The 114,848-nt window shown below is 73.7% G+C and carries 91 protein-coding genes and 2 pseudogenes (1 of these 93 running past the window's edge); 35 read left to right on the forward strand and 58 right to left on the reverse strand.

From position 1 onward, the window contains the following. Positions 1 to 139 precede the first annotated feature (139 nt). The 8 genes from ACZ4W5_RS13180 to ACZ4W5_RS13215 form a co-directional block, all read right to left on the reverse strand. Complete coding sequence (locus tag ACZ4W5_RS13180; protein ID WP_465654244.1) at positions 140 to 1,351, reverse strand: MFS transporter; 1,212 nt, start codon at positions 1,349 to 1,351, stop codon at positions 140 to 142. Positions 1,352 to 1,466: 115 nt separating this feature from the next. After that, positions 1,467 to 2,240, reverse strand: a complete 774-nt coding sequence (locus ACZ4W5_RS13185; RefSeq protein ID WP_465654246.1) for an alpha/beta fold hydrolase — start codon at positions 2,238 to 2,240, stop codon at positions 1,467 to 1,469. Then, the gene (locus ACZ4W5_RS13190; RefSeq protein WP_465654248.1) at positions 2,230 to 3,171 is read right to left on the reverse strand and encodes a Rieske 2Fe-2S domain-containing protein; all 942 of its coding nucleotides are present in this window, start codon (positions 3,169 to 3,171) and stop codon (positions 2,230 to 2,232) included. Before ACZ4W5_RS13190 ends, ACZ4W5_RS13185 begins: the two co-directional genes overlap by 11 nt. A 25-nt stretch (positions 3,172 to 3,196) precedes the next feature. Further along, positions 3,197 to 4,468 (reverse strand): flavin monoamine oxidase family protein, encoded by a 1,272-nt coding sequence (locus tag ACZ4W5_RS13195; RefSeq protein WP_465654250.1) that lies wholly within the window; start codon positions 4,466 to 4,468, stop codon positions 3,197 to 3,199. Continuing rightward, positions 4,465 to 5,652, reverse strand: coding sequence for a cytochrome P450 (locus ACZ4W5_RS13200; RefSeq protein WP_465654252.1), 1,188 nt, complete (start codon positions 5,650 to 5,652; stop codon positions 4,465 to 4,467). Before ACZ4W5_RS13200 ends, ACZ4W5_RS13195 begins: the two co-directional genes overlap by 4 nt. Before the next feature lie 20 nt (positions 5,653 to 5,672). Further along, entirely contained in the window at positions 5,673 to 6,542 is an 870-nt protein-coding gene (locus ACZ4W5_RS13205; protein WP_360237863.1) for an ABC transporter permease, read from the reverse strand. Beyond that, positions 6,539 to 7,531 carry an ABC transporter ATP-binding protein gene (locus ACZ4W5_RS13210; RefSeq protein ID WP_360237861.1) on the reverse strand — a complete coding sequence of 331 codons (993 nt, stop codon included), beginning with the start codon at positions 7,529 to 7,531 and terminating at the stop codon, positions 6,539 to 6,541. The genes ACZ4W5_RS13205 and ACZ4W5_RS13210 overlap by 4 nt, the downstream gene beginning before the upstream one ends. 93 nt (positions 7,532 to 7,624) lie before the next feature. Further along, complete coding sequence (locus tag ACZ4W5_RS13215) at positions 7,625 to 7,993, reverse strand: hypothetical protein (RefSeq protein WP_223886012.1); 369 nt, start codon at positions 7,991 to 7,993, stop codon at positions 7,625 to 7,627. A gap of 337 nt (positions 7,994 to 8,330) precedes the next feature. On the opposite strand from ACZ4W5_RS13215, the gene ACZ4W5_RS13220 reads away from it, so the two are divergent. From ACZ4W5_RS13220 to ACZ4W5_RS13230, 3 genes are read left to right on the forward strand one after another with little or no spacing between them, the layout of a single operon-like run. Beyond that, entirely contained in the window at positions 8,331 to 9,713 is a 1,383-nt protein-coding gene (locus tag ACZ4W5_RS13220) for a cytochrome P450 (RefSeq protein ID WP_465654255.1), read from the forward strand. Further along, entirely contained in the window at positions 9,710 to 10,555 is an 846-nt protein-coding gene (locus tag ACZ4W5_RS13225) for a class I SAM-dependent methyltransferase (RefSeq protein ID WP_465654257.1), read from the forward strand. Before ACZ4W5_RS13220 ends, ACZ4W5_RS13225 begins: the two co-directional genes overlap by 4 nt. Before the next feature lie 41 nt (positions 10,556 to 10,596). Next, the gene (locus ACZ4W5_RS13230) at positions 10,597 to 10,782 is read left to right on the forward strand and encodes a hypothetical protein (protein WP_360237855.1); all 186 of its coding nucleotides are present in this window, start codon (positions 10,597 to 10,599) and stop codon (positions 10,780 to 10,782) included. A gap of 133 nt (positions 10,783 to 10,915) precedes the next feature. On the opposite strand, the gene ACZ4W5_RS13235 is transcribed toward ACZ4W5_RS13230, so the two are convergent. The 7 genes and pseudogenes from ACZ4W5_RS13235 to ACZ4W5_RS13265 all read right to left on the reverse strand — a co-directional run bounded on the left by ACZ4W5_RS13235 (position 10,916) and on the right by ACZ4W5_RS13265 (position 22,527). Next, the gene (locus ACZ4W5_RS13235) at positions 10,916 to 13,192 is read right to left on the reverse strand and encodes a pyridoxal-phosphate dependent enzyme (protein WP_465654259.1); all 2,277 of its coding nucleotides are present in this window, start codon (positions 13,190 to 13,192) and stop codon (positions 10,916 to 10,918) included. Further along, positions 13,182 to 14,174 (reverse strand): GHMP family kinase ATP-binding protein, encoded by a 993-nt coding sequence (locus ACZ4W5_RS13240; protein WP_360235562.1) that lies wholly within the window; start codon positions 14,172 to 14,174, stop codon positions 13,182 to 13,184. The genes ACZ4W5_RS13235 and ACZ4W5_RS13240 overlap by 11 nt, the downstream gene beginning before the upstream one ends. Continuing rightward, complete coding sequence (locus tag ACZ4W5_RS13245) at positions 14,171 to 15,694, reverse strand: lyase family protein (protein WP_465654261.1); 1,524 nt, start codon at positions 15,692 to 15,694, stop codon at positions 14,171 to 14,173. The genes ACZ4W5_RS13240 and ACZ4W5_RS13245 overlap by 4 nt, the downstream gene beginning before the upstream one ends. Then, positions 15,691 to 17,247: a condensation domain-containing protein gene (locus tag ACZ4W5_RS13250; protein ID WP_465654263.1), complete on the reverse strand. Its 1,557-nt coding sequence runs from the start codon at positions 17,245 to 17,247 to the stop codon at positions 15,691 to 15,693. Before ACZ4W5_RS13250 ends, ACZ4W5_RS13245 begins: the two co-directional genes overlap by 4 nt. An 80-nt stretch (positions 17,248 to 17,327) precedes the next feature. Next, positions 17,328 to 18,086: a thioesterase II family protein gene (locus ACZ4W5_RS13255; protein ID WP_465654265.1), complete on the reverse strand. Its 759-nt coding sequence runs from the start codon at positions 18,084 to 18,086 to the stop codon at positions 17,328 to 17,330. Positions 18,087 to 18,609: 523 nt separating this feature from the next. Beyond that, positions 18,610 to 20,714: pseudogene (locus ACZ4W5_RS13260) on the reverse strand (HelD family protein). Positions 20,715 to 20,820: 106 nt separating this feature from the next. After that, a complete protein-coding gene (locus ACZ4W5_RS13265; protein WP_465654267.1) occupies positions 20,821 to 22,527 on the reverse strand; it encodes an ADP-ribosyltransferase domain-containing protein in 1,707 nt (568 codons plus the stop codon). Positions 22,528 to 22,743: 216 nt separating this feature from the next. Between ACZ4W5_RS13265 and ACZ4W5_RS13270 the strand changes: the two genes are divergently transcribed. Further along, a complete protein-coding gene (locus ACZ4W5_RS13270; protein ID WP_465654269.1) occupies positions 22,744 to 23,457 on the forward strand; it encodes a macro domain-containing protein in 714 nt (237 codons plus the stop codon). Positions 23,458 to 23,534: 77 nt separating this feature from the next. Here ACZ4W5_RS13270 and ACZ4W5_RS13275 read toward each other — a convergent pair whose 3' ends face one another. Beyond that, positions 23,535 to 24,251 carry a TetR/AcrR family transcriptional regulator gene (locus ACZ4W5_RS13275; protein WP_465654271.1) on the reverse strand — a complete coding sequence of 239 codons (717 nt, stop codon included), beginning with the start codon at positions 24,249 to 24,251 and terminating at the stop codon, positions 23,535 to 23,537. A 103-nt stretch (positions 24,252 to 24,354) separates the two neighbouring features. Here ACZ4W5_RS13275 and ACZ4W5_RS13280 point away from each other — a divergent pair, with 103 nt between their 5' ends. Continuing rightward, a complete protein-coding gene (locus ACZ4W5_RS13280; RefSeq protein ID WP_465654273.1) occupies positions 24,355 to 25,368 on the forward strand; it encodes a zinc-binding dehydrogenase in 1,014 nt (337 codons plus the stop codon). Positions 25,369 to 25,460: 92 nt separating this feature from the next. Here the strand turns inward: ACZ4W5_RS13280 and ACZ4W5_RS13285 are convergent, their stop codons facing one another. Next, positions 25,461 to 26,192, reverse strand: coding sequence for a hypothetical protein (locus ACZ4W5_RS13285; RefSeq protein WP_465654275.1), 732 nt, complete (start codon positions 26,190 to 26,192; stop codon positions 25,461 to 25,463). A 46-nt stretch (positions 26,193 to 26,238) separates the two neighbouring features. Further along, complete coding sequence (locus ACZ4W5_RS13290; protein WP_465654277.1) at positions 26,239 to 27,216, reverse strand: SUKH-4 family immunity protein; 978 nt, start codon at positions 27,214 to 27,216, stop codon at positions 26,239 to 26,241. Between the two features lie 339 nt (positions 27,217 to 27,555). On the opposite strand from ACZ4W5_RS13290, the gene ACZ4W5_RS13295 reads away from it, so the two are divergent. Next, entirely contained in the window at positions 27,556 to 30,357 is a 2,802-nt protein-coding gene (locus tag ACZ4W5_RS13295; RefSeq protein WP_465654279.1) for a penicillin acylase family protein, read from the forward strand. A gap of 53 nt (positions 30,358 to 30,410) precedes the next feature. Here ACZ4W5_RS13295 and ACZ4W5_RS13300 read toward each other — a convergent pair whose 3' ends face one another. Then, positions 30,411 to 30,710 carry a hypothetical protein gene (locus tag ACZ4W5_RS13300; RefSeq protein ID WP_465654281.1) on the reverse strand — a complete coding sequence of 100 codons (300 nt, stop codon included), beginning with the start codon at positions 30,708 to 30,710 and terminating at the stop codon, positions 30,411 to 30,413. Between the two features lie 128 nt (positions 30,711 to 30,838). Here ACZ4W5_RS13300 and ACZ4W5_RS13305 point away from each other — a divergent pair, with 128 nt between their 5' ends. Both ACZ4W5_RS13305 and ACZ4W5_RS13310 read left to right on the forward strand, forming a co-directional pair. Next, a complete protein-coding gene (locus tag ACZ4W5_RS13305) occupies positions 30,839 to 32,056 on the forward strand; it encodes a threonine synthase (protein WP_465654283.1) in 1,218 nt (405 codons plus the stop codon). A 178-nt stretch (positions 32,057 to 32,234) separates the two neighbouring features. Further along, complete coding sequence (locus ACZ4W5_RS13310; protein WP_465654285.1) at positions 32,235 to 33,620, forward strand: hypothetical protein; 1,386 nt, start codon at positions 32,235 to 32,237, stop codon at positions 33,618 to 33,620. Positions 33,621 to 33,696: 76 nt separating this feature from the next. Here ACZ4W5_RS13310 and ACZ4W5_RS13315 read toward each other — a convergent pair whose 3' ends face one another. The 6 genes from ACZ4W5_RS13315 to ACZ4W5_RS13340 form a co-directional block, all read right to left on the reverse strand. Further along, positions 33,697 to 34,752, reverse strand: a complete 1,056-nt coding sequence (locus ACZ4W5_RS13315; protein ID WP_465654390.1) for a zinc-binding dehydrogenase — start codon at positions 34,750 to 34,752, stop codon at positions 33,697 to 33,699. A 56-nt stretch (positions 34,753 to 34,808) separates the two neighbouring features. Further along, a complete protein-coding gene (locus ACZ4W5_RS13320; RefSeq protein ID WP_465654392.1) occupies positions 34,809 to 36,473 on the reverse strand; it encodes a phytoene desaturase family protein in 1,665 nt (554 codons plus the stop codon). A 14-nt stretch (positions 36,474 to 36,487) separates the two neighbouring features. After that, entirely contained in the window at positions 36,488 to 38,179 is a 1,692-nt protein-coding gene (locus ACZ4W5_RS13325) for a phytoene desaturase family protein (protein ID WP_465654287.1), read from the reverse strand. Further along, positions 38,169 to 47,429, reverse strand: a complete 9,261-nt coding sequence (locus ACZ4W5_RS13330; RefSeq protein ID WP_465654289.1) for a non-ribosomal peptide synthetase/type I polyketide synthase — start codon at positions 47,427 to 47,429, stop codon at positions 38,169 to 38,171. Before ACZ4W5_RS13330 ends, ACZ4W5_RS13325 begins: the two co-directional genes overlap by 11 nt. A gap of 202 nt (positions 47,430 to 47,631) precedes the next feature. Further along, positions 47,632 to 48,504 carry a sterol desaturase family protein gene (locus tag ACZ4W5_RS13335; protein ID WP_465654394.1) on the reverse strand — a complete coding sequence of 291 codons (873 nt, stop codon included), beginning with the start codon at positions 48,502 to 48,504 and terminating at the stop codon, positions 47,632 to 47,634. A 264-nt stretch (positions 48,505 to 48,768) separates the two neighbouring features. Then, positions 48,769 to 50,211, reverse strand: a complete 1,443-nt coding sequence (locus tag ACZ4W5_RS13340; RefSeq protein ID WP_465654291.1) for a helix-turn-helix domain-containing protein — start codon at positions 50,209 to 50,211, stop codon at positions 48,769 to 48,771. 331 nt (positions 50,212 to 50,542) lie between these two features. Here ACZ4W5_RS13340 and ACZ4W5_RS13345 point away from each other — a divergent pair, with 331 nt between their 5' ends. Continuing rightward, positions 50,543 to 53,746 (forward strand): M28 family peptidase, encoded by a 3,204-nt coding sequence (locus tag ACZ4W5_RS13345; RefSeq protein ID WP_465654293.1) that lies wholly within the window; start codon positions 50,543 to 50,545, stop codon positions 53,744 to 53,746. Positions 53,747 to 53,841: 95 nt separating this feature from the next. On the opposite strand, the gene ACZ4W5_RS13350 is transcribed toward ACZ4W5_RS13345, so the two are convergent. Both ACZ4W5_RS13350 and ACZ4W5_RS13355 read right to left on the reverse strand, forming a co-directional pair. Further along, positions 53,842 to 54,711: a hypothetical protein gene (locus ACZ4W5_RS13350; RefSeq protein WP_465654295.1), complete on the reverse strand. Its 870-nt coding sequence runs from the start codon at positions 54,709 to 54,711 to the stop codon at positions 53,842 to 53,844. A 5-nt stretch (positions 54,712 to 54,716) separates the two neighbouring features. Further along, entirely contained in the window at positions 54,717 to 55,358 is a 642-nt protein-coding gene (locus tag ACZ4W5_RS13355; RefSeq protein WP_465654297.1) for a hypothetical protein, read from the reverse strand. 192 nt (positions 55,359 to 55,550) lie between these two features. On the opposite strand from ACZ4W5_RS13355, the gene ACZ4W5_RS13360 reads away from it, so the two are divergent. Then, positions 55,551 to 56,792 carry a cytochrome P450 gene (locus ACZ4W5_RS13360; protein ID WP_465654299.1) on the forward strand — a complete coding sequence of 414 codons (1,242 nt, stop codon included), beginning with the start codon at positions 55,551 to 55,553 and terminating at the stop codon, positions 56,790 to 56,792. An 85-nt stretch (positions 56,793 to 56,877) separates the two neighbouring features. Here the strand turns inward: ACZ4W5_RS13360 and ACZ4W5_RS13365 are convergent, their stop codons facing one another. Both ACZ4W5_RS13365 and ACZ4W5_RS13370 read right to left on the reverse strand, forming a co-directional pair. Further along, positions 56,878 to 57,432, reverse strand: a complete 555-nt coding sequence (locus ACZ4W5_RS13365; RefSeq protein ID WP_465654301.1) for a hypothetical protein — start codon at positions 57,430 to 57,432, stop codon at positions 56,878 to 56,880. A 120-nt stretch (positions 57,433 to 57,552) separates the two neighbouring features. Then, positions 57,553 to 57,948 (reverse strand): cupin domain-containing protein, encoded by a 396-nt coding sequence (locus tag ACZ4W5_RS13370; RefSeq protein ID WP_465654303.1) that lies wholly within the window; start codon positions 57,946 to 57,948, stop codon positions 57,553 to 57,555. A gap of 52 nt (positions 57,949 to 58,000) precedes the next feature. Between ACZ4W5_RS13370 and ACZ4W5_RS13375 the strand changes: the two genes are divergently transcribed. Continuing rightward, a complete protein-coding gene (locus ACZ4W5_RS13375) occupies positions 58,001 to 59,020 on the forward strand; it encodes a helix-turn-helix domain-containing protein (protein WP_465654305.1) in 1,020 nt (339 codons plus the stop codon). 145 nt (positions 59,021 to 59,165) lie between these two features. Next, on the forward strand, positions 59,166 to 59,738 hold the full coding sequence (locus ACZ4W5_RS13380) for a peptidase inhibitor family I36 protein (protein ID WP_465654307.1): 573 nt from the start codon (positions 59,166 to 59,168) through the stop codon (positions 59,736 to 59,738). Positions 59,739 to 60,058: 320 nt separating this feature from the next. Here the strand turns inward: ACZ4W5_RS13380 and ACZ4W5_RS13385 are convergent, their stop codons facing one another. Together ACZ4W5_RS13385 and ACZ4W5_RS13390 are read right to left on the reverse strand one after the other, a co-directional pair. Beyond that, positions 60,059 to 60,838 (reverse strand): alpha/beta fold hydrolase, encoded by a 780-nt coding sequence (locus tag ACZ4W5_RS13385; protein ID WP_465654396.1) that lies wholly within the window; start codon positions 60,836 to 60,838, stop codon positions 60,059 to 60,061. 197 nt (positions 60,839 to 61,035) lie between these two features. Further along, positions 61,036 to 61,938 (reverse strand): CPBP family intramembrane glutamic endopeptidase, encoded by a 903-nt coding sequence (locus ACZ4W5_RS13390; protein WP_465654309.1) that lies wholly within the window; start codon positions 61,936 to 61,938, stop codon positions 61,036 to 61,038. 210 nt (positions 61,939 to 62,148) lie between these two features. Between ACZ4W5_RS13390 and ACZ4W5_RS13395 the strand changes: the two genes are divergently transcribed. Both ACZ4W5_RS13395 and ACZ4W5_RS13400 read left to right on the forward strand, forming a co-directional pair. Then, complete coding sequence (locus ACZ4W5_RS13395; protein WP_465654311.1) at positions 62,149 to 63,366, forward strand: sensor histidine kinase; 1,218 nt, start codon at positions 62,149 to 62,151, stop codon at positions 63,364 to 63,366. Further along, entirely contained in the window at positions 63,354 to 64,007 is a 654-nt protein-coding gene (locus ACZ4W5_RS13400) for a LuxR C-terminal-related transcriptional regulator (RefSeq protein ID WP_465654313.1), read from the forward strand. Before ACZ4W5_RS13395 ends, ACZ4W5_RS13400 begins: the two co-directional genes overlap by 13 nt. Positions 64,008 to 64,145: 138 nt before the next feature. Here the strand turns inward: ACZ4W5_RS13400 and ACZ4W5_RS13405 are convergent, their stop codons facing one another. Then, the gene (locus ACZ4W5_RS13405; protein ID WP_465654315.1) at positions 64,146 to 65,552 is read right to left on the reverse strand and encodes an amidase; all 1,407 of its coding nucleotides are present in this window, start codon (positions 65,550 to 65,552) and stop codon (positions 64,146 to 64,148) included. A 115-nt stretch (positions 65,553 to 65,667) separates the two neighbouring features. Between ACZ4W5_RS13405 and ACZ4W5_RS13410 the strand changes: the two genes are divergently transcribed. Beyond that, on the forward strand, positions 65,668 to 66,258 hold the full coding sequence (locus ACZ4W5_RS13410; RefSeq protein WP_465654317.1) for a TetR/AcrR family transcriptional regulator: 591 nt from the start codon (positions 65,668 to 65,670) through the stop codon (positions 66,256 to 66,258). Between the two features lie 631 nt (positions 66,259 to 66,889). Here ACZ4W5_RS13410 and ACZ4W5_RS13415 read toward each other — a convergent pair. Continuing rightward, positions 66,890 to 67,405: an ATP-binding protein gene (locus tag ACZ4W5_RS13415; RefSeq protein WP_465654319.1), complete on the reverse strand. Its 516-nt coding sequence runs from the start codon at positions 67,403 to 67,405 to the stop codon at positions 66,890 to 66,892. A gap of 188 nt (positions 67,406 to 67,593) precedes the next feature. On the opposite strand from ACZ4W5_RS13415, the gene ACZ4W5_RS13420 reads away from it, so the two are divergent. Continuing rightward, positions 67,594 to 68,865 (forward strand): transcriptional regulator, encoded by a 1,272-nt coding sequence (locus ACZ4W5_RS13420; protein WP_465654321.1) that lies wholly within the window; start codon positions 67,594 to 67,596, stop codon positions 68,863 to 68,865. Here the strand turns inward: ACZ4W5_RS13420 and ACZ4W5_RS13425 are convergent. The 5 genes from ACZ4W5_RS13425 to ACZ4W5_RS13445 form a co-directional block, all read right to left on the reverse strand. Further along, on the reverse strand, positions 68,846 to 69,505 hold the full coding sequence (locus ACZ4W5_RS13425; protein ID WP_465654323.1) for an HAD family hydrolase: 660 nt from the start codon (positions 69,503 to 69,505) through the stop codon (positions 68,846 to 68,848). The two genes, ACZ4W5_RS13420 and ACZ4W5_RS13425, sit on opposite strands and share 20 nt — an antisense overlap. Positions 69,506 to 69,578: 73 nt before the next feature. Further along, on the reverse strand, positions 69,579 to 70,274 hold the full coding sequence (locus tag ACZ4W5_RS13430; protein ID WP_465654325.1) for a DUF7158 domain-containing protein: 696 nt from the start codon (positions 70,272 to 70,274) through the stop codon (positions 69,579 to 69,581). Continuing rightward, positions 70,271 to 74,476: a glycoside hydrolase family 38 N-terminal domain-containing protein gene (locus ACZ4W5_RS13435; protein WP_465654327.1), complete on the reverse strand. Its 4,206-nt coding sequence runs from the start codon at positions 74,474 to 74,476 to the stop codon at positions 70,271 to 70,273. The genes ACZ4W5_RS13430 and ACZ4W5_RS13435 overlap by 4 nt, the downstream gene beginning before the upstream one ends. A gap of 43 nt (positions 74,477 to 74,519) precedes the next feature. After that, positions 74,520 to 76,973, reverse strand: coding sequence for an endo-beta-N-acetylglucosaminidase (locus ACZ4W5_RS13440; RefSeq protein ID WP_465654329.1), 2,454 nt, complete (start codon positions 76,971 to 76,973; stop codon positions 74,520 to 74,522). Between the two features lie 202 nt (positions 76,974 to 77,175). Continuing rightward, entirely contained in the window at positions 77,176 to 78,201 is a 1,026-nt protein-coding gene (locus ACZ4W5_RS13445) for a LacI family DNA-binding transcriptional regulator (RefSeq protein ID WP_465654331.1), read from the reverse strand. Between the two features lie 131 nt (positions 78,202 to 78,332). On the opposite strand from ACZ4W5_RS13445, the gene ACZ4W5_RS13450 reads away from it, so the two are divergent. The 7 genes from ACZ4W5_RS13450 (at position 78,333) to manA (ending at position 88,398) form a co-directional block, all read left to right on the forward strand. Further along, positions 78,333 to 79,622 carry an ABC transporter substrate-binding protein gene (locus ACZ4W5_RS13450; protein ID WP_360235448.1) on the forward strand — a complete coding sequence of 430 codons (1,290 nt, stop codon included), beginning with the start codon at positions 78,333 to 78,335 and terminating at the stop codon, positions 79,620 to 79,622. 238 nt (positions 79,623 to 79,860) lie between these two features. Continuing rightward, positions 79,861 to 80,733 carry a carbohydrate ABC transporter permease gene (locus ACZ4W5_RS13455; RefSeq protein ID WP_360235445.1) on the forward strand — a complete coding sequence of 291 codons (873 nt, stop codon included), beginning with the start codon at positions 79,861 to 79,863 and terminating at the stop codon, positions 80,731 to 80,733. A gap of 4 nt (positions 80,734 to 80,737) precedes the next feature. Continuing rightward, positions 80,738 to 81,655 carry a carbohydrate ABC transporter permease gene (locus ACZ4W5_RS13460; RefSeq protein ID WP_465654334.1) on the forward strand — a complete coding sequence of 306 codons (918 nt, stop codon included), beginning with the start codon at positions 80,738 to 80,740 and terminating at the stop codon, positions 81,653 to 81,655. 66 nt (positions 81,656 to 81,721) lie between these two features. Further along, a complete protein-coding gene (locus tag ACZ4W5_RS13465) occupies positions 81,722 to 83,005 on the forward strand; it encodes a glycoside hydrolase 5 family protein (RefSeq protein ID WP_465654399.1) in 1,284 nt (427 codons plus the stop codon). Positions 83,006 to 83,091: 86 nt separating this feature from the next. Next, on the forward strand, positions 83,092 to 86,187 hold the full coding sequence (locus ACZ4W5_RS13470) for an alpha-mannosidase (RefSeq protein ID WP_465654336.1): 3,096 nt from the start codon (positions 83,092 to 83,094) through the stop codon (positions 86,185 to 86,187). A 67-nt stretch (positions 86,188 to 86,254) separates the two neighbouring features. Then, positions 86,255 to 87,181, forward strand: a complete 927-nt coding sequence (locus ACZ4W5_RS13475; protein ID WP_465654338.1) for an ROK family protein — start codon at positions 86,255 to 86,257, stop codon at positions 87,179 to 87,181. 20 nt (positions 87,182 to 87,201) lie between these two features. Further along, entirely contained in the window at positions 87,202 to 88,398 is a 1,197-nt protein-coding gene (gene manA / locus ACZ4W5_RS13480; protein WP_465654340.1) for a mannose-6-phosphate isomerase, class I, read from the forward strand. Positions 88,399 to 88,405: 7 nt separating this feature from the next. On the opposite strand, the gene ACZ4W5_RS13485 is transcribed toward manA, so the two are convergent. The 7 genes from ACZ4W5_RS13485 to ACZ4W5_RS13515 form a co-directional block, all read right to left on the reverse strand. Further along, positions 88,406 to 88,801, reverse strand: coding sequence for a DUF2267 domain-containing protein (locus ACZ4W5_RS13485; protein ID WP_360235427.1), 396 nt, complete (start codon positions 88,799 to 88,801; stop codon positions 88,406 to 88,408). 398 nt (positions 88,802 to 89,199) lie between these two features. Continuing rightward, entirely contained in the window at positions 89,200 to 89,853 is a 654-nt protein-coding gene (locus ACZ4W5_RS13490; RefSeq protein ID WP_465654342.1) for an acyl-CoA thioesterase, read from the reverse strand. Next, positions 89,850 to 90,161, reverse strand: coding sequence for a hypothetical protein (locus ACZ4W5_RS13495; RefSeq protein ID WP_360235421.1), 312 nt, complete (start codon positions 90,159 to 90,161; stop codon positions 89,850 to 89,852). The genes ACZ4W5_RS13490 and ACZ4W5_RS13495 overlap by 4 nt, the downstream gene beginning before the upstream one ends. Before the next feature lie 265 nt (positions 90,162 to 90,426). After that, on the reverse strand, positions 90,427 to 90,786 hold the full coding sequence (locus ACZ4W5_RS13500; protein ID WP_465654345.1) for a hypothetical protein: 360 nt from the start codon (positions 90,784 to 90,786) through the stop codon (positions 90,427 to 90,429). Between the two features lie 69 nt (positions 90,787 to 90,855). After that, complete coding sequence (locus tag ACZ4W5_RS13505; protein ID WP_465654347.1) at positions 90,856 to 92,247, reverse strand: NAD(P)/FAD-dependent oxidoreductase; 1,392 nt, start codon at positions 92,245 to 92,247, stop codon at positions 90,856 to 90,858. 106 nt (positions 92,248 to 92,353) lie between these two features. Further along, on the reverse strand, positions 92,354 to 92,836 hold the full coding sequence (locus ACZ4W5_RS13510; protein WP_465654349.1) for a flavoprotein: 483 nt from the start codon (positions 92,834 to 92,836) through the stop codon (positions 92,354 to 92,356). Between the two features lie 21 nt (positions 92,837 to 92,857). Continuing rightward, positions 92,858 to 93,295, reverse strand: a complete 438-nt coding sequence (locus tag ACZ4W5_RS13515) for an ATP-binding protein (RefSeq protein WP_360235409.1) — start codon at positions 93,293 to 93,295, stop codon at positions 92,858 to 92,860. A gap of 180 nt (positions 93,296 to 93,475) precedes the next feature. On the opposite strand from ACZ4W5_RS13515, the gene ACZ4W5_RS13520 reads away from it, so the two are divergent. Together ACZ4W5_RS13520 and ACZ4W5_RS13525 are read left to right on the forward strand one after the other, a co-directional pair. Continuing rightward, the gene (locus ACZ4W5_RS13520; RefSeq protein ID WP_465654351.1) at positions 93,476 to 94,720 is read left to right on the forward strand and encodes a helix-turn-helix domain-containing protein; all 1,245 of its coding nucleotides are present in this window, start codon (positions 93,476 to 93,478) and stop codon (positions 94,718 to 94,720) included. A 14-nt stretch (positions 94,721 to 94,734) separates the two neighbouring features. After that, positions 94,735 to 95,091: a hypothetical protein gene (locus tag ACZ4W5_RS13525; protein ID WP_465654353.1), complete on the forward strand. Its 357-nt coding sequence runs from the start codon at positions 94,735 to 94,737 to the stop codon at positions 95,089 to 95,091. Between the two features lie 64 nt (positions 95,092 to 95,155). Here ACZ4W5_RS13525 and ACZ4W5_RS13530 read toward each other — a convergent pair whose 3' ends face one another. The 4 genes from ACZ4W5_RS13530 to ACZ4W5_RS13545 all read right to left on the reverse strand — a co-directional run bounded on the left by ACZ4W5_RS13530 (position 95,156) and on the right by ACZ4W5_RS13545 (position 98,645). Then, positions 95,156 to 95,548, reverse strand: coding sequence for a hypothetical protein (locus ACZ4W5_RS13530; RefSeq protein WP_360235401.1), 393 nt, complete (start codon positions 95,546 to 95,548; stop codon positions 95,156 to 95,158). A 114-nt stretch (positions 95,549 to 95,662) separates the two neighbouring features. Next, positions 95,663 to 96,022 (reverse strand): hypothetical protein, encoded by a 360-nt coding sequence (locus tag ACZ4W5_RS13535; protein WP_465654355.1) that lies wholly within the window; start codon positions 96,020 to 96,022, stop codon positions 95,663 to 95,665. A gap of 62 nt (positions 96,023 to 96,084) precedes the next feature. Next, positions 96,085 to 97,584 carry a hypothetical protein gene (locus tag ACZ4W5_RS13540; RefSeq protein WP_465654357.1) on the reverse strand — a complete coding sequence of 500 codons (1,500 nt, stop codon included), beginning with the start codon at positions 97,582 to 97,584 and terminating at the stop codon, positions 96,085 to 96,087. A gap of 89 nt (positions 97,585 to 97,673) precedes the next feature. Next, a complete protein-coding gene (locus tag ACZ4W5_RS13545) occupies positions 97,674 to 98,645 on the reverse strand; it encodes an FAD-dependent oxidoreductase (protein WP_465654359.1) in 972 nt (323 codons plus the stop codon). A gap of 270 nt (positions 98,646 to 98,915) precedes the next feature. Between ACZ4W5_RS13545 and ACZ4W5_RS13550 the strand changes: the two genes are divergently transcribed. After that, a complete protein-coding gene (locus ACZ4W5_RS13550) occupies positions 98,916 to 99,836 on the forward strand; it encodes a LysR family transcriptional regulator (RefSeq protein WP_465654361.1) in 921 nt (306 codons plus the stop codon). A 113-nt stretch (positions 99,837 to 99,949) separates the two neighbouring features. Here the strand turns inward: ACZ4W5_RS13550 and ACZ4W5_RS13555 are convergent, their stop codons facing one another. Then, a complete protein-coding gene (locus ACZ4W5_RS13555) occupies positions 99,950 to 100,435 on the reverse strand; it encodes a cysteine/serine endopeptidase inhibitor (protein ID WP_465654363.1) in 486 nt (161 codons plus the stop codon). Positions 100,436 to 100,722: 287 nt separating this feature from the next. Here ACZ4W5_RS13555 and ACZ4W5_RS13560 point away from each other — a divergent pair, with 287 nt between their 5' ends. From ACZ4W5_RS13560 to ACZ4W5_RS13570, 3 genes are all read left to right on the forward strand, one after another. Then, a complete protein-coding gene (locus ACZ4W5_RS13560; protein WP_360235383.1) occupies positions 100,723 to 100,938 on the forward strand; it encodes a hypothetical protein in 216 nt (71 codons plus the stop codon). 294 nt (positions 100,939 to 101,232) lie between these two features. Further along, positions 101,233 to 101,886 carry a 4'-phosphopantetheinyl transferase family protein gene (locus tag ACZ4W5_RS13565; RefSeq protein ID WP_360235380.1) on the forward strand — a complete coding sequence of 218 codons (654 nt, stop codon included), beginning with the start codon at positions 101,233 to 101,235 and terminating at the stop codon, positions 101,884 to 101,886. Between the two features lie 46 nt (positions 101,887 to 101,932). Next, on the forward strand, positions 101,933 to 102,316 hold the full coding sequence (locus ACZ4W5_RS13570) for a barstar family protein (protein WP_360235377.1): 384 nt from the start codon (positions 101,933 to 101,935) through the stop codon (positions 102,314 to 102,316). A 31-nt stretch (positions 102,317 to 102,347) separates the two neighbouring features. Here ACZ4W5_RS13570 and ACZ4W5_RS13575 read toward each other — a convergent pair whose 3' ends face one another. Continuing rightward, a complete protein-coding gene (locus ACZ4W5_RS13575; protein WP_465654366.1) occupies positions 102,348 to 103,346 on the reverse strand; it encodes a polysaccharide deacetylase family protein in 999 nt (332 codons plus the stop codon). A gap of 210 nt (positions 103,347 to 103,556) precedes the next feature. Between ACZ4W5_RS13575 and ACZ4W5_RS13580 the strand changes: the two genes are divergently transcribed. Together ACZ4W5_RS13580 and ACZ4W5_RS13585 are read left to right on the forward strand one after the other, a co-directional pair. Then, positions 103,557 to 105,188 (forward strand): CehA/McbA family metallohydrolase, encoded by a 1,632-nt coding sequence (locus ACZ4W5_RS13580; RefSeq protein ID WP_465654368.1) that lies wholly within the window; start codon positions 103,557 to 103,559, stop codon positions 105,186 to 105,188. Positions 105,189 to 105,420: 232 nt separating this feature from the next. After that, the gene (locus ACZ4W5_RS13585; protein ID WP_465654370.1) at positions 105,421 to 105,921 is read left to right on the forward strand and encodes a hypothetical protein; all 501 of its coding nucleotides are present in this window, start codon (positions 105,421 to 105,423) and stop codon (positions 105,919 to 105,921) included. 35 nt (positions 105,922 to 105,956) lie between these two features. On the opposite strand, the gene ACZ4W5_RS13590 is transcribed toward ACZ4W5_RS13585, so the two are convergent. Continuing rightward, entirely contained in the window at positions 105,957 to 106,466 is a 510-nt protein-coding gene (locus ACZ4W5_RS13590) for a DinB family protein (RefSeq protein WP_402477746.1), read from the reverse strand. Positions 106,467 to 106,680: 214 nt separating this feature from the next. Here ACZ4W5_RS13590 and ACZ4W5_RS13595 point away from each other — a divergent pair, with 214 nt between their 5' ends. The 3 genes and pseudogenes from ACZ4W5_RS13595 to ACZ4W5_RS13605 form a co-directional block, all read left to right on the forward strand. Further along, positions 106,681 to 107,493, forward strand: a complete 813-nt coding sequence (locus ACZ4W5_RS13595) for a class I SAM-dependent methyltransferase (RefSeq protein ID WP_465654372.1) — start codon at positions 106,681 to 106,683, stop codon at positions 107,491 to 107,493. Positions 107,494 to 107,726: 233 nt separating this feature from the next. After that, complete coding sequence (locus ACZ4W5_RS13600) at positions 107,727 to 109,076, forward strand: MFS transporter (protein ID WP_465654375.1); 1,350 nt, start codon at positions 107,727 to 107,729, stop codon at positions 109,074 to 109,076. 6 nt (positions 109,077 to 109,082) lie between these two features. Continuing rightward, positions 109,083 to 109,196, forward strand: a pseudogene (locus ACZ4W5_RS13605) (SDR family NAD(P)-dependent oxidoreductase); the annotation flags it as partial. Between the two features lie 116 nt (positions 109,197 to 109,312). Here the strand turns inward: ACZ4W5_RS13605 and ACZ4W5_RS13610 are convergent. Then, positions 109,313 to 110,425, reverse strand: coding sequence for a peptidoglycan recognition protein family protein (locus tag ACZ4W5_RS13610; RefSeq protein WP_465654377.1), 1,113 nt, complete (start codon positions 110,423 to 110,425; stop codon positions 109,313 to 109,315). 251 nt (positions 110,426 to 110,676) lie between these two features. Between ACZ4W5_RS13610 and ACZ4W5_RS13615 the strand changes: the two genes are divergently transcribed. Then, positions 110,677 to 111,894 (forward strand): hypothetical protein, encoded by a 1,218-nt coding sequence (locus ACZ4W5_RS13615; RefSeq protein WP_465654379.1) that lies wholly within the window; start codon positions 110,677 to 110,679, stop codon positions 111,892 to 111,894. A gap of 267 nt (positions 111,895 to 112,161) precedes the next feature. On the opposite strand, the gene ACZ4W5_RS13620 is transcribed toward ACZ4W5_RS13615, so the two are convergent. From ACZ4W5_RS13620 to ACZ4W5_RS13640, 5 genes are all read right to left on the reverse strand, one after another. Continuing rightward, positions 112,162 to 112,563 (reverse strand): DMT family transporter, encoded by a 402-nt coding sequence (locus ACZ4W5_RS13620; RefSeq protein ID WP_360235353.1) that lies wholly within the window; start codon positions 112,561 to 112,563, stop codon positions 112,162 to 112,164. 46 nt (positions 112,564 to 112,609) lie between these two features. After that, complete coding sequence (locus tag ACZ4W5_RS13625; protein WP_360235350.1) at positions 112,610 to 112,930, reverse strand: DMT family transporter; 321 nt, start codon at positions 112,928 to 112,930, stop codon at positions 112,610 to 112,612. A gap of 182 nt (positions 112,931 to 113,112) precedes the next feature. Then, positions 113,113 to 113,775, reverse strand: a complete 663-nt coding sequence (locus tag ACZ4W5_RS13630) for a DsbA family oxidoreductase (RefSeq protein ID WP_360235347.1) — start codon at positions 113,773 to 113,775, stop codon at positions 113,113 to 113,115. Continuing rightward, the gene (locus ACZ4W5_RS13635) at positions 113,772 to 114,260 is read right to left on the reverse strand and encodes a nucleoside deaminase (protein WP_360235344.1); all 489 of its coding nucleotides are present in this window, start codon (positions 114,258 to 114,260) and stop codon (positions 113,772 to 113,774) included. The genes ACZ4W5_RS13630 and ACZ4W5_RS13635 overlap by 4 nt, the downstream gene beginning before the upstream one ends. 295 nt (positions 114,261 to 114,555) lie before the next feature. Beyond that, on the reverse strand, positions 114,556 to 114,848 hold the final stretch of the coding sequence (locus ACZ4W5_RS13640; RefSeq protein WP_402477771.1) for an IS701 family transposase. 931 nt of this gene lie beyond the right edge of the window; 293 of the gene's 1,224 nt are visible here — the last part of the coding sequence; the start codon falls outside the window, past its right edge — the gene reads right to left on this strand; its stop codon occupies positions 114,556 to 114,558.

Below are 114,848 nucleotides of genomic sequence, written 5' to 3' on the forward strand. Positions count from 1 at the left end.
CCTCAAAAGTGTGATAAGGGGCCACCACCGGTGTCCTCGGCTCGGGAGACACCACCTCAAGAGAGCCCCCCCCCAGGGAGCACCCCCCCCCCTGGGGGGGGGGGGGGGGGGGGGGCCCCCCCCCCCGCTCCTCGGGCTTTCAGGGGGTGGCCTTTCCGGGGGTGGCGCTGACGGACCGCGAGCCGACCTGCGCCACCGCCGCGGCGAGGAGCGCGACGCACCCGCCGACCACCAGCACCGCGGACGGCGAGGAGGCGTCGACGACCGCGCCACCGGCCAGGGCGCCGAGCGAGATGGTGGCCTGGAAGGAGGAGGTGAACACCACCGTGGCCGCCTCCGGGGCGTGCGGGGCCGCGCGGACGAACCAGGCCTGCACGCAGACCGGGACGGCGCCGTACGCGAGGCCCCAGGTGACGAGCAGCAGCACCGCACCCGGCCGGGACGCCCCGAGGACCGGGAGCAGCAGGACCGAGGCCGCGAGCAGGCCGATCGCGAGGGTGAGGGCGCCGCGGCGCCGACCGGCCCACAGCCCGCCCGCGAAGTTGCCCGCGACGCCGGCGGCCCCGTAGACCAGCAGGAGCACGGAGACGGCGTCCGGCCCGGCGTGCGTCACGTCCTCCAGGAAGGGCGTGACATAGGTGTACGTGCCGAAGTGGGCGGTCACCAGCAGCAGGGTGACGACCAGGCCGGCCCGGACCGGCCCGGTGCGCAGCAGCCCGCGCAGCACGGCGAGGCGGGTGGGGGCCTGCGGCGGCAGCGCGGGCAGGGTCACGGCGAGGGCGGCGGCCACGGCGAGGCTCAGCAGCGCCATCGCCGCGAAGGCGGCCCGCCACCCGGCCAGGTGGCCGAGCAGGACCCCGGCGGGTACGCCGAGGACCGAGCCCAGGGGTACCGCCGAGAAGATGACGGAGTTGGCCCGCGCCTGCCGCTCGGCGCCGACCAGACGCGGGGCGAGCCCGGCGCCGAGCGACCAGAACGCGCCGATGACGACCCCGAGCACGATCCGGGCGGTGAGCACCGCCCAGTAGCCGGGGGCGAGCGCGTTGAGGAGGTCGGCGAGCGCGAGGGCGAGCATCAGGCCGCAGAGCACGGCGCGCCGGTCGGCCCGCCGCACGGCGACCGTCACGGCGGGGGCGGCGACCGCCGCGACGGCGCCCGGCAGGGTCATCATCAGCCCGGCGGTGCCGTCCGAGATCCGGAAGGTGGCGCCGATCGGGGTGAGCAGGCCGATCGGCAGGATCTCGGTGGTGACGATGGCGAAGATCCCCGCCATGAGGGAGCCGACGGCCGGCCAACCCCGTTCTGGCGTACGGGCGGTGGCGGGTGAGGTGGGGCGGAGGGTGGTGGACACCCGTCCAGTGCAGCAGCGGCCCCGGCCCCGGCGCTGGCGTGAATGCGACCTGGACGGCCCGGGGCTCGGGCGAGGTGGCCGGCCCGGGGCTCAGGCGAGGTGGACGGCCCTGGGCTCAGGCGAGGTGGTCCGCGAGCAACTCGGCGCAGGCGTCGGGGCGTTCGAGGAGCGGCAGGTGGCCGGTCTCCGGCAGGGTCGCCAGCCGGCAGTCCGGGACGGTGTCGCGGAGCAGCTCGGCGTTGCGGGTGAAGGCGGGCATGTCCTCCTCGCCCAGGACGACCAGGGTGCGGGCGGTGATCCGGCGCAGGTCGTCCACCGTGTGCCGGTGGGCGGTGAGGGCGTCCATGGCGCGGTTGCCGAGCTCGGCCCAGCTGTGCCGGGCGACCACTTCCCGGAGGGCGGCGCGGAGTTCGGGGTGGCGCCGGGTGCCGGTGAAGATGTCCGGCGGGGACTGCATCCAGAGGTCGGCGAGCTGTTCGCCGGGGCCGACCATGCGGTGGAGCATGGTCAGCTGCTGGTAGCGGACCCGGGCGGAGTCCTCGTTGGGGGTGCCGGCCAGGGTGGGGGCGGCGAGGACCAGCCGGTCGAGCGCTCCGGGCTGCTGGATCGCGAGCTGGAGGGCCGAGACGGAGCCGAAGGAGAGGCCGACCAGTCGGCGGGCGCCGGTCTCCTTCGCCACCTCGGCCAGCTGCCCGGCCAGGGCAGGGAGCGTCAGCCCCGGGGGGAGCGGGGCGGAGCCGCCGTGGCCGGGCAGGTCGACGCCGATGTGGGTGAAGCCGGGGAGGCGGTCCCACAGCGGCTGCCAGGTGGTGGAGTCCATGGTGTAGCCGTGGATCCACAGCACGGCCGGGCCCTCGCCCTGGCGGTGGAGGTTCAGGTCAGTCGTCAAGTCGGGCTCCGAAGTCGGCGCAGAACCGGCGGAAGGCGAGCACCGGCTCGTCGCGGGCGTCGTAGCGCGGGGTCATGGTGTGGTCCAGGTGCTCCCAGACCACCTTGTCCTCGGCGAGCGCCTTCTCGCTGCCACCGAGCAGGGCCGGCAGCGCCGCCCGCTGGTCCTCGCGGACGCCGATGGCGACCCGGGCGACGCAGCCGCCGTCCCCGGTCGGGACGGAGCCGGTGACGATCACCTGCCGGGTCTCGGGCGGGCCGAACTCGGTGACCACCACGTTGGGGCTGAACGCCTGGGCGTGGAAGCGCGGCTTGAAGTCCCAGCGGACCCGGCCGGTGCGCACCGCCTCCCAGCGGATCTCCTCCAGCGTGCGGGCGTCCTGCCAGGGCGAGGTCTGCATCAGGAACTCGCCCTCGATGACGAGCTCGCCGTGCTCACCCGCCCGGGTGGCCATCCCCCGGTTGCCGGGGACGCCGTGGACGGCCTTGAAGTGGTCCGGGTCGAAGGCGTTCTCGACGACGTACTCGGACGGCACCGCGACCGGCAGGGAGACGGCCGCGACCAGCGGGTACTCCTCCTGCCAGCCCTGGACCGACCGCTCGAAGCCGCGGTCGCCGTCCGGGTGCTCGGAGAGTCGGACGAACACGGCGTCGCCCCACTCCAGCACCCGGTGCTCGGCGACGGACCAGTGCTTGGACGGGTCGCCGAGGCCGATCCGCTTGCCGTGGAAGGGGCAGACCACGCAGTCGCCCTCGCGCCGCCCGCCGTAGCCCAGGTGGGCGCCGCGGTGCGGGCAGTTGGCGTCCAGGACGCGGACCCGCCCGCCGTCGCGGACGGCGATCAGGCGGCGCGGTCCGATCGCCAACGGGGTGATGTCGTCGGCCAGTTCGGATCGGAAGGCCAGCAGGTACCAGCCGTGGTGCACGGTCATCGGGCTCACGATCATCGGAGGGCGTTCATCGGCGGGCGTTCATCGGCGGGCGTTCATCGGAGCGCGTTCGTCGGAGCGCCTTGAGGACTTGTTCGGCGGCCCGCTCGCCGCTCGCCAGGGCGCCCTGCACCCAGGGCAGTTGCTCGCCCGCGACCGTCGCCTCGCCGGCGAAGAAGAGGGTGTCGTCGACCGGCTCGGCCCACTGCCCGGCAGCGTCCTCCAGACCGGCCCGGGGTGCGGTGAACGCCCCGCGCGCGTACGGGTCCTGGCCCCAGTCGGCGACCGCGACGTCCAGCACGGTGGCACCGGAGGTCCAGGGCAGGGCGGTGGCCAGCAGCTCGGACAGCGCCGTACGGTCGGCCAGCGCCGTACGGTCGGCGACGGCCGCGCGCAGCGAGGCGGCGGCGCCCGCCTTGGCGACCACCAGCACCTCGGGGCGCCCGGCGGCGCAGCGGGTGAAGCCGGTGCGGCCGTCCACGTCGAAGACGATCACGGTGTCGGGCGCGGGCCGGTCCAGGGTGACCACCGCACAGCAGCCGTCCCCGGCGGGCAGGTCGGCGGCAGCCGCCAGCTTCCACGCGGGCAGGCCGGGCATCGCCACGGCCGGCGGGACGGTGAGCACGACAGCGCGGGCGACCGCGCTCCCGGCGTCCGTCCGTACCGTGACCTGACCGGGCTCGTACGACAACTCCCGGACCACCGAGCCGAGCCGGACGTCCAGCCCCTCGGCCAGCCGCTCGGGCAGCCGGGCCAAGCCGCCGTCGACGGCGAACTCGCCCTCGCCGACGGCGTCCCCGCGGTGTGCGGCGGCGACTCCGGCGGCGCTCAGCTGCTCCGGGTCGGTGGCCCAGTTCTGCCGGAACCACTCGGTGGCGGCCGCGGCCTCGGCGCCGGTGCTGCCGCAGGCGCGCAGCCAGCTGCCGACGGACAGGCCGGTGACACCGGGCGTGCGCAGCAGCGCGGCCTCCAGCTGCCAAGGGGCGCGGCGGCCGGTGCTCAGCGCGCCCATCGACCGCTCGGCGCCGTCCTCGACGATCCGGGCGGTGACCCGGCGCGGGACGGCCGCGGTACGGCCGGGGCCGAGCAGGTCGTGCACCGGGTTGTGCTCCCCGTGCACGACCTGGGCGCCGAGTTCCAGCGGCGGGCCGCCGTCGGCGGGCCGGAAGGTGTGGATCCGCCCGCCGAGCCGCTCCCGGGCCTCGTGCACCACGACCCGCAGGCCCTCCCGGGCCAGCAGTCGGGCGCAGTTGAGCCCGGACGCTCCGGCGCCGACCACGATGACGTCGTAGGTGGTCACAGCCCGCCCCCGAGCTCGATCGGGAGGGCCCGCAGCCGGCGGGGGACGAGGCACTGGTCCCAGTCCGGGGCACCGTCCGGGCTGCGCAGGGCCGGGAAGCGGCGGACCAGCCGGGGCAGCAGCAGGGCCGCGGTCTGCCGGACCAGCGGGGCGGCCAGGCAGAAGTGCGGGCCGCCGCCGAAGCCGAGGTGGGGGTTGGGGCTGCGGTCGAGGCGCAGCGCGTCCGGGTCGGCGAAGACCTCCGGGTCTCGGTTGGCGGCGGTGAGCACCGCGAGGACCCGGGCGCCGGGCGGCAGCACGCCGCCGGCCAGTTCGACCCGGTCGGTGGTGACCCGGGCGGTGAACGGGATCGGGGCCTCCAGCCGGAGCAGTTCGTCCACCGCGAGGCGGGCGAGGTCCTCGTCGGCGGCGGCGAGCCGGGCGACGGCCGGGCGGTCGGGCAGCAGCAGGTGCAGCGCGTTGCCGATGAACTCGGCGAGCGGCTGCCAGCCGCCGATCACGGCGAGGTTGAGGACGCCGAGCATCTCGGCGCGGCTGAGCCGGTCGTCGGCGGCCAGGGCGGCCAGCGGGACGTCCCGGCCCTCGACCCGGGCGGTGTGGCCGTCCAGGTAGTGGGTGAGCGCGGTGGCGGCGCTGCGGCCGAGGGCGGCGCGGGCCGGGGGCACCATCGGGTCGAGGTTGACGGAGGCGGCCCGGGCGAGCGCCTCGAAGCGCTTCAACTCAGCTGCGGGCAGGCCGAACAGCCGCGCGTACACGGCGGTGGCGAGCGGCCGGCCGAGGTCGGCGACGGCGTCCACCCGCCCGCCGTCCGGCAGCCGGTCGAGCAGGGCGTCCACGTCCGCGGCGAGCCCGTCGGCGAGGGAGCGGACGGCCGCCGGCCCCAGGAGCAGCGCCCCCGGGGCCCGGAGCCGCTGGTGGTCCGGCGGGTCGGTGGTGAGCATGGACGGCGGCAGGGCGTCCTCGCGGGCGCGTTCCCGCTGGCCCTGGGCGGCGGAGAAGCGCGGGTCGCGCAGCACCGTCGCGCAGTCGGCGTGCGCGGTGACCAGCCAGAGCCGGGACGCGGGGTCGTGGTGGACCGGGTCGTTGGCCCGGAGCCACCGGTACGCCGGGTGCGGGTTCGCCCGCCCGGCGGGGGCGAACGGGTGGATCAGGTGCTCCGGCAGGCGCACCGGTGCCGTCGTCATGTTCCAGCTCCGAGGAGGTCTCAGCGGACCCGGGGTCCGCGCCAGCGGAAGGAGAAGGCGGTCAGCACCAGGCCGGCCAGCGACCAGGCGACCAGGACCATGGCGATGTGGCCCAGTTCCCAGTTCCCGGCGGGCTCCACGGCGGTGAAGGAGTCCGGCAGGAAGACCGAGCGGAAGCCCTGGGCCATCCACTTGACCGGGAAGAACGCCGCCACCGTCTGCATCCAGGCGGGGAGTTGGCCGAACGGGAAGAACACGCCGGAGATGAACTGCAGCACCATGAAGACCGGGGTGACGATCGCCGCCGCGGACCGGCTGTTGGGGATCAGCGCCGAGTAGGCGGCGCCGGCCATCGCACAGGCGACGGTACCGAGCGCGAGGTCCCAGCCGAGGGTGAACCAGCGTTCCGGGGTGCTGGGCAGCGGCAGCCCGAACAGGGCCAGCGCGATGCCGATCAGCAGCACGGCCTCCAGCGCGGTGGTGACGATGACCCGCACCAGCTTGCCGACGAAGTACGCCGACTTGGGCATCGGGGTCATCGCGAGCCGGCGGACGGTGCCGGTGTCGCGCTCGATCGCGATGTTGATCGCGAGGCCGGAGAAGGAGGTGCTCATCACGCCGGCGGCGATGATGCCGGCCATGAACACCTGCTTGAGGTCGGTGTCGGTGCCGGCCACCTTCCCGGAGAAGATCGAGCCGAAGACGACCAGCAGGATCACCGGGAACATCAGGGTGAAGACCAGCGACTGCTTGTTCCGGAAGAACGCGCGCAGTTCGACCTTCGAGCGGGCCGCGCCGGCCCGCCAGATGCCGGGCAGCCGGCCGGTGTGCCGGGCCGCCCGGGGGGTGCCGGTGACCGGGGCGGTCGTGCTGGGCTGGGTGAGGGTCATCGCGTGCCCGCCTCGGAGATGAGCTGGGTGGTGTCGGCGCCGCGGTCGGTGCCGTCGGCGTGCTCCCTGATCAGGTCCAGGTACACGTCCTCCAGGGTCGGCCGGTGCACCCGCAGTTCGGGCAGCTCGCCCACCCCCGCCTGGTGCGCCCACGGGACCAGCGCCGCGAGCAGCGCGGTCGGGGCGTGGGTGCCGATCCTGAGCACGCCGTCCGCGCCCACCGGGGCCGGGTCGGCCCCGGGTGGCAACGACGGCAGCGTGCGGCCGGCCAGCTCCGGCGGAATCCGGAAGGAGACCGTGGTCGGAGTCTGCGTTCGGCCGCCGAACTCGGCCAGCGGCCCGCACTGGACCACCCGGCCGGCGACGATCACCGCGGCGCGCTCGCACAGCGCCTCGGCCTCGTCGAGGTAGTGCGTGGTGAGCACGGTGGTACGACCGCGCTCGGAGAAGTAGCGGACCAGGTCCCAGGCCTCCCGGCGAGCCACCGGGTCCAACCCGGTGGTGGGTTCGTCGAGGAAGATCAGGTCCGGGTCGCCGACGATGCCCACCGCGACGTCGAGCCGACGGGCCTGTCCCCCGGAGAGGTCGGTGCTCTGCTTCTTCTCGTGCTTGCCCAGTCCGACCATGTCGATGACCTGGCCGACCGGGAGCGGGTTCGGGTAGAACGCCGCGAAGTGCTCGACCACCTCACGGACCGTCAGGTCCGAGTAGGCGCCGGTGGTCTGCGGGACCACCCCGATCCTGGCGCGCCAGTCGCGCCGGTCCTCGGCTGGGTCGCAGCCGAGGACCCGCACGTCACCGCCGGTTCGCTGGCGGACGCCTTCCAGGATTTCGACGGTCGTCGTCTTGCCCGCGCCGTTCGGCCCGAGCAGGGCGAAGACCTCACCCTGGTGGATGTCCAGATCCAGACCCTGGACCGCGTGCCAGTCGCCGTAGCTCTTGCGAAGGCCGCGGACTGAGACGGGGTGTTCCCCGACGGCAGTCGCCACTGTGGATCGCTCCTTGGTGGGGTGATCAGGTCGGCCTGGTCATCAGGTCGACCGGCCGGGCGCCTTGCCCGGCTTGCGGGTTTCCCGGCTGGATCAGGTGCAGCAGCAGCACGGGCAGCAGCAGGAGTTGCCGCCGGCCGCGATGTCCGACAGGTCGCCCTCGCTGAGCTCGGCGGTGTCGATCTGCGGGGTCTCCGGGATGTGGAACTCGTAACGGCCGGTCGCCAGACCGATCTCGTACAGCTCGACCTGCACCTCGAGGTTGCCCTCCTGCTCGCCCTCGGCGGCAGTCTGGACGATGACGATCTCGGCGTCGGCCGGGAGCTCCAGGCCGGCCTCGGCGAGGGCGGCGCGGGCGTCGGTACGCAGGCGGGCCGCGTACTCCTCGCTCGACCAGGCGCTGATCAGGGCGCGGGTGTAGCCGTTGACGAACTCGGCCCGCTTCCTCTGGTCCAAAGCCATGAGAATTTCCTTTTCTCTGGTTTCCGGTTGGCCGTCGGCCGGCCTCGGCACTTTCGTGCTTCCCGGCGCTGCCGACGAATGAAGAATGACACGGCCGCAATTGGCCGCCAAGACCTCACTTCCGGTGCCCGGACTAAGTATTGAGCACGTGCGGCCGGTGCGGTAGATTTCAGGCGTCCCGCGCCCTTGAATACGCATCAGAATACGTATCGACATACGCATCCGAATGCGTACCGGGAAATCGACGGGAAATGCGTACGTACGTGTTCGCCGGGCGCGTACGCATTCCGGAAGTCCCGGGTGAGCACCGAGAGGAAACACGGGGGTGGTCCGCACCGTGCCTACGCACACCGTCCCGCCAGGCCCTGCCGACGACATCGACATGGCGCTGATGAGGGAGTCGCCGCTCGACTTCATCACCGGCCTGGCCCGCAGCTACGGCGACGTCACCCGGCACCGTGCCGACGGCGACACCGTCTACCTGCTCAACCGGCCCGAGTACGCCCGGCACGTCCTCAAGGACAACGGCGCCAACTACACCAAGGAGGGCACCCCGGACGACGCCATGCTGCGCCCGCTGCTCGGCAACGGGCTGCTGACCAGCAACGGCGCCGACTGGGCCCGCCAGCGGCACCTCACCGCGCCCGCGTTCCGCCCCACCGCCGTCCGCACCTTCGACGGCATCGTCACCGACGCCACCGCCGGGATGCTGGAGCGCTGGCGGCCCGCCATCGAGGCCGGCACCCCGCTGGAGGTGGACCAGCACCTCACCGCGCTCACCCTCGGCATCCTCACCCACGCCATCCTGGGCGCCGACCTCGACGGCATCGGCGAGGGCTTCGCCCGTGCGGTGGACGCCGTCAACCGCTGCATCGGCCACTACGTACCGACCCCGGACCCGGACCCGGCCGACACCGCCCGCCGGTACGCCGACTTCGGCCGCGCCCGGGTGTTCCTCAACACCGTCACCCGCACCCTGATCGCCGCCCGCCGCGCGGGCGGGGGCAGCACGGGCGGGGGCACGGGCGGGGGCAACGCGGGCGGGGGCACGGGCGGGGGCGCCGCCGGAGCGGGCGGCGACCTGCTGGACACCCTGATGTCCAGCCACCACCTGGTCTCCGACGAGGACCTCCGCGACCAGGTGCTGACCATCGTGATGGCCGGCCACGAGACCACCGCCAAGTCCCTGACCTGGACCCTCTACCTGCTCGACCGCCACCCCGAGGAGCTGGCCAAGGTCCGCGAGGAGGTCGACCGCGTCCTCGGCGGCCGCCCGCCGACCGCCGCCGACCTGGCCGCCCTCCCGGCCTGCCGGCGGGCGATCCAGGAGGCCATGCGGCTCTACCCGCCGGTATGGCTGATCTCCCGCCGGGCCGTCGGGCCCGACGTCATCGGCGGGTACCACGTCGAGCCCGGCACCCTGGTCTGCGTCAGCCAGTGGGTGCTGCACCGCCACCCCGAGTACTGGGAGCGGCCGGACGCGTACCTCCCGGACCGCTTCGACGGCGCCGACCTGCCCAGCCACCTCTACCTGCCGTTCGGCGGCGGCGACCGGATCTGCGTCGGCCAGCACTTCGCGATGCTGGAGGCCGTCCTGGTGCTCGCCTCCCTGCTCCAGTCCGTCCGGCTGGAGCTGGTCGAGGGCTTCCCGGTCGAACCCGAGGCCCTGGTCACCCTCCGCCCCAAGCACGGCATGACGATGATCGCGAGGCCCCGATGAGCACGCCCGTACGACCGGTCGGCGGTTCCTACGACCCCGCCCGCACCACCGGCGGCGGCCTCGCCGCCGAACTCGACCGGCTGGAGGCGCAGGCCGCGCTCTCCTTCCCCGAGGAGCTGCGCATCCTGCGCGAGCTCGGCCTGTCCTCGGCCCGCACGGTGCTCGAACTCGGCGCCGGGCCGGGCGCGGTGACCCGCCGGCTGCGCGCCGCCCTGCCCGCCGGTACCGAACTGGTCGCCGCCGACATCGACGGCGAACTGCTCGCCCACGCGGCCGGCCCCGGGGTGACCCTGCTGGTCGCCGACGGCGCCGAACTGCCGCTGCCGGACGCGAGCGTGGACTTCGTCCTGCTGCGCTACGTCCTCCAGCACGTGCCCGACCCGGTCGCGGTGCTCGCCGAGGTCCGCCGGGTACTGCGCCCCGGCGGCACCGTCGCCGTCACCGAGGTCGACTCCGCGCTGTGGGGCGCCGCCGAACCCTCGTACCCCGAACTCGCGGGCGTACACGCCAAGATGGCCGCCGCCCAGCGGGCCGACGGCGGCGACCGCTCGATCGCGCGCCGGCTCCCCCGGCTGCTGCGCGCGGCCGGCTTCGAACGGCCGGTGCTGCGCCCGTTCGCCACCACCAACGACGACCACCCGACCGACGCCTTCGCCCCGCAGCTCGGCCCGCGGCGCCTGGAGCCGCTGGTCGCCCGGGGCGTCCTCTCGCTGGCCGAACTCGCCCTCGCGGCGGACCGCTGGAACCGCTTCCGGTCGGACCCCGACGCCTGGGTGATGCTGCTCGGCCTCACCGCCGCCGCGACCGCACCCGCGGGCCGCGGACCGCAGGAAACCGCCTGACCGCACCACACCCCTCCCGGAAACCGGAAAGGAACACCTCCATGCACCCCAAGGTGAAGATCTTCATCACCATCTTCTGCTACATCAGCGCCGTCGCCGGCCTGGTCACCGCCGTGATGGACGCCAGCCACAAGCCCGCCGACACCACCTCCGCGGTGGTCGCCGGCGTGCTCGGGGTGGCCTTCCTGCTGGGCGGCCTGGCGCTGACCCGGAAGCCGCGCTACTGACGATGGCGCCCGGAGGCTTAGCAGCGGGAACGGGTCGGGGGGGGGGGGGGGGGGGGGGCCGCACCCCCCCCCCCCCCCCCCCCCCCCCCCCCCCCCCTCCCCCCCCCCCCCCCCCCTCCCCCGTATGCCGCGGCTACTCGGCCTCGACCACGACCGTCAGCTCGGCCAGCGCGGCGTCCAGCGCCCCGCCCACCTCCTCGGGGCCGTCCCCGACCGCGATCACGTGCCCCAGCCGGTCGTACGCCTCCCGGACCGGCCGCACCGCGCGCCCGGCGGCCGCCGTCACGGTGACCCGCTCCACCCCGGCGACCGCGGCCGCCCGCTCGACGCCCTCGACGGCCGTCAGCCGGCCCTGATCGGCGGCGATCAGGAAGCGGATCCCCGCCGAGCGGGACCGCTCCGGGGTCAGGTTCAGCGGCAGCCCGGCGGCGGCCCGGATCTGCTGGTCCAGCAGGTCGATGCCGGTCGCGGGCCGGATCAGCTCCGGGATCATGCCGCCGGCCAGCCGGGCGTTGATCTCGATCACGGCCGGCCCGTCGGCGGTCAGCCGCAGCTCGACGTGCGCCGGGCCGCGCTCCAGGCCGACCGCCTCCAGGCTCCGCCGGGCGGTGTCGGCCATCGCCGCCGCCGTCTCCTCGGGCAACACGGCCGGGAACAGGTGCCCGGTCTCCACGAAGTACGGCAGCTCGCTGACGGTGCGCTGGGTGATGCCGACGCAGTACGTCTCGCCGTCCGCCCGGAACATCTCGGCGCTGAACTCCGGCCCGGTCAGATACTCCTCCACCAGCACCGTCCCGGCGCTGGCCTGGCCGCGCACGTTGCGGGTGACGGCCAGCAGCTTGCGGGCCTGCTCGGCGACGGTGGCGACGTCCTCGCACCAGAGCACCTCGTGCGAGCCGGACTCGTCCACCGGCTTCACCACGCAGGGCAGGCCCACCGCCGCGACCGCCGCCTCCACCTCGGCCGGGTCGCGCACCTCGGCGAAGCGGGGCTGGCGCACCCCGTGCGCCAGCAGGGTGCGCCGGGTCGCCGACTTGTCCCGGCAGGCGGCCAGCGCCGCGGCCGGGTTGGCCGCCACGCCCAGCCCCTCGGCCAGCGCGGCCGACTGGACCAGGTAGTACTCGCTGGTCGTGGTCACGCCCGCCACCTCGCGGTCGCCGGCCGCGACCTCGGCGGCCTTGCGCAGCGCCTCCGGGTCGTCGGTGTCGCAGACCACCACCCGGGCGCCGGTCTCCGCCAGGCCCTGGTAGCGGGCCGGGTCCACCACGAACAGCACCGGCTCCAGGCCGAGCCGCACGGCCGTGGTCAGCGCGAGCATGCCGGTGCCGGTGGTGTTGGACTCCACGAAGAACAGCAGCGGGCGCTCCCGGCGGGATATCCGCGCGTACGACCAGGTGCGGACCAGCTCGCCGTAGCGGACGGGGGTGGGCTCGGTGGCGATCGCGGGGGCGTCCGTGATGCCGACCGTGGTGCCGTCCGGGGTGCCGGACACCGCGGCGTCGGCGGCGTACACCGTGTCCACGTAGCGGTCGCCGCGGTCCGGCATGATGCCGACCAGCTTGGTGCCGGGCGCGGCGTGCGCTGCCAGGTGGGTCAGCACCCGGTAGACCGAGCCGGAGGTGTTCCCCGCGAAGATCTTCTGCTCCCGGGCCAGCGCCCGGGTCGCGGCGAAGGCCTCGTCGTCGGAGAGCCAGTGCACCTCGTCGATCAGCCGGTAGTCGATGTTGTCCGGGTAGAGGCTGTTGCCGAGGCCGGACTGGCGCCGGGTCGGCACGTCGGGCTGGCCGAACAGCACACTGCCGACGGCGTCCACGCCGACCACCGTCAGCTCGGGGAAACGTTCCAGCAGGGCCCGGGACGTCCCACACAGCGACCCGCCGCTGCCCACCGAGCCCACCACCACGTCCACCGTGCCGAGGTCGTCCACCAGCTCCTCGGCCAGGCCCCGGTAGGCCGCCGGGTTCTGCGGGTTGGAGTACTGCTGCGGCCAGAACGCGCCCGGCAGACCGGTCATCAGCTCGGCCAGCAGGTCCAGCCGGGCCGACTGCCAGCCCTGGTCGCCCATCGCCGACACCACGTGCACCTCGCAGCCCAGGGTGCGCAGCTTGGCCAGGGTGATCGGGTCGATCCGCGGATCGGTGACGATGTGCACCGGGTGCCCCAGGTGGGTGCCCACCAGCGCCAGGCCGAGCGCCATCGTCCCCGAGGAGCTCTCCACGATCGGCGCCCCGGGTCGCAGGGCCCCGGAGCGGCGGGCCTCGGTGACGACCTGCCGGGCCACCCGGTCCTTCATCGCGAAGGCGTTCGCCAGCTCCAGCTTCGCGTACACCTCGACGCCCTCCGGCGCGGGCACCCGCAGCCGGACCAGTGGCGTGTGGCCGATGGCGTCGACGATCGATTCATGCCGCATCAGCAAGCTCCATGTCCTGAAGGGTGAGGGCCCGCACCGTGCTGGTGGTGCCGGGCAGGGTCGAACAGGCCGCCAGGGCGGCGGCGAGCCGGGGCCCGTGGTCGGCGTCGTTCTCGTCCAACAGGACACCCAGCAGGGTGCCGCTGTGCGCGCACACCACCCCTGCGGCGCCGACCCGTTCGGCGATCGCCAGCACCGCGTCGAGGTTGCGCTTGGGCGCCAGCCGCTGGTTCAGCACCGCGCTGCGGCTGGTCACCGCCCCCACCCGGGCGAGGTCCCCGGCCCGCACCGCCGCACCCAGCTCGGCCAGCAGCTCCGCGTACTCGGCGCGCTGCGCCGGGGAGAACACCTTCGGCACCCGGTTGAACGCCACCGTGTCCAGCAGCCCGCCCTCGTCCACCGCGACCACGGTCGCCGCCGGCAGGCCGCCCAGGCGCTCGCGCAGCCGCACCTCGCGGTGCTCGAAGGCCACCACCTCGGGGTGCATCACCCCGTCGGTCGGCTCGATCGGGCGCAGCCAGCGCTCCACCTCGGCGGGCGAGGTGTCCAGGCCCACCGCGGCGCCGACCGCCCGCACGGTGGCCACCAGGTCGGCCGAGGAGCTGGCCATGCCCTTGCCGACCGGCAGGTCGCCGTCCAGCAGCAGCACCCCGCCGGCCGGGCGCCCGCAGGCCGCGAGCATCGCCTCGGCCACCCGCCGGGTCTTGGTCTTGTGCGAGGGGAACACCCGCAGCGGGCCGCCCGGGTCGAGCCGGAAGCGGGCCCGCGCCCAGCGGTCGACCGGCAGCGTCACCAGGAACTCCTGGCCGCCGGGCAGGGCGCCCTGGAGCAGCTCGCCGAAGGTGCCGAAGGCGCGGGCCGAGCCGGTGCGCAGGTCGACGCCCGGGCGGGGGGAGGCGAAGGACGGGCGGCGCGGCGGCGGGACGGCGCCGGCGGACGGGGCCGCCGCCGGGGCCGGGCGCGCGGAGGAGGGCGGGGTCACCGCTGCGCCGGGGCGTCTGCCGAGGCGTCTGCCGAGGCGTCTGCCGGGGCCGCGAGCAGCGCCGCGACCTCGTCCGCGGCCGCCCGTACGACCGCGGCCCGCTGCGCCCAGCACTCGGTCAACCGCTCCTGCTCGGCGCCGAGTTCGGCGAGGGTGGCGCGGACCTGGTCGGGGTGGGTCGAGCCGACCGAGGTCTTGGCGCGCAGGCCCGCCTCGACGCTCAGCGAGGCCGCCAGCAGCTCCTGCGGCCCGGCCAGCCGGTGCCCGGCCTCCTCCGCGACCGCCGCCAGCAGCGCCGCGTCCCCGTCGGCCGGGGCCAGGCCCTTGTCCAGCGCGGCCCTGATGTAGCGCCCGGCGATGATCTGCGCCGTCCGCCAGGGCACGCCCTCGTCCAGGGTCAGCCGGTTGGCCAGGGTGAAGCCGCCGAGGAACTCGCCCTCGCAGGCCGCCCGCATCCGGTCGGTGCGGAACACCAGCCCGGTGACCACGGCGTGCGCCAGCCGCAGGGTCGAGCGCAGCGCCTCGGTCTGCACCCGCAGGTGGGCGCCGGCCTCCTTGGACACCTCGACGGTGTTGGTGTACGGGGTGTTGCGCTGGGCCGCCGCCAGCTCGGCCGCGCTGCCCGCGACCAGCGCGCAGCGGCCGCGGATCCGCTCCAGCACGGGGAAGTTCTTCTTCTGCGGCATCGCGGCGGAGATTCCGGACAGCTCGTCCGGGAGGTCCAGGAAGCCGTGGGCGCTGCCGCCCCAGGCCATCAGGTCGGTGGTGAAGCGGCTCAGCGCGACGGCGAAGTTGGCCGCCTCGGCCGCGATCGCCAGCGCCCAGCCGCGCGAGGCGACGGCGACCAGGGCGTGCGGCTGGGGCCGGGCGAAGCCGAGCAGCCCGGCCATCCGGGAACGGTCCCAGTCGAGTTCCTGCCCGGCCATGCTGCCGGCGCCCAGCGGGCAGGCGTCGATCTCGTCGTACGCGGCCAGCAGTCGGCGCACGGCGGTCAGCGTCTCGCTGGACAGCGCGGCCAGGTAGAAGCCGGGGCTGATCACCTGGGCGGCCTGGGCGTGGGTGTAGCCGGGCATCGGCACCTCGACGGCGCCCGCGGCGAGCGCCCGGACGGCCGCGTCGAAGGCCAGCAGGTCGGCGGCCAGCGCCCGGACCTGCTCACGGGCGGAGAGCAGTTGGGCGCAGACCTGGAGGTCGTTGCGGCTGCGGTCGGCGTGCCAGGCGGCGAACGGCGCGACCGGGCCGGCCGCGACGTGCCGCTCCAGGGCGAAGGAGATGTCCGACATGTTCTCGCTCGGGTTCGCCCGGATGCCGTCCTGGTCGACCGTGTCCAGGCGGGCGGCGATCGCGGCGGTGCCCGCCCCGTCGACCAGCCCCATCCGCCGGTACTCCAGCAGCAGCACCTTCTCGATCGCCACGTAGTGCCGCAGCAGGTGCTCGGCCTCGTAGGCGAACTGGGGTGCCAGCACCTCCTCGTGCCACACCTCGCTCGGGATGCCGACGATCCGACCGGTCACCGTCATTGCGTGCTCCTCAGAAGAACCGATGGGGCGGACCGGCCCTCGCCCGGACCCTCCGGCCCGGCCGGTCCGAGGCTGCCGGTGGGGAAACTCTCGGCCCGGCCGTCCCGCCGGCCGTCCCGCCGGCCGGGGTGCCCGGCCGTGCCGGGTGCCCGGCGGGCGGCGGCGGCCGCGGGCAGCCCGGCCAGCGGGGCGGCCGGTTCGGCGAGGCCGGCGGCGAGCAGCGCCAGGTAGTCGTCGAGCAGTGCGCGCGCGGTGGCGGGGGCGAACAGCTCGGTGTCGTACACCAACCGGGCGGCGCGGTCGGCCACTTCGAGCAGCAGGTCGTCCTCGGCATAGCCGCAGGGGGCGCCGAGCTCGCCCTCGGCGAGGTTGAACGCCAGCTGGTGGACGGGCGCGCCCGGCGCCTGCCCGGCGGACAGCTGCGCCAACTCCGGTACGGGCAGCTCCTGGTGCTGCCAGGCGGCGGAGGCGACGCCCTGGACGCGCTCCACCAGCGCGGCGAAGGACGGGTCACCGGAGGTGTCCAGCCGCAGCACCACCTGGCCGGCCAGGGCCCCGACCAGCGACAGCGTCTCGGGCCGGCGCCGGCCCGAGACGGGCACGCCGATCAGATGGTCGGTCCGGCCGGAGCGGTGGTGCAGCAGGGCCGCGTAGCCGGCCAGCAGCACCGGGGCCGGCGACCCACCGAGCCGGTGGGCGCCCGCCCGCAGCGCGGCCGCCAGGCCGTACGGGAACTCGGCGCGGACCTCGGCGCCCGCGAAGGCCCGGGCGGCCGGGCGGGGCCGGTCCAGCGGGAGGCCGTGGCCGGTCGGCCGTCCGGCCAGCCGGGAGCGCCAGAACTCGGCGGTGTCCGAGGGGAGTTCCCGGCGGAGCTGCTGCTCCCTGTCGAGGTTCCCGTCCCGCTCGCGCTGCCGGTCCCGCTCGTACTGCCGGCCCGCCCGCTCGTGCTGTCGGTCCCGCTCGTACTGCCGGTCCGCGAGGTCGGCGAAGTCCAGCAGCCGGTCCGGCAGCACCGGGGCCCGGCCCTGCTCCTCGGCGGCGCACAGTTCGGCGAGTTCGGCGTTGAGCAGGAACAACGAGGCCGGGTCGCAGACCAGTTGGTGGGCGACCAGGACCACCGCCCAGTCCGCCTCGCCGAGCCGGACCGCGACGGCCCGCCACAGCGGCGCCCGGGCCGGGTCGAAGGGCAACACGGCGGCCTGGTCGGCGATCTCGGCCAGCCGCTCGGCGCGCTTGCCGTCGTCCGGGCCGCTGAGATCGGTGAACTCCACCGGCAGCTCGATCGCCGGGTGCACCACCTGCCGCAGTTCGCCGTCCAGCACCCGCACCGAGGTCCGCAGCGCGGTGTGCCGGGCGGTCAGCGCGGCCAGCGCCGACCGGAGCTGCTCCTCGTCGACCGCGGCGTCCAACCGGAAGGTGTCGGCCACGTGCTGGAGCAGCAGGCCCCCGGAGCGGCGGCCGGTCCGCCAGACCAATTCCTGGCCGTGGGCCGCCCGGGCGATCCGCTCCCCCTCCGCGCCGGGCCCGGCCGACCCGGTGGTTCCATCCGCCATCGCAGTTCCTGACCTCGTCGTTCCAACCGTCGCGGACCGGGGCCTGCCCGTCTCGCGGCCCCCTGCCGGGGCCCGCGGCTTCAGGCCACGGGGCTCCCGATCCCGGCACGGACGGCCCGGCCGATGGCGTCCAGGTTGTCGTCGAGGAAGAAGTGACCGCCCGGCAGGACGTGTTGGGCGAACGGTCCGGTGGTGTGCGCGGCCCAGCCGGCCGCGTCCTCGGGTCGGGCCGAGGCGTCCTCGTTGCCGACGAAGGCGGTGATCGGCACCGGCACCGGCGGCTCGTCACCGCAGTCGTAGGCGTCCAGCCAGCCGAAGTCGGCCCGGCAGACGGGCAGGACGAGTTCCAGCAGCTCCGGCTCGTCCAGCACGAAGGCGGGCAGGCCACCGCCGCGGACCAGCCGCTGGAGCATGGCGTCGTCGGGCAGCGCCGACAGGCCGTCGAAGATGTCGTCGCCCCGCGGCTGGTCGGGCCGCGGGCAGCCCGACACGAAGAGGTGGACGGGCAGTTCGGCCCCGGCCCGGCGCAGCCACCGGACCACCTCGAAGGCGAGCAGGCCGCCCATCGAGTGGCCGAACAGCGCGTACGGGCGGTCGGTGGTGGCCGCGACGGCCTCGGCGATCCGGTCCACGTCGACGGCCGCGGGCTCACCGAGGCGGCGCTCCCGGCCCGGCAGGGCCAGCGCGGCGACCTCGACCTCGGGGCCCAGTGCGGCGGGCCAGCGCGCGTAGATGGACGTGCCGCCCCCCGCATAGGGGAAGCAGACGAGCCTGACCGGCGCCTCCGGACGCAATTCTCGGGAAACGAACCATTTGTCGGGGAGTATCTGGCCGTTCACGGGCGCCATCCAGGAAGTCCGGCTTTTGGCCCGAGGTCGTCCGGAAAGTCCATGGTCTCCGAAGCGGCCTTTCTGGAAAAGATGTCAGAACTCATTCGATCCGTCACTGGATCGCCGCTCTGCGGAGGCCGGTTGTGCCGCCTGGTCGGTTCTGCCATCGAGGATGATGAATAGTGTGCCGATCAACCGCTGATGACTGTACCTCAGCTGAGTGAGCACGCTCAATAGTTGGCGATAACCGGCCAGCACCCGGCAGCGCCCCCTCCCGAATGGGCCGTTTCGACAACCCGCCCACCGCGCCCGGGAATCGGGGGCGCAACTCGCGGGGAACTCGCATTGGCTTATCCGGCGGCGCCCGTGCGGTACGGCCCGGCGGCGGGCGGGCACCGACCGCGCGGGAACCGAGCCGGACCGGGCGATGGCCGCCGCCGTCCGGACGGTCGGTCCACGAACCCGAACACCCGGGCGACGGCGGGGCGAACGGGTGTCAGCGCGCCGGGGCCGGGGGCGGTGGCCGGCCGGGTCAGCTCCCGGCCAGCGGGCCCGGGAGCGGGCGGGTGTGCAGGAGGTCCAGCCGGGACACCGCGCGGGTCAGCACCACGTACAGCCGGTGCAGCCCGCGCGGTTCGGCCTCCGCGATGGCGGCCGGCTCCAGGACGATCACATGGTCGTACTCCAGCCCTTTGGCGAGCGAGGCCGGCAGCAGCGTGACCCGGGCCGCGGGGGCGGCCTCCTCGGCCGGGGCGCTCGGGATCCCGGCCGCCACGAGCGCGGCGCCGGCACCCGCCACCGCCGCGTCCGCGGCGATCACCGCGATCGAACCCTCCCGCTCCAGCGCGGCGCGCACCGCGGCCACCAGCGCCGCGTCGAGGTCGGACACCGGCCGGACGGCCACCTCGCCGTCCCGCCGCAGCGAGACGGCGGGCGGCACGTCCACATCCAGGGCCGGCAGCAGCCGGTTGGCCAGCGCCGTCACCGCGGCGGGGACCCGGTAGCCGGTGGTCAGCGGCACCAGCGCGGCCTGCGGCTTGCCCAGGTGGGCGAGTTGCTCGGCCCAGCCGCGGGCCGACCAGGGCGCGGTGGCCTGGGCGAGGTCGCCGAGGACGGTGAGCGAGCCGAAGGCGCTGCGCCGGGCGATCGCCCGGCACTGCATCGGGGAGAGGTCCTGGGCCTCGTCCACCACCACATGGCCGAAGCTCGCCGGGCGCTCGATCAGCCCGGCCAGCTCGTCGAGCAGCAGCAGGTCGGGCTCGGACCACTTGGCGCTCCTCTCCGAGCGCGGCGGCCTGCGCCAGAGGAGTGCGGCCTGCTCCTCGGCGTCGAACAGGCCCTCGGCCGCCTCGGCCAGCACGGCCGGGTCGCCGAGCAGCGCGGCCAGCACGGCCTCCGGGCGCAGCGCGGGCCAGGCCGTCTCCAGGAACGCCGCGACCGGTCGGCTGCGGCCGACCTTCTGCTGCCAGGTGGCGTTCTTGACGTCGGTGCGGCGTTCGGCCTGCTGCTGGAGCAGGGCCACCACCCGGGCGCGGAGGTTCTCCCGCCCGATCGCGTACGGCGGTGCCTGCCCGCGGACCTCGGCGACCAGCCGGTCGAGCCGCTCGGCGGGGACCCGCCAGCGGTAGGAGCCCTCCGGGACGGCCAGCGGCCCGGCACCGGTGGTCCTGATCCGGCCGTACAGCGCCCGGCGCAGCACCTCCGCCATCCGGGCGTCGTGCTTGAGCGCGGCGGCCCGCGCGTCGTCCACCGCGGTGGCCGGGCGGGTGGCGACCAGGTCCTCCACGGTGCACTGGGAGACGTCGAGCTCGCCCAGCGCGGGGAGGACCTCGGCGATGTAGCGCAGGAAGGTCCGATTGGGGCCGATCACCAGCAGGCCGCTGCGCCGGATCCGCTGCGGGAAGCTGTACAGCAGATAGGCGGCGCGGTGCAGGCCGACGGCGGTCTTGCCGCTGCCGGGCGCGCCCTGGACGCAGACCGACTCGGCCAGTTCGCCGCGCACCAGCGCGTCCTGCTCGGGCTGGATGGTGGCGACGATGTCGCGCATCGGCCCGGTGCGCGGGCGCTCGATCTCGGCGGCGAGGAGGCCACCGGGGCGGCCGGGCCCTGGCCCTGGCCCTGGCCCTGGCCCGGGTCCGGGCCAGGGCCCGGCCGCCGTGTCCAGCCGCTCGTCCTCCAGCCCGGTCAGGTCCTCCGGTCGGCCCGGGCTCGACGGCGCCCAGCCGAAGCGTCGGCGCCCGGCGAGCCCGAGCGGGTCGGTGGCGCTCGCCCGGTAGAACGCCCGGGAGACCGGGGCCCGCCAGTCGATCACCAGCGGTGGCGCCGTCGGGTCCTCGGAGATCCGCTGCCGCCCGACGTAGTAGCGCTGCCCCGGTGGTCCCCGGCACCGGGCCCGTCGCCGAAGTCGAGGCGGCCGAAGAAGGCGGGGCTGTCCGGCAGCTCCCGCATCCGTTTGGCGCGGGTCCGCAGGTAGCGGCCCAGCGCCTCGGCGCTGGCGCCGTCGCCCGAGACGTCCTCCCCGGCGACGACCTGGTGGGCGGCGTCCTCGACCTGCCGGGCCATCGCCGCCCGGCAGGCCTCGACGTGGGCCCGCTCGCGCGCCAGCTCACGGTCGAGGTCCTCGGCTCCTGTCGTCATGGCTTCCTCCGCGCTCGACTCGACTGTCGTCCGAAGGATCCAGCTTAGCTTAACCCAGTAAAGATATTAACTTGGTCGGATGCCTGCTCGTGGACAGGTCGGCGGCTCAGGACACCAACGGCGCCTCCGCGACCTCGGTCAGCGTCACCGTGCACAGCCCGCCGCGCTGGGCCTGCACGTCCGTGACCTCCAACTGGGTACCGGGCAGCAGGATGTACTCCTCCTCGCCCGTGAACGCCGAGAACCGCTGGATGCCCGTGGCGCGCAGCGGCCGCACCTCGAACAGCGTCCGCTTGCCCCGGCTGCCCAGGAAGGACTTCGCCACGCCCAGCTCGGACGTGCAGGAGGACACCCCCCACCACGTCACCGTCCGCCCCAGCGGGTACTGCTTGCGCAGGTCCAGCGCCACCCCGCGCCAGAGCGGCTCCGTCCGCACCGGCAGCTGCGACACCGCCGCGAACAACAGCCGCAGGTACGGCAGGTACGGCACCAGCCGGGCCCGGTCCGGGGAGCGCAGCACCGCGTTGATCTCCCGGTAGAACGCCGACTCGCAGGTGTACAGGTACAGCGCGGCGATCGCGTCCGCGGACAGCCCGTCGGGCACCCCCGCGCCGCCGCGCCCGTCCGGCCTCCCGGCCACCTGCTTGTCCACCTGCCCGGCCGCACGCTCGGCCGCCCACTCGTCCGCCCGCCGCTTGCCGAACTCGTGCGACAGCGTGACGTGCCGGTCCAGGCCGCGCAGCAGCTCGGCCACCGGGGCCACCGCCGCCCGGAAGTCCATCAGCGGCGTGTCGAACACCCCGCTGATGGCCGGGAGTTCGAGCCCCTCGTCCTTCACGCCGGCGAGCCGGTCCAGGTACAGCTGGTGCAGCTCCATGGTGGACGCGATGAACGCGCCCATCCGCTCGGCGACGCCGCCGTCCGCGCCCCCGACCGCCGCCGCGCCGGCGTCCCAGCCCTTGCTCGGCAGCCAGTCGATCCCGTCCGCGCCGAGCGAGCCGAGCGCGGCGTTCACCGCGGCGAAGTGCTCGTTGTCGCAGAAGATGTCGCCCTGGGCCGCCGGGTTGGCGTGGTCGATGTGCCGGACCTCGACCCCCGGGTACTTCTTCTCCAAGCGCTGCACCACGCTCTTCAAGCTGCGTGCGTGCGCACCCCACCAGGCGAAGACCACACCCCGGTCCTCCTCCCCCGCCTCCTGCTTGGCCCGCAGGATCTCCTCCACGATCCGCTCGGCCACCGGCCGCCAGAACCCGGTGTGCTGCTCCGGGCCCATCGCGCCGTCCGCACTGGCGGTCAGCGCCGCGTTCAGCAGCAGCACGCCCTGGGTCAGCATCGCCTGGAACCACTCCGGCGGCTGGACCGTCTCCTCCTTCTTCAACAGCGCGCGGATGTCCGCGATCGGCGTCTTCTTGGGAATGCCGTACTTCCACATCGCCGCGGCCTTGATGATGCAGCGGATGCTGATCACCCGGCCGAACTGGCTGTCCTTCCAGTCGTGGAAGGCGTTGTCGAACATCGCGATGCCGGTGGCGCTCTCCGGGCGCGGGTACGGGTTCTGCCCGAAGACCACCACCTTCCACCGGTGCGGGGCGTGCGGCTTGAGCGCCTGGAAGGTCAGCTCGCGGACCGGCACGACCTCCGGGCTGCGCGCCGGGCCGATGAACGAGGCCGCACCGGACTGCGCCTCGATCACCGGCTTGAGCACCGGAAGCCACGGCTCGCCGCCGCCGCGGAACAGCTCCGCGAGGGCCAACGGGTCGTTCGGGTCGTGCGTTTCGGGCTGGTTGGTGGCAGAGGTGTCGGCAGCGCTCATGGTGGTACTCCGGCTGGTCGGGTCACGGAAGGCATCGGATGACGGTCCGTCAGCTTTCCGGCGGACGACACCTTCCTAACAGCCGGCACTGACAATCCGGCCCGACGGCCCACCTGCCCGAACGACCCCCGGACGGCCCCGGACGGATTGTCAGTGCTGCGCGCTAGCGTCGGGAACGACAGGGAGAACCCCTCCCCGTACGAAAGGAGTTGCAACATGACGACGGACCGCTCGCAGCCCCCGCTCAGGGTGGTGCTGACGGACCTCAACGCCTCGGTGGTCGAGTCCTGGCGGGCCGCCTTCGCCGACACCCCCGGCATCGAGATCCGGCAGGGCTCGATCCTCACCGAGCAGGTCGACGCCTGGGTCAGCCCGACCAACTCCAAGGGCCGGATGGACGGCGGGGCGGACGCGGCGATCAAGCGCCACCTCGGGGCGGGCATCCAGCTCAAGGTGCAGCGGGCGATCCGCGACCAGCACGCGGGCGCCCTGCCGGTGGGCAGCGCGGTCTGCGTGCCCTCCGGTGCGGTCAACCCGAAGTTCCTGATCTCGGCGCCCACGATGCAGACCTCCTCGCAGAACGTGAGCGAGACGCTGAACGTCGCCCTCGCCTGCGCCGCCGCCTTCCAGGCCGTCCACCGGCAGAACCGGCTGGCGCCGGACAGCATCCGCTCGGTGGCCCTGGTCGGCATGGGCGCCCGGACCGGGCGGGTGCCGGCCCGGGTGTGCGCCAACCTGATGTGGACGGGCTACACCCTCTTCAACGACCACCACTTCGAGGACGACGACGAGCTGCGCGCCACCATCCTCGCCCAGCTGGACGACCTGGAGCAGGCGCCCGCCACCACCCGGGTCCGCATCGCGACACCCCCGACCCGCAGCCGCTCCCAGCGGCAGTCCGGTTCCTCAGCAGTCCGGATACGTCAGTAGCCCGGAGTCGCCCCGTTCCGTCGGCAGTCCGGCACCGTCAGCAGTCCGGCGCCGAGCGGCGCGCCCGCGCCCGGTCCTCAGTCCGCGACGAGCGCCAACCGGATCCAGCGCTCCGCCTCCACCGTCGCGGTCGCCACGTCGAAGGCCTCCGGCGCGGCCGCCGCCTGCACCACCAGCCCCTTGAGCAGCCCCACGAAGGCGAACGCGAAGGCCCCGGCATCCACCCCGGCGCCCGCCCCGGCCCGCAGCTCGCCGTCCGCCACGCCCTGGCCGAGCACGTCCGTCTGGCCGAGCACGTCCACCACCCAGGCGCGCGTCCGGGCGTCCAGCTCCGCCACCGCCGGCGTCAGCTCGGAGGTGCCCGCGAGGGCCTCCGCCCCCAGGACCACGAAGGCCCGGCCCAGGTCGGTCGGGTTCCGCACGCCCTCCAGCACACCCCGGGCGAAGCGGCACAGCTCCTCCGCCGCCCCGGCGCCACTGCGCTCGGGCGCGGCCGCCGCCATCGCCTCGGCCAGCGCCTCCTCCTGGAGCCGGGCGAGCAGCGCGGCCTTGGAGCCGAAGTAGTGGGTGGCCAGGCCCCGGCTGAACCCCGCCTCCTCCCCCACCCTGGCCAGGGTGACCCCGGTGCTGCCGTGCTCGGCGATCAGCCGGGCGGCGGCGGCGATCAGCGCCGCCTCGGCGTGGGCGCGCCGTTCGGCCTGGGTGCGCCGGGGCTGGGCGCCCTGCGGAGCGGCCGCGCGGGCCGTCGTCGTACGGGCGGTCGTGCCGGTGGCCGGGTCATCGTGCGTGGGCATGGCACCATGCTAGGGTTGAACTTGCTTGTTGGCTAACAAGCAAGTTTGGGATGGCGAGGCACACTCCCCCGGTCCCGCCACCCCCGGCAGAAGGGAAGTCCCGATGACCGCCACGATGCTCGCCGGCCGACTCGACGTCACCAAGGGCGCGTTCGCCGTCGAGGAGGTGCCCGTCCCGACCCCCGGACCGGGCGAGGTGCTGATCAAGGTCGAGGCCGCGGGCGTCTGCCTCTCCGACGTCCACCTCATCGACGGCACCCTCAAGCCCTTCCTCCTCCAGGGCGACAAGGTCACCCTCGGCCACGAGGTCGCGGGCACCGTGCACACCCTCGGCGCGGGCGTCACCACCGCCGCCGTCGGCGACCGGGTGCTGCTCCAGGCCGGCGAGACCCGCAACGGCCGGGTGCACACCCGCGGCGTGGACTACGACGGCGGCTGGGCCGAGTACGCCCTCGCCACCGCCACCACGCTCGTCCCGATTCCCGACGACCTCCCCTTCGAGCAGGCCTGCTTCATCCCCGACGCGGTCTCCACCCCCTGGGCCGCCATCACCGGCACCGGCGCCGTCCGCCCCGCCGAGCCGGTCGGTGTCTGGGGCGTCGGCGGACTCGGCGCCCACGGCGTCCAACTGCTGCGCGCCATCGGCGCCTTCCCGATCGTCGCCGTCGACCCGCTTCCCGCCGCCCGCGAGCGCGCCCTCGCCTTCGGTGCCGACGCCGCCCTCGACCCCGCCGACCCGCAGTTCGCCGACCGCCTGCGCGAGGCCACCGCAGGCCGCCCTCTCGCCGCCGCCTTCGACTTCGCCGGTGTCGCGCCCGTCCGCGAACAGGCCGTGGCCGCCCTCGGCGAACGCGGCCGCCTGGTCCTGGTCGGCCTCACCGACAAGCCGCTGACCATCACCAAGGGCACCATGGTCAGCTACCTGCGCCAGCAGATCCTGGGCCACTACGGCTCCGACGGCCAGGACGTCGTCGACCTGGTCGACCTGGTCCGCGGTGGCCGCCTCGACTTCGCCCGCTCGGTCAGCGGCACCTTCCCCCTGGCCGACGCCGCCCGCGCCGTCGAGGCCCTGGAGCGCAAGGAAGGCAACCCCATCCGCCTCATCCTCAAGCCCTGACCGGCACCCCACCACCCCCGCACCTGCCCGACTGAGCCGGGCACGGCCCCCGGGTCGGCAGCCGCCCCCACGGCTGCCGACCCACTGGCGTCCTACTCCACCGGCGACACGTGCAACACCGGCTGCACCTGATGCACCTGCACGGCCTCGACCGGCCTCCCCGTCGCCTCCCGGTAGTACCGGACCCGGAACACCCCGGACAGGCCCGCCGTCACCGCCAACCCACCGCCCAGGCACACCACCGCGCCCGCGACCAGCAGCGCACCGAGCACCCGGTCCTTCGAGGTGAGGCCCAGGACCAGGACCACCAGCGACGGCATCAGGGTCAGCACCACCGGCAGGGCCAGCCAGCCCGAACCCCGGGCACTCGCCCACCCCTCACGCCGGTACACCTCCCGGGACCTCCGCAGCGCCTCGCGGATCCCGACACCGTCGAGCACCATCGCCGGCAGCACCAGGTAGCTCGCCATCAACCAGCCGACCCCGACCAGCAGCACCGCCCCCACCAGCATGGTGAGAGCCCCGCCGACCGCCCAGCCCGCGATCACCGGCAACCGCCCCGCCGCCCGCGCACAACTGGAGCCGACCCTTACCGCCCGCCCCCGCAGAGCGTCATCAGCCGCGATCAGCATCGCCGCATTGCCGAAGGTCACCAGGAACAACAGCACCACCAGCCCGGCGACCCCGACCACCAGGCTCCCCCCGAGCAGCACCTCCGCCCGCACCACCGACGCGGCGACCCCACCCACCACCGCCACCGTGAGCCCCGGCAGGAGCAGCAGCCTCTTCCGCCGCCACACCACCGCGGCCAATCGCCGATCCACCGGCCGACCCCCTACTCCAGCTGCTCCGACTACTCCAACGATCCGACTACTCCAACAGACTGCCCATGTGCCCGTCGTCGATCCGGATCGGCCAGAAGTGCTCCTCGCTCGCGAAGGCCTCCGGGTCGATCGCCCGCAGCGCCTCCTCGGCCGCGCCGTCGAACAGCTCGCACGGGTCAAAGACCGACCAGGGGGCTTCCTTCCGTGCCTGGTACGCCTCCTCCCGGGAGGCCCGCAGCCGATGGAAGGTCCAGAGCGTGTACAGCAGCGCGGAGAGGTCCCGGTGCAAGTAGGCGGCCGTCCCGCCGTCACCCCACACATCGGTGAGCTCGACCCGCCCGGTCGCGCCGTCGAGCAGTACGTCGAACTCGTACATCCACCCGCCGAGCACCGGGAACCCCCGCTGGTACGCCCGGTCCGAGGGCTCCTCCTCGTCGTCCTCCTCCGGCTCGTAGCCCTCCAGCGGCCCCTCGGCGTCCACGGAGAGCACGCAGTCCTCGGACACCGGCAGCCCGACCTCGACCAGCAGCCGCCGGGTCGGACCGTGCGTCACGCTCGCGGGCAACTCGTCCTCCCCGAACCGGCGGACGGTCCCCTCCCCCTCCGCCGTCGCCAGGTCCTCCACCAACCCGGGCGTGACGGCATACGCCAACTCCCCCGCCCCGCCCGCCCCGGCACCCCACGCCAGGGCACGGACCGTCAGCGCCGCCTCCCAGTGCGCGGGCCGACCGTCCGTCCGCCGGTACAGCTCCGGATCGGCCTCGCGCAGCCGCTGCCGCCCGGCCGCCACGAGCTCGGCAACGCCCGCCGGCCCGTACTCCCGTCCCCCACCGAGCCTCTCGACCACCCGCGCCAGCGCCACCAGGCACTCCACACTGCTGGCCAGCAAGTCCCGCCGCAGCACCCCGTCGTCGTCCGGCCGCCCGAGGAACACCTCCCCGCTCACCCCGTCCAGCAGCACCGCCGCGGGCCCCTCCCAGCCCTCGTAACGGGCCTCCCCCAGCAGGTGCAGCCCCTCGACCACCCGCAGCGGCTCCTCCCCCGAAGCCCCCACATCCAGGTACGCCCGCCCCCAGCACGCCTCACCAGCAGAAAGCAGCTCCCGCCCCACCACGCACCCCTTGCCCCGCCACCGTCACGACGGAAGATCACCACTACCGCGAGCGACCCTAACCGACCCCACCGACACCCGTTCCCGCCGGAGGCCATCCGCTCCCTCGCCCCGCGGCCCAAGGCTCCCCAACGTCCCTCAACGCCCCCCAACTCCGGTGCATCACCGGCGAAATGGCATGCACGGCACTAGCCAACCGGCCAGTAGCACCCCTACCGTCGACTCCCCGTGGCTTCGACGGAGGAGCTCGCCTTGCCCCCACGCACCCGCCGCCCCCACCCCCTCCGGCTCGCGGCCGTCGCGCTCGCGTCGGCCCTGTTCGTGACCGCCGCCCTGACCGCGCCCGCCACCGCCTCCCCCACCCCGGCCGCCGCCCCCGACTACTGCGGCGGCCGCTGCACCGACATCCTCCCGCCCGGCGAGAACGGCAACGCCACCCTCGCCGAGATCCTGCTCAACCGGATGTTCGGCAGCCGCCCCGCGCACACCGACGACCAGCTCGGCCCGTACTCGGCCCTCGCCTCCGGTTACCCGGGGCTGACCGAGGCCGGGTTGCGGAACTTCTTCAACGACGCCTCCTTCGGCGTCCCCGCCGACCAGGTGGCCAGCACCGTCAGCCCCCGCCCGGACGTGACGATCGTGCGCGACAAGGCCACCGGTGTCCCCCACATCAGCGGCACCACCCGCTACGGCACCGAGTTCGGCGCGGGCTACGCCGCCGCGCAGGACCGGCTCTGGGTGATGGACCTGTTCCGGCACGTCGGCCGCGGCCAGCTGTCCGGCTTCGCCGGCGGCGCGGCCGCCAACCGGCAGCTGGAGCAGAGCTTCTGGCAGGCCGCCCCGTACACCGAGGCCGAGCTGCAGCAGCAGATCGACGCGCTCGCCGCCCGCGGCGGCCGGGCCACCCAGGCGCTCGCGGACGCCACCGCGTACCTGGACGGCATCAACCAGTACGCGAGCCAGGCGTACAACGCCCGGACCTTCCCCGGCGAGTACGACCTCACCGGCCACATCGACCCGATCACCAACGCCGGTTCGATCGAGCCGTTCAAGCTGACCGACCTGGTCGCCCTGGCCTCCGTGGTCGGTGCGCTGTTCGGCGCCGGCGGCGGCGGCGAACTCGCCTCCGCCCAGGTGAAGTCGGCCGCCGAGGCCCGGTACGGCAAGGACGCCGGGGACGCGCTGTGGAAGTCCCTGCGCGAGTCCGACGACCCGGAGGCCGTCCGCACCCTGCACGACGGCCAGAGCTTCCCGTACGCGACGGTGCCGGACGCCCCGCAGGGCCAGGCCCTGCCGGACCCGGGCTCGGTGGTGCCCGAGAAGGTGGTCTACGACGCCACCGGCTCGGCGAACTCCGCGACCACGAAGGCGGACGGCGTCCTGCCGGGCAACCTGCTCACCGCCAAGCACGGCATGTCCAACGCCCTGCTGGTCTCCGGCGCGCACACCGACGACGGCCACCCGGTCGCCGTGTTCGGCCCCCAAACCGGCTACTTCGCCCCGCAGTTGCTGATGCTGGAGGAGATCCAGGGCCCCGGCATCAGCGCCCGCGGCGCGGCCTTCGCGGGCCTCAGCTTCTACGTGCAGCTCGGCCGCGGCCAGGACTACGCCTGGAGCGCCACCTCGGCCGGGCAGGACATCACCGACACCTACGCCGTCCCGCTCTGCACCACCGACGGCTCGCCGGTCACCACCGCCGCCAACTCCTACCTCTGGCACGGGCAGTGCCTGCCCTTCGACCGGCTGGAGCGCAAGGACGCCTGGAGCCCGACCACCGCCGACTCCACCCCGGCCGGCTCCTACACCCTGGTGATGTACCGCTCCAACTACGGCCTGGTGACGGCCCGCGGCACCGTCGGCGGGGCGCCCGTCGCCTTCACCTCGCTGCGCTCCACCTACCGCCACGAGGCCGATTCCATCATCGGCTTCCAGGAATTGAACGACCCGGGCGCGGTGCACGACGCGCCGAGCTTCCAGCGGGCCGCGCAGGACATCAACTACACCTTCAACTGGTTCTACGCCGACTCCCGCGACATCGCCTACTACAACTCCGGCAGCAACCCGGTGCGCGCCCCCGGGGTGGACGCCGGACTGCCCGTACTCGCCCGCCCCGCCTACGAGTGGGCCGACTTCGACCCGGCCACCAACACCGCCCGGTACACCCCGCCGGCCGAGCACCCGCAGTCCGTCAACCAGGACTACTACGTCTCCTGGAACAACAAGCAGGCTGACGGCTACACGGCCGCCGGCTTCGGCAACGGCTCGGTGCACCGCGCCAACCTGCTCGACGACCGGGTCAAGGCGCTGCTCCAGGGCGGCGGCAAGGCGAGCCGGGTCACCCTCACCCAGGCCATGGAGGGCGCCGCCCTGGCCGACCTGCGGGCCGAGGACGTACTGCCCGACCTGATCCGGGTGCTGCGCAGCGCCCCGGTCACCGACCCGGCCGCCGCCACCGCCCTCCAGCAGCTGGAGGCCTGGCTCGCCGACGGCGCCCAGCGCAAGGAGACCGCCGCGGGCAGCCACGCCTACGCGGACGCGACCGCGATCCGGGTGATGGACGCCTGGTGGCCGCTGGTCGCCGACGGCGTCATGCGGCCGGGGCTCGGGGACCAGCTATTCTCGGCGCTGACCGGTGCGCTGCAGATCAACGAGTCGCCCTCCGGCGGCCAGACCGGCGCCACCGGCGGCGGCCCGGTGAGCGCCAACGAGGCCATCCCGCACAAGGGTTCGGCCTTCCAGTACGGCTGGTGGAGCTACCTGGACAAGGACCTGCGGGCCGTCCTCGGCGACCCGGTGGCCGGCCCGCTGGCCCGCCCGTTCTGCGGCGGCGGCGACCTCTCGGGCTGCCGCACCGTGCTGCTGAGCACCCTGGCCAAGGCCGCCGCCCAGACCCCCGCCCAGGTCTACCCGGGCGACGCGGACTGCACGGCGGGCGACCAGTGGTGCGCCGACACCATCATCCAGCGGCCGCTGGGCGGGGTGACGGACGCGAAGACCACCTGGCAGAACCGCCCGACCTACCAGCAGGTGGTGCAGTTCACCACCCACCGCTGAGCCGGGACGAACGGCCGCCGGTGCCCTCTCACACGGGGGGGCACCGGCGGCTCTCACTCGGCCAGTTCCTCGACCTTCTTCGCCCTGTCCCGGATGTAACTCGCCTGCTCCCGCAGCCGCTTCGCCGCCTCGAAGTGCGCACCGTGCGCCTCGGACGACGTCAGCCGCGGCTCAATGCTCCCGAGCAGCTCCGCTACTACGTCCACCAAAGAGGCCACCGCCCCCAGAACCTGGTGCTCATCACCGATCGCAACCGGTTCCCGCCGGTCCCGCGCCTTCGGCAGCGCGTTCTCCCGCAACTGCCGCCGCGCCTCGTCGACCGCGTCGACCATCGCCCGTATCCCGCTGTCCATCTCGCCTCCCGGCTCCTGTCCGACTTCGGGCGCCCGACGCCCGAGGTTCGGCACCCCGTGAGTGTCCCCTGCCGAACAAGATTCAAAAACCTGCCCGGTAGCACCCGAAAGCCACCTAGGCTGCTTACATGGCAACCTCGGACTCCCTCGCAACCGGCCAGCGCTCGCTCGGCGACCCCACCCTCGACTACCCCCTCTGGCCGCCGCTGACCTCGGGCTGCCCGCGCACCAGCACGGAGGACGTCTCCTACCCCGTCGAGGTCGACTACGCCTACGACAAGGCCGACCCGGAGACCCTGTTCGCGCCCGTGCAGGCCCGCGGCGGCCTGGAGCGCTGGGCCCCGCTGCTGCCGCCGCTGCTCGCCCCCGGCCTCGGCGAGGGCGCCACCCCGCTGGTGGAGCTCGGGCCGGGCGTGTACGTCAAGGACGAGTCCCGCAACCCGACCTGGAGCCACAAGGACCGGCTGAACCGCTGCACCACCAGCGCCGCCGTCGGCGTCGGCGCGCCCGGCATCGCGGTGGCCTCCTCGGGCAACCACGGCGCCTCGGCGGCCGCGTACGCCGCCCGCGCGGGGCTGCCCTGCGTGGTGTTCACCGGCCCGGACACCCCGCCCGCCGTGGACGCCTTCCTCAACGCCTACGGCGCCGTGGTGCTGCCCGTCCCCTGGGAGGCCCGCTGGCCGCTGCTGCGGCAGGTGGTGGAGCGCTTCGGCCTGCACCCGGTCAGCAACCTGACGACCACCCACACCGGCCACGCCTTCGGCCCCGAGGGCTACAAGACCGTCGCGTACGAGATCTTCCAGGACGTCGGCGTGCCGAGCGCGGTGTTCGTCCCCACCGGGTACGGCGAGCTGCTCTACGGCGTCTGGAAGGGCTTCACCGAGCTGCGCCGGCTGGGCCTGGCCGAGCGGGTGCCGCGGATCTACGCCTGCGAGTCGGCGGCCTCCGGCCCGCTGCACCGGGCGATCGCCGAGGGCGCCCCAGCCGCGCACGTGACGGTCGGCCCGAGCAACGCCTACTCGATCGCCTCCCCGGTGAGCGGCTACCGCGGCGTACTGGCGGTGAACGGGAGCGGCGGCGCCGCGCTGACCGTGGACGACCGCCAACTCGCCGACGCCCAGCGGGAGCTGTCCCGGGCCGGGCTGTGGACCGAGCTGTCCGCGGCGGCCGGCCTGGCGGGGCTGCGCAGCCTCGGCGCCGACGCCCCGGCGGACGGCCCGGTGGTCTGCGTCTCCACCTCCAGCGGCTTCAAGGACAAGGGCATGGGCAGCCGCCCGACCGCCCCGGTCACCCCGACCTGGGAGGAGGTCGAGCGCCGGCTGCGCGCGGCCGGGATCTCCGGCTGACGCCGCGCCTCGAAGTCCACGGAACCGGGCCGGAAGCCTGCTGTTCGTCGTGCCGTTCGCTGACGTAGGGTCGGCGTTCGCCCACGGACAGCAGGCTTTCCCCGCGCCAACTTCCCCGCCCCAACTCGCCCGCGCCAACTTCCCCGCCCCAACTCCCCTGCGTCGAAGGGCTGTCACCGTGCTCCTCCCCACCCGCCGTCTGCTGCCGCTGGCCGTCGCCGTCGCGGCGGTCCCGGTGCTCGCCCTCCCGGCGGTGCCCTCCGCCGCCGCCTCGTACGGCACTCCGACGATCACCTTCTCCGCCGGCTACCTGTCCGGCGCGGTGGGCGCCACCGGCGACCCGACGGTGGGCGTCACGGTCGCCCAGAGCGGCGCCCCCGCCTCGGCGCTGACGGTCGCGGCCTCGGCCAGCACCAAGACCTCGGTGGCCCGGACCGGCGACGTGACGGTGACCGGCGGCGGCGCCACCCGCACCCTGGCGGTCGCCGCCCGGGGCGTCGGCTACACCGACCTGACCGTCAAGGTGACCGGCCTGGGCGGCAGGAGCGCCACCCGCACCCTGCACTACGCCGCCTCGGCCGCCGTCCGGGACTCCGCCGCGAGCCGCTACCTGACGGGCTCCAGCGACGCCTCGGCCGCCGTGGACGCGGGCGGCGGCTACCTCCTGGTCGGCGACGACGAGTCCAACACCCTGCGGCTCTACGACCGCGCCAACTCCGGTGCCCCGGTGCGCAGCTGGGACTTCAGCTCGGCGCTCGGCGTCAGCAGCGAGATCGACATCGAGGCCGCCGCGCGGGTCGGCGACACGATCTACTGGACGGGCTCGCTGGGCAACAACAAGGACGGCAAGGTCAAGCCCGACCGGCACACCCTGTTCACCACCAGGGTGACCGGCTCCGGCGCCGACACCCAGCTGTCGCTGACCGGTTCCTACCAGGGCCTGCGCGACGACCTGATCGCCTGGGACAGCGCCCACGGCGACCGCTACGGCTTCGCGGCCGGCGCCGCCGAGGGCCAGGCGCCAAAGCAGATCGACGGGTTCAACGTCGAGGGCCTGGAGTTCGCCCCGGGCAGCTCCACCACCGCGTACGTGGGCTTCCGCGCCCCGCTCACCCCGGCGGTCACCGGCGGCCGGGCGCTGCTGGTGCCGATCACCAACTTCTCGTCCCTGTTCGACGGTTCGGGCACCCACGCGACCATCGGCGAGCCGATCGAGCTGGACCTCGGCGGCCTGTCCGTCCGCGACCTGCGCCGCAACGCCCTCGGCCAGTACGTGATCGTGGCGGGCTCCTGGGCGGCCGAGGACAACTCCGCCCCGTACGCGCTCTACCGCTGGGACGGCCGGCCGGGCTCCGAGCCGGTCAAGCTGCTCGACCTGCCCACCGGCGACGCCGGCGCCTGGGAGGCCGCCCCGGACCTGCCGGACCTCGACGCCCCGGGCGCCCGCGTCCAGCTGATCACCGACAACGGCTCCGCCGACCTCTACGGCGACGGCACCGACGCCAAGGACCTCACCCACCCGGAGTGGAAGAAGTCCCGCAGCACCTGGTTCACCCTGGGCTGACCCCGGGCCCGCAGGCCCCTGGCTCCGCAGACCGGCCCCTCGGCCCCGCCAGGCCGAGGGGCCCTTCCGGTCCCGCTCACAGCTCGACCAGCACCTTCCCCCGGCTCGCCGACCGGTCGACGTACAGGCTGCGGTAGGCGGCCGGGATGCTGTCGAAGCCCTGGTGGACGGTCTGCTGGTAGCGCAGCTCCCCGCGGCGCACCAGGGCGCCGAGGTCCCGGCGCAGCGCGGCCCAGTTCTCCTCGGTGAACCACTCCAGCGCGAAGATGCCGCGGATCACGGTGCGCGGGAACATGATCATCGGCAGCAGCCGGGGGCCCGTCCAGGCGCCGCCGACCTGGCTGCCCCACTGCCAGCAGACCGCGACCCGGCTGTCCACCGAGAGCATCCCGAAGACCGTGTCGGTGAGCGTGCCGCCCAGGCTGTCGAAGTAGCGGTCGATGCCGTCCGGGGCGAGTTCGGCCAGTTCCTTGGCCAGCCGCTCCGGGTCGTCCCCGTCGCGGTACTCCAGCACCGCGTCGAAGCCCAGCTCCCGCAGCCGGGCGGCCTTCGCCGGGGTCGCGGTGGTGCCGATCACCCGGGCGCCGCGGTGCCGGGCGAGCTGGCCGACCACCGAGCCGACCGCGCCGCTGGCCCCGCTGACCAGCACCGTCAGCCCGGGGCGCACGTCCAGGAACTTCTCCACCGTCCCCCAGGCGGTCATCCCTGGGCCGCCGAGCAGGCCGAGCGCGGTGGTGACCGGCAGCTGCTCGTCGTAGTCGCCGAGGTCCAGCCGGCGGAAGGCCGGGAAGACCATCGGGAAGGTGCCGGTCTGCCAGAGCCAGGACGCGCCGTTGCCGATCACATGGCTGCGCCAGCCGCCGAAGCCCTGCACCAGGTCCCCGACGGCGAACCGCGCGGCGGGGCCGGCCTGCACCACCTCCATGATCGAGTCGGCGCCCATGTGGTCGCCGACCGGGGTGTCCAGCGCGATGCCCTGGAGGTACGGGTCGACCGACACCCAGCGGGTGCGCAGCAGCATCTCGTCCTCGGCGAGCCGGACGTCCACCTCCTCGACGACCTTCTCGTACATCCGCTCCACGTCCGGCACCCCGTCCACATGGGCCCGGACGACCCATTTCTCGATCCGCACCTTCCCGGCGGTCATCACGGCCTCTGCGGTCCCGGCGTACTCGTTCACGGTCTGGCTCACGAAGTGACTCCAAAGTGCCGGTCGTCGGGGCCGACCGGGTCGGTGATCAGGATGGGTGGCGGAGCGTGGTCGTCCACCTCGGCGGTGAACGGCCGGCCGTCGTCGCGGCAGATGAACTGGACGACGTGCCGGCCGGCGGCGGCCGCGCGGATCAGCCCGCCGGTGGTCGCCCAGACGCCGGAGAGGTAGAAGTTGGCCAGGCCCGGCAGCCCGGGGCCGTTGCGCTTGATCTCCTCCTCCAGGGTCTCCCCGCCCTCCACGAAGGGCTGCCAGCCGAGCACCGTGCCGTCGTAGTTGCCGGTGTAGCGGACCTGGGTGAGCGGGGTGGAGACGTCCTTGACGGCCACCGCCTCCCGCAGCCCGGGGTGGTGGCCGTCCAGGAACTCGATGACGGCGTCCCGCACCCGGCGCTTCTCCCGCTGGTACTCCCGGCCCCGGCCGACCGGCAGGGTGTGCAGCTCCTCGCCGCGCCGCAGCCGGACGGCCTGCTCGGGGCCGGTGCTCAGGGCGCGCCAGGGCGCGATGTCGCAGAAGTAGCTGGCGTAGACGACGGTGGTCCCGGCGGGCGACAGCTCGGGGTAGTGCCGGCTGCGGAACTGGATGTTGATGCTGGGGTGCCGGATGCCGGTGAGCCGGGCCGCGAACTCCTCCTCCAGCAGGTAGGTGGTGCACGGGTCGCCGGCCGGGAACGGCGTGCGCAGGCCGAGGAAGACGGTGAGGTAGCCGGGGAAGACCATGCCCGGCTCGGTCAGCGTCCTGGTGTACAGCCGGCGGTAGGTGTCGTTCAGGTAGCGGCCCTTGAGCAGGTCCAGCATGGTGGTGCGCCCGTCGCAGGCGGCCACCACCACGTCCGCCCGTACCTCGCGCCCGTCGCTCAGCCGCACCCCGACGGCGGTGTCCCGCTCCACCAGGATCTCGGTGACCTTGGCGTTGTACGTGATCTCGCCGCCGAGCCGCAGGTAGCGCTGCTCGACCGAGCGCGCCAGCCCGAGCGAGCCGCCCTCCGGCACCCCGGCGGACTGCCCGGCGTGCGAGGCGAGTTGGAAGTACGTCGGCAGCACCGGGAAGTTGGGGTGCTTCTCGTACAGGACAAAGTTGAACGCCTCGCGCAGCAGCGGGCTGCGGAACCGCGCCGAGTAATCGCTCATCAGCACCGAGATGGAGCGCCGGATCACGTTGAAGTACGGCAGGAAGGAGGCGAGCATCCGCCAGCGCTCCCACCGGCCCATCAGCCCGACCGGCTTGAGGAAGGGGTAACGGGTCAGCGCCACCCGGAACTTCCGCAGGCCGGCGCAGAACTGCCGGATCTGCCGGGCGTCCTCGGGGGCGAGGTCCAGCAGGTGGGCCTCCAGCCGGTCCGGGTCGGAGTAGAAGCGCACCGCCCGGCCGTCCCGGGTGCGCACCACGTTGAACACGTCGAAGTTGCGCATCCGCTTGCCCTGGAGGGCGCCGAGTTCGAGCCAGATCCGGTGCATCTCGTTGCCCGGGCCGCTGCCCAGCAGCCAGCTGACGCAGCAGTCGAAGGTGAACTCGCCGCGGTCCCAGGCGGTGCAGCAGCCGCCGGGCAGTTCGTGCATCTCCAGGACCTGGCTGCGGTAGCCGTTCATCTGCGCGTAGCAGCCGGTGGACAGGCCGCCGAGGCCGCCGCCGATGATGACCATGCTCTGCCTGCCGCTCATTCGGCCGCTCCCCGGTCCGGTGCTCCGACGGTGGCCCGGTCGAGTTGCGGCAGCCGGCCCCACTTGCCCGGGTGCCAGGGTTCGCGGTCGTCGCTGGGCCAGGCCCGGAACGGCCGGCCGAGCTCCCGGCACAGGTACTGGGCGGCGTACCGGCCGCTGGTGGCGGCCCGGATCAGGCCGCCGAGCGAGGCCCACTGGCCGGCCATGGAGAATCCGGCCAGGCCGGGCAGGCGCATCCGGTCCCGGTTGACCAGGCGGTTGGCGGCGTCCTCGGCCTCGGAGAAGGCCTGCCAGGCGAGGATGGAGCCGCCGGTGTTGCCGGTGAACCGCTCGGTGGTCACCGGCGAGGCGACGTCGACCAGTTCGATCCGGGCGCCGAGCCCGGGGTGGACGCGGTCCAGGAACTCCCGGACGAACGCGGCGACTTCCTGCTTGCGCGCCCGGTAGGCCCGGCGGTCGCGGATCCGCAGCTCCTTCCAGGACCGGTAGTCGCTGAAGTAGGTGCAGTGCAGCACGGACTTGCCGGGCGGCGCGAAGCCCTCCGCGTAGTTCGAGCGCAGCTGCACCACCAGGCTCCGCTGGAGCGAACCGGGCAGCCGGGCGGCGTCCGCCGGGCTCAACAGGTAGGTGGTGCAGTGCGGTTCGCCCTCGGGCAGCGGCCCGTCCAGTCCGACGAAGGCGGAGACCACCGCCGGGTAGAGGTTGCCGGGCTTCTCCAGCAGCTCGCCGTACAGCCGGTCGGTGACGGGGCTGGAGTAGCGGCCGCGCAGCAGCCGGTCGAGCACCGTCGGTCCGTCGCAGGCGGCCACCACGTGGTCGGCGAAGTACCGGGTGCCGTCCCGCAGTTCGACGCCGACGGCGCGGTCCTCCTCGATCAGGATCCGGTCCACCCGGCAGCGGTAGTCGATCATCCCGCCGAGCCGGGTGTACCGCTGCTCCACCGAGCGGGCCAGCCCGAGTGAACCGCCTTGCGGGAAGCCCGCGTTGCCGGTGTGGGCGGCCGCCAGGGTGTAGAGGTAGGGCAGCAGCGGGAAGCCGGCCGGTTCCTGGAGGAACATGGTGGGGAAGGCCCGGCGCAGCAGGGGGTCCTGGAAGCGCTCGGCGAACCGGCTCATCGGGGTGGCCGCGGTGCGCCAGAACAGCCGGAAGGCGGGCAGCACGGTGCGCAGGGTGCGCAGCCGTTCGGCGGTGCTGCGCAGCGGCGGCGGGGTGAGGTCCCAGGGCAGGTCGAGGGCGACGAAGCGGCGCAGGTCGCGGCAGAAGGCCCGGATCGGTGCGGCGTCGCCGGGGGCGAGGGCCAGCAGGTGGGCCTCCAGGCGGTCCGGGTCGGTGTGGAAGGTGACGGCCCGGCCGTGCTCGTCGACGACCCGGTTGAAGGTGTCGAAGTGGGTCACCGACTTGCCGTCCAGGGCACCGAGTTCGCGCCAGACCTGGTGGGCGCCGGTGCCCTCGGCGGTACCGATCAGCCAGTCGATGCAGTAGTCGAAGAGGTAGCCCTGCCGGGACCACGCGGTGCAGCAGCCGCCGGGCAGCACGTGCTTCTCCAGGATCCGGGTCTCCAGCCCGCTCATCTGCGCGTAGCAGCCGGTGGCGAGGCCGGCCAGGCCGGCCCCGATCACGATCACCCGGGGCGGGCCGGCGGCGGTGCGCTCCCGGCGGGGCCAGTCCGGCCCGCGGTCAGCGGCCATCGGCGGTGCCTCCGGCCAGGACGGCGGCGGCCAGTTCCGCGTTGCGGGCGGCGAACTCGCCGTCCAGCATCTCGGCGTGGCTGCCGTGGCCGGCGTGCACGGCGGTTCCGGTGGTGGAGGCGCCGTGCCAGGAGCCGGGTTCGCCGCCGGTGTGGACGCTCAGCCGGTCGCGCTCGCAGACCACGTCCAGCCGGGCCCGGACGCTGCCGGTGTTGGGGGTCCGGCTGCAGAACTCCAGGTAGTCCCTGGCCTGTTGCAGGGTCTCCTGGGCGACGATCCGGGAGCCGGTGTGGCGGTGCAGGTGGTCCCGGAGCTCCCGCTCGAAGACGGCCACGTGCTCCTCGCCCAGGTCGAAGGCGTCCAGGACCCGGTAGGCGTCCACCAGCAGCACCGATTCGACGGTGCTCCCGCGCCGTTCCAGCTCCTTGGCCACCTCGAAGGCGAGGTTGCCGCCGAGCGAGTAGCCGAGCAGCCGGTACGGACCGGCCGGGTGCAGTTCCTCGACCAGGTCGGCGTAGCGCTCGGTCTTGTCGTCGCCGGTCAGGTAGTTGAAGGCGGCGATCCGGTGGCCGGGCAGGGCGGCGGCGAGCTGCCGGTAGACCAGTCCGTGGCCGCCCGCGGGCGGGAAGCAGAAGACCGTACGGCCTTCGGGCGCTTCGGCGTTGAACCACAGGTGGGGCTGGCCGCCGGCCACCTCGCCGGTGATGATCTGCTCGACGGTGCGGGCCATGCCGTGCAGGGTGGTGACCTTGAACAGCAGGCCGACCGGGATGCTGATGTTGAACTCGGTCTGCAGGTGGTGGATCAGCTCGATCAGCCGGATGGAGCTGCCGCCGAGCTCGAAGAAGTCGTGCTGGAGGCCGACTTCGGGCACCCCGAGCAGCTGCTGCCAGTGCGCGGCGACCCGCTGCTCGTAGAGGGTGACGGGCGGTTCGTGGCGCGCGCCGCCGGTGTCGGCGGCGGGCTCGGGCAGGGCGGCGAGGTCGACCTTGCCGTTCGGGGTGAGCGGCAGGGCGGGCAGTTCGGTGAGGTAGGAGGGGATCATCACGGTAGGCAGGTGTTCGGCGAGGTGGCGGCGCAGTTCGCGGCGGTCGAGCGTGACACCCTCGGCGGGCACCAGGTAGGCGGCCAGGGCGGCCTCGCCCGCGCCGTCCTGGCGGACCGTCACACAGGCCTCGGCGACCTCGGGCCGGGCGGTGAGGTGGGCCTCGATCTCGCCCGGCTCGATCCGGTGGCCGCGCACCTTGACCTGGTTGTCGATCCGGCCGAGCAGGTGGGCGGTGCCGGCGGTGTCCCAGCGGCCGAGGTCACCGGTGCGGTAGAGCCGCCGGGGCGTGCCGTCCAGGTCCAGGACCCGGAACCGCTGTTCGGTCTGGACCGGGTCGTTCGGGTAGCCGACCGCGACGCCCGCGCCGCCGATCCACAGTTCGCCGGGCACCCCGGCGGGGACGGGCTCGCCGTAGCGGTCCAGGACGTACAGCTCGCTGTTCGGGAAGGGCCGCCCGATCGGGACCATCCGGCCCGCTTCCAGCTCCTCGGCGTCGCCCTCGTAGTAGCTGCTGTCCACGGTGGCCTCGGTCAGGCCGTAGGAGTTGACCAGCCGGGTGGCCGGGCCGCACAGCGCGCGCAGCCGGTGGTGTTCGGCGGCCTTCCAGGAGTCGGAGCCGACCACCAGCAGCCGCAGGAAGTCCAGCCGCAGGCCTTCGCGTTCGCAGTGGGCCAGCAGGGCGCGGGCCACGGCGGGCACGAACTCGCCGCAGTCCACGGCCTCTTCGCGCATCACCCGGTACAGCCGGGCGGTGTCGAAGAGCAGTTCGCGGTCGACCAGGACGAGGGTGCCGCCGGTGCCGAGGGCCCGGGCGAGGTCGCCGGTGAACACGTCGAAGGCGGTGCCGGCCATCTGGAGGTGCACCCGGGCCTCGGTGTCCAGGCGGTACTCGGCCCGCCAGCCCGCCGTGGCGGCGGCCAGCTGGCGGTGCTGGACCAGCACGCCCTTGGGCCGCCCGGTGGAGCCGGAGGTGTGGATCAGGTACGCGGGCCGGTCCGGGTCGGCGGCGGGCAGCGGCCCGCCAGCGCCGGCGGGCCGGTCCAGGTCGGCCGGGGTGACCGGCCGGGCGGGCAGGTCGGCGGCGGCCCGGTACCGCTCGTCGACCACGACCAGGGCCGCTCCGGCGTCGGCCAGCTGGTGCGCCAGCCGGTCCGCCGGGTGCCCGGGGTCGAGCGGCAGGTAGGCGGCGCCGGCCCGCCAGACCGCCAGCAGAGTGGTGACCAGCTCGGGCGACTTGTCCAGGCAGACCGCGACCACCGAGCCCTCACCGGCGCCGAGTTCGCGCAGCCTGGCGGTGGCGCGCTGGGAGCGCCGGTCCAGTTCGCCGTAGCTCAGCCGCCGGACGGCGTCCCGGCCCGGGGCGACCACCGCGATGGCCTCCGGGTGCTCGGCGGCGGCCTTGGCGATCAGCTCGGGCAGCGGCACGTCGTGGTCGATCCGCCGGGCGGCGCCGCTGAACTCCTCCAGCACGAGCCGCCGTTCGGCCGCGTCCAGCATCCGCAGCCGGCCGACCGGCTCGCCCTCCGGGGCCCGGGTCATGGCGTCCAGCAGGTTGCGGTAGTGGGCGGCGAGGCGCTGCACCGTACCGGGCTCGAAGAGGTCGGAGTTGTACTTGAAGACGCAGTGGAAGCAGCCGTCCGCGCGGTCCTCGTAGGCGGACAGAGTGAGGTCGAACTGCCCTTCCTCCTCGGGGAGTTCGATGTACTCCAGGCGGTAGCCGAAGCGCTCCACGGCGACCTTGTGGGTGAGCAGGATGAACATCGCCTGGAACACCGCGGAGCGGCTCGGGTCGTGCTGGAGGCCCAACTGCTCGACCAGCAGCGGGAAGGGGTACTCCTGGTTGTCCAGCCCGCCGAGCACGCTCTCCCGCACCCGGGCCAGCAGTTCGGTGACGGTCGGCTCCCCGGCCAGGCTCACGTGCAGCGGCAGCGGGTTGACGAAGTAGCCGTAGACGGAGGCGAACTCCTCCTGGGTGCGGCCGGTGACGGGGCTGCCGACCACGATGTCCGGCTGCCCGGACCACCGGTGCAGCAGCAGGTAGTAGGCGCCGAGCAGCACCATGAACGGGGTGGCGCCGTGCGCCCGGGCCAACTCGTGCACCCGGCCGGTCAGTTCCTCGTCGATCCGGAAGAACTCGGAGGCCCCGTTGTGGGTCTGCACGGCCGGGCGCGGCTTGTCGGTGGGCAGCGCCAGCACCGGCATCTCGGCGGGCAGGTGGCCGCGCCAGTAGTCGAGCATCCGCTGCGCCTGCGGCCCGGCCAGGAACCGGTTCTGGTGGTTGAGGAAGTCCAGGTAGCGGGCGGCCACCGGGGGCAGTTCGGGGGTGCGGCCGCTGCGCAGCGCCTGGTAGACCTCGAACAGCTCCTCGATGAAGGTGAAGGTGGAGATGGCGTCCGAGACGATGTGGTGGACGGCCTTCATCAGCACCCAGCGGTCCGGTCCGCGCCGGAACAGCCGCAGCCGCACCAGTGGGTCCTCGGCCAGGTCGTACGGCCGCCGGTACTCGCGGACGATCAGCGCGTGGATCTCCTCCCAGGGGCGGCCCTCGACGTCGAACAGCGCGGTGTCGGCGACGGCTTCGGTGCGGATCCGCTGGACGGGGCGGCCCTCCTCGGCGGTGAAGGCGGCGCGCAGTCCGGGGTGCCGGGCGACCAGGAAGGCGAAGGCGGTGAACATCAGCTCCGGGTCGAGTTCGGCGCGCACCTCGACCGCGCCGCCGATGTTGTACGCGAAGCCGTCCGGGTGGAGCTGGCGCAGGAACCACAGGGCCTGCTGGTTGTGGGTGAGCGGGTAGCGGGCCTCGTCGGTGTGGAGTTCGACCTCGGCGTGCTCCGGGCCGCCCTCGGCGGCGAGCTGTTCGGCCAGGCCGGCGGTGAGCAGCTCGACCAGGTCGGCCACGCTGCCGTTGCTGAGCAGCGCCACCACCGGCAGGGCGACGCCGAGTTCGCCGTGCACCCGGGCGCGCAGCTCCATCGCGAGCAGCGAGTCCAGGCCGTGGGCGCCGAGTCGGGTGTCGGGGGTGATCCGCTCGGCGGCGGTGCGCAGCACGGCGGCGGCGGCCGCGGTGAACCGGTCGGCGACCAGCTGCCGGCGGGTCCGCGGGTCGGCGGCGCGGTAGCCGTCCAGGAAGCCGCCGGTCTCGGCCGGGGCCTGTTCGGCGGCGCCGGCCGCGAGCTCGGCGACCAGGGCCGGCAGGGCGGGGTACCAGGCGAGGAAGGTGGGCCAGTCGACGACGGTGGCGACCAGCAGCTGGGCGTGGTCCTGTCCGAGGACGCGCTCCAGGACGGCGGTGCCGGCCTCCGGGGGCAGCGAGCTCATGCCGCGGGCGTCGCGGTAGTGGGCGACCAGGCCGAGTTCCTCGATCATGCCGGTGGCCCAGGGCCCCCAGTCCAGGCTGAGCGCGGGCCGGCCCTGGGCCCGGCGGTGGTGGGCGAGGGCGTCCAGGAAGGCGTTGCCGGCCGCGTAGTTGGTCTGTCCGGCGGTGGTGAGCAGCGAGGCGACGGAGGCGAACAGCACGAAGTGGTCGAGCGGTTCGTCGGCGAGCAGCCGGTGCAGCAGCTGGGCGCCGGCCACCTTGGGGGCGTACCCGGCGTCGAAGGCGGGCCGGTCCATCTGTGCCAGCAGGGTGTCCCTGACCTGTCCGGCGAGGTGGAACACCCCGCGGATCGGCGGGAGTTGGCGGCGGCGGTGGTCGGCGAGCCAGGCCGCGAGGGCCGTCCCGTCGGTGACGTCCACCGCGGCGATCAACGGTTCGGCGCCGAGCGCCTCCAGTTCGCGCAGGAAGGCGATCCGCTCCCCGGCGGGTGTCGTGGGGTCGACGGCGTGCCAGTCTGCGCGCGGCGGCAGGGCGGTGCGGCCTACCAGGACCAGCCGCCGGGCGCCGCGCCGCACCAGGGTGCGGCAGAGCAGCCGGCCGAGCGCGCCGAACGCGCCGGTGACCAGGTAGCAGCCGTCCGGGCGCAGCACCGGCGGCAGCGGCCGGGTGAGGCCCTCGGCCGGGCGCAGTCGGCTGGTGAGTCGGCGCCCGGCCCGTAGGGCGAGTTCCTGTTCGGCGTCGGCCGGGCGGTCGGCGGCGAGTTCGGCGAGCAGGTCCGCGGCCTGGTCGGCGGCCGGCCGGGCCGGGTCCAGGTCGATCAGGCTGCCGCGCTGGGTGACGAGTTCCTGCTGCCAGAGCACCCTGCCGATGCCCCAGGCGGGGGCGCCGAGCGGTTCGACCCGGTCCTGCGGGCCGGTGGCCTGGGTGCCGCGGGTGACGATGTGCAGCCGGCTGTCGGGGCGGGCGGTGGACAGCGCCCGGGCGAGGGTGACCAGCGAGTAGGCGCCGTGGGTGGCGAGCCGGTCGAGCTGCCCGGGGTCGCCGGGGTCGAGGTCGTCGAGGGCGGGCAGGTCGAGGTTCCACAGGTGGACGACGGTCCGGTGGGCCGGGTCCAGTTCGGCGAACAGCCGCTCGAGGTCCTCGGTGGAGTCGGGCCGTACGGTGGTCCCGCCGTCCCCGGTGGCGTACCAGCTGCCGGGCCGGACGAGGTGGCAGCGGGCGCCGCACCCGGCGGCCAGGGCGGCCAGCCGTTCGGCGAGGCCGCCGGCGTCGGCGAACAGCAGCAGGTCGCCGGTGGGGGCGTCCTGCGGCGCGGCCGGGGCGTCCTGCCAGGCGAGTTCGGTGAGCCAGCCGTCGATGGTGGCCAGGCCGACCGAGGCGGCCGCCCGGGCGACGTCGGCCGCCTTGAAGCCGGTGATCCGGCCGAGTGGGGTGCCGTCCTCGGCGTACAGGGCGAGGTCGCCGACGAGTTCCTCGGCGCTCTCCCGGGTGACGGTGGCGTGCGCCCAGATCGGGCGGTCGCCGATGGCGTCGAGCCGGACCTCCTCGATCGAGACGGGCAGCCGGACGCTGCCGTCCTCGGGGGCGTGCAGCCGGGTGGTGAGCAGGGTCTGGAAGCAGGCGTCGAGCAGCACCGGGTGGAGCTGGTGGTCGGCGGCGCCCGGGCCGAGCCGTTCGGTGGGGCGGATCCGGGCGAGCGCCTCGCCGGGCCCGGTCCAGACCTCGGCGACGGCGCGGAAGGCCGGCCCGTAGTCGTAGCCGCGCTCGGCCAGGCGCCGGTAGCAGTCCGGGCCGTCGAGGTGCTGCCCGCGCCCGCGCAGCGCGTCGAGGTCGGCGGCGGGGCCGTAGGAGCGGCGCTGGCCGGTGCGGACCCGGCCGCCGGCGTGCACGGTGGGTTCGCCGTCGGCCGGGGTGGCGGCGATGGTGAAGCGGGCGTCCTCGGGGGCGTAGCCGAGTTGGACGGGGACGGGTTCGGTGTCGGAGAGGAACAGCGCCCGGTGCAGTTCGACCTCGGCCAGGACGACCTGGCTGCCGCCGGTCAGCGCGCGGACGGCCTGGGCGGCCATCTCCAGGTACCCGGCGGCGGGGAAGACCGCCCGGCCCTCGATCCGGTGGTCGTCCAGGTAGGGCAGCCGCTCGGGGTCGAGCGCGGTGGTCCAGGTGGGTTGGGCGGCGGCGGTGCGGCGGCCGAGCAGCGGGTGGTCGAGCTGCCCGAGCCGGACCTGCTCGACCGGCCTGGGCTCGGCCCAGTGGCGCTCGCGCCGCCACGGGTAGCCGGGCAGCGGCACCGGGCGCCCGGCCGGGTGCAGCGCGTCCCAGTTCAACTCGATGCCGAGGGTGTGGAGTTCGGCGAGGGTGCGGGCGATGCGCTCGGGTTCGTCCTGCTGCCGGCGGATCGACGGCAGGGTGTGCGCCTGCTCGGTGCACTCGCGGATCGCGTGGCCGAGCACCGGGTGCGGGCCGATCTCCAGGAACAGCCGGAGCCCGTCCTCGGCCATCCGCTCGACGGCGGCCCGGAAGCGCACCGGGTGGCGGACGTTCTCCCACCAGTACCCGGCGTCCAGTTCGGGCCCCAGGGCGAGGCCCTCGCGGGCGGTGAGGTGGAGCGGCAGCCGGGCCCGCTGCGGCTTGATCCCGGCCAGGGCGGCGGTCAGTTCGGCCCGGATCGGGTCCATCCGCACGCTGTGGTAGGGGACTTCGACGTCCAGCAGGCGGGCGAAGACACCCTGCTGTTCGAGCTCCGCGGCCAGTTCGCGCAGCGCCTCGGTGTCCCCGGCGAGGGTCACCGCGGAGGGGCTGTTGACGGCGCCGAGCGAGACCAGGTCGCGGTAGGGGCGGATCCGCCGCTCCGCCTCGGCCTCCGGCAGGCCGACGGCGAGCATCGAGCCCGTCCCGGCCAGCCGCTGCTGGAGCGAGCTGCGGGCGAGCACCACCCGGACGGCGTCGGCCAGGTCGTAGACCCCGGCCTCGTGGAAGGCGGCGACCTCCCCGGTGCTGTGGCCCACCACCGCGTCGGGGTGCACGCCGTGGCTGTGCCAGAGCGCCGAGAGCCCCAGCTGGACGGCGAAGTTGGCGGGCTGGGCGAGCCAGGTCGCGGCCATCCGGGAGTCGGCCTCGTCCCGGTCGAGTTCCTCCAGCAGGGACCAGCCGGCCTGGGCGCGGATCTCGGCGTCCACCGCCCGGACGGCCTCCCGGTAGACCGGTTCGCTCTCGTACAGGCCCCGGCCCATCCCCCACCACTGCGGGCCCATGCCGGTGAACACCCAGGCCAGGCGCCGCTGTTCGCGCTCCCGGGCCAGGCCCCGGACGACCCGGGGGTGGGCCTCGCCGCGTTCGTGGGCGGCCAGCGCCTCGGCCAGGTCGGCGGGCCCGGTGTGCACCACGGCGAGTCGCTCGGGCAGGTGCTCGCGGCGGTGCGCCAGGGTGTGGCCGAGGTCCGTCGGGCAGGCGCCCGCGGTGAGCTCCTGACGTACGGCGGCGGCGAGTTCGGGCAGTCCGGCGGCGTCCCGGGTGCTCAGCGGCAGCACCGTGACGGCCGGTCGCCGGGCGAGGGCGACGGGGGCGGGCGGCGGCGGTTCCTCCAGCAGGACGTGGGCGTTGGTGCCGCCGAAGCCGAAGGAGTTGACGCCCGCGCGGGCCGGCCCCTGGTGCTCGGGCCAGTCCACCGGGGCGGTCGGGATGTCGAAGGGCAGCGCGGCCAGGTCGATGGCCGGGTTGGGCCGCTCCAGGTTGAGGTGCGGCGGGATCCGGCGGTGCCGCAGGGCGAGCGCGGTCTTGATCAGCCCGGCGACCCCGGCGGCGGCCTCGGTGTGCCCGATGTTGGTCTTCACCGAGCCGACGTAGCAGCGCTCCCCCTCGCGGCGGCCGATGCCGAGCACCCGGCCGAGCGCGGCCGCCTCGATCGGGTCGCCGACCGGGGTGGAGGTGCCGTGCGCCTCGACGTACTGGAGGCTGCCGGGCTGCACCCCGGCACCGGCGCAGACCCGTTCGATCAGGGCGGCCTGGGCGTCCGCGCTGGGGACGGTGATGCCGTTGGTGCGGCCGTCCTGGTTGACGCCGGTGCCGAGGATCACGGCGTGCACCGGGTCGCCGTCGCGCAGCGCGTCGGAGAGCCGCTTGAGCACCACCACGCCGACCCCCTCGGCCCGCACGTAGCCGTCGGCGGAGGCGTCGAAGGCGCGCGAGCGGCCGTCGGCGGAGAGGAAGCCGCCCTTGGTCTCGGCGATGGTGTACTGCGGCGCCATGTGCAGCAGGGCGCCGCCGGCCAGGGCGAGTTCGGTCTCGCCGCGGAGCAGGCTCTGGCAGGCCAGGTGGACCGCGACCAGGGAGGAGCTGCACGCGGTGTCGATCGAGACGCTGGGGCCGCGGAAGTCGAAGCAGTGCGAGATCCGGTTGGACACCATCGTCATCATGGTGCCGGTGGCGGTGTGCGCGGCGATGGTGGTGAAGTCCAGGTCGGCGAACTGGAGGATCTTCCAGTCCAGGGTGAAGGCGCCCATGTAGACGCCGACGTCCCGCCCGGCCAGCGTGCCGGGGCGCAGCCCGCCGTCCTCCAGCGCCTCCCAGCTCACCTCCAGGAGCTTGCGCTGCTGCGGGTCCATATGGGCGGCCTCGCGGGGGCTGATCCCGAAGAAGGCGGGGTCGAAGGTGTCGAAGCCGTCGATGTAGCCGCCCCGGCCGCCGATCAGCCGCCCCGGCTTGGCGCGGTCCCGACTGCCCAGGGTGCCGGTGTCGTACCGGTCGGCGGGGGTGTCGGTGAGACAGTCCCGGCCCTCGATCAGGTTGCGCCAGTAGGTCCGGTGGTCGTTGGCGTGTCCCGGCAGGCGGCAGCCGATGCCGGTGATCGCGATCCGTTCGCAGGGCACGGCGAAGGGCGAGGTGGTCATGGTCCTATCCGAGGGTGGTGGCGGGGACGGCGCGGGCACGGGCAGGGACGGCTGCCGGGGACCGGTCGGAACGGAACGGGTCGGCGAGTCGTCGGGCGGGGACTCGTCGAAGGGCGGAACTCGTGAGGCGGGAACTCGTCGGAGGCGGAACTCTTCGGGCGGGGACTCGTCGGGCCGGCCCGACGGTCCGGGCCGGTGGGTGTCAGACGGACTGCTCGGTGGTCTTCATCCGGCGCCAGGGGTGCAGCAGGGTGGCGCCGAGTTCTCCGGTGGTCGGGAACGCGGCCGGGTCGGTGAGGCCGACGGCTTCCGGGATCCGACCGGGCCGCCAGGTGAAGCTCCCGAACACGTGGTCCCACAGCGACAGGTCGGAGGCGTAGTGGCCGGCTTCGGCGAGGTCGGTGCTGTGGTGCAGGCGGTGGAGTTCCGGGCCGGCCAGGACGTGGCCCAGCCAGCCGATCCGGACGTCGATGTTGGCGTGGACGAAATACCCCTGCGCCATCACGAATATTCCGACCACGAACACTGAATCCGCCGAGAATCCGATCATCGCCAGCAGAAGTTGGACCACGGACTGGGCGAACAGCACGTCCAGGAAGTGGTTGACGCCGTTGTTGGCGACGTTCACCTTGTCCGGCACGTGGTGCACGCCGTGCAACCGCCAGAGCCAGCGGTTGCGGTGCGACCAGCGGTGCACCAGGTAGTCCCCGAGCGAGCCGATCAGCAGGGCGAGCGGGATCTCCAGCGCGAAGGGCAGCGCCGGACGAGCCGGCCCGAGCGCCACCACCAGGGCGGACACCAACCCCTGGGCCAGCCCGCCGCCCACCATGCTCAGCGCGAAGTACACGCCGTACCACCGCAGTTCACGCCCGCTCGGATGCCAGTCGGTCCGGTACGGGATCACCCGTTCCAGCACCGCCAGGTAGCAGATGACGGCGATCAGCAGGAGCGGGGAGACCTGGTCGGGCGCCCAGTGGAAGCGCAGTGTCGCGACGGCAGTGCACAACACCCCCAGGAGCAGCAGCGGATGGGCGAGCCGGCGTGCGATGGCGGACAGCACGCTCCCCCTAGTTATTCGCGGACCAACGAACGGAAACGTCAGAGACTCTAGCGGGAGACGCTGACGGGGTCAGTCATTCGACGTGTTAACGCCATGAATAACCCGATCGGCGGAAGATCTGCACACGAAGTTGACCAATTGAGGGCGTGAACGGGGCGCAATCGGGGGCGGGGCGGAATAGGCCGGAGTACGGCGCGCGCGATACCCGTACGGTCCGCCACCCACGCCCCCTCCGGCGCTCGGCGGGGGGTGGAGGGGGATGGAGGGGCCGCCGGGGGCTCAGGACCCGGCCAGCTCCGCCAACCGGTCGGCGGTCCGCGGCCCGTACCGCGCGAGGCGCTCGCGCAGGCCGCGCAGCTCGTGCCCGACCAGCGCGGGCAACGCGGCCACCGGCACCGACTCCAGGGCGGGCGCCAGCAGGTCCACGGCCGTCCGCGGATCGTGCGCGCAGGCGTGGCAGTCGGCCGCCCGGACGGTGAACAGCAGCCGGCTGGACGGCAGCTGGGTCGGACCGAGCAGCCCGAGCGCGGTCTCGGTGGCCGCCAGCGCCCGCCGGGCCAGCCGGGGATCGTCCACCGCGGCGGCGAGGTCGCGCAGCGCGGCGGCAGCGGCGGACTCCACCCGCAGCCGCATCGAGGCGATGGACAGCCACGGCACGTCCGCCTCGTCCCGGGCGTCGATGTGCTCCAGGTCCGCCCGGGCCAGCGCGATGTCGCGGACGGTGCCGCGCACGTCCCCGGTCAGGGCCCGGGCCCGGGCCCGACTGATCCGGCCCATCGCCCCCGCCCAGGGCCGCTCCGGGGCGACCCGGTCGATCTCCCGGGCGTAGCCGAGCGCGGCCACCGGGTCACCGTCCAGCCGGGCCAGGATGCTGAGGTCGCTGAGCGTGCCGACCTGGGTGGCCCGGTCCCCGGCCAGCCCGGCCCAGGTGAGCGCCCGGTCGAAGCAGGCCATGGCGGTGGCGTTGCGGCCGTCCTGCATCCGCAACGCCCCGGCGGCATGGGCGTGTTCGGCGGCCAGCCGGGCCAGCGGACGGCGCCGGGCGGCAGGCGCGACGGCCAGCCGGGCGAGCACCACGTGCAGGGTGCGTTCGACGGCGGCGACCAGCCCGGCCAGGGCGCCGGTCTCGGCGGCCCGCAGCTGGGCGGCGAGCAGCCCGGCCAGGGCGTGCGCGGTGGCGGCGTCCAGCGGCGGCGCGGTGGCCGGGTCGGCGGTACGGAACTCGTCGTACAGCAGGGCGAGTTCGTCCGGCGGCGGGACGGCGCAGCCCTCGGCGTCATGCAGCGGGCAGAGCAGTCCGTAGTCCGGCAGTCGGGCCGGGGCGAGCAGGACCGGGTCGACGGGAACGGACCCGGGAGCGGACCCGCGAGCGGACGCGGGCCCGTCCGGCACCCCGCCGGGCAGCGGCGGCCGGAGCAGGCCGGGGGCGAAGGGGGCCGGCAGCGGCAGTCCGGCGGTCTCGGCGTGCAGGCAGGCCGCCACCAACTCCCCGCCTGCATTCAGCAGTTCGTCGATCCGCTCGGCCATCCTGGGGGCGACCCGACGGGAACCGTGCTCGATCTTGCTGACCGCGGTGTGGTCGTAGCCGATCCCGGCGCCGAGCTGTGCCTGGGTGAGTCCGGCCCGGCGCCGCCAGTGCCGCAGCCGGGCGCCGAACTCCCGCCAGGCGCCCGCCTGCTGGACGTCCGGGGGCGGGGCCTGGGCCGAACGGTTCCGGTGCACGGCTGTCCTCCCCCTGTACGCCCCCGACGCGGGGCCCTGGGACGAGTCCGACGAGGAGGACGGTACTCGATGGCTCCCCGTCCCGTACATGAGGTGGTCTCAACCACTGGTGGGAAAGCCCAGCTTGACGCGAAACGGCACCCGCACCTTGACGGAATTTGCCAACCCTATGCAGAGCCTGCACCAGCCATTGACCCGGGCATGACGCCATGTGAGTGTTCGGGCACCCGAGCGCGGACGGCCCGCACGGCCGTCCCCCCAGAAGCGGCCCGCGGTGCGCCACCAGCCCTTTCCGTCCGCGGTCGAGGACCCCCACTCGCGAGGAGCGTCGATGCAACGCAGAGTTTCCCCAGGGCGGTTGCTCACCACGGCGACCACCCTGACCGTACTGGCGGGCCTGATCGGCGCCACCGCCGGGACGGCCACCGCCGCGCCCACCCCCTCCCCCGCACCACCCAGCGCCCTGGCCGCCGCCGTGAACGCCGCCGACGCGGCCGCCGCAGCCGGCACCGACGCACTGGCCAAGGGACCGGGCGAGACCTACGAGCGCAAGGCCGTCACCCCCTGGCTGAACGGCCTCTACTCCGTCTCCTACGAACGCAGTTACCGCGGTCTGCCCGTGGTCGGCGGCGACGCCGTGGTACTCGCCGACGGCAGGGGCACCGTGCGCGGCCTCCAGTCGGCCGCCACCGGGCCGGTCGGCGGCTCGATCACCCCGCAGATCAGCGCGGCCAACGCGGAGAAGACCGCGCGGACCAAGCTGCCCGTCGTCGACCAGGTCGAGTCCCGCCGCCTGGTCGTCCGGGTCAAGGACGGCGCCGGCCGGCTCGCCTGGGAGACCGTACTCAAGGGCCGGACCGAGAACGCGCCCAGCCACCTGCACGTCTTCGTCGACGCCGCCACCGGCGAGGTCGTCGACAGCTACGACGACGTCCGGGCCGGCACCGTCAACAGCAAGTGGAACGGCCCCGGCCCGCTGACCATCAGCACCACCAACTCCGGCGGCTCGTACGCCCTGCGCGACCCGAGCCGGCCCGGCCTGTCCTGCTCCGACAACGACACCGGCCAGGTGTTCACCAAGTCCTCGGACTCCTGGGGCAACGGCAATCCGTCCAGCCGGGAGACCGGCTGCGGCGACGCCATGTGGGCGGCCCAGAAGGAATGGGACATGCTCCGCGACTGGCTCGGCCGCAACGGCCACGACGGCAACGGCCGCAGCTGGCCGATCAAGATGGGCCTCAACGACGTCAACGCCTACTGGGACGGCAGCTCCGTCTCGATCGGCCACAACCAGGCCGGCGAGTGGATAGCCGCCCAGGACGTCGTCGGCCACGAGTTCGGCCACGGCATCGACCAGTACACCCCCGGCGGCGCCAACAACGAGAACGGCCTCGGCGAAGGCACCGGCGACATCTTCGGCGCGCTCACCAAGGAGTACAACAACGAGCCCGCGCCGTACGACTACCCCGACTACCAGGTCGGCCGCGTGATCAACCTGGTCGGCCAGGGCCCGATCCGCAGCCTGTACCAGCCCTCGCTGGTCAACAACGACCCGAACTGCTACTCCTCCTCGATCCCGAGCACCGAGGTGCACGCGGCCGCCGGACCGCTGAACCACTGGTTCTACCTGCTGTCCAACGGCTCCAACCCGGGCGGCGGCAAGCCCAACAGCCCGACCTGCAACAACTCCAGCGTCACCGGCATCGGCGTCAAGCAGGCCGGCCAGGTCTGGTACGGCGGCATGCTGCTCAAGACCAGCGGCATGACCTACAAGCGCTACCGCACCACCACCCTGACCGCGGCCAAGAACCTCGACCCGAGCTGCACCTTCTACAACCGCACCAAGGCCGCCTGGGACGCCGTCAGCGTGCCCGCGCAGAGCGGTGACCCGACCTGCACGCCGTCCGGCAACAACGACTTCTCGCTCGCGCTCGGCCCGGCCGCCGGCTCCGTCCAGCCCGGCTCGTCGACCACCGCGACGGTCTCCACCGCCGTCACCTCCGGCACCGCGCAGACCGTCAACCTGACCGCCACCGGCGCCCCGACCGGGGTCACCGCGACGCTCAGCCCCTCCTCCGTGCAGACCGGCGGCTCCGCGACGCTGACCCTGTCCGCCTCCTCCGGCGCCCCCGCCGGCACCTACGTGATCACCGTGACCGGCACCGCCGGCGCGGCCACCCACACCGCCCAGTACACCCTGACCGTCGGCGGCGGCACGCCCGGCGGGCCCGCCCCGGACATCGACGTGGCCAAGGTCCAGGCCGACCTGGCCCAGCTGAACACCATCGCCAACCAGAACGGCGGCAACCGCCGGGCGGGCAGCGCCGGCCACACCCAGTCCGTGGCGTACATCAAGGGGAAGCTCCAGGCGGCCGGCTTCCAGGTCAGCGAGCAGACCTGCACCTCCTGCAGCTACCAGTCCAACAACCTGATCGCCGACTGGCCCGGCGGCCCGTCCGACCAGGTCACCATGCTCGGCGCCCACCTGGACAGCGTCTCGGCCGGCCCCGGCATCAACGACAACGGCTCCGGCTCCGCCGTCCTGCTGGAGAACGCCCTCGCGCTCGCCCAGCAGAACCCCACGCTCACCCGGCACCTCCGCTTCGCCTGGTGGACCGGTGAGGAGCAGGGCCTCCAGGGCTCCCAGTACTACGTCGGCCAGCTGGGCTCCACCCAGCGCTCCGCGATCAAGGCCTACTACAACTTCGACATGGTCGGCTCGCCCAACGCCGGCTACTTCATCAACAACCTCACCTCCGCGGCCTCCGCGCCGATGAAGGCCTACTGGGACTCGCTCAACCTCCAGCCCGAGGAGAACGTCGAGGGCCAGGGCCGCTCCGACGACTACTCCTTCCAGCAGGCCGGCATCCCGACCTCCGGCTACGCGGCCGGCGCCAGCGCCGTCAAGACCTCCGCGCAGGCCGCCAAGTGGGGCGGCTCGGCCGGGCAGTCCTACGACTCCTGCTACCACCAGTCCTGCGACACCACCTCCAACGTCGACGCCACCGTGCTCAAGCGCAACGCCAACGGCGTGGCCTACACCATCTGGAAGACCTCGGTCGGCGGCACCACCCCGGCCAACGACTTCTCCGTCTCGGTGAACCCGGCCACCGCCACCGTCAAGCCCGGCGCCTCCGCCACGGCCACCGTCGCCACCGCCACCACCTCCGGCTCCGCCCAGACGGTCAACCTGACCGCCTCCGGCGCCCCGGCCGGCGTGACCGTCTCCTTCAACCCCTCCTCCGTCCAGTCCGGCGCCTCCGCCTCCATGACCGTCGCCACCGCGGCCAACACGGCGGCCGGCACCTACAGCATCACCGTCACCGGAACCGGCTCCGCCACCCACACCACCAGCTTCACCCTGGTCGTCGGCAGCGGAACCCCCGACCCCGGCAACGCCTGGACCCCCGGCACCACCTACCAGGCCGGTGACGTCGTCACCTACAACGGCGTCAGCTACCGCTGCCTCCAGGGCCACACCGCCCAGGTCGGCTGGGAGCCGCCGATCGTGCCCGCCCTCTGGCAGGAGGTGTGACCCGCCCGGGCCGCGCCGACTGACCGCCCCTGAACCGCTGCGCCGCGATCCGTCGAGGGGGACGGACCGCGGCGCAGCCGTACGCCTCCGGTTCCTCACCCCGGATGGAAGGCCACCCGGACGCCGGAGTCGAGCGACAGGACCAGGACGTTGCCCGTGTCCCAGGTCCAGTCGCGCGGGATCAGGAACATCCGGCTCCCGGACTGCGCCAGCAGTCGGAACCCGTGATAGCGGTGATGGAACCGCTGCCCCTGACCGGCGTCGGCCAACGGGGCCTCCCGCACCGCGGGCCAGGTCACGTAGAGGGGTTCCGTGGTGTCCACGATCATCGCCGGACGCTCGTCGAGCTGCGAGCCCAGCCTGCGGGCGTCCTCGGTCCCCTTGGTGTGGGCGTAGCCGGTGGCCGCCCAGAAACAGCACAGGACGACGATCGCCACGACCACCGCGACGGCGGTGCGCTCACCGCGGAGCGGGTACGGGCTTCCCGTGGTGCGCACGAAGAGCATCCGGGCCAGCAGGGCGAGGAGCAGGGCGCCGCCGATGAACAGCGGGGCGGCATCCGGGCCCAGGTCCACCGCCTCGAATCCGGTGAGGAAGCCCAGCACCAGCAGCGGAACGACGGCCACCGCGAGCACCAGGCACACCCGGCGGACCCAGCCGGAGCCGCCCCGCCTGGTCGCGAGGTGGTAGCCGAGCGCGACGAGCAGCATCCCGAACAGCAGGCCCCCGACCGGGACGAACAGCGCGGGGGAACCACGGACCAGGAAGTCCGGCGTCGAGAAGCCGAGCGTGGCGGCGTCCAGGCCGAAGTAGTGGTAGAAGGAGTCGGTGTAGGCGAAGCCGAGGAAGAAGAGCAGCGCGGTGACGAAGGTGGTCGGGGCGACGACCGAGGTCAGCACACCGACCCAGTTGAACCGGGTGTCGACCGGCGGCTCGGCATCGTGATCGGCGGACCCCTCCGGCACCGTGCTCAGGGGGTGCTCCCGGTCGAGGCCCCCGTGCCGCCGCCGGTCGGGGCCCCGCTCTGGCTGGTGCCACCGGTGTTGCCGGTGTTGCCGGTCTCGCCGGTGCCCTGGATCGTCCCACTGGCCCTGATCTTCCTGCTCTCACCCCCGATGGTCACGGTCAGGCAGATCGGGCGGTCGGCCGAGCTACTGGACGACAGCGTGAACGACTGCAGCGGGCTGCTGCCACCGGTCACGGTGACTTCCGCGCTGAGCGGAGTCGCGTACTGCGCTCCGGAACTGCAGTCATTGACCTTGCTGAGGATGGCCTTGAACGTCGTGGTGGACGTGGTCGTCAGCCCCACCTGGGCGAGGGTGCCACTGCCGCTGGCGGACGCCGACACCTCACCCGCGTCCGCGAACCCCCCGCCGCCCCCGCGGCCCGTGGTCCGGGTGTCCTCCGTACCGCCGGTGCCGCCGTTCTGGCCGGTCGAGCCGCCTCCGCCCTGCCCGGTCGATGCGGTGCTGCCACCACCACCGCCACCACCACCACCGCCGCCACCGCCACCGCCGGAGCAGGCCGCGAGGGCCGGTACGAGCAGGGCGGCTGCCAGCCATCGGGCCGCTCGACCGGTCCTGCTGCCTCCGATGTGCCGGGTCCCGGGCATCCGTTTCTCCCATCAGCGCGGTGAGCCGGGGCCTGACGGCCCCGCCGCACGGTACCCGTTCGCACACGACAGGCCCGCTTGCCGCGCGGCCCCCGGTCGGGCCCGTCACCCGTTCGGTGCAGCCCGACCCCCTTCCGCTCTGGCATAGAGTCGAAACGGACGACCCGTCAGTAGAGCGGAAGGACATCACCCGTGACCACGGACACCGTGCCCGTGCCGGAACTGGCCCCCGAGGCCGTCGAGGAGTGGCGGGCGGAGGAGGCGGAACTGGTCGAACTGCTCGCCCGGGCGCAGCGCGGCGTCGGCGGGATCGCCGCGTTCCGGCTCGGGCCGACGCCGACCGTGCTGGTGACCGATCCGGCCGCGGTGCAGCACGTGCTGGGCCGGCACCCCGACCGCTACGTGAAGCGTTCGCACCGGGCCCGGATGCTGGTCGGCGACGGCGTGCTGTCCGCCACCGGGGAGGCCTGGAAGCGCCAACGGCGGCTGTTGCAGTCGCAGTTCACGGGCACCGGGATGCGCCGCTACGAGCAGCGGATCGCCGCCGCCGCGCGCCGCACCGCCGAGCGCTGGGAGGGGTACCGGCGCAGCGGGGAGACCTTCGACGTGGCCGAGGAGATGCGCGGCTTCGCCCTGGACACCGTCTGGCGGGCGCTCACCGGGCTGCCGCTCGACGACCGTACGGACACCGAACTGCGCTCGGTGGAGCGGGTGGTGGCCGCGATGCCGAAGCTGCCCACCAACGCCGCCGACGCCCGGGACACCGTCGCCGAGGACCTCGCCCGGATCGACGCCGTCGCCCAGGCCGCGATCGACGCGGCCCGCGCCGCCGCCGACCTCCCGGAGCCGGGGGTGCTGCGCGTCCTGCTCGACGCCGCCGACCGACACCCCGAGTACACCGACCGGTTGATCCGCGACGAGCTGGTCACCCTGCTGGTCGCGGGCCACGAGACCACCGCCACCACGCTGACCTGGCTGTTCCTGCTGCTCGACGACAACCCCGGCGCCCGGCACGCCGACCCGCACGCGCTGGTCAGCGAGACCCTCCGGCTCTACCCCTCCGCCTGGCTGCTCCCCCGGCACGCCGTCGAGGACGACGTGATCGCCGGCCACCACATCGCCGCCGGGACGGACGTGCTGGTCTGCCCCTACCTCACCCACCGCGACCCGGCGCTGTGGCCGTCCCCGGAGCGCTTCGACCCCACCCGCTTCGCCCCCGGCGGCGCCCGCCCCACCGAGCTCGGCGCCTACCTCCCCTTCGGCCTCGGCGCCCGCGCCTGCCTGGGCACCCAGTTCGCCCTGCGGGAGAGCACCGCCCTGCTGGACCTCCTGCTCCCGCTGGGCCCGCTGGAGTTCCACTCCCGCCCGAGCGGGGCGGCCTACAGCATCACCGTCCGCCCGAACGGCCCGACCCCCGCGGCCTTCCGCCGGTAGCCCGGCTCCCCGGCACGGCCGTGGCCGCCCCCGGGAGCGGGAGCGGCCACGGCCTCGACGGAGTGGCCCGGCCGGTCGAGCCGGATCAGTCCAGGCGGGACTTCGGATTCACCGTGCAGAAGAAGACCCGGCTGTTCCGCTTGTCGAAGTAGAAGCTCCCCGAGTACTGGCTCTGCGTGACCGTCCGGTCGAACGATTCGCTGTGCAGCCACGCCGACTTGGTGTCACCGAGCTCTGCGGCGAGTGCGCCCGGAACGGGACAGTCGATGCCCTGCTCCGTCCACGTCCCGCCCCCGGTGATGCTCGCGAGCGTCGCGGGATCGATCTGGGCGAAACCGTCGAGGCTCACGTCGGTCGGCCCGGGAACCCCCGAACCGCCGTCCTTACCCAGTGTCCGGCCGATCCACTTCGTCGCCGACAGCTCGCCCAGTTGCGGGAAGCGGCGCTTCAACGGGTCGACATCGGTGCGGATCTGCGCCACGGTCGTAGCGGCAGCAGTGGCAGCCGGGGCACTCCGCCGGTCCTCCGAGTCCACCCGGGCCTGGTTCGACGCGCAGCCGGAGGCAAGCAGCGCGGCCACGGGCAGGAGGAGCAGAGCACGGGCGCCCAGGAAGCGCCGCCTCAGCTCTACACAGTCCATCGGTTCATCATCCTCACCCAGGGGCCGTCCACCTCGATGTCCGTCACCACGTAGGTCCAGTCGCTGAGTTCACTCATGCGGTCGACGCTACCGCGCCCGTCGGCCGGTGCTCCGGCGCCGTCAGGTGTCCAGGGCGTGACCGGTGGTCGCGTCGATGTGGGCCGGGACGGGGTCGTGGCGGTCGCCGACGGTGGGCGTGCCGGTGGGTTCGAACATCAGGATCGCGGCGCCGTTCGGGGCCTGCGGCCTGTGCTCGGTGCCGCGCGGGACGGTGAAGACGGAGCCCTTCGGGAGCAGCACGGTGCGCTCGCCGCCGGATTCGCGCAGCGAGATGCGGAGTTCGCCGTCGAGGACGAGGAAGAACTCGTCGGTGTCGTCGTGGGCGTGCCAGACGTGTTCGCCGTGGACCTTGGCGATCCGGACGTCGTAGTCGTTGACGCGGGTGACGATGCGGGGGCTCCACAGGGCGTCGAAGGTGGCCAGGGCCTGGTCGAGGGCGATGGGTCGGTTGCTCATGCGCCCATCCTGGGCCGCCCCGCCCGCCCGGCGTGAGTGCTAGAAATGGCACATGTCGCAAGGATCCTCGCAGCCTCCGCCGCACTCCCCGACGGCCGGCCCGACGGCCGGCCCGCACCGGGTCGTCGTGATCGTCGACGCCAACTCGAACCCCTTCGAACTCGGCTGCGCCACCGAGGTGTTCGGCCTGCGCAGGCCGGAGGTCGGCCGTGAACTGTACGACTTCCGGCTCTGCTCCCCCGAGCCCAGCACCCTGATGCGGGACGGGTTCTTCACCCTCACCGGGGTCGCCGGCCTGGAGGCGGCCGACACGGCGGACACCCTGATCGTCCCGAACCGGCCCGACGTCGAGGTGCCGCGCCGCCCCGCCGTACTGGAGGCCGTCCGGCGGGCGCACGCGCGGGGCGCGCGGCTGGTCGGGTTCTGCAGCGGCGCCTTCACGCTGGCCGAGGCCGGGGTCCTGGACGGGCGGCGGGCCACCGCGCACTGGCAGTGGGCGGACGACTTCCGGGCCCGCTTCCCGTCCGTCCGGCTCGAACCGGACGTGCTGTTCGTGGACGACGGCGACATCCTGACGGCCGCGGGCAGCGCGGCCGCGCTCGACCTGGGCCTGCACGTGGTGCGCCGCGACCACGGCGCCGAGATCGCCAACGCGGTGAGCCGCCGACTGGTCTTCGCGGCCCACCGGGACGGCGGACAGCGGCAGTTCGTGGAGCGGCCGGTGCCCGAGCGGCCGGACGAGTCGCTGGCGCCGCTGCTGGCCTGGGCGCAGGAGCGGCTGGACGCACCGCTCACCGTCGCCGAGCTGGCGGCGCGCGCGGCGGTCAGCCCGGCCACGCTGCACCGCCGGTTCCGCGCCCAATTGGGCACCACGCCGCTGGCCTGGCTCACCGGGGAACGGGTGGCCCTGGCCTGCCGGCTGATCGAGCGGGGCGAGTCCCGGATGGAGGTGGTCGCGCGCCGCAGCGGGCTGGGCACGGCCGCCAACCTGCGGATGCTGGTGCGCCGGGAGACGGGCATCTCGCCGTCGGCGTACCGGCACCGGTTCGGGCCGGAGGCGAAGCCGAGCTGACGGTGGGCCGTCGGGTCCTTAGGTGATTTCGCCATGGACATGATGATGGCTGATTCTCCACATTGACGCTACGGAACGTCGCAACAAGACTCCATCCCGTCAGCAGTCCACTGCTGCGAACACCACTCTGACGAGGAGTCGCCCGATGCGATCCAGAATCACGGTGTTACTGAGCGCTGCCGTCCTGGCGTTCTTCACAGCGCTAATCGGCGGCGGCCAGGCCACCGCGGCCCCCGGCGCCGCCGCCTTCACCGCCCAGGCCCGAGCCGCCGGACTGACCACCGACCAAGCCGCCTCCCTCCAGGAGAAGGCCGACAGCTACCTCGCCACCACCGGCGGCACCCAAGTCGCCCCCAACCTGATCCAACTCGACGGTGCCACCGTGTACTTGACCGTGCCCGGCGAGGACCACCCGCGCGACCTCACCGGTGACGGGGCCCTCGCCTACGACCCGTGTGCGGGCGGCGGAGCGGACTACAAGCACATGTGCGCCTACCGCGGCACCTGGTACTCCGGTGACGAGGTCGACATGTACAACTGCGGTCGCTACTACTTCAGCACCTGGTCCGGCCCCGGCTCCTGGGACAACAACCAGACCACCAACACCGTTGCCCGCATGTACGGCCCCAGCGGCGCCTGGGTGTTCTCCACCGGCCCCGCCCACAGCCAGGATCCGAACGGCAACTGGTCCCCGGTCCACAGCGTCGTCAACTGCTGACAGGTGACCGGTCGGGCGCGCCGCCGCCGCAGCCCGGTCGTACCGGGCCACGGTCCGCCGCCTGAGGCGCTCACGAGACGGATCCGTCGCAGGGCCGGGCCCCGACTCTCACCGAGCCGGGGCCCGGCCGTGGCTGCGGCCGCCGACGCCCACGCCCACGCCCACGCCGTACGCGACGCCCGCGGCGATGAGCAGCACAGCGGCCGGTACCGCCAGGTTCAGCAGCTGCCGGATGCCCGACGGACGCGGCCGGCAGCACCCCGCACACCAGCAGCGCGAACCAGTAGCGCCGTGCCGTTTCCATCCGCCCGCCGGACCTCTCAGCCGATACCGTCGAGGAACTCCGCGAGCACCCCGTGCAGCGCCTCGGGCCGCTCCAGGTGCAGGTCATGGCCGGTGCCGGGGATGCTGACGGCCATGGTGGCGGGGCCCCGCCGGAGCATCTCCTCGGCCTCCGCCGCCGGGACGAACCCGGACTGGCCCAGCACGACCAGGGTCGGGCAGGCGATCCGCGCCCACTCCGCCAGGTAGGACCGCTGGGTGAGCTCCGCCAGTGAGTCCACCATCACCTCCCGCTCGAAGCGCGGCCACCAGCCGCCCCCGCGTTCCTCCAGTCCGGCCGCCCAGCCCGCGCCGACCGGCCCGCCGCCGAGGAACTCGACGGCCGCCTCGCGGGCGGGGAACGGCGTCGGCCAGGAGTCGAGCCAGCCGCCGACCTCCACGGCCACGTCCGGGTTCGGCCCGCCCGGGCCGGCCTCCACCAGCACCAGGCCACTGACCAGTCCGGGGTGCGCGGCGGCGGTCAGCATGGCCGTGTGCCCGCCCAGCGACTGCCCGGCCAGGACCGGGCGCCGCAGCCCCAACTGCTCCACGACGGCCACCACATCGGCGACGTAGGCGGCACGCGAGACCTCCGGCGGGCGGCGCTCGCTCGCGCCGTGTCCGCGCTGGTCGACCGCGACGACCCGGTACCGGGTGCTCAACTCCGCCGCCAGCGCGTCCCATTCACCGGCGTGGCCGGCGAGCCCGTGCAGCAGCACGACGGGCCGGCCGGGCCCGCCCCAGTCCCGGCAGACGAGCCGAATACCGTCACGCTCCACCAGCCGCTCGGCCCACCCGACGTCGGCCCTCGCCGCCTCCGTCCTCGCCACCTCGGTCCGTACCGCACCGGGCCGTACCGCACCAGGCCGTACCGCGTCGGTCGGCGCCTCGTCGGACCACGCCAGCTCGGGCCGTGTCACGTCGTACCTCCAGGGAATCGGGCGGACCTCGATCATGTCGCACCGCCCGACGCCGCTCAACGGAGGTGCCCGTTCCGCAACACCCGGCCGCCCGGACCGGCACTCCGCCGGTGGGCCAGCCAGCCGACCAGCACCACGAGGGCGGTCACCGGCCAGGTCGAGATGCTCAACGGGCCGGCGAGCAGCGGGTCGACGATGCGGCCCGAGACCTCGCGGGTCAGCGGCAGCGTGAACTCGTTGAGCGACAGGTGCGCAGCGACGGCCGCCCACACCGACCCGGTCGACAACCGGATGGAGGCGATGACCGTACCGAGCAGCATGGCCGTCACCACCGCGACGGGTATGCCCAGCAGTACCGAATGCCCGGGGTAGCTCCCGCCGAGCGCCGTCATCGGGACGTGCCAGGCGCCCCAGATCGCGCCGCCGATCAGCAGTCCGCGGGTCCGGCCGTACCGCAGCAGCCGGGGCAACAGGTAGCCCTGCCAGCCGAGTTCCTCGCCGAAGTACAGCGGTACGGACACCAGCGCGCTCAGCACCAGCGGCACGACCGTGCCGGGCCCGGGCAGGTGCGCGGGGGTGTACCAGCCGGTGAGCGTGGCGACGCTCAGGCCGGCCGCGGTGAGGCCGAGCGGGATCGCCAACGCGACGGAGACGGAACGGAGTTCGTGCCGCCAGGGGGTGGACCGGGTGAGCCCGAGCAGCCGCAGGGCCTCGCGCGGGCCCCGGCCGCGCACGGTGAGGCCGAAGGCGGTCAGGGCCGGCACCAGCATCATCAGGACCATGCACACCGCCGCCAGCCGTGGCGTCCCCTGCGCGGCGCTCGTCCGGCGGAGTCCGTCCAGCCAGAGCGGGATCATGGTGATCCAGGCGCCGACGAAGCTGATCGTCAGGAAGAGCACCAGCTCGGTGCGTGAGCCGCCCGAAGTGTCCGTTCGTTCCAGGTGTTTCATGCGTTTCATGGCCGTGACGCTACGAACCGCGAGCGGGCCGGGACGATCGTGCAGGCGCGTCGACCGATGGTGTAGCACGCTCCACTGCGCCGGGAGCCCGAGGAGGGGAGACTGGCCGCCGTGAACGACACTTCGATGACGAAGCGGGCGTCGCGGGTGACACGCGCGACGCGGGCGGGCGCTGCGCGTTCGGCCCGTGCCGCCGGGTACTGTGCTGCGGTGTTCGTCCGCGGACTGGCCTTGCTCGTGCTGGTGCCCGTCCTCCTGTACTCGGCGGCGCTCTGCCTGGTCGGCGTGGGCCTGCTCGTCCTGCCGCCCGAGCTCCGGCTGCTGCGGTGGCTGGCCGACGGCGAACGCGCCCTGCTGGGACGCTCTGCGGCGCGCTCCACGACGAGCTCCACCGCCCGCTCCACGGCACCGGCCGGACCGCACCCGCGAAGGCGCCTGGCGACGGTCCTCGCCGACCCGGCGACCGGCCGTGACCTGCGCTGGGCGGTCGTCATGGCGGTCGCCGGCACCGTGCTCGGGCTGCTCGGCACGGCGCTGTTCCTGTTCCCGGCGGTCGTGCTCGCGCTCATCGCCCTGTGGTGGCTGTTCCCCGCCGGCGATCCGATCCGGCCGATGCTTAACGTCCCGGTCGACAGCTGGGGGTCCGCGTTCTACGCCGGGGTTCCCCAGTTCCTGCTGAGCGTGCTGCTCGCCCTGTTCGGCCCGCCCCTGCTCGCCAGGACGGCGGCCGCGCTGAGCCGGTGGCTGCTCGCCCCCTCGACCGCCGCGGTCCTCGCCGAGCGCGTGTCCACGCTGGACCGGACCCGCGCCGGCGCGATCGTCGCGCACGGCAACGAGCTGCGCCGCATCGAGCGGGACCTGCACGACGGCACCCAGGCCCGGCTGGTCACCCTCGCCATGCAACTCGGCCTCGCCGAACGGACGCTGGGCTCCGACCCCGCCGCGGTGGGCCCGCTGCTGACCCGGGCCAGGGAGGGCGCCGAGGAGGCGATGGCCGAGCTGCGCGACGTGCTGCGTTCCGTCTACCCGCCGGTCCTCGCCGACCGGGGCCTGGCCGGCGCGGTCTCGGCGGTCGTCGCCCGCTGCCCGGTGCCCGCCACCCTGGAGGTCGGTGAACTCGGCGACGTACCTGCCCAGATCGAGGTCGCCGTGTACTTCGCCGTCACCGAGGCACTCACCAACGCGGCCAAGCACGCCGACGCCGGCGCCGTGACCGTCACCCTGGCCAGGACGGGCGCCACCCTGCGGGCGGAGATCACCGACAACGGTCGAGGCGGCGCGACCGAGGGCGGCGGCGGTACCGGACCACAGGGCACCGGACTGCGCGGCGTGCGGCAGCGCGTCGAGGCGGTCGACGGCGTCCTGCTGGTCCGGAGCCCGGCCGGCGGCCCCACCGTGATCACCGTGGAGTGCCCGTGCGGATCGTGATCGCCGAGGACAACGCGCTGCTCGCGCAGGGGCTCACCGCCCTGCTGGAGGCCGTGGGGAACCAGGTGCTGGCGACTACCGGGGACGCCGGGTCCTTCCTGACGGCCGCCGTCACCCACCGGCCGGACGTGGCCGTGGTGGACGTCCGGCTCCCACCCTCCTTCACCAACGAGGGCATCAGGGCCGCGCTGCACGCCCGGGAACGCGTCCCGGGGCTGCCGATCCTCGTACTCTCCCAGTACGTCGAGGACACCTACGCCCGCGAGCTGCTCGCCGACGGCACCGGCGTCGGCTACCTGCTCAAGGACCGGGTCGCCCGCGTCGACGACTTCCTCGACGCGCTCCACCGGGTGGCGGCCGGCGGCACGGCGCTGGACCCGGACGTGGTCCGGCAGCTGCTCGCGACGCGCACCGACCCGCTGTCCCGGCTCACCGAGCGCGAACGCGAGGTCCTCGCGCTGATGGCCCAGGGGTACGGGAACTCCGAGATCGCCGATCGCCTCGTGGTCACCGAGCGGGCCGTGCACAAGCACGTCGGGAACATCTTCCTGAAACTCGACCTCCCGCCCGAGGACAGCGGCGACCGGCGCGTCCTCGCCGTCCTCACCCACCTCGGCGCTCCTCAGCGCCGCGCCCGCTGAGGCTGTCGGCCAGGAGGGTCGAACCATTCGACGAGACTGCGTGGTGCTGTGTGTCGGCGCCTCCGTGGTGGAGGCCGACCTAGCTGCGGTTGGCAGCAGGCGGTAGGCGGCTGGGCCCCCGGGTGGGGCCCAGCCGCTTCAGGGCCGCGGGTCGATCGGGGTGAGGGTGCCGAGGCGGTCCTCGACGTTCTGGGCGGCGGCCAGGCAGAGATCCTCGCGGAACGGCCGCCCGACGAGTTGCACGCCGGTGGGCAGACCGTCGGCGTCCAGTCCGGTGGGGACGGCGACGGCCGGGACGCCGACGAAGCTGGTGACCGAGCAGAGCCGCCTGGCCGCGCCGAACCGGTCCCGGCCCGCCTGGTCCCGGGACTCCAGACCCGGTTCGACCGGCGGCTCGGTGAAGACCGGGCCCAGCAGCAGCGGGTACTCGTCGAGGAACTCCGTCCAGGAGCGGCGGATGTTCATCCAGGTGCCCATCAGAGCGATCAGCCCAGGGGCGTCGACGGGCGGGGCGCTGCGCATGGCCAGCTCGATGAAGCGGTCACCGCCCTCGCCCAGCAACTGCCGTACGGCGGGCCAACTGGGGGCGAACTCGGTGTGGGTGAGCCGGAGGTAGGCGTCCAGGGCCTCGTCCAGCCGGGGGACGTCGGGGACCTCGCGGACCTCGTACCCGGCGTCGCGCAGGGCCTCGGCGGCGGCCTCGACGGCGCGGCGGACGGTGGGGTGGACACCGTGGCTGCCCGGGTCGGCGACGACGGCGACCTTGGGCTTGCCGGCGAGCGGGTCACCGTACAGCGGTGCGGGTACGGCGCGCGGGTCCCGGGGGTCGGGGCCGGCCAGGGTCTCGTAGGCGAGCCGCAGGTCGGCCACCGTACGCGCCAACGGGCCGTCGGTGACGAGCAGTTGGGAGGCCGGTCCGGGGTCGTCCGGGCCCAGCATGCGCTGGTCGGCGGCGAACCGGCCGGTGGTCGGCTTGAGCGCGGCGACGCCGCAGAAGGCGGCCGGGATCCGGAGCGAGCCGCCGGAGTCGTTGCCGAGCCCGAGCGCGGCCATGCCGGTGGCCACCGCCACGCCGTCCCCGCCGCTGCTGCCACCGGGGGTGCGGGTGGCGTCCCACGGGTTACGGGTGTCGCCGTACAGCTCGCTGCGGGTGTGCATCCCGGCCAGGATCAGGGTGGGCAGGTTGCTGTGCCCGATCGGGATCGCCCCGGCGGCGCGCAGCCGGGCGACCGGGATGGCGTCGGCGGGAGCCGTGAGCCCGCGGAAGCGCGGGGTACCGAAGGTGGTCGGGACGCCCTCGATGCGGATGCACTCCTTGACCGTGAACGGCACCCCGGCGAGCGGGCCGAGCCGCTCGCCGGTGGCGCGGAGCCGGTCGGTCTCCCGGGCGGCGGCGCGGCCGCGGTCGGCGAGGACCTGGGTGACGGCGTTGACGTGCGGGTTGACCTCGGCGATGCGGGTGAGGTGGGCGTCCATCACCTCGAGCGCGGACACCTCGCCGCTGCGGACCGCGGCGGCGATGGCGGTGGCGGGGAGTTTCCACATGGGGGCTCTCCTGACGTGTTCCGATGCGGTTGCATCGGAACCTTAGCCGGGGAACCGATACGATCGCATCGGAATAACGGGATGGCGGGACAACGGGTTGGGAGGCGAGTGGCGGATGCCCAAGCAGGTGGACCACGAGGAGCGGCGTCGACGGATCGCCGAGGCGGTGTGCGCGCTGATCGACGCACAGGGGCTGGAGGGCGTCACCCTGCGGGACGTCGCCGTCCGCGCCGAGGTCTCGGTGGGCGCCGTCCAACGCTGCTTCCGCACCAAGGAGGAGATGCTGCAGTTCGCCCTCGGCCACATCGGCGAACGCGTCACCGAACGGGCACACGGCCGGGTGCTGGGCAGCCCCGCACAGTCCGCCGCGAGCACGGTGGGCCACGTGGTCGGCGAGGTCGCGCTGCTGGGCGACGAACGCCGGGCGGAGGCACGGATCTGGCTGGCCTTCCTCGCCGCGGCCGCCGTCAACCCGGCACTGGCGGCCGGCCTCCGGAACAGCTACACGGGCCTGGAAGGGCTGCTGGCCCGACTGGTCGAGGAGACGGGCGTCGACGCCGAAGGCGCCCGGCGCGAGGCCCGCACCCTGCTCGCCCTCGCCGACGGACTCACCGGACACGTGCTGGTCGGCCACCGCACGGCGGCGGAGGCCGAGGAACTCCTGCACGCGCACCTGGCCGGGCTCTGGGCTCGGGCCGGGGACTAGGCGAGCCCGACACACGCACTCGCGCGACGGACTTCGGTTCAGGGTCCTCCTGGCCGGCAACGCTCAGTTCACTCCAGCGTTGGCCTTCGCGATCAACTCCGCCAGCTCGCTGAGCGAGTCGATCCGGAAAGTCGCCCGGTCGAACACCACTGCACGAATCATGGCGGCAGCCTAACGAAGCCACCCCCCTGCCGCGCCGGGGGCCGGGCGCGGCAGGGGCTTCGATCCGGCGGGTCAGTGGCGGTGGTGGTTGTCGGGTTGGGCCGGGTCGCCGGGGTGCTCCAATCCCTCGACCAGGGTGAGGCGTCGGGCCCGTTCGTGGTCGAGCCAGCGGACGAACTCCGCCCTTCGTGCGGCTTCCCGGGGTGCCAGCGGGTGGTCACAGTCGCACCGGCCCGCCGAGCACACTGCTCGGCGGGCCGGCAACCGCGCTCCCCGATCGCCCATACGTCGCCACCGGTGTCGTCCAGCGATCTCGGCCTGCGACGAACCCGGCCACCACCCCGACAGCGAAGACGGGCCCACCGCATCGGCCTGGCAGCAGTGACAGCACTTCTCATCGCACTGAAAGTGCAGACGAGTTCAGGTGTCACCGGCGGAGGCGCGGCGGACCGCCTGGGCGGCGGGGGCATCACGCCACCGACCGCGGCGAAAGGAGGTCGTACGCCGAGCCCCAACCGTGCGTGAGGTCCTGCGCCTCACACGCTCCCAGGATCTCGAACCACACGACCTTGCCCTCCCCCGCCGGGTGCCAGCCCCAAGCGTCGGCAAGCGCCTCAACCAGCATCAACCCACGTCCACTGGTCGATTCCGGGTCCGCTGCACAGCGTTCGAAGTTCGGGACGGGATCCTCGACCTCGACTCGCAGCCGTTCGCCGACTCGGCGAACGGTCACCGTACACCTCGCCTTCGCGTGCTCCATCGCGTTCGCGATCACCTCACTCGCGCAGAGCTCCAGTTCTTGTAGTGCTTCTGCGGAGAACGGCATGCCCCAGACGCGCGCGATCTCCAACACCAACCTCCGTGCCGGCGGGACCGCCGCACCGTCCGGCGGCACACCCCACTCCAACGGCACGGGGAATCGAGCTGTCTTGAGCGGGCTGACGATGAGCCCTCGATGTGCCATGTCAGGCATGTGATCCCACATTCCGTAGTCGCTCCGCGCCAGGCGGTGATGTAGGAATCGTCGGCTCTCACCCAGGCCCCCTGAACCCCCTTGGTGCGACCTCTGGGGGACTTTTGAGAGCCTTTCACCGTTCACGAGGCGAGTGAGAGTCTTGCATGCGTCCCTGCCAGCCGTATGGTTGATGTGGCATCAGCAGCTCGGAGGACATCATGCCCCGGTCCATCGGCAACACCGCTCTCAAGGCCGCCCGCCAGGCTCGCGGCCTCTCCAGCCAACAGGCGCTCGCATCCGCCCTGCATGACGCAGCCCGCCAGCTCGGCCTTGGGGAGATCGTCGTCAGTCGCAAACAGATCGGGCGGTGGGAGTCTCCCAACCCGCCCTGGCCGCGCGATGACCACCAGCAGCTTCTCACCTACGTCCTGCGCCTGCCGATCGAGGACCTCGGGTTCCGGGCGCCGTGGGACGACAGCGTCCGGCCGGGGCCGAACGGGGCCCGGCCGCTCACGGGCCGTCGCCCTTCGGCCGCCCATGCGCTGCCGAGGCCGGCCGCTGCATCCGCGACGCAGCCACCGACCGTGGGTGCGGACTTCGCTGCGGTCACCGAGGCCCATCGACGCCTCTACTGGAGCGTTCCGCCCGCCACGCTGCACCAGGCGGTCGCCGAGCACGCCAACCTGGGTGCGGCTCTGCTGGCCGAGACCGACGGCATCGCCCGAAGGGTGCTCGCGTCCGCCCTCGCGGAGAGCCTTCTCCTCGCGGGCCGGATCCAGTTCTTCGACCTCCGCCAGCCGGAGGTCGCCGATGCCACGTTCGTACGTGCCCTGCAAGCCGCAGGTGAGGCCGATGACCCGCTGCTCGGCGCGGCCATCCTCGGGCACTCCGCGTTCGTCCCGGGCTGGGCGGGGCGCCGCGAGGACACCGCCGAGCGGATGCGGGCTGCCCGCACGTACGCCCGGCGGGGACCCGCCTCTGCAGAGTTGCTGGCGTGGCTCGACGCCGTGGAGGCGGAATGCCTGACCCGCTGCGGCGACCACCGGCAAGCGCTGACGATCCTGCGCCGGGCGGAGGAGACCATGAGCACGGGCGGCGAGCACCGCAGCCCCGAGTGGTTCACCTGGTTCTCGTCCACCCGGCTGGCAGCCTTCAAGGGAAGCACGGAGCTGGCAGCCGGCCTGATCCCCCAGGCCCGAACCACCCTTGAGGCGGTGCTCGCGGATCTGCCCGAGACGGCCGGCAAGCAGCGAGTGGTGGTTCTCGGCGACCTCGCAGCCGTCGAGGCCGCCGCTCGACGGCCTGATGCGGCATGCGCTCTGCTGGAGCAGGCACTCGATCAGCTGGGCGCGACCTGGTACGCCACCGGAATGGAGCGCATCCGAGAGGCCCGCCGGGCGCTCGCGAGCTGGCAGGACTCTGACTCGGTCCGCCGCGTCGACGACCGCCTCTACTCCTGGGCGGCAACGCTCAGTTCACTCCAGCGTTAGCCTTCGCGATCAGCTCCGCCAGCTCGCTGAGCGAGTCGATCCGGAAGGTCGCCCGATCGGCTGCGGGGTCGTGCTGCTGGATCCAGCCCCACGGCCCCCGACGGATCAGTGCCGTGCACATCCCGGCCCGGGCAGCCGGAAGTACGTCGTTGTCGAGGCGGTCGCCGACGTAGAGGATCTCCTCCGGTCGCGCCGGGACCGCTTTCGCGACGCGCTCGAAGAACGCCGGATCCGGCTTGCTCGCGCCCCAGTCGTCGGAGGTGCCGATCAGGTCGACGTCGTCCGTGAACAGCCGGCGCAGGATCGCGCCGGCCCGCACCGTCTGGTTGCCCGCGATCGCGAGCCAGAGGCCCTCCGCCCTCAACTGCGCGAGGGCCGGTCGGACGTCGGCATACAGGTCGTCCTCGCCGAACGTCTCGGGCTGACCGGCTGCCGCCCGCTTCTCGCGCTCCTCGTACAGGTCGAATCCCGGCCGGAAGACCTGGAACGTCTCGCGGTAGTCGCGGCCCTCCGCGATCACGGCGCCGAACTGCGCGACGAAGGTGTGCCGAGGCACGCCCAGCCAATCCGCCCAGGTACCGTACTCCCGGGTCTCGTCCACCAAGCACTCGCCGACATCGAACACCACTGCACGAATCATGGCGGCAGCCTAACGAAGCCACCCCCCTGCCGCGCCCGGGGGCCGGGCGCGGCAGGGGCACCAACCCGGCGGGTCAGTGGCGGTGGTGGTTGTCGGGTTGGGCCGGGTCGCCGGGGTGCTCCAATCCCGGTACCAGGGTGAGGCGTTGGGCGCGTTCGTGGTCGAGCCAGCGGACGAACTCCGCGCGGCGGGCGGCCTCGCGGAGGGCCGGGGTGGGGTCGGGGTTCTGCGGGGCGGTGAGGGTGGCGAGGAGCATCGCTGTCCAGGGGCCGACGGTGACCCACTCGCCCCGCGGGGCTGCGCGGAGCGCCTCGGCCAGGGCCTCCGGGAGGGTGTCGGGGTCGGCCTCGAAGGCGCCGTCGGGGAGAGCGAGGTGCCAGCGGGTGGCCGGTGGGCGGGCGGTCAGGGTGCGGTAGTGGGCGAGGTCGGCGGCGGACGGCTCGATGTCGGCGGTCACGGCCGCGTAGACGGCGCGGACCGCCGCGCTGCCCTCGTAGGCGGCCGCCGTGATGGAGCCGAGCTCGACGGCGGCCTGTTGGTCGAGGCGGGCCGGACCGGAAGCGGCAACGGGCAGGCCGCGTTCGGCGGCGACCGTCTCGCAGAGGGCCTCGGTCAGCAGCACCTGGGCGACCCACCGGGTGAGCTGGCGGTCCTCCGAACTGCCGGGCAGGGGAAGGGCGGTGGAGCGCGGGCCACCCCGCAGGGCGGCGAGCCGGGCGTCGAGGGTGGTGCGCGGGAGGGGGCGTCCGTCGAGCAGGCCGAGGGTCATCCCTCCACCACCAGGGCGACGGTGGGGGCGTACTGGCAGCGGCCGAACCACATGACCTTGGCGAGGGCCCAGTACGCGCCCGGGTCGAGCGACTCGGGGGCGGTGACGGCGAAGTCGACGGTGACGGCCGAGTCGGCCGGGACGGTGAACCCGCGCACCGGGTCGGCGATGGCCTCCCACGTCCCCCAGGGCGAGACCAGTTGCAGCTCGCCCCGGATCTCGCCGCGCGTCCGGTTGGTGAGGGTGAGCCCGAGCACGCCCCGCCCGCCGGGGGCCACGCGCAGGGTCTGGTGCGACGCCTCCACGGACAGCCCGGTGTCCCGGCCGGTCACCGCCTTGGTGCCCTGGGCGGCCGTCCAGTCCTCGGGCGCGTCCCCGGGGACGGGCAACAGCTCGGGGAGGTCGCCGACGGCGATGGTGACCACGTCCTCGACCTGCTGCCCGTCGTGCTCGATCCGGACGGCGGCGAAGTGCAGCCCGGGCCGGGCGTCCGCCGGCGGGGTGAGGGTGACCGGGAAGCGCAGGTGGCCGTCGGGGGCGAGCCGGTACGGGCGGCTGCCGAGGCCGGTTGCCCAGCCCTCCGGCGGCAGCACCACGGCCGTGCCCTCGACGGCGGCGTCCCGCAGCTGGGAGGAGAGGGCGACGGAGAGCGTCACCGGCTCCCCCGCCGTCCGCAGCAGCCCGGGCGAGGCACCGACGGACACCGGCAGGTAGCCGAGCGGCGCCGGGCCCCGGTTGTGCAGCCAGTAGCGGGCGTGGACGGGCTGGGCGGGTTCGGCGACCGGGCCGAGCACCGCGACCCCGGCCCGGGCCGAGACGCCGGGCGAGGCGAGCAGGGTGGCGATGGCCGAGCCGGGCAGGTCGAGCCCGGCCGGGCCGAGCGGGCGCTCCAGCAGGTCGGCCGCCCGCAGATCGGTCAGCCCGAGTGCACCACCCAGCCCGGCCGTCCGCCCGAGGCCGGTGGATTCGACCAGCCGCACGGTCAGCTCGGGCCGGACGGGCGCCGCGGAGCCGTGGGCGATCGGGTTCCCGGCCGGCTTGAGCGCGCCGAGCAGCACCTCGCGCTGCGGCTCGACCCGCAGCCAGGACAGGGTGGCGGGCAGCGGCCCGTCCTGCGGCGCGGCCACGATCCGCGCGTACAGCGGGTGGTTGAACTCCTGGCCCTGCGCGGGCAGCGTCTGCGCCCGCCAGTCGCCGTCGCCGCCCACCAGCGCATAGCTGAACTCATGCGTCCAGTGCTGGAGTTGGAAGGAGGCTCCGTCGGGCAGGGTGCGCCGGGGCGGGTCGATCCACACCCCGGACGGCCAGCCGGTGCAGGAGCGCATCAGCGACAGGTGCAGCGCCCCGGTGGTGTCCACCGCGAAGCCGGGCAGGCCGAAGCTGAGCAACGCCACGGTGTGGTCGGCGAGTTCGTCCGACACCGGCATCGGGCAGACGGCGGTGATCCGGGCGTCGGCGAGGTCGTCCACCAGGGCCGGCACCTCGGCGACCACCAGTGCGGGCAGGGAGCGCAGGTCCCGCAGGTCCGCGTCGGGCCGCCACACCTCGGCGAGCGGTGTCAGCGCGGGTACCCACACCGCGCCGTGCGCCTTGAGCACGGCCGCGTACTCCTCGCCCGAGCGCTCGACCAACTCCCTTGCCGCGTCGTTGACTTCCGGACCACCGACGATGATCCGGAAGTCCGGCAGGTTGGAGTCGACGTCCAGCCAGCCGTACCGCGCCCAGTCCGCCCCCGAGGTGGTGGCGGTGACCCCGACCCGGGCGAGCGCGACCACCAGCGGGCGGGCGTCGGCGGCCGCGTCCAAGGTCGGCACCACCACCTCGGCCACGCCGAGCGCGCGCGAGCCGATGACCGCCCCCGCCGGGTCGGTGAGCTCCACCCGTGCGGTGGCGCCCAGCCCGAACCAGGTGTTGGCCGGGTTGTCCAGCGTCCACGGCGCCTCCGCCGAGTCCACGTCCGGCAGCGCGAAGCCGCGCCCGACGACCGCCCCGGCGACCTCGCTGACCGGCAGCCCGCCGGGGACGTCCACCGGGAAGCGCAGTCGCAGCAGCCGGTCGGCGCCGGAGTAGTCGACCACCCTGGTACGGCAGTCGACCCGGTCCAGCCCGCGCCACAGCGTGACCGTCTGCTCGTAGCGCAGGCCGTCGACCGTCCCGCCGATCACCAGCCGCTCGCCGAGCGGGCCGGTCTCGCGGCGCACGGAACCGGTGCGATCCCCAGAGCCGACCACCGGCCCGCTCGGCACCAGGTGCCACGGGCCCTCGCCGAAGTCCGGGTGCTGCGGGTACTCCTCGTACACCCGCAGTTCGTTGCCGATCCGGCCCTCCTGGATCAACTCCCGTTCGTGCAGCAGGTCGTAGACCGAGCGGAGCCCGCCGCCACGCGCCGGGTCGGCCGTCACCCGGTACCGCTCGTTGGCGATCACCGCACCCTCGGCCTCGACCCAGGCCGGGGCCGAGGGCTCGCCGCCAACCAGCCGCCAGGTGCGCCAGCCGAGCGCGGGCACGTCGGCGGCCAGGAACCGCAGCACGCCCCGGTCGACGGCGCTCGGCACCGGCGCGCCGGCCTCGTCCAGGATCCGCACCGGCCCGGCACCGGAGGGGAGTTCGACCGACACCAGGTCCGTCCGGTCGAAGGACAGCGTATTGGTCACCACGACCGAGGCCCCCGCCTCCGCTCCCGCCGAACCGACGCCCGCCGTGGCGATCCGCGCCGTCAGCGCGTCCAGCGCCGCGTCCCGGACGGCCGTGGCCAGGTCGTACGCCTCCCGCCAGCCGCCCAGCAGGTCCAGGTACACCTGGTCCGACTCGCTCCCCGTGATCGCGTCGTGGTGCGCCCCGTAGGCGAGTTGGCGCCACACCTTGTCGAGCGCGGCAGCGGGGTAGGCCCCGAGCCCGTTGACGACGGCCAGCGCGGCGAGCTTCTCCGCGTCCACCGCCGCGACCTCGCCCGCCCGCTGGGCCTGCTTGGTGTCGATGTAGGAGACGTCCTTGCCGGTGTACACCGGGTTCATGTCGCGGGTCTGCGGGCTGGGTCGGCGCCCGGTGGCGGCGAGTTCGGCCCGCACGGCGTCCAGGAAGTCCCGCGGGGTCGCGCAGACGAAGCGCGGCCACAGGTACTTCTCGGCCCAGGAACGGTGGATCGCGGTGACCCACTTGTTCGGCGGGGTGTAGTCCGTGCCCACCGGCAGCAGCAGGTTCCTGGTCGCCCCGACCGGCTTGAGCTTGCGGTACAGCTCGTACACGGCCTGTTCGGCGGTGGCGAGGTCGGGCGAGGAGTCCATCCACCAGCCGGCCGAGTAGTGGTGCGGCATGTAGTGGGTGAGCACGCCCTCCCCTCCGGGCGCGATCCACTCGAACTCGCTGGGGAACTGCATCACCCGGGCGTCGTCCTTGCCCTGGCGGAAGTTCTTCTGGATCGGGCCCCACTGGTGGAACGGCCCGCGGGCCCAGGCGCTGCCGGTGAGGCCGGCCGCGGCGAGGTGGCCGGGGAACTGCGGGTCGTGCCCGAACACGTCGAGCTGCCAGGCGGTTTGCGGGTCGCCGCCGAGGATGTCGCGCTGGTAGCCGATGCCGTGGACGATGTTGCGGATGGTCGTCTCGGCGCCGGTGAGGTTGGTGTTGGGCTCGTTGTAGGTGCCGCCGACGAGCTCGACCTGCCCGCGCTCCAGCAATGTCCGGAGCACCGCGCGCCGCTCCGGGTGCTGGTCGAAGTACGGTTTCAGGTAGTCGACCTCGGCCAGCACGAACTTGTACACCGGGTCCCGCAGGGCCAGGTCGAGGTGGGCGTCGACGAGGGCGAAGCCGTTGCGCTCCCAGAGCGGCCGGGTGGTGGCGTCGGCGCCGAGCAGCTCCCACGGCGAGGTGTAGGCGGCCTGGGTGTTCCACCAGACCGGGTCGTAGTGGAAGTGGGAGACCAGGAACATCGTCCAGCCGGGCTCGGCGACCTCCACGACGCCGGTCGCCTCGCTCGTCGCCGCCCTTACGGTGACGGGCAGTTGGGCGCCCACGGCCGCTCCGGTGATCTCCAGGGGGACTTCGACCGGCCCCGTGCCGCTCGCCTCGCCGCGGACGCCCGTCCCACTGACGGTGATCGGGGCGGCCGGCCCCTCGACCGTGACCCGCAGGATCTGGCGCGGGGCCTCCTCGGGGCCGACGAACAGGTCGGTGCTCTCTACGGCGGTGATGGTGGTGACCGGCACGGGGGTGGTCCTTTCGGTACGGAGGCCTACGCGGTACGGACGCCTACTGGCCCCAGGCCTCGAACTCATAGATCCGGGCCGCCGGATCGCCGTTCTGGGTGGGCTTGGTGACGACCAGCCGGACGTAGCGGGCGGTGGTGTCCACCGGGTGGGTGGTGGTGCCCGCGGTGTTGCCGGTCACGGTGGCGACCGTCGTCCACGGGTCGGTGCTCTTCGCGCGGGTCTGGACGGAGAAGTCCCGGGTGTTGTACACGGCGCTCTCGCCGCCCGCCTGGGCGTGCTTGACCACGAACCTGTTCAGCTTCTTCGCCGAACCGAGGTCCACCTCCAGCCACTTGGCGGCCGTCAGCGTGCACCACTTGTCACTCGTGCCGCCGCTGACGCTGCCGTTGACGGCCTTGGCCGGGCCCTCGTTGGCGTTGCACTGGCCGGAGGCGGTGGCGGGGCGGTTGAGCGCGAGGTTCGTCGAGCCCGTCGGCGGGGTGCCGTTCCAGCCCACGGTGGTGGAGGCGACGGCCGAGTGCCCGTAGGTGGTGGAGACCGCTTCCACGTCCAGCGTGGTGGCGGCCTCGGTGCCCGCCCGGTCCAGCCGCCCGACGAAGTAGGCGTCGTTGGGGGTGGCCCCCAGGAAGGTCCGGCTGCCGTCCGGGTTGCGCCGGTACACCTCGTAGTGGTGGACGTTGCCGCCGGAGGCCGCCGTCCAGGACAGCCGCAGCGACTGGCTCGCGCCGGCCGTCACGTCACTCGCACCGAGGACGGTCAGCCCGCTCGGCGCGGCCGGGGTCTCCACCGATCCGTCGTAGAGGGCGACTTGGCCGACCCGCAGGTCGTAGGCCGGGTCGTTGCCGGCGACTTGGAGGGCGAGCTGGGCGACGGTGCGGCCGGCGTACCGGGAGAGGTCGAGGGTGTGCCGCTCCCAGCCCGTCCCGGTGTTGCTGCCGACGTCCACGGTGGTGAAGCTGCCCGGGGCGTCGGTGAAGGAGACCGCGGCCTTGAGCCTGGTCGGGCCGGCGGCCGGGGTCTTGACCACCAGGTCGAGCTTGCTGTTCGCGGCGACCGGCAGGCGGGTCTGGTAGAGCCGGACGGTGTTGGTGGCGTCCAGGGTGCCGGTCAGCCGCAGCGAGGAGCCGCCCTGGTAGGCGTCGGTGAAGTCGACGGACGGGCTGAGCTTGCTGCCGGCGGAGTCGACCACCCAGCGGTAGGTCGGCGGGACGTCCTGCAGCGAGAGGTTGTTCCAGCCGCCGGTGGCGACCCGGGTGCCGGCCGCGTTGTAGAAGTCGCCCTGGCCGGTATCGAAGTTGGTGACGAAGGGCTTGGCGGTGATCGACGAGGACTCGGCGACGTAGCCCGCCAGGCCGGGCCACCCGGAGGAGAGGTCGACCTCGGACGGGTCGTTGTTGGCGCCGACCCAGTAGCGGGCGTCCTTGGCGTAGAAGTCGGCCCGGTCGGTGGCGGACTTCCAGGTCCACTCGGGGCGGTAGAGGCCGAGTGAGGTGGTGTGCGGCTGCCCAGAGGGGAAGAGGGTGTTCCAGTCGACGGAGGTGTTGTAGCCGTTCGCCTCGGTGTCGATTCCGGAGTACAACTCGTACTCGCTGCGCCCGAGTTGCCGGGCCAGGGTGCGGGAGGAGTCCAGGCCGTCGGACGTCCAGCCGAAGTTGAGGAACATCGAGTCCGAGGTTCTCTTCGAACCATCTTGCAGGAACGGCGAGTTGGCAGAGGTGAGGGCGTTCTGCCAGTCGACCGCGCCGGAGCTGGTCATCGCGTCGTACCACATGAACTCGGTGCTGCTCTGTGCCTTGGTGTACTGCATCAGATCGCGCAGCTCGGTGGCCAGGCCCGCATCACCGCCGCCGGTCTCCTGGTTGATGAACCAGCCGTCGAAGCCGTAGTACTGGGCGGCCTGGGCGAGCTTGTCGGCGACGGGGTAGCGGCTGCCGGACTTCTGGACGAAGTCGCGCACCCACTGGAGCTGGCCGCCGTACGCGGCGGGCGGGAAGAAGACGGTGCCGTAGACCTTGACGCCGTTGCGGTGGGCGGCGTCGATCACGGTCGGGTTGGGCGCGAGGATCAGGCCCTCACCGGCCGAACCGCCCCAGAACACCAGCTTGTCGACGTACTGCCAGTAGCCGAAGGCGTAGTAGTTGGGGTCGGCGGAGCCCTGGGAGGGGTTGTTGGAGGTGGGGCCGAAGGAGACCAGCGAGGCGATCTTCCCCTCCCCGGCCCGGGCGTTGGGGTTGGCGGCCAGGGCCGGGTCGCTGGTGCGCGGCTGGAGCGGGACGCGGGAGCGGTTGAACCGGGCGTCCGGGTCGGTGGCCGGGTCCCAGTTGAGGATCGTACTGGGGTACCAGTAGGAGGCGTACGGCTGGCTGCCCGGGCCGGCGGTGGCTGCGGGCGGCGGGGCTGCGGCCGTCACGGGTGCGGCCCAGGCGGCGGGGGTGGCCGTGAGTGCGGCCGTCGCGAGGACCGCGCTGAGCAGCAGGGGTAGGCGTCGTGACATGCGGGGGCTCCGATCGGGCGGAGGGGTGGGGGCGGGCCCGCCGTCGCGGACGGGGGCCGGCCGCATGCGGGCGTGCCGGTGCTGAACCGAGGGGAGCCGGAGGCCGGAGGAGCGGGCAGCAGGAGCGGACCCTCTCGGCGCAGCGAGGCTAAACCGGTTCAGAACGGGTGTCAACGACCCGGACAACAACCACCCGACGGGGTCAGGAACCGCCGCCCGGCGGCGAGGTGGACTCCCGCACGGTCAGCCGGGGCGTCGGCATCTGGAGGTCCCGGCCGGGCCCGGCGCCGTCCAGCGCCTCCAGCAGGCTGCGCGCGACCTGCTCGCCGAGCGCGAAGGTGTCCCGGCTGAGCGCGGTCAGCGGCGGGTGGACGATCCGGGCGAGCACCGAGTCGTCGAAGGAGACGATGGACAGCTCCCCGGGCACCGAGACGCCCATCTCCCCGGCCACGCCCAGCCCGGCGACGGCCATCACGTCGCTGTCGTAGACGATCGCGGTGGGCCGCCCGGGCCGGGAGAGCAGGGTGCGGGTGGCCGCCGCGCCCTCGGCGTCGCTGAAGTCGGTGGGCACCGACAGCGCCTCCTCCAGGCCGAGCCGGCGGGAGGCGTCGCGCAGCGCGCGGATCCGGCGCTGGGTGTGCTGGAAGTGCGGCAGCCCGGCGAGGTGGGCGATCCGGCGGTGCCCGATGGCGGCCAGGTAGTCGACGATGGAGAGCATCGCCGCGCGGTCGTCGGCCCAGATCCGCAGCTGGTTGCCGCCCTTGCCGGGCCCGCCCAGGACGACGGCGGGCAGCCCGAGTTCGTCCAGGACGGGCAGCCGCGGGTCCTTGACCTGGAGGTCCACCACGATGAACCCGTCCACCCGGTGCTCGGAGGCCCAGCGCCGGTAGACCTCCATCTCGGCGGCGGTGTCCTCGACCACCATCAGGTGCAGGGCGACCGAGCTGGCCGAGAGCACGGCCTGGAGGCCGGAGAGCAGCTGGCTGAAGAACGGCTCGACGCCGATGGTGCGGGCCGGGCGGGCGATCACCAGGCCGACGGCGTCGGAGCGGGCGCCGCCGAGGGCGCGGGCGGCGCTGTGCGGGCGCCAGTTCATCTCCTCGGCGACCCGCAGGATCCGGTCCCTGGTCGCCTCGCTGACACCGGGGCGGCCGTTGAGCGCGAAGGAGACCGCGCCCTTGGAGACGCCGGCCTGGCGCGCGATGTCGGCGATCGTCGGTCTGCCCACAGGATCCGACTCCTCTCTTGACAGTCAAGTTTAGGCGGGAGCATAGTCCCTGCCAGAGCTAGACCGGTTTAGTTAAGCAGGTTCTGAACACCACCACCCATCCCAGAACCCAGGACCACCGGGAGACCCTCATGCGAAGAATCTGGGCGGCACTGACCAGCACGGCCCTCACCGCGGCGGCCCTCACCGGCTGCGGACTCGGCTCCGGAGACACCAAGAGCAGCGACAACGTGGCGAGTGCGGCCGCCACCGGTGAGGTCAAGGGCAAGGTCTCGATCCAGACCTGGGCGCTCAAGCCCAAGTTCACCGACTACATGCAGGGCGTGCTCGACGGCTTCAAGAAGAAGTACCCCGGCGTCGAGGTCGAGTGGCTGGACCAGCCCGGCGAGGGCTACTCCGACAAGGTGCTCAGCCAGGCCGCCTCCGGCACCCTGCCCGACGTGGTCAACCTCCCGCCGGACTTCGCCTTCCCGCTCGCCAAGAAGGACGTCCTGCTGGACGTCGCCAAGGCCGACCCCAAGCTCGCGGACGAGTACGTGGCCGGCGGCGTGAACGCCTACCGCTACCACGGCTACCAGGGCACCTTCGGCTACCCCTGGTACCTCAACACCGATGTGAACTACTGGAGTTCGGACCTCCTCACGAAGAACGGCCTGGACCCGAAGAAGCCCCCGACCAGCCTGGACGAGCTGATCGCCCAGGCCCGGGTGATGAAGGAGAAGTCGGGCGGCCAGGCCTACCTGATGAGCCGCAAGCCCGGCCTCGGCGACCTCTACAACATCGGCGTCAAGATCATGGCCGACGACGGCAAGTCCTTCACCTTCAACACCCCGGAGGCCGCCGCGCTGCTCGACAAGTACCGCGACGCCTTCAAGGAGGGCCTGATGCCGAACGGGGTGCTCACCGACACCTACGCCGGCAACTCCAAGCTGTTCAGCGCCGGCACCGCGGCCTGGACCACCGGCGGCGGCAACTTCATCACCAGCCTCGCCACCGACAACCCCACCCTGGCGCCCAAGGTCGTCCCCTCCCCCGCGATGGGCACCCCGCCGCTGTACGTCCAGGGCCTGTCCATCCCGAAGAACACCAAGAACCCGGCCGCCGCGGTCGCCCTGGCCCGCTGGGTCACCAGCCCGGAGAACCAGGCCGCCTTCGCCCACCTGACCAGCGTGTTCCCGTCCACCAAGGCCTCCGCCAACGACCCGTTCTTCAGCCAGAGCGACGGCACCAACGCCGGCGACGCCAAGGTGATCGCCTTCACCTCGCTCGCCAAGGCCGAGCTGATCCAGCCGGTCGAGGTGGACGACGCGATGGGCACCGTGGTCAAGCAGCAGTTCGCCCTCGCCATCAGCGGCCAGAGCAGCTCCAAGCAGGCCCTGGACACCGCCGTGGAGCAGTGCGACAAGCTGCTCAAGGGCTGACCCCACGCCGCCCCGCAGTCCCGCAGTCCCGACGTCCCGAAGTCCCGAAGTCCCGCAGTCCCGACGTCCCGACGTCCCGACGTCCCGACGTCCCGAAGTCCCGAAGTCCCGCAGTCCCGTCCCCACCCGCTGGCGAAGCGGCGGGTCCTCCCCCACACCCGCCGCCCCGGGTCTCGTACCTTTCCCGGGGCCCGTACCGCCCGGGCCCCGGAAGGCCCAGCCCCAGGAAGGCATCCGCATGACCCACCGGCGCTGGTTCACTCCCTGGCTGCTCGCCGGCCCCGCGATACTCTGGCTGGCCGTGTTCAACCTCTGGCCGGCCGTCAACACGGTGATCCTCTCCTTCACCAACGCCAAGCCCATCGGCGGCGGCCGGTTCACCGGCCTGGAGAACTACGGCCGGCTGCTGGACGACACCCAGCTCGCCGACGCCCTGCTCAACAGCATCGTGTTCATGCTGGTCTGCCTCCCCCTGCTGACCGTCCTGCCGCTGCTGCTCGCCCTGCTGGTCCAGCGCCGGATCCCCGGCATCACCTTCTTCCGCACCGCCTTCTACACCCCGGTGATCGCCTCCGCCGTCGTGGTGGCGCTGATCTGGGGCTGGGTGCTGGACGACCGGGGCCTGGTCAACGGCCTGCTCCAGGAGGGCGGCCTGGCCGACTCCCCGGTCCCCTTCCTCACCGACCGCTGGCTGCTGCTGTTCAGCGCGATCGCCCTGACCGTCTGGAAGGGGCTCGGCTACTACATGGTCATCTACCTCTCCGCCCTCGCCAACGTCCCGCACGAGCTGCACGAGGCGGCGGCCGTGGACGGCGCGAGCCCGCTGCGCCGCTTCTGGCACATCACCCTGCCGGGGGTGCGCCCGACCATGGTGCTCATCTCCGCGCTCATCTCGGTGAGTTCGCTGCGCGTCTTCTCCGAGCTGTACGTGCTCTCCAACGGACTCGGCGGCCCCGGCGGCCGCGACATGTCGGTGGTGATGCTGATCCAGATGTACAGCCGCGGTTTCAACGGCCATCTGGGCTACGCCTCCGCGCTCAGCCTGCTGCTGTTCGTGGTCACCCTCGGCCCGATGCTGTTCCTGATGCGGCTGAACCGGAAGGCGGCCTGAACCCGTGACCACCCTCGGCTCCGAACCCACCCTCAGCCCCGAACCCGCCCGCAGCTCCGGCCCCGCCCGCCGCACCGGGCCCGCCCGCGGCTTCAACACCCCCTCCCGCGGGCAGACCGCCGCCCGCTACCTGCTCCTGCTGCTCGTGCTGCTACTGGTCATCGGCCCCTTCCTCTGGCAGCTGTCCACCGCCCTCAAGGGCCCCACCGAGGACGTCTACACCCGCACCCCGAGCTTCCTGCCCGACCAGCCCACCCTGGGCAACTTCGGCACCGTCGCCGACACCATCCCGGTGTGGACGTACGCCCTCAACTCGCTGACCGTCGCCGCCGTCTGCATCACCGGCAACGTGGTCGGCTGCACCCTGGCCGGCTACGCCCTCGCCCGGCTGCGGTTCCGCGGCGCCCGGCTGCTCCTCGGCCTCTTCCTGGCCACCCTGGTGCTGCCCGGCGAGGTCACCATCGTCTCCCAGTACGTGCTGGTGCGCGGCCTCGGCCTGGCCGACACCCTGGCCGGGGTGGCCCTGCCCGGGGCGATCGCGATGCTCAACGTCCTGCTGATGCGCACCGCCTTCGCCGCCGTACCGGCCGAACTCGACCAGGCGGCACTGGTGGACGGCGCCAACGTCTGGCAGCGGCTGTGGCACATCGGCCTGCCGAACGTGCGCGGCATGCTCAGCGTGATCGTCATCTTCACCTTCATCGGCGCCTGGGACGACTTCCTCTGGCCGCTGATCGTGCTCAACGACCCGCAGAAGTACACCCTGACCGTCGGGCTCCAGTACCTCAACGGCACCTTCTCCGCCAATCCCCGGCTGATCGCGGCCGGCACCATGATCGCCTTCCTGCCGATCGTCGTGGTGTTCGCCGTCTGCCAGCGCTTCTTCTTCCAGGGCGTCGAGGAGGGAGCCGTCAAGGGCTGAGCCCCCGAGGACGACAACACCGTCCGTACGCCCCGAACCAGTTGAGGTAGCCCTCCCGTGACCACCATGACCACCGCGATCACTGCGACCACCACCCCGCAGGCCCCGCGCTTCGGCGTCAACTACACCCCCAGCAAGGGCTGGTTCCACCACTGGCTGGACTTCGACCTGGACGCCGTGCGCGCCGACCTCGACTCGGTCGCCGCCCTCGGCCTGGACCACGTCCGGGTCTTCCCGCTCTGGCCGCTGTTCCAGCCCAACCGCACCCTGATCCGCCCGCGCGCCGTCGATCAGCTGACCGCACTCGTCGACGCGGCCGGCGAACGCGGCCTGGACGTCGCGGTGGACGGCCTCCAGGGCCACCTGTCCAGCTTCGACTTCCTGCCCGCCTGGACGCGGACCTGGCACCGCCGCAACCTGTTCACCGACCCCGAGGTCCTGGACGGCCAGGCCGCCTACCTGCGCACCCTCGCCGGAGCGCTGCGCGAGCGGCCGAACTTCCTCGGGATGACGCTCGGCAACGAGATCAACCAGTTCTCCGGCGCCCCGCACCCCGACCCGGACCGGTGCACCCCCGCCGAGGCCGAGGCCTGGCTGGGCCGGATGCTCGCCGCCTGCGAGGAGGGCGCGCCCGGGCGGCTGCACCTGCACGCCTCCTACGACGCGGCCTGGTACCTGGACGAGCACCCCTTCACGCCCTGGCACTCGGCCCGCCTCGGCGGCGCCACCGCCGTGCACTCCTGGGTCTTCAACGGCACCGCCCAGCGCTACGGCGCCCACTCCACCGCCACCACCCAGCACGCCGCGTACCTGGTCGAGCTGTCCAAGGCCTGGGCCGAGGACCCGGCCCGCCCGGTCTGGCTGCAGGAGGTCGGCGCGCCCGCCCCGCACATCACCGCCGCCGACGCGGCCCGTTTCACCGCCGCCACCGTCGAGGCCGTGCTGGACTGCCCGGACCTCTGGGGCGTCACCTGGTGGTGCTCCCACGACGTGGACCGCTCGCTCGCCGACTTCCCCGAACTGGAGTACAGCCTCGGCCTGTTGACCACCGACCGGACGGTCAAGCCGGCCGGCGCCCGGCTCGCCGAAGCCGCCGCCGAGGCCCGCCGCAGCTGGCAGCCGCCCAAGCCGCGCAGCACCGCCGTGGTGGTCGCCACCGGCGACGAGGTCACCTCCCCGCGCCGCGCGGACTGCGGCCCCGGTGGCCCGGTGTACGAGGCCTTCATGCGCCTCGCCGAGGCCGGCGCCCGCCCGACCGCCGTGCTCGCCGAACGCGCCGGGGACGCGGCGCACCTGGCCGCGCGCGGCATCACCGAGGTGGTCCACCCCGCCGACGTACGTTCTCCGTAGCCGCCGCCCCTACGACCGACCTCCCCGCCACCGCCCGCCTCTGCAACCGCCCTCCCGCACGCACGCACGCAACGGAGCCTGCCGACATGCACGATGACCGCACCCTCGTCGAGTCCCGCCTCAAGCGCGTCCTGGAGGAGCGCATCCTCCCGGCCGTCTACCCGGAGTCCGTCCCGCTGGAGGTCGGTATCTGGACCGCCCCCGGCGAGCCCGTCCCGGTCGCCGAGGGCCTGGCCGCGCCGCGCACCCCGATCGCCGTCGGCGACGCCTGGGGCGCGCCCTGGGGCACCAGTTGGCTGACGGTGTCCGGCACGGTGCCGCAGGCCTGGGCCGGCCGGACGGTCGAGGCGCTGATCGACCTCGGCTTCGACGCCAACATGCCCGGCTTCCAGTGCGAGGGCCTGGTCTACCGCCCGGACGGCAGCCCGGTGAAGGGCCTCAACCCGCGCAACCAGTGGGTGCGGATCGCCGCCCCGGCGGCCGGCGGCGAACAGGTGCTGCTGCACGTCGAGGCCGCCGCCAACCCGGTGATCCTGGACTACCACCCCTTCCTGCCCACCGAGTTGGGCGACAGGGAGACGGCCGGCGACCAGCCGCAGTACAGGCTCGCCCGGATGGACCTCGCCGTCTTCGACGACACCGTCTGGCAGCTGTCGCTGGACCTGGAGGTGCTCGGCGAGCTGATGGCCGAGCTCCCGGTGGACGGCGCCCGCCGCTGGGAGGTGCTGCGCGCGGTCGAGCGGGCGCTGGACGCGATCGACCTCCAGGACGTCAACGGCACCGCCGCCGCGGCCCGTTCGGAGCTGACCGCGGTCCTGGCCGCGCCCGCCGTGCCGTCCGCGCACCGGATCAGCGCGATCGGCCACGCCCACATCGACTCCGCCTGGCTGTGGCCGCTGCGCGAGACGGTGCGCAAGGTCGCCCGGACCACCGCCAACATGACCGCCCTGTTGGAGGACGAGCCGGAGTTCCGCTACACCATGTCCCAGGCGCAGCAGTACGCCTGGATCAAGGAGCACCGCCCGGAGGTGTACGCCCGGGTGCGCAAGGCGGTCGCCGAGGGCCGGTTCGTCCCGGCCGGCGGCATGTGGGTGGAGTCCGACACCAACATGCCGAGCTCGGAGGCGATGGCCCGGCAGTTCGTGTACGGCAAGCGGTTCTTCCTGGAGGAGTTCGGGGTCGAGAACCACGAGGCCTGGCTGCCCGACACCTTCGGCTTCACCGGCGGCCTGCCGCAGATCATCCGCAACGCCGGCTCCAAGTGGCTGCTGACCCAGAAGATCTCCTGGAGCCAGGTGAACAGGTTCCCGCACCACACCTTCCTCTGGGAGGGCATCGACGGGACTCGCATCTTCACCCACTTCCCGCCCGTGGACACCTACAACTGCTCCATGAAGGGCAGCGAGATCGCCCACGCGGCGAGGAACTTCAAGGACAAGGGCGTGGCCCGGCACTCGATCGCCCCGACCGGCTGGGGCGACGGCGGGGGCGGGACGACCCGTGAGATGGTCGGCAAGGCCGCCCGGCTGCGGGACTTGGAGGGCTCGGCCACCGTCCGCTGGGAGAACCCCGCCGAGTTCTTCGCCAAGGCCGAGGCCGAGTACCCGAACCCGCCGGTCTGGGTCGGCGAGCTCTACCTGGAACTGCACCGGGCCACCCTGACCAGCCAGGCGAAGACCAAGCAGGGCAACCGGCGCAGCGAGAACCTGCTGCGCGAGGCCGAACTCTGGTGCGCCACGGCCGCGTTGCGCGCAGGCGCGCTGCACACCGACGCCGAGCAGCCGTACGCCTACCCGTACGAGCAGCTGGACCGGATCTGGAAGACGGTGCTGCTGCACCAGTTCCACGACATCCTGCCCGGCTCCTCGATCGCCTGGGTGCACCGCGAGGCCGAGGCCACCTACGCCGCGCTGGCGCGGGAGTTGGAGGAGCTGATCGACGCGGCCCAGCGGGCGCTGGCCGGACCGGCGGACGGTGGACGGGAGTTGGTGTTCAACGCCGCCCCGCACGCCCGTTCGGCCGTCCCGGCGGGCGGCGCGGCCCTCGCCGCCACGGACGCCACGGACGCCCCGGCCGCCACGGACGCGCCGGCCGCCACGGTCACTCCGCTCGACGGCGGCGGGTTCACCCTGCGCAACGGCCTGCTGGAGGTGGTGGTCGACGCCGACGGCCTGATCGCCTCGGCGGTCGAGCTGGCCACCGGCCGGGAGACCGTCGCCCCCGGCAGCCGGGCCAACCTGCTCCAGCTGCACCCCGACTTCCCCAACATGTGGGACGCCTGGGACGTGGACCAGTTCTACCGCAACACCGTCACCGACCTGACCGGCGTCGACTCCCTCACCGCCACAGCCACCGACGGCCGGGCCGAGGTCCGGATCGCCCGCTCCTTCGGCTCCTCCACCGTCGTCCAGACCCTCACCCTGCACGCGGGCGAGCAGCGGCTCGACATCGACACCGAGGTCGACTGGCACGAGACCGAGAAGTTCCTCAAGGCCGCCTTCCCGCTCGACGTCCACACCGAGAGGTACGCCGCCGAGACCCAGTTCGGCCACCTCTACCGGCCCACCCACACCAACACCAGCTGGGACGCCGCCAAGTTCGAGGCCTGCAACCACCGCTTCGTCCACCTGGACGAGCCCGGCTGGGGCGTCGCGCTGGTGACCGCCTCCACCTACGGCCACGACGTCACCCGCGCCGTGCGCGCCGACGACGGCGGCACCACCACCACGGTCCGCTTCTCGCTGCTGCGTGCCCCGCGCTTCCCCGACCCGAAGACCGACCAGGGCCTGCACCGCTTCCGGCACGCGCTGGTCCCCGGCGCCGCGATCGGCGACGCCGTCCGCGAGGGCTACCGGATCGGCCTGCCCGAGCGCCGGGTCACCGGCACCGCCGAGCGGGTCGCGCCACTGGTCCAGGTGGACCACGACGCCCTGGTGGTCAGCGCCGTCAAGCTCGCCGACGACCGCAGCGGCGACCTGGTCGTCCGGCTCTACGAGGCCGGCGGCGGCCGGGCCCGGGGCCGGCTCACCACCTCCTTCCCGCTGGCCGGCGCCGTCCCCTGCGACCTGCTGGAACGGCCCTGGGACGGCACCCGCGGCGAGGTGACGGTCGAGGACGGCGCGGTGCACCTGGCGCTGCGCCCGTTCGAACTGGTCACGCTGCGCCTCAGCGCCGCCCGCTGACCGACGTACGGTGAAGGCGCCCCGGCCCGCCCGGCCGGGGCGCCGCCGACCCCTCCGGGAGCCCGCCATGCCGCTCACCCCCCTGTTCGCCGCCCTCGACGTCGGCGGCACCAAGATCGCCGGGGCCCTGGTCGACGGCGCCGGCCGACTGCGGCACCGGCTGCAGCTGCCCACCCCCGCCCGGGAGCCGGGCCCGGCCGTGCTCGCCGTGGTGCACAAGGTGCTGGACCAGCTGGCCGGCACCCCCGACTGGGCCGCCGTGACGGCCCTCGGCATCGGCAGCGCCGGCCCGGTCGACCTCGCCGACGGCACCGTCAGCCCGGTCAACATCCCCGGCTGGCGCGGCTTCCCGCTGGTCGCCGAGGTCGCCGCGCACCCGGCCGTGGCCGGACTCCCGGTCCGGCTGGCGGGCGACGGCGTCGCGATGGCCGCCGCCGAGCACTGGCAGGGCGCCGCCCGGGGCGCCGCCAACGCGCTCTGCCTGGTGGTGTCCACCGGCGTCGGCGCCGGACTGGTGCTGGACGGCGCCGTCCGCCCCGGCCCCAGCGGCAACGCCGGCCACCTCGGCCACATCACCGTCGACCTGGACGGCGAGCCCTGCCCGTGCGGCTCCCGCGGCTGCCTGGAGGGCCTGGCCAGCGGCACCGCGATCGCCCGCCGGGCCCTCGCCGAGGGCTGGCGCCCGCCCGGCGAGGACGCCACCGCCCGCGCCGTGGCCGCCTCCGCCGCCGTGGGCGACCCGGTCGCGCTGGCCTCCTTCGACCGGGCCGCCCAGGCACTGGCCGCCGGGATCGCCGCCACCGCCGCCCTGGTCGACCTCCACCGGGTGGTGGTCGGCGGCGGCGTCGCCACCGCCGGGGAGGTGCTCTTCGCCCCGCTCGCCCGCCACCTGGACCGCTACGCCGCCCTGTCCTACGTCCGAGGCCTGGACGTGCGCCGCGCCGAGCTCGGCACCGACGCCGGGCTGATCGGCGCCGCCGCGCTCTGCCGCTGACAGCCCCGGGAGACCCTGGCATGCCGCCCTACGCCCTGCTAAACAACCCGGTCCGCCACTACCCCTGGGGCTCCCCCACCGCCATCCCCGCCCTCACCGGCACCGCCCCCGACGGCACCCCGCAGGCCGAACTGTGGATGGGCGCCCACCCCAGCGCACCCTCCCGGGCCGGCGGCCGGTCACTCGACGCGCTGATCGCCGCCGACCCGGACGGCCTGCTCGGGCCGGACACCGTACGGCGCTTCGGCCCGGAACTGCCCTTCCTGTTCAAGGTGCTGGCCGCCGACCGGGCGCTCTCCCTGCAGGTCCACCCGACCCGCGCCCAGGCCGAGGCCGGGTACGCCGCCGAACAGGCCCGGGGCATCCCGCTCACCGCCCCGGAGCGGGTCTACAAGGACCGCTCCCACAAGCCCGAACTGCTCTGCGCCCTCGGCGACTTCGAAGCCCTCTGCGACTTCGAGGCCCTCTGCGGCTTCCGTCCGGCGGCCGACACCGCCCGGCTACTGGACGCCCTCGGTGTGCTCGCCCCCTGGGCGGCCGCCCTGCGCGAGCGGCCCGCCGCCGAGGCACTGCCCGCGCTGCTGCGCCGGGCGCTGGGCGCCGACGCCGCCCAACTCGCCGCCGTGGCCGGGGCGCTGCGCCGTACCGCGGCCTCCGGCGGACCCCATGCGGACACCTGCGCGGCCTACGCCCGGCTCGCCGAGGAATACCCCGGCGACCCGGGCCTGCTCGCCGCGCTGCTGCTCAACCACGTCCGGCTCGGCGCCGGCCAGGCGCTGTACCTCGCCGCCGGGGTGCCGCACGCGTACCTCCGGGGCGTGGGCGTCGAGTTGATGGCCAACTCGGACAACGTGCTGCGCTGCGGACTCACCGGCAAGCACGTCGACGTGGCCGGGCTGCTGGCCGTCACCGACTTCCGGGCCGCCCGGCCGTCCGTCCTGGAGGCCCGCCCGCTGACCGCCGTCGAGGACGAATTCCCGTCCCCTGCCGAGGAGTTCCGACTCGCCCGGCTGCACCCGGCGGCCGCCCCCGTCCGGATCGAGCTGCCCACCCCGCAGATCCTGCTCTGCACCGCCGGCCGGGCCCGGCTGCACGCCCCCGGGCACCCCGGCCTCGACCTGCCCCGGGGTGCCTCGGCCTACCTGCGCCCGGGCGCCGGGCCGGTCGAGCTGACCGGGCCGGGCGCCGAGCTGTTCCGGGCCACCACCGGCCGCTAGCGCGTCCTCAGGCCCGCAGCGGGTGGCCGAAGAGCAGGTCGTAGCCGTCCGGCAGCTGCTCGACCACCCGGTCCACCAGCTCCCCCGGGACGAGATCGGCCAGGGTGCTCAGCACCGCCCCGATGTCCCACTGGGCGGTCGCGGTCGTGGCGCCGTCGATCCAGCCCACCACGGCCTCCACGAAGCGCTCGGCGGTCAACGGCTCGGCGGCGGGCCGGGCGTCCCGGAGCAGCGAGGCGTACGTCTCGGGCAGCGCCGCGGCGAGCTCACCGCGCTCACCGCCCACCAGGTGCTCGCCCAGCAGGCCGAGCACGACCCGGATGGCGTGGTCCGCCTCCGCCTCGCCCCGGTACTCGCCGCGCTCCACGACGCGGGCGCGGAAGTCCTCCCAGGAGATGGTCATCGCGTCCTCCTTCCGGTCGGCGGGACCGGGCCGGGTCGGCGGCCGATGGGCCAGGGAGGCTGCTGGTCGCGGCCCGTGACCGCCGGGGGACGTACCGGTTCCCGTGTTGCTCAGCGTACTGCGCTCCGGACCGGGCGGACCCGCCGCTGCGGGTGGGGGCGGTGGTCCCGAACGGAACCCTGGCGCCGTACCCGGGCGGTGCGGAGGAAGCCGGACGGCAGGGGCTGGGCGGGATGGGCCGGCCGCGCTGGGCCGGGCGGGGAGGGCCGGCGAGAACCGGCCGGGAGGGCCGGACGGACGGATCGACGCCGTTGTCGATCACGCCGCCGGCCCGTGCCGTCACCGGCACGGGAGCCCACCGGTCGGTAGGCGGTTCAGGAGGCGGTTCGGCGGGCGGTTCAGCTCGCCGAGGCGCGGCACCGCCGACGCGGGCCGCGCGGCGAGCCCACCCCGCCACCGGACCGGACCGGCACCCAGCGCACCGGGGCCGGCTCCGAGCCCTGCACCGGCGCCTGCCTCCGAGCCGCCCCAGCAGCCGTGGCAGACCCAGCAGACCCAGCAGCCGCAGCGGCAGCAGCGCCGACAGCCCCGCGGTCGCCACGCGCCGTGTCCAGCACCGAGCCGGCCGCCGAGACCGACATAAACGCCGCCAGAAAGCGCCGCTCGTTCTGGCTGAGTTTGCGCGAACGCCCGGTTTCCCGGTCCCGCGCGACCACCACGGTCCGCGCCCGCATAAATGTGAGCGGTTCCCGGCAGACATTCACCTCGATGTGGGCGGAACTCCGCCCGAGCCGTTCCACCGTCAGCCGCACCGACAAAGGCTCGGGGCGGTGGTGCAACTGTTCCAGGTAATCGATCTCGTGCCGGGCGATAATGAATCCGGACGGGAACAGCGATTGCCGGACGGCGGTCGCGTGGTGGCGGAACAGGTCGTAAATCCCCTCCTGGACGTAGCCGACCAGCCTGGCGTTGTTGATGTGCCCGTTCTCGTCGACGTCGCTCCACCGGGTGGAGCAGGACAGCACGTGCACGCCCGGGTGCAGGGCGCTCACTGCTCCGTCAGCCCGGCGACGGCAGCGGAGGGGAGCAGCGCCCGCTGCAACCTGGCGTAGTAGCCGGACTGTTCGGCCGCCATCCGGGCTGCGGTCCAGCCCTCCTCGGCCGCCTCGGCGGCCGCCTGCACGACCAGGCTGTCGAGCACCGTGTCGACCGACCGGCAGAGCGCGGCGACCGCCGCGAGCCGTTCGGTCACGTCCGCCGTTCCGGCCGCATTCCGGGCCGGAAAGGCCGCCAGCGAGTCGACCGCGAGCTGCAGATCGTCGATGACGTCCGACCGGCTTTCCTCCGGGGAATTCCGCATGCTTTTCTCCAGGACCAATTCGGGCCATTACGGCCCGGTAGCTGACGTTCGAATACACCTGATCGGTGTCGGCCCCCCGACGGCTTCGACGCTATCCCAGTCGGCGCAGGTCCGCAGATGGTTTTCGGACGCTGACGGGAAACTGACTTCCATTGGAGTAGTTTGCGGGGGTACACAATATGCCCCATCAGCCGAACGCGGTAAGCAGAACGGGTGGTATCGCCGACCCGCCGACCAAGATCGACTACCGTCCGTCACGGATCTGCTACCGGCCGCCCCACCAGCGCGCCTTGTACAGCTGTGTGCCGGGCAGTTTCCACGTCCCCTCGGGGCGGTGCAGCCGGATCACCGAGGTGCACCAGTCGCAGGCCCCGGAGTGGTCCGGCGCCACCCTGAGCAGCCGCCCGGTACCGGGCTCGTCGCCGAGGCTCTTGACGTCCCGCTCGTCGGCCGGATCCGCCAGGTGGACGGCCGCGAACCGGTCGGCGGCCGGGTCGTAGCGCCACAGCCCGTGCAGGGTGCTCCCCCAGAAGCGACCGGGCGCCCCCAGCACCGGCGCGAGATCGTGCCCGTCACGGTCCGGCAGCGGGGCGGAGCGGACGGCCGGCAGGGTTCTCCTCAGCACGCCCCAACGGTGCGCGGTGCACGGCGGGCCCCCTGGCCGACCAGCCGCGCGCCTCGGCCGAACGGCCCGTCAGATTCGCCCGGAGACCAGGTCCGCCACCCGGGCGATCGGCGAGGTGGTGGCCCGTCCGGCCGCCTCCTGCCGGTCGGCGGCGTGGTAGGCGGCGTACATGGCCCGCACCCCCAGCCAGCGCAGCGGCTCCGGCTCCCAGCGCCGCACGGTGTGCCCCACCCAGGGCAGCGCGGTCAGTTCGGTGTCCCGCCCCAGCACCAGGTCGCGCAGGGTACGGCCGGCCAGGTTGGTGGTGGTCACCCCGCTGCCGACGTACCCGCCCGCCCAGCCGAGCCCGCTCGCCCGGTCCAGCTCCACCGTCGCGCACCAGTCCCGGGGGACGCCCAGCACCCCGGCCCAGGCGTGGTCGATCCGGGCGTGCGCGGCGGCGGGGAAGAAGTCGTTCAGGATCCGGCGCAGTTGGCGCACCGTCTCCACCTGGGTGCTGCCGTCCGAGTCCGTCCGCGAGCCGAAGCGGTACGGCACGCCCCGCCCACCGAGGGCGATCCGGTCGTCGGCGGTCCGCTGGGCGTACATGTAGGCGTGCGCGAAGTCCCCGAGCACCTCCCGGCCCTGCCAGCCGGCCTCCGCCCAGAACTCGGCGGGCAGCGGCTCGGTGGCCACCATCGCCGAGTTCATCGGCAGCCAGGTCCGGCGCTCGCCGGGCAGCCCGGCGGTGAATCCCTCGGTGGCGCGCAGCACGTGGTCGGCGGTGACGGTGCCGTACGGGGTCACGGCGCGCGGGCGGCGGCCACCCCCGCCGGGAAGGATCCCGGTGACGGCCGTCCCCTCGAACACCTCGACCCCCAACTCCCGCACCACCCGAGCCAGGCCCCGCGCGAGCTTCGCCGGCTGGATCCGGGCGCCGTACGGGGACCACGCACCGCCCCGGACCTCGGTGACGTTGATCCGCTCCGCCGCCTCCTTCGCGGAGAGCTCCTCCACCCGGCCCTCGCCGTAGCCGCGCTCGACCTCGACGAACGCCCGCAGGCGCTCCAACTGCGGCCTGCTCCGGGCCACTTCGAGTACGCCGCCCTGGCGGACGTCCGCCTCGATCCGCTCGGCGGCCGCGGTCTCCACGACCTCCCCGACCGCCGCGTCCATCACCCGCTGCATCGCCGCCGCCCGGCCCCGGCCGTACTTCCCGGCGAAGGCCTCGCGCCCGGCGAAGCCGTTGTACAGCCACCCGCCGTTGCGCCCGGAGGCGCCGTAGCCGCAGAAGCGGCGCTCCAACAGGGCGACCCGCAGGGAGGGTTCGGCCTTCTTCAAGTAGTAGGCCGTCCACAGCCCGGTGTACCCGCCGCCGACGATGCAGACGTCCACGTCGGCGTCCCCCGGCAACGCCGGTCCGGGCTGCGGCACCCCCTCCGCCGCGTACCAGAACGACACCTCGCCGTTGACCGCTGCCACCGGAACCTCCCAACACCGTCGCCGACCTGCCCGGACGCTACTCCGGGCCGATCACGGTGGAACAGCGGCACACTGCCAGGATCGGGCTGCCGGACCAGCCACCCTGTCAGTCCTCCAACAGGTCCAGCGCTCGGGTCCAGCTGTACGACCCGGGTGTGAACTCCGCGATCCGCACGCCCATCCGGCGCAGCCGCTCCAGGCTCTCCCCGTACGCGGGGTGCGCCGCCTGGGCCGCGCTCAGGCAGGGCTGGACGGCGACCGGGATCCCCCAGCCGTAGGACTCGCACAGGATGCCCAGCGCGAGGGTGTCCGAGATCCCGGCGCTCCACTTGTTGATCGTGTTGAAGGTGGCGGGCGAGACCACGAGCGCGTCCGGATCGGGCAGCGGCCGGGGATCCCCGGGCTTCCGCCAGGCGGAGCGGATCGGGAAACCCGTCTGCTCCTCCACGCCTTCCACGTCGATGAACCCCGTCGCCGACGGAGTCGCCACCACCCCGACGGACCACCCCCGCCCCTGCGCGGCGGAGATCAACTCGCCTACCCCGCCCGCCACTCCGGCCGCACACACCACCACGTACAGCATCGGCATCGCCCGAACTCCCCTCTCCGGTCAAGGGACCACCACCGTCAGATCCGCATGCACGATCTTCCCGTACGCCTCCACGGAGGCCCCCCAACGCCCACCGGTCACGTGGTGGACCAGAGCGAGCCCCCGATGCCCCTCCTCGTCCTCCCCCGCCACCATCAGCACGGGCAGGGTTCGGGAGCCGTCGCGCACCGCCACCCGCACGGTCCGGTCGGTGAGCCTGCGGACGGTGACGGTCATCCGCGCCAGACACCCGGTCTTCACCGCATTGGTGACAAGTTCACTGACGACCAGGGCCGCCGGCTCGACCAACTCCGGCAGCCCCCACTCCGCCAGCTTCCCCCGCACCATCCGCCGGGCCTCCCCCACCGCCTCCGCCCGGTACGGCAACATCGCAGTCGCAGGCCTCGGCGCCCGCTCGGCGATAAGAAGTCCACTCATCATCAACAGCCCCTCGGCCATCGGAGTCTCGAACCGAAGCACTGCGGGGCACGGCCCTCAAGCCAGCACTCAAAGCAGCACGTGACCAGTGAACGACAATGCGTTACCTTCAACCAGAGCGGACCTACCGCACTTTCCAGGCGTTACCCAGGCGTCGCAGACGCACGGGTGGGAACGATGGCACTCGTGGAGCTGGGACGGATGAGCAGCAAGCGCAACCTGTTCGCCCAAAGGCGCAGGGAGTTGGGCTACAGTCAGGAAAGGCTCGCTGCCGATCTTGGAGTTGCTACTTCCACCGTCACCCGCTGGGAGTGCGGACACGCCGACCCCCAGCCTCAACAGAGGCCAAAGCTCGCAGCGCTCCTCAAGGTCACCACCTCTGAACTGGACGGCCTCCTGAACCCGCCGCCCAAGTCGCCGGTTCGCAAGACGATCCCTTCGTCCATCGACGAAAGTGACGATATGAAGAGACGCGAGGCCCTCGGGCTGATTGCGGCGACAGGGGCCCTGATCACGTTCACCTCTGGCGGGAACACACCGGCGTCAGCAGCTCCCATCCCGTCACTCCATGCTGACAGCCTGATGAGCGCCCATCTCTGGCAGGCCTTCTCCTCGTCCCGGAACAAGCAAGCGGTCTATCCACTGGTGCGGCATCAGCTGGTGGCTCTCACAGCCGGGCTCCGCTCAATCACCTCGGACAGCGAACGGAAGCCAATCTGCGAGGTGGCGGCCAACCTCTACCAACTCGCCGGCGAGATCCTCTTCGATGCCAACCACTACACGGATGCCGCACAGTGCTACACCCTTGCCGCAGCGGCCGCTCGCGAAGCGTCGAACTATGACCTCTGGGCCTGCGCTCTGACCCGTCACGCCTTCATCGAACTGTCCGAACGTCGATTTGCCACAGCCGAACCGATCCTCGCCGCCGCGTCGCGGATCGCCCAGCGGGGGGATGACCAACTCTCCACTCGTCACTGGGTCGCCGTCGTCCAGGCGCAGGTGTACGCCGGCCTCGGACAACTGGAATCCTGCGACCGCGCACTTGCCGAGGCCGAGCAGGTGACCGGCCTGAGCGGCCCGATCCAGAACGGGGGCTGGCTGCGGTTCGACGGCACCCGCCTCGCTGAGGAGCGTGGCACCTGTTATCTCGCTCTCGGCCGACCCGACCTTGCCGAACAGGCCCTACTCAACGCACTGGAGACGAGTCGGTCTCCCAGACGCCGTGGCGCCGTCCTCGCCGAACTCGCCACGCTCAACGCCCACAGCGGCGACATCGAACAGGTCGTTCACTTCAGCGAGGCGTCCATGGCTCTGGCCGAGGAGACCAGATCCGGCTACATCGCAAGGAAGCTCGACGGACTCAAGCCGCACCTCGCACCTCTGATGCGGGACCACCGGATCGCAGCGCTTCACGACCACATCTCAGCGCTCCAACCCACCGCCTGACGAAAGGAACACACATGACCGAGGACGGCCGGATCTTCCGCGAGGCCTGGATCGCCGGGGTGCGCAAGCACTTCCCCGGCGATCCCAAGCCCGGCTACGTCTCCCCCTGGGAGGAGACCCCCGACTGGGAGCGGGCCGCTGCCGCCGCCGTGTTCGGCCAGGTGCGCGACTTCATCACCGTGAGCGGCGGCGCCACCTCGAACCTCAGCCGCGAGCAGAAGAGCCGGTTCGTCGCCCTCTGCTGGATCGCCCAGATCCACCACCGCATCGCCGACCCCAAGCCCGCCTACACCGCCGACTGGGACGACCTCCCCAAGTGGCAGCAGGAGACCGACGCCGACATCTTCGAGGCCGTCGAGCGTCATCTCTGACCCCCCGCCCGCGCCTGCGGCACCGCAGGCGCGGGCCCGGCCACGGACACGGGGCAGCCGGTGATCAGCTCGGGTAGATCGGGTCCGTGCCGTAGGACCACAGGCTGCCCGAGCGGGCGAAGACCTGGATCGCGTCGCCGGAGTTGGTCGTGTAGCCGCCGTGCGAGAAGCAGTCGCCGGGGTACAGGAGCGGTGTGGTCGCGGAGGCGATGGTGTTGCCGCTGGCGTCGTCCTTGATCCAGATGACGAAGTCGTTGGCGGACGACTGGTGGTTGCAGATCTCGACCGTGCCGTACTGGCCCCACGAGTTGTAGGTGTTCGTGCCGGTGATGCACGTCCCGTGCTGGCAGTAGGTGTCGGTGCTCGCACTGGCGGTACCCGCCGTGGCGGCGATGCCGCCGAGGGCGAGCACGGCAGCGGCGAAGCCCTGCACGGTGCGCTTGGCGATGGTGCGCATCAAGGTGTCCCCGTTCACGCATGGGGGGTCGGCCCGGTCGCCTCCCCCGTCGGCACCGAGGAGCCTAGCCTCGCCGAGAACCGCACCGAGGAGCCCCTTTCCGGCCACATCCGATCAGAGGTCGACGGCATTCGGGTAGTGCCGCCGGAGTCCCGCCAGCACGCGCTCGTCGGCGGCGCGGACCTCCCACAGGGTGCTGTCGAACTCCGTGAGCACCACCACCGGCCCGTCCTCGGCGAACCCGGTGGCCTCGGCGTCGACGAACTGAACTCCCGGGGAGACCAGGGCGAGCAGCGTCGCAGTGTCCATGCCCTCGCCCTCGGAGCGCCGCTCAAGCTCCGCCGTGAGGTCCCACTGCTCAGCGCACTCGACCCTCCAGCGCAGCTCCCGGGCCGAGTCCCCCAGCCGGGCCAGCACCTCGGCCAGCGTCACGTAGTGCGCCCCCCGCCACGCCTCGAAGCTGATCCCCTTCATCCCCGCCTCCCCTGTCGCTCCGGCCGGCCGGTCCGGCGACCACGCCACCTCATCCTCCCGGCTCAGGTGCCGAGCCGCGCCGGGGGGACCACCGAGGGCGGTGAGCACTGCGGGGAGGTGCGGCAGACGGTGAGCGGCCGGGGGTTGGCGCCGTCGAGCACCTGCACCGACCACAGCACCGGGTAACTGCGGCCGCAGATCCCGCAGGTCGGAGGCAGCGGCGGGGCGTACCCCTCGGGCGGTGGGCCGAACCCGGGCGGGGCGACGGGCGGCGCAGCAGGCGGCGCCGGTACCGACGCAGCAGGCGGCGCCGGTATCGGCGCAGCCGCCGGCATCGGCGGGACGGCCGGGCGCGGCGGCGCCACCGGAGGCGGCGGTACGACCGGGGCCGGCGGTACCACCGCGGCCGGCGCCGCCCCCCACACCGCCAGCCCCGCCACCAGCGCCTCGAAGTCGTACCCGCACTCGCCGCAGCTGAGCAGCGCCCCCTCCGTACGCATGTCCCCGCAGCCCGGGCAGAAGGTCACCGGGTGCTCGTCGGCCGCGGTGCTCTCGCAGCGCGAGCAGATGAAGTCGGGCTCGACCTTGCCCTGTTGGAGGAATGTCCCGATCATCGCGAACGGGTTGATCTCGCCGTTCTTGCCGTGGCCGGCGCGGACGACGCTGGTGATGAGCTTGAGCCGCCGCCGTCGTTCCCGCATCCGCTGGAGGTCCAGGTTCACCACCTTGGTCTGCCGGCAGTCCCGGCAGGTGCACAGGGTCCGTACGGGCAACCGGCAGCGGATGCCGAACTGGCGGTACAGGAACTCGAAGGCGGGGCGCTGTTCGCTGCCGATCCGCACGTCCACCACGCCGAACCCGGCCGCGGTCAGGCTCCCCTCCACGGTGGCGGCCAGCCGGGCCACCTCGGCGCCGAGCGGCTCCGGCACGCCGTCCGGCCGGCTGCTCATCATCACCGGGATCGCCAGCAGCCCGGCCAGGGCCGCCCGGTCGAGGGCGAGGACGCCCTCGCGGGAGTGGAAGACGGCGCCCTGGACGCCGCCCCACAACGACGGCCCGGTGGCCCTGGGGCCGCCGGAGAGCCGGTCGTTGATCAGGGCGGTGACGCCGCCGACCACCCGTTGCCCGGTCTGGTGGTGCCGGGCCAGCGCCTCGGCCTCGGGTGCCCGGGTCCACCAGCGGGGCTGGGGGAAGCCGGCCGCCGCCTCGGGGTCGAGCCCGCCCAGCGCCCGGTCGAGGGCGAACAGGGCGCCCTGGTAGGCCGTCACGTACGGGGACTGCACGCCCAGGGCGACCACCGAGACGGCCCGGTCGGTCAGGTGCACCGACACCGTGGTGCCGTGCCCGTCGGCGGCGGCGAACTGGAGCCGCGCCGCGAGCGGGACTTCGTCGGGCAGCAGCATCGCGGAGCGCACGGCCGAGCCGCGCCGGGCCTCCACCACGGTGGCCTGCTCCGAGGTGACCTGGAAGCCGAGCGAGCGCAGCGCGTCGACGGCGGCGATCCGGACGCGTCCGGCGTCGGCGCGGACGCGGCGCTCGGCGTCGAGGGTGATCGAGGCCAAGACTCCTCCGCGGGACTGGATTTCGGTACGGAACGTCCGCACGACGGACCGGGAGTCTAGCCATCGACGACCGCAGCCCGCAGGGCGAATCAGCGGATCCGGGCGCCCGCCCCGACCAGCTCCACCACCTCGTCCGCGCACCCCCAGCTCAGCGTGACGCCCGCGCCGCCGTGCCCGTAGTTGTGCACGATCCGGAGCCCGTCCGCCGTCTCCCCGGCCGCCAGCCGCACCCCGCCCCTGCGGTCGGGTCGCAGGCCGACCGGCCAGCCGACGAGTTCGGCGCCGCGCAGCTCGGGGACGTGCGCGGCGCACCGGGCCAGGATCGCCTCGGCCGCCGCCCGGTCGCCGCGGAGGTCCCAGCTGCCCTCCTCGAAGGTGCCGCCGAGGACGACGTCCCGGCTGCGCGGGTGGACGTAGGTGTACCCGGCCGGTTCGTCCTGGATCCGCAGCGAGGCCCGCAGGCCGGGGTTGCGCACCAGGGCGAGCTGTCCGCGCACCGGCCGCACCGCGTCGTCGCCGCACAGCAGCCGGGCGCCCAGGCCGGAGGCGTTGACCACCACGGGCGCCCAGGCACCGGCCTGCCGGAGGGTGTCGAGCCGCCGGTGGAGCACCTTGCCGCCGCCGTCGCGGAAGCGGCCGAGCAGCCAGGGCAGGTAGCGCGGCATCTCGACCGTGGGGGCGGTGAACCGCCAGCCGTCCGCGTAGGCCGGGGCGAGGTCGGCCGGTTCCAGTCGGCGCAGGTCGGGGACGCCGGCGCCCCACCAGGGGATGCCGGCGTCCTGGCGCCGGAGCGCGGGCATCCAGGTGTCGCGCAGGACGACGCCGGGCACGCCGGCCCGGGCCTGCCGGGCGAGTTCGGCGTAGGTGGCCGCCGACCAGGCGGCCACCCGGTCGCCCGGCTCCACGCCCACCGGGTACCAGACGGCGGCGGCCACGGCCGAGACCGTGGACAGCAGCCCGTCCGCCGTCACCACCCTGACCCGCAGGCCCTGCTCCTGGAGGCGCAGGGCCGTGGTGAGCCCGATGATCCCGCTGCCGATCACGACCACGTCCAGGTCCATGCCCGGCCCCATCCCCGAGTCCGTGCCCGGATCCGGGCCCGGGTCCGCTTCCACGTCCACACCCGAATCAACGCCAACGCCCACGGTGATCCCCTCCTCCCGACGCCCGCCGGCCGGTCCGGTCGCGGCGGCCGGACTCCAGGAAAGCGGGGCGGGCGGCAAGGCGTCCAAGACCGGTTGCGTCCCCCGGCGATAAGGCGCCCTTATCACCGCCGGTGGGCGGCGCGCGGGCTCGGCGCCGGACGGTCGCGGCGGGCCTATCATCGGCCAGTGGACCTCCGTCGTATGCGCTACTTCGCCGTCCTGGCCGAGGAGTTGAACTTCACCCGGGCCGCCCGCCGACTGCGGGTGGCCCAGCCCGCGCTGAGCCAGCAGATCAAGGCGCTGGAGCGGCAGCTCGGTGTGCAGCTGGTCGAACGCACCAGCCGGGGCTGCACGTTGACCCCGATCGGCGGCGCGGTCGCCGAGGAGGCCCGGCAGCTGCTGCACCAGGTGGCCGAGGCCGACCGGCGGATCGCGGCGGTGGCCCGGGGGCAGCAGGGCAGCCTCCGGGTGGCGTACACCCGCTCGGCCCGCGGCGGCGTCTCGGACACCCTGATGGGCGAGTTCCGCAGCCGCTACCCCAGGGTGGACGTCGCCCTGCAGACCGGCTGGACGGCCCTCAACGTCGAGGAGCTGCTCGCCGGGCGGCTGGACGCAGCCTTCGTCCGTCCGCCGCTGGACGTCCCCGAGCTGGCCTGCCAGGTCATCGCCGAGGAGGAGCTGCTGCTCGCGGTGCCGAGCGGCCACCCGCTCGCCCGGGGCCGCGGTCGGCTCGACCGTGGCGCGATCAGGGACGAGCCGGTGGTGCTGTGGCCGCGCGACAACGGGCCCGGGATGCACGCGTCGATCACCGGCCAGCTCTGGCCCGACCGGCCGCCCTGGATCGTCCGCGAGGAGCCGGACGACGAGCAGTTGCTGCTCGCGGTGGCGGCGGGCCACGGCATCGCGCCGATCCCGGAGGGCCGGGCCCGGGTCTTCCGGATCCCCGGCGTCAGCCTGCGCCGCCTGGCCCGCCCGGTTCCGACGGTCTCGCTGGGCCTGGCCCACCACCCTCGGACGGCCTCCCCGGCGGTCCAGCTGCTGCTCGCCATGGCCCCGCGGATCGGCATCGCGGACACCGCCTCGGACCCTTCCGCAGACGGGAGTTGACGACTTCGGGCCCGCCCCCGCACTCAGGCGCACCAACGCGCACGAGCGGCGGAGACGGGCCCGGCGAGCTGGGCCGCCGATCAACCGCCGGTCAGCCGTCGCTCAACCGCCGATCAGCCGATGGTCGAGCCGGTGACGGGCTCGGACAGCTCGACGGTCTTGCCGTTCAGCCCGGCCTTGACGAACTGCCAGGTGAGGCCGTTGATCACGCCCTTGTCGAGCGGGGCCAGCTTGGCGAAGGCGGGCTGGCTGAGGTCGATGTGGGTGGAGTCGCAGGACGGACACTGGTCCTTCACCGGGACGGTGATGGTCTTGCCCTGGTACGTGACCTTGACCGAAATGCCCTTGCACACCGGGTCGTTGTTGGGGTTGGCGGTGGTCCACCAGGTGTGCGAGACGGCGACCAGCATCTGGTTGGAGGCGTTGATCTGGGTACCGCAGGCGCCGTAGCCCGCGTCGGTGTAGTAGGTGGCCTTGCCGGTCATCGGCTTGTTGATCGGTATCGCGGCGCTGGCGGAGCCGGCCGTCAGGGCGATGAGGGCGGCGGCGGCGAGCGGGGCGCCCGCGAGGAGCCTGAGGTTCTTGCCGATGGCGCGCATGGTTCGTTCCCTCCGGTTCGACGGTTCCGGGAAAGGTCATGGGCATGACAGCCAGAAGTCACCGAGGCCGCAGTGCAGTTCGGCGACCGATCCGACGATCCGATGCCCACCCGGTGAAGGGAACGTATGCGCTCCTCCTCGACATGGTCCAGACCTCTCCGGTGTTGCCATGAACACAAGTCAAGGATCTTTACCAATGCAGCCGAAGGGGCGAAGATGCGTGACCGCCTCGCCACACCCGGTGTTGACAGGCCGTCACACGCCCGCCCGCCCCGGAGGACCGCCCCATGCGCACCGCCCTCGCCGCCCTGCTCCTCGGCGCCGCCCTGACCCCGGCCCTCGCCGCAACGGCCGTCGCCGCACCGGCCCTCGCCGCCTCCTCCCCCGCGACCCGCGAGGTGAACCAGGGCTACAGCATCCCGGTCGGCGGCGTGACCGACCTCGGCGCACTCCCCGTCCTCGGCAGCCTCGGACTGGACTTCGCCCGCCTGCTCGGCCAGTGACGGGCAGTAGCCACCGCCCCGCACCCGGGCAGGGCTCGTCCCAGCCCATGCCCGAGGACGGCGCCCGGCACCACACTGCCCGAGCGCACCTCCCGAGAGGCCGCCACCTCCGAGTGACCGCCCCCCGAGTAACCACCCCCGAGTGACCGCCGCCGGGCGGGCGGCCCCGGTCCGGGCCCCCGGCGCTGCGCGAGCAGCCCCATTTGCCGAAGATCACGGACCGGACCCGCCCGCCCGCGTTAGGCTCGCTCCGCGCGGCCCGCCGCCCGCGCTCGCCGACCCAGGGGGGAACGCATGATCGGGGACCTGCTGCCGGACGTCGTGGTGACCGAGGTGGCCTACGACGACCCGCCCGAGGCCCGGCTGGAGCCCGCCGAGGAGGCCGCCGTCGCCCGCGCCGTGGACAAGCGCCGCCGCGAGTTCACCACCGTCCGGCACTGCGCCCGCACCGCGCTGACCCGCCTCGGCGTCCCGTACCGCCCGCTCGTCCCGGGCCTGCGCGGGGCGCCGAGCTGGCCGGAGGGCGTGATCGGCAGCCTCACCCACTGCGACGGCTTCCGCGCGGCCGCCGTCACCCGGGCCGGCGCCCTGGCCTCGGTCGGCATCGACGCCGAGCCCGCGCTGCCGCTCCCCGAGGGCGTGCTGGAGTCCGTGGCCCTGCCGGTCGAGCAGGAGCGGCTGGCGAAGCTCGCCGCCGAACACCCGGACACGCCGTGGGACCGCATCCTGTTCAGCGCCAAGGAGTCGGTCTACAAGGCCTGGTTCCCGCTCACCCTGCTGTGGCTGGACTTCCACGAGGCCGAGCTGGACCTCTCCCCCGACGGCACCTTCACCGCCCGGCTGCTGGTCCCCGGCCCGGTGGTCGGCGGCCGCCGCCTGGACGGCTTCGAGGGCCGCTGGGCGGTGCGCGACGGGCTGCTCGCCACCGCGATCGCCGTCGAGCCGTAACCTCCCGTCACCCGGCGGTCCGCCGCCCGGGCATATCCTCGTCCCCGTGACGGTGACCTATGTGCTCGACGGCGGGAAGATCGGCAGCCTGGAGGACTTCTGGGCGGAGGTCGGTCGGAAGATCGGCACCGACGGCTACTTCGGCCGCAACCTGGACGCCTTCGCCGACTGCCTGAGGGGCGGCTTCGGCACGCCGGACGACGACGACTACGTCATCGAGTGGCGCGACCACGAGGCCTCCCGCCGCGCCCTCGGCTACCCGGAGACGGTCCGCCAGCTGGAGCGGCAGCTCCCCCGGGTCCACCCCACCAACCGCGAGCAGGTCGCGGCCGAGCTGGCCGCCGCCCGGGCGGGCAAGGGCCCGACGGTCTTCGACTGGCTGGTCGACATCATCGAGGAGCAGCACCCCAGCGGCCTCCGCCTGGCGTAGCCCCGGCCCCCCGCCCCCGCCCCCCGGGGGCTCACAGCACGTCGGACAACCGGACGAACCGCCGCCCCGCCGCCAGCAGCCCGGGCAGCGCCGCCGCCACCCCGCCGGCGGTGCCGTGGCCCGGCTGGTTCATGTGCCCGATGACGATCGCCCCCGGCGGCGCCGATGCCACCTCCTGCCGCACCTCGGCGGCCGGAAGGGTCGCCCCGCCGTCCGCGTTCACGGTGAACCCGGCGATCCGTTCGCCCAGGTCGGCGACCACCCGGACGGCGACGTCGTCGTAGTACGCGGTGCCGGAGCGGAAGAACCGCGGCGGGTGCCCGAGCAGTTCGGTCAGCTTGTGGGCGTTGCCCGCCACCTCGTCGTACACCTCGCCGACCCCGCCCGTACCGGCGATCCCCTCGGCCGACCGGCCGGTCACCGAGAGCGGGCGGTGCACGGTGCCGTGGTTGCCGATCTCGAACAGCGGGTCGGCGGCGAGCTGCTCGAAGATGTGCGGATTGGCGTCGATCCAGCGGGCGTTCAGGAACAGTGTGGCCGGGACGTCGTGGGCGCGCAGGAAGTCGATCAGCTCGGCGTCGTAGCGGCTCCCGCCGGGCCCCCCGCAGGCGTCGAAGGTGAGCGCCGTGGCCCGCTGGCCCTCCGGCAGCCCGGTGACCACCCCGGGGAGGTCCACTCCCCATGCGGTCGGCGCCACGGCCGCGTAGCGCTGGACCAGCTCGGCCCGGCCCGGCTCCCGGGGGGCCGCCGAGGCCGCGACGGACGGTGAGGCCGCGACGGACGGTGCGGTCGACGCCGCGCCCGAGGCAGTCCCCGAAGCACTCCCCGAGGCACTCCCCGAGGCACTCCCCGAAGGAGTCACCGCAGGAGTCGCCGCAGGAGTCGCCGCAGGACCCTCCGGCGAGCCCGCGACCGTGCTGGCCGGTGCGAGGGCCGCCCCGCCACCCTCCGCGCCCCGCCCCGCCCCGCACCCCGCCAGCGCACCGCCGGCCACCACCGCCGCCAGCAGCGTCCGCCGACTCAGTGCCACGCCTGCCTCCTGACCGCCCCGTCGTCACGTGTCGTCCGAACCACCACATGACTATGAACCGGTCATCCGTCACTCCCCGCAACTCGCCCCGCCCTGGCCGGGCCCCTCTTTCACCGGCCCGCCCCACCCCGGTGGGCCCCGCCTCACCCCGGGTTCACCCCCCGGGGTAGGCGAACCGGCGGACCAGCCCGCCCCAGCCCGGAGGCCCCGATGCCCGCCGCCCCCACGCCCTCATCCGACCCGACACCCCCAGCCGACCCCACGCCCCCCGCCCCGCCACCGCACCCCGCCCGCCGCGACCTGCTCCGCACCGGCCTCGCCACCGGCGCCGCCACCGCCCTCGGCCTGGCCGCCACCGTCGGTGCCGCAGGCCCCGCCTCGGCCGCCCCGAGCCCGGACGGGACAGGCAGCGACCGCACCCTCACCCTCACCGGCCACCTCCCCACCGGCTCCCCCGACTTCGTCTACCTCCCCGTCGAAGTCCCCGAGGGCGTCCGCGAGATCGCCGTCTCCTACAGCTACGACAAGCCGCCGGTCCCGCCCGGCACCCCCGGCAACTCCTGCGACATCGGCATCTTCGACGAGCGCGGCACCGACCTCGGCGGCGACGGCTTCCGCGGCTGGTCCGGCGGCTTCCGCACCGAATTCGCCCTCGCCCGCGACTCCGCCACCCCCGGCTACCTCCCCGGCCCGATCAACCCGGGCACGTGGCACATCGTCCTGGGCCCCTACCAGGTCACCCCGCAGGGCCTGGCGTACCACGTCGAGGCGACCCTCCGGTTCGGCGAGCCGGGGCCCGAGTACACCCCGCACTACCCGCCGGAGCGAGCCCGCGGCCGCGGCCGGGCCTGGTACCGGGGCGACTGCCACCTGCACACCGTGCACTCCGACGGCCGCCGCCTGCCCGAGGAGGTGGCCGCCGGTGCCCGCGCCGCGGGCCTGGACTTCATCATCTCCACCGACCACAACACCAGCTCCTCGCACGCCGTCTGGGGCCCGCTGGCCGGCCCGGACCTGCTGATCGTCCCTGGTGAGGAGGTCACCACCCGCAACGGCCACTGGCTGGCGCTGGGCCTGGAGCCCGGCCAGTTCGTCGACTGGCGCTACCGCTCCCGCGACGAGGACTTCCCGCGCTTCGTCCGCCAGGTCCACCGCTCCGGCGGCCTGATGGTGCCCGCGCACCCGTACTGCCCGTACGTCGCCTGCCAGTGGAAGTTCGGCTACGAGCAGGCCGACGCCGTCGAGGTGTGGAACGGGCCGTGGACCTACGACGACGAGTCGGCCGTCGACACCTGGGACTCCGAACTCGCGGTGGCCCTCCGGGGCGGCCGCTCCTGGCGGCCCGCGATGGGCAACAGCGACGCCCACAGCGCGCCCCAGGTGATCGGCCTGCCGCACAACGTCGTCCTCGCCGAGGACCTCACCCGCGACGCCGTCCTGGACGGGCTGCGCGCCGGGCGCAGCTGGCTGGCCGAGTCCGCCGCCGTCCGGCTCGACCTCACCGCCACCGGCCACGGCCGCCGGGCGGGCATCGGTGAGGAGCTGACCGTCCCGGCCGACGCTCCGGTGGACGTCCGGCTCACCGTCTCCGGCGTGCCCGGCGGCACCGTCCGGCTGATCACCGACGAGGGGCAGCTGCACCAGGAGTCACTGCCCGCCGACGGCTCCGGCACGGTCGTCTGGCGCACCACGGCCTCGCTCGCCGCCTACGTCCGCGCCGAGGTGCGCCACCCGAGGGCGGACGGGACGCCGGGCAGGGGCAACGCGATGGGTCCGGACCTGCCGTGGGGGCCGATGGCGGCCCTCACCAACCCGATCGTGCTGCGCGCCGAGGAGCACTGAACGGCGCCGGCGAACCGCCCACGGACCGGGAGGGGGACGACTCGGGGCACCCGTTTGGACTAGGTTGATCCCCGAAACGCATCAGTCGTAGGGACGAGGCGGTCGGTTGTCCGCATACGAGGCGGTCGGCTGTCCGCATCCGGGGCGACCGCTTCCTCCGCACTCCCACCGTCTCGCCCCGGCTGCCCGTGCGTACCCGTCCCGTCCCCGGCCCGCGAAGGGATCAGCAGCTGTGAACCGTACGACCGTAGGTGGGCCGGAGCTCGGGGGCGGCCGGGGCGCCGGAGGCGTCCTCGTCCTCGTCGACCCCGCCGGGGCCGCCGGAGGAGAGGGCGGCAGCCCGGTCGTGGAGCTGCTCGTCCAGGAGCTGCACCCGAGCGTCCACCTGCGGACGGACGACTTCCTCCGGGTCATCCGCAACGGCCAGGTTCCGCCGCAGCTGCCCGGGGCCGCCCGGCAGCACGCCACCGCGCTCGCGGCCACCGCCCAGGCCGCCTTCGCCTACGCCACCGGCGGCTACCAGGTCGTCGTCGAGTGCGCCGACGCCCCGGCGACCCTGGACACCTTCCGCCGCGAGAGCCGCACCACCGGCGCGGCCCTGCACTACGTCGTCCTCACCGGCGCGGCCCCCGCCACCCCGCACGGGCTCGACACCACCGACCTCACGCCGGAGAGCACCGCCGAGTCGGTGCTGACGGCCCTCACCGCCCGCACCCACCTGCTCGGCTGGTAGCCCGCCCGCTCAGCCACGCCCTACGCCCTACGGCCCTACGCCCCGACGGTGCCGTCGATGGCCTCCCGCAGGAAGTCCGCGTGCCCGTTGTGCCTGGCGTACTCGTGGATCAGGTGCAGCATCACCAGCCGCAGCGACACCTCGGCCCCCCAGCGCGCCTGGTAGCCGGTGACGTCCAGCGAGGGGGCCGCCAGCTCGATCCGGCGGGAGTGCTCGACCTCGGCCTGCCAGGCGGCGAAGGCCTCGGCGCGGGTGGCGCCGGTCGGGTCGTAGGCCACCTGGTAGTCCCCGTCCGGGGACCAGACCAGCGGGACGTCCTCGCCGTCGATCACCCGGCGGAACCAGGTGCGCTCCACCTCGGCCATGTGCCGCACCAGTCCGAGCAGGCTCAGCGCGGACGGCGGGCTGGAGCGCTGCCGCAGCTGTTCGTCGGTCAGGCCCTCGCACTTCATCGCGAGGGTCGCCCGGTGGAAGTCCAGGAAATCGCGCAGCATCTCGCGCTCGCCACCGGTCAGCGAGGGGACGGGCCGGTCGTCGGTGCTCATGCGGGTGGTGCTCCTCGTGCTCTGGCCCTGGGCCGGTCCGGTGGGCTACCGGCGGACTGTAGCGAACCCGTGCCCCTCCCGGACACCGGGTTTCCACGCCCCGTCAACCCCGAACCCACCCCGTCACGTACCGTGTTCGGAGCACCACAGGTTTGGGTACGTACCTCGGCGCGCCCGACCGCCGGGCGCCCACGAGCAGGAGACCCGACGGCCCATGGACCACAACCACATCCCCCCGACCGTGCGCCGGACGTACGGCGCCGACGACCTCAGCACCGCACCGTCCTTCGCGGGCGGATTCATCAACTTCGGTTACTGGCACGACATCGACCTGACCGCCCTGTCCGCCGACGACCGCGTGCACAGCCAGGAGCAGCTCTACCGCCGGGTGTTGAACGCCTTCCCGGAACCACGCGGACAACTGCGCCTGGCCGAGGTCGGCTGCGGCCGCGGCCTCGGTACGGCGCTCGCGCTACGGGAGTTCCGCTTCGCCTCCGTCACCGGCGTCGACATCCACCCCGACCAGATCGAACGCGCCCGCGCCGTCAACGCCCGCGCCCTGGCCACCTACCCCGACCGGCTCGCCTACACCCTCGGCTCCGCCGCACAACTGCCGTTCGCCGACGCCACCCTGGACGGCGTCTACTCCGTCGAGGCCGCCCAGCACTTCCGCGAACTCACCACCTTCGCCCGCGAAGCCGCCCGCGTCCTACGCCCGGGCGGCCGCCTGGTCGTCACCACCTTCTTCGCCGCCCCCGGCCCCGAGATCGCCGAACGCCTCAAGATCCTCCTCGCCAGCTTCGCCGACGGCCTCGACGTCCCCCACACCCTCGACGGCTTCACCACCGACCTCGCCGAGGCCGGCTTCACCCCCGTCACCACCGAGTCCATCGGCCCCGACGTCTGGCCCGGCCTCGACCGCTACCTCGCCGACACCGTCCCCAACGACCACTGGACCCGCAACTTCCTCCCCGCCTGGCGCCACGGCCTCCTCGACTACCACCTCATCACCGCCACCCGCACCTGACACCGAGCCCCCGAACACCCCCACCCCGGGCCTGCCCGCACCCCCGCGGTCAGGCCCGGGGCAGGAGACACCTCAAGCGCCGGTTCCTGGAACCTGACGACCTCAGCGGTACGGGCCGGGAGGCGGTGTCCGTGCTGGCCTCCGAGGGCCTGGTGCTCGTCACCCGGGGCTGGGCGGTGACGCTGCCTCCCCGCATCCGCCACTGGACCGTGCCTGACACAGGAGTCTGATACATGGGATCTTCCATCGCCGAGGAGTCGTCCGTACCCGCGGAGCCCGGCCCGCCCCCGACGCCGCCCCCGGCCCCGCCCCCGGCCCCGGCCCCGGCCCCGGAATCCGTACCGCTCCGCCGGCACCGCCCGCTGCTGCTGCTGGTCACCGAGCAGATGACCAGCTCGGTGGGACGTCAGGTCACCGCACTGGCGCTGCCGCTGCTGGCCATCGCCCACCTGCACGCCGGCCCGCTGGGCTCCTCGGCGCTGATGGCGATGACCTATCTGCCCAGCGTCCTGCTCAGCCCGTTGATCGGCGTCGCCGTCGACCGGGCCCGGCTGCGGCGGATGCTGGTCGCGCTCTCCTGGCTCCAGGTTCCCGCCATCGGCAGCGTGCCGCTCGCCGCCGCCCTGGGCGGCCTGACCTGGCCGCACCTGTTCGCCGCGGCCGCCGCCTCCGGGGCGCTGAACTCCGCCCAGAGCGTCGCCCTGCAGTCCTGTCTGCCCCGCGTGGTGCCCGCGGAACGCCTGCTGCCGGCCAACTCCTCGCTCACCGGCGCCCGGACCATCGGCCTGATCGGCGGACCGGCGCTCGGCGGCATCCTGATCGGGGTGATGGACCCGGCCCCGGCGCTGCTGGTCGAGTGCGCCGCCTACCTCGTCGGCGGGGCCCTGTTCCTGGCGCTGCCGGCCTCGCTGAACCGGTCCGCGCACGAGGCGGGCAGCGGTGCCCGGTCCCGCGTCGAGGCACTGAAGGAGGGCCTCGCGGTCATCCGGCGCGAGACCCTGCTGCGCCGCCAGGCCCTGGCCGCGGCCGGGCTCAACCTCGGCGGCGGGGCCGGCGGCGGCCTGTTCGTCCTGTACGCCGACCGGGAGCTGCACCTGCCCCCGTGGCAGCTCGGCACGGTCTACGCCGCCTACGCCGTCGGCATGGGCACCGGCGTGCTGGTCGCGGCCTCCGCCACCCGGGCGCTGGGCACGGCCCGGGCCATCCGGCTGTGCGCCGTGGGCGCGGGGGCCGCCCTCTTCCTCATCCCGGCAGCCTCCCTCGGGCTGCCCTGCCCGGTGCTGGTCCTGTACCAGCTGCTGTTCGGACTGCTGGCCACGGTCTGGTCGATCGCGATGACCACCGGCCGTCAACTCGTCACCCCGGCCCACCTCCTGGGCCGCGTCAACGCCTTCCTGGGCGCCGTGCTGACAGCCACCCTGCCGGTCGGCGCCTTCGTCGGCGGGTGGCTCGCCTCCCGGGTCGGCATCGTGCCGGTGCTGGTCGGGGCCGCGACCGTCGCCCTGGCGGGCGCGAGCAGCCTCTGGTTCCCGCGCGACATGCTCGCCGGAATCGAGCGGGCGGCGGAGACGAGGAAGTCCTGAGGTCCGCTCGTCACCGGAGCGAGCAGCGGCATCGGAGCGGCCGTCGCACGGCGGCTCGCCGCCCGCGGGCACGACCTGGCGCTGACCGCCCGGCGCGAGGAACGTGCCGCGGTGGTTGTCCTCGTGGAGCGGGTACGGTCCGCCGACGGGTGGCCGGGACGGCGCTCACCCCGGCCTCGGCCGCGATGAGCGCCGTCGACGCGGCGGTCGCGATGTGACGACGGACCGCCGGCTCGTCACCTCTGGAGGCGGGCCGCCGTGTCGCGGATGGCGGGGAGTCGCCGGTAGAGGGCGTCACCGGGGCATTCGGTGGCGAAGCCGTCGCGGTGGCCGGAGATCGCGTCGAAGTCGACGACCGTGCCCTTGGGATAGAGGCTGCCGTCCGAGCCGGAGGTGAGCTGGGCCGTTCCGTCGGCCTGCCGACCGGTGAGGCCGAGCTTCCAGGCGGCGATCTTCGCGATGCCGTCCTGGAGCTCCTGCGGCGGAGCGTCCGAGCTGTAGGTCCCGATGGCGGCGATACCGGAGGAGTTGGTGTTGAAGCCGAGGGTGTGGGCGCCGAGCACGGGCTGGTCGACGCCGCCGGCCCGGCCCTCGTAGATGGTGCCGCAGCGGTCGACCAGGAAGTTGTAGCCGATGTCCCGCCAGCCGTTGCTCTGCACGTGGTACTGGTAGATCGATCTGATGATCCTGGGCGCGTCGGAGCAGGCGTAGTCGGTGGCGGTCGCGGTGTGGTGGACGAAGGTCACCCGGACCGCGCCGGTGTACACGAAGCCCGCTTCACGGATGGACTCGTCCGCACCCCAGCCCGCCCGGGTGACGATGCCGGGGCGCGGAGCGGCGAGCGCCTCGGGCCCGGCCGCGTGTTCGGGAAGGGGCTTGGCGTCGGCGGCGGCCGCCCCCTGGCCGGGGTCGACCAGTTCGACCCGCAGTCCGCGCGGGAGACCGGCCGGGCCGGGGTGCACGTCGACCGCGACGCCGTTGCTGCGTCCGGCCCACAGCGGGGCGGTGGAACCGTGCGGGACGGAGTCGGGCCCGTCCGCGGCCTCGGTCTCCAGGGTTTGCCAGGCGCCCCAGCGGCCGGTGACGGCATCGCGGGTGCGGACTCGTACGGAACCGCCGGCGAGGGCCTTCGGTGAGCCGTCCCAGACCACGCCGAGGAGTTCGAACGAACGGGTGGCCCGGGGCGCGACGGCGCCGCCGGCGGTGACGGCCACCGAGGTGACCGAGCCGCCTCCGGCGGAGGTGCGCGGTGCCGGGGCGACCGAGCTGTCCGCGGCGACGACGGGGGGCTGGAAGAGCAGGGCCGTGGTGCAGCCGGCAAGGACCGCTGCCGGAATTGAGATCCTCATGTACAGGATGTTCAGGGCAAAGCACGATCCCTGCATGTCACCGACGGAGCTCGCACGGTCACGGTGGGAATCCGGGGCCGGGGCGGCGACGAAGCACCGGCGAGGACGGCGGAGCGGAGCGCGTGGGCGGCGTTCCCCCGTTCTCAGCAATTCATTGGGCCAGGCCGGTTAACCCGCGGCGACGCGCCACGTCCCCGGGTGGTACAGGAGCGTATTCAGAAGATCCGTTTTGCGGATCATCCAGGAGCACCATGCGAACTCGAATCACCACCCTGGTCCTGTCGGGCCTGACGTCGGCCGCCCTCCTCTGGGGCACCGGCGGAGTGGCCCACGCCTCGCCCGCCATCGACCACAGCGCGACCTCCGACTCCTCGGCGGCCCAGGGCGAATGGGTCGACAGCCTGCTGCGGCTCGCCGAGGAGAGCGGTGTCTCGTCGGACGGCACCTGGGCCAGCAGGAGCCAGAGCGATCTCCAGTCGACGCAGCTCGTCCGCCCGGCCCACCGCGCCGACGCCGGCAACGGCGCCGAGGCCGAGGGAGTCGCGATCGACGGCCAGGAGCCCGGTTCGGTGCAACCGGACGACTCGACCCGGCCCGGCGAGCAGAGCCGGCCGATGGAGCAGGCACCGGGATCCGCCCTTCCCGAGGGTGCCTGGGAGAACGGCAGCGAGCACTGCGATCAGGTGCCCGGCCACGAGTCCCACGGCCACATGCCCGGCCCCGGCCCGACCGACTGCATCTGCCTGCCCGAGGTTCCCGGCACTCCCCCTCACGGGGACCACGGGGACCACGGCGAGCACGGCGAGCACGGCGAGCACGGGGACCACGGCGAGCACGGGGACCACGGCGAGCACGGCGAGCACGGCGACCACGGCGAGCACGGCGACCACGGCGACCACGGCGAGCAGGGTCAGGGCCAGAACGGCCAGCAGAACCAGGGCCAGGGCCAGAACCAAGGCCAAGGCCAGAACCAGGGCCAAGGTCAGGACCAGAACCAGAACCAGGGCCAGGACCAGAACGCCCAGCAGAACCAGAACCAGGGCCAGGACCAGCACGTCGCCGTGACGGTCGTCGTGCAGAACACCGTGGCCAACAATCTGAACAACAGCGCCAACAACAGCGCCACCAGCAACTCGAACAACTCCGCGCAGAACAGTGCCCAGAACTCCGCGCTCAACAACCAGTCAGCCTCGCAGGCCAACAACCTCTCCAACCAGCAGAGTCAGGCCAACCACCAGTCCGCGTACAACCTGAACAAGATCAAGTTCGTCGCGGAGGAGGTGGGCGCGCGTCCGCCGCACAGGCCGACCCACCCCAGCGGGCACGGTCACGAGGTGGCGCCCGGACACCACCACCACGGCGAACTGGCCCAGACCGGCGCCCCGAAGACACCGGTCCTCCTCGGCCTGGCCGCCGCGTTCCTCGCCGCCGGCGCGGGGGCCGTACGGGTCAGCCGACGACGGGCCTGATCGCGCCCGCACGCGGGAGGCGTTACCGCCCGAACCGTTCATGAACAGGCCTCCGCCGGGCAGTTGACCCGGCGGAGGCCTCTTTGCGGTCGCTCCGAGGAACGCGTGGAGGGCCTCCTGGCTTCCCGATCGGATTCCGACATCCGACCGGGCACCAGGAGGCCCTCCACCACACCCCGGCCGCTCCGCACCCACCCGGTCGGGACCGGGGCTGTGGTGCGCCTCACGAGCGGCGCGGCGGCTTCCCGCACCGGGGCGGCGCGCCCGTCAGGCGTCCGCGGTCTGGACCTCACGCGGCGCGGCGGCGGTCTCGGCGGACTTCTGCGGCCGGTCCGCGAGCTTGAGCCAGACCACGCCGGCGATGATCACGGCCAGCCACACGGCCTTGACGGGGGTGAGGCTCTCGTCGAAGACGACGGGCCCCAGCAAGGCCGCGCCGACCGACCCGATGCCGGCCCAGACGGCGTAGCCGATGCTGACGTCGATGGTGCGCAGTGCGGCGCTCAGGGCCCAGAGCGTCAGGAGGAAGAAGACGACGGCGACCAGCGACCAGGTCAGTCGGGTGAAGCCGTGGCTTCCACCGACGGCCAGCGCGTAGCCGACTTCGAAGCCGCCGGCGAGCAGGAGCATGATCCACGGGTTGGCTGAGGTGCGGCCGGTGTCGGACATGTGCACGGGTCCTTTCGGGAGGTTGAGCCGGGTGGGGGCGGGAGGATCAGGCAGCGCCGCTGAGCTGGAGGCCGACGACGCCGGCGATGATGACGGCGATGCCGACGGCCTTGCGCCAGTTCAGGCGCTGGCCGAAGAGCAGGGCGCCGAGGAGGGTGATGCCGACGCCGGCGACCGAGGTCCAGATCGCGTAGCCGACACCGACGTCGAAGGTCAGCAGTGCCTTGCTGAGGAAGAAGGTGCCGAGGGCGCCGGTGATCAGGGTCACGGCGGTCCACGTGCGGTTCTTGAAGCCTTCGGCCTTGCCGGCCGCGATGGCGACGGCGATCTCGAAGATGTCCGCGATCGCGAGGTAGAACCACTGCATGGCTGGTCCTTTCGTTCTTGGGAGGTCGGCGTTGGGGGGAGGGGTGGGGCAGAGAGAACGGGAGAAGAACGGGAGGGAGAGCGAGAGAAGAACGTGGCGGGAGGCCGGAAGCGGGGCGTCGGGCACGGACCGGTGTCAGTCGCAGCCCCGGTGTCAGTCACCGACCCGGCGTCAGGGCCGGTTCAGCAGCCGTCGATCCCGCAGGCGGGGGCGGCGTCCCCGAGGGCCTCCTGCTCGGCCTGGGCGTCGAGCACGGCCTTGCGGATCTGGGCGACGGAGGGCACGCCCTCGATGCGGTGGCGTCCGTCGACGATGATGGTGGGCGCGACCGAGACCCGGTTGGCCTCCGCGTGCCGCAGCGCCGCCCGGTGCGCCTCGGTGTACCGGCCGGCCGTCAGCGCCTCGGCGAAGTCGGCACCGTCCAGGCCGAGTTCGGAGGCGATGTCGGCGAGGACGGCCACCTCGCCGATGTCCCGGTTCTCCTGGAAGAAGGCCCGCAGCACCCGCGGGGTGTACTCCGCGGCCCGGCCGTGCTCGGCCGCGTACTGGTAGCCCTCGAAGGCCAGCCGGGTGTAGGGCTGCGGCGAGACCGTCGGCAGGGTGATGTCCACGCCGAGCCGGCGGGCCATCGGGTAGACGGCGCGGGCCCAGATCGCCGGCAGGTAGTCGTCCTCCGGGCGCAGCGTCGGGGTGGGGTGGGGCCGCAGCTCGAACGGCATCCACTCGATGTCGACGTCGAGGTCGCGGGTGGCCTCGTGCAGCGGGCCCTCGGCCAGCATGCAGAACGGACAGACGTAGTCCGACCAGACCTTGATGCCGATCCTGCCGGTTGCCGTTCCGCTCATGGCCGCCCCCGCTCCATGGTGAGGAAGTCCTCGAACGGCGCCGTGGCTTCCGGGATCTGGATCGAGGTGACCTTGATCGGCCAGGTCTCCGGGTCCTCGGCGAAGATCGAGTACGAGCTGGTGTAGTCGAAGCCGTACCGCGCGGCCGTCTTGCGGTCGACCACGTTGACGATGTGGCTGACGCTGAAATACAGCGACGCCATGTAGCACAGGGCGCAGGGCTCGCCGGAGGCGATCAGGGTGGATCCGGCGGTGGCGTGCAGTCCGTACTTGGCGGCGGCCGCCCGCAGTGCGGTGACCTCGGCGTGCGCGGTGGGGTCGTTGTCCTCACGCACCCGGTTGACACCGGTGCCGAGGATCCGGCCACTGTTGATCACCACACCGGAGAACGGGATGCCGCCCTTGGCGACGTGCTCGCGGCTGATCCGTACCGCCTCGCGGGCGTACTCGGTCAGTTCGCTCTCGGAGATTTCGGAATAACGCAACGCTGCTCCCCCGCTCAGGCCGCGTTCGCGGCGTCGACGGTGGGTGCCGTGGGATCAGGCATGGAGTCCCCAGGTAGTTGCTTGTATGTACATGTTGTTTTTGCCCGTGAGAACCTCAGGCGGACAGGTAGAGCTTGCATGAACATACATCTTGCTGTCAATCGCCGGCGGTGAAGAACTTCGCCTGACCCACGCTCATCAGCTCATGCCGGCAGGACAATTGGGGCAACCCCGAACTGGCGCCGGGCGCTTCGGGCGCGCCGGGAGGGGGCGGCGGCACGCCCGAAGCGACGGCTCAGACCGCTACGGGATATCCCAGCGAGGCTTCCCGGACCCACCGGGAGCAGGGCACGAGCGGCGGCCTCGCCAGACCGTCACTTCCGGCGCCCGGACCGGGGCGGAGGGCCCGCATGCCGAGATCGGCCGCCAGGCGGCTGTAGGTGAAGGCGGCCGACACCAGGGCCATGTGGTGGTGCCAGCCCGGGAACGAGCGGCCCTCGAAGTCCCGCAGGCCGAACCGCCGTTCGAGCAGCTCGACGGTCTCCCCGGTCGCGGCGTGCCGCTCCGCGTACTCCAGCAGCTCGTCGA

The organism is Kitasatospora sp. NPDC029367 (assembly GCF_055569135.1).

Bases quoted from the DNA above. Each gene is read 5' to 3' on its own strand.
- ACZ4W5_RS13580 (WP_465654368.1), top strand. From the start codon at position 103,557: ATGCCCGCCGCCCCCACGCCCTCATCCGACCCGACACCCCCAGCCGAC.
- ACZ4W5_RS13525 (WP_465654353.1), top strand. From the start codon at position 94,735: ATGACCGAGGACGGCCGGATCTTCCGCGAGGCCTGGATCGCCGGGGTG.
- ACZ4W5_RS13475 (WP_465654338.1), top strand. From the start codon at position 86,255: ATGCCGCTCACCCCCCTGTTCGCCGCCCTCGACGTCGGCGGCACCAAG.
- ACZ4W5_RS13415 (WP_465654319.1), bottom strand. From the start codon at position 67,405: ATGTGGGATCACATGCCTGACATGGCACATCGAGGGCTCATCGTCAGC.
- ACZ4W5_RS13215 (WP_223886012.1), bottom strand. From the start codon at position 7,993: ATGGCTTTGGACCAGAGGAAGCGGGCCGAGTTCGTCAACGGCTACACC.
- ACZ4W5_RS13545 (WP_465654359.1), bottom strand. From the start codon at position 98,645: ATGGACCTGGACGTGGTCGTGATCGGCAGCGGGATCATCGGGCTCACC.
- ACZ4W5_RS13615 (WP_465654379.1), top strand. From the start codon at position 110,677: ATGCGAACTCGAATCACCACCCTGGTCCTGTCGGGCCTGACGTCGGCC.
- ACZ4W5_RS13405 (WP_465654315.1), bottom strand. From the start codon at position 65,552: ATGTGGAAACTCCCCGCCACCGCCATCGCCGCCGCGGTCCGCAGCGGC.
- ACZ4W5_RS13305 (WP_465654283.1), top strand. From the start codon at position 30,839: ATGGCAACCTCGGACTCCCTCGCAACCGGCCAGCGCTCGCTCGGCGAC.
- ACZ4W5_RS13630 (WP_360235347.1), bottom strand. From the start codon at position 113,775: ATGAGCGGAACGGCAACCGGCAGGATCGGCATCAAGGTCTGGTCGGAC.
- ACZ4W5_RS13440 (WP_465654329.1), bottom strand. From the start codon at position 76,973: ATGTCACGACGCCTACCCCTGCTGCTCAGCGCGGTCCTCGCGACGGCC.
- ACZ4W5_RS13515 (WP_360235409.1), bottom strand. From the start codon at position 93,295: ATGGCCGAGGGGCTGTTGATGATGAGTGGACTTCTTATCGCCGAGCGG.
- ACZ4W5_RS13280 (WP_465654273.1), top strand. From the start codon at position 24,355: ATGACCGCCACGATGCTCGCCGGCCGACTCGACGTCACCAAGGGCGCG.
- ACZ4W5_RS13190 (WP_465654248.1), bottom strand. From the start codon at position 3,171: ATGACCGTGCACCACGGCTGGTACCTGCTGGCCTTCCGATCCGAACTG.
- ACZ4W5_RS13625 (WP_360235350.1), bottom strand. From the start codon at position 112,930: ATGCAGTGGTTCTACCTCGCGATCGCGGACATCTTCGAGATCGCCGTC.
- manA (WP_465654340.1), top strand. From the start codon at position 87,202: ATGCCGCCCTACGCCCTGCTAAACAACCCGGTCCGCCACTACCCCTGG.
- ACZ4W5_RS13485 (WP_360235427.1), bottom strand. From the start codon at position 88,801: ATGACCATCTCCTGGGAGGACTTCCGCGCCCGCGTCGTGGAGCGCGGC.
- ACZ4W5_RS13270 (WP_465654269.1), top strand. From the start codon at position 22,744: ATGACGACGGACCGCTCGCAGCCCCCGCTCAGGGTGGTGCTGACGGAC.
- ACZ4W5_RS13320 (WP_465654392.1), bottom strand. From the start codon at position 36,473: ATGGTCATCATCGGCGGCGGCCTCGGCGGCCTGTCCACCGGCTGCTAC.
- ACZ4W5_RS13620 (WP_360235353.1), bottom strand. From the start codon at position 112,563: ATGTCCGACACCGGCCGCACCTCAGCCAACCCGTGGATCATGCTCCTG.
- ACZ4W5_RS13420 (WP_465654321.1), top strand. From the start codon at position 67,594: ATGCCCCGGTCCATCGGCAACACCGCTCTCAAGGCCGCCCGCCAGGCT.
- ACZ4W5_RS13510 (WP_465654349.1), bottom strand. From the start codon at position 92,836: ATGCCGATGCTGTACGTGGTGGTGTGTGCGGCCGGAGTGGCGGGCGGG.
- ACZ4W5_RS13455 (WP_360235445.1), top strand. From the start codon at position 79,861: ATGACCCACCGGCGCTGGTTCACTCCCTGGCTGCTCGCCGGCCCCGCG.
- ACZ4W5_RS13325 (WP_465654287.1), bottom strand. From the start codon at position 38,179: ATGGCCGCTGACCGCGGGCCGGACTGGCCCCGCCGGGAGCGCACCGCC.
- ACZ4W5_RS13555 (WP_465654363.1), bottom strand. From the start codon at position 100,435: ATGCGCGCCATCGGCAAGAACCTCAGGCTCCTCGCGGGCGCCCCGCTC.
- ACZ4W5_RS13590 (WP_402477746.1), bottom strand. From the start codon at position 106,466: ATGAGCACCGACGACCGGCCCGTCCCCTCGCTGACCGGTGGCGAGCGC.
- ACZ4W5_RS13235 (WP_465654259.1), bottom strand. From the start codon at position 13,192: ATGCGGCATGAATCGATCGTCGACGCCATCGGCCACACGCCACTGGTC.
- ACZ4W5_RS13230 (WP_360237855.1), top strand. From the start codon at position 10,597: ATGCACCCCAAGGTGAAGATCTTCATCACCATCTTCTGCTACATCAGC.
- ACZ4W5_RS13375 (WP_465654305.1), top strand. From the start codon at position 58,001: ATGTCGCAAGGATCCTCGCAGCCTCCGCCGCACTCCCCGACGGCCGGC.
- ACZ4W5_RS13330 (WP_465654289.1), bottom strand. From the start codon at position 47,429: ATGACCACCTCGCCCTTCGCCGTGCCCTGCGAACGGATCGCGATCACC.
- ACZ4W5_RS13600 (WP_465654375.1), top strand. From the start codon at position 107,727: ATGGGATCTTCCATCGCCGAGGAGTCGTCCGTACCCGCGGAGCCCGGC.
- ACZ4W5_RS13250 (WP_465654263.1), bottom strand. From the start codon at position 17,247: ATGGCGGATGGAACCACCGGGTCGGCCGGGCCCGGCGCGGAGGGGGAG.
- ACZ4W5_RS13365 (WP_465654301.1), bottom strand. From the start codon at position 57,432: ATGGACTGTGTAGAGCTGAGGCGGCGCTTCCTGGGCGCCCGTGCTCTG.
- ACZ4W5_RS13465 (WP_465654399.1), top strand. From the start codon at position 81,722: ATGACCACCGCGATCACTGCGACCACCACCCCGCAGGCCCCGCGCTTC.
- ACZ4W5_RS13380 (WP_465654307.1), top strand. From the start codon at position 59,166: ATGCGATCCAGAATCACGGTGTTACTGAGCGCTGCCGTCCTGGCGTTC.
- ACZ4W5_RS13560 (WP_360235383.1), top strand. From the start codon at position 100,723: ATGCGCACCGCCCTCGCCGCCCTGCTCCTCGGCGCCGCCCTGACCCCG.
- ACZ4W5_RS13430 (WP_465654325.1), bottom strand. From the start codon at position 70,274: ATGACCCTCGGCCTGCTCGACGGACGCCCCCTCCCGCGCACCACCCTC.
- ACZ4W5_RS13355 (WP_465654297.1), bottom strand. From the start codon at position 55,358: ATGCCCGGGACCCGGCACATCGGAGGCAGCAGGACCGGTCGAGCGGCC.
- ACZ4W5_RS13495 (WP_360235421.1), bottom strand. From the start codon at position 90,161: ATGCGGAATTCCCCGGAGGAAAGCCGGTCGGACGTCATCGACGATCTG.
- ACZ4W5_RS13425 (WP_465654323.1), bottom strand. From the start codon at position 69,505: ATGATTCGTGCAGTGGTGTTCGATGTCGGCGAGTGCTTGGTGGACGAG.
- ACZ4W5_RS13520 (WP_465654351.1), top strand. From the start codon at position 93,476: ATGAGCAGCAAGCGCAACCTGTTCGCCCAAAGGCGCAGGGAGTTGGGC.
- ACZ4W5_RS13205 (WP_360237863.1), bottom strand. From the start codon at position 6,542: ATGACCCTCACCCAGCCCAGCACGACCGCCCCGGTCACCGGCACCCCC.
- ACZ4W5_RS13390 (WP_465654309.1), bottom strand. From the start codon at position 61,938: ATGAAACGCATGAAACACCTGGAACGAACGGACACTTCGGGCGGCTCA.
- ACZ4W5_RS13345 (WP_465654293.1), top strand. From the start codon at position 50,543: ATGCAACGCAGAGTTTCCCCAGGGCGGTTGCTCACCACGGCGACCACC.
- ACZ4W5_RS13595 (WP_465654372.1), top strand. From the start codon at position 106,681: ATGGACCACAACCACATCCCCCCGACCGTGCGCCGGACGTACGGCGCC.
- ACZ4W5_RS13470 (WP_465654336.1), top strand. From the start codon at position 83,092: ATGCACGATGACCGCACCCTCGTCGAGTCCCGCCTCAAGCGCGTCCTG.
- ACZ4W5_RS13245 (WP_465654261.1), bottom strand. From the start codon at position 15,694: ATGACGGTGACCGGTCGGATCGTCGGCATCCCGAGCGAGGTGTGGCAC.
- ACZ4W5_RS13535 (WP_465654355.1), bottom strand. From the start codon at position 96,022: ATGAAGGGGATCAGCTTCGAGGCGTGGCGGGGGGCGCACTACGTGACG.
- ACZ4W5_RS13265 (WP_465654267.1), bottom strand. From the start codon at position 22,527: ATGAGCGCTGCCGACACCTCTGCCACCAACCAGCCCGAAACGCACGAC.
- ACZ4W5_RS13225 (WP_465654257.1), top strand. From the start codon at position 9,710: ATGAGCACGCCCGTACGACCGGTCGGCGGTTCCTACGACCCCGCCCGC.
- ACZ4W5_RS13565 (WP_360235380.1), top strand. From the start codon at position 101,233: ATGATCGGGGACCTGCTGCCGGACGTCGTGGTGACCGAGGTGGCCTAC.
- ACZ4W5_RS13410 (WP_465654317.1), top strand. From the start codon at position 65,668: ATGCCCAAGCAGGTGGACCACGAGGAGCGGCGTCGACGGATCGCCGAG.
- ACZ4W5_RS13450 (WP_360235448.1), top strand. From the start codon at position 78,333: ATGCGAAGAATCTGGGCGGCACTGACCAGCACGGCCCTCACCGCGGCG.
- ACZ4W5_RS13530 (WP_360235401.1), bottom strand. From the start codon at position 95,548: ATGCGCACCATCGCCAAGCGCACCGTGCAGGGCTTCGCCGCTGCCGTG.
- ACZ4W5_RS13200 (WP_465654252.1), bottom strand. From the start codon at position 5,652: ATGACGACGGCACCGGTGCGCCTGCCGGAGCACCTGATCCACCCGTTC.
- ACZ4W5_RS13300 (WP_465654281.1), bottom strand. From the start codon at position 30,710: ATGGACAGCGGGATACGGGCGATGGTCGACGCGGTCGACGAGGCGCGG.
- ACZ4W5_RS13370 (WP_465654303.1), bottom strand. From the start codon at position 57,948: ATGAGCAACCGACCCATCGCCCTCGACCAGGCCCTGGCCACCTTCGAC.
- ACZ4W5_RS13610 (WP_465654377.1), bottom strand. From the start codon at position 110,425: ATGAGGATCTCAATTCCGGCAGCGGTCCTTGCCGGCTGCACCACGGCC.
- ACZ4W5_RS13275 (WP_465654271.1), bottom strand. From the start codon at position 24,251: ATGCCCACGCACGATGACCCGGCCACCGGCACGACCGCCCGTACGACG.